Here is a 105,294-nt window from a genome sequence, read left to right as displayed (position 1 = left end):
CCGAACTCGGAAGTGAAACGTACATGCGCCGATGGTAGTGTGCATCTAGCATGCGAGAGTAGGTCATCGCCAGGGTCTTTACCCTAAACCCCCGCCGGGCTCCCGGCGGGGGTTTTTCTTTGTGCGCTTTTTCTCTTCGGACGGGGCGCCGTTCTGTTTAGCTTTGAAAGCAGCTGCCGTCTGCTTACTTCGGAAGGGCAGCCGCCCGCCGCCTGGTCGCTGCTCTTCCCTCGGCAAGGCATCCTGCCTTGACTCGGGCGCGCGCCATCCACGGCGCGCTCGACGCAGCCACCGAGCGCCAGTCCGCCGCTGCCGACGTTTGGCTGTGCGACTTCGGGTCGAGCAGCGTCGCTTCGAAACAGACTCGATCCTCGAATCTGCTCCAAGTTGAGCCGCCGGCTCACCGCTGCCTTCGGAAGGGCAGCGACCCGTCGCCCGGTCGCCAGGCTGTTGCCCATCCGGAGTAGCGCCATCTCTGCTAACACCTGCCGACAGTCGTTCAGGCCTCAGCAGGTGTAGCGGTATGAGCGCGAAAGCCGGCAGAGCCGGCGGTATCGTGGTGCCCAGGGAGCCCGGCTTGGTACGATGCGCGCTGCGCGGGCCTATAGCTCAATGGTTAGAGCAGAGGACTCATAATCCTTTGGTTCCAGGTTCGAGTCCTGGTGGGCCCACCAGCCAACGCGCCGTTTCGCGAAACCCTTACAACCGCATCGTTACATTGCGGCCCTACCTGAATGCGATGCGGCGGAACGATGATGCTCGACCCTGATCGATTGGCGGCAGCTGTGGCGCGCCCCGCCAGGCCCGAGCTCGCTTTGCGGTGCCGCGCATGAGTGCGCCTGCCCCGCCGGGGATCCGGCCGTCACCTGCGCCCCTACCGCCCGAACATCCGATTCCCATGCCTGTGCAGTCATTGCGCACGGGGCGTCTGGCGTCGCCGAAGCTGCCCAGTGCACCGCGCGGGATGGGCTGGCGCCGGGCCGCGATCGTGGGGGTGACCGGTGGCCTGACCGTACTGGCCACGTATCAGATCTGGTGGCTGCTGCGGATCGGCGGCATCGATGTGCTCGAGGGTCTGCTGCTGGCGGTGTTCGTGCCGTTGTTCGCCTGGATCGCGCAATCATTCGCAAGTTCGTTGGCCGGTTTTGCGATGGTGCTGCTGCGGCGGCCTGCGCGGCTGGGTATCGAGGCCCGGGATCCGTTGCCGGTCCTGGCCTCGCGCACCGCGTTGTTGATGCCGACCTATAACGAGCATCCCGAGCGGCTGTTCGCCGGTGTCCAGGCGATCTGCGAATCCCTGGCCGAGACGGGGCAGGGCGAGCGGTTCGATCTGTTCGTCCTCAGCGATACCCGCGACGCGGGTATCCACGCCCGCGAGGTGCAGGCTTTCGCGCGGCTGCGTGCGCTGGAGTTGGGCGTCACGCTCTATTACCGGCGCCGGGAGGACAACCGTGAGCGCAAGGCCGGCAACATCGCCGACTGGGTGCGGCGCTGGGGGGGAGGCTATCCGCAGTTTCTGATCCTCGATGCCGACAGCCTGATGACCGGCGACACCCTGGTGCGCCTGGTCGGTGCGATGGAACGCCACGACGATGTCGCCTTGATCCAGACCTTGCCGGTGATCGTCAACGGCACAACGATGTTCGCGCGGATGCAGCAGTTTTCCGGCCGCATGTACGGCCCGGTGATCGCGCAGGGCGTGGCCTGGTGGCATGGCGCGGAAAGCAATTACTGGGGCCACAACGCGATGATCCGCAGCGCCGCGTTCGCCGCCCATGGCGGCCTGCCCGAGCTCCAGGGCACGACGCCCTTCCGCGGCACCGTGCTCAGCCACGATTTCGTCGAGGCGGCGCTGTTGCGCCGCGGCGGCTGGGCGTTGCACATGGTGCCGACGCTCGAGGGCAGCTATGAAGAAGGGCCGCCGACGCTGACCGACATGCTGATCCGCGATCGCCGCTGGTGCCAGGGCAACCTGCAGCACGGCGGCGTGCTGCCGGCGCGTGGCCTGCACTGGGTCAACCGCTGGCACATGCTGATCGGTATTGGCCACTACCTGACCGCACCGCTGTGGGCGATGTTGATCCTGGTGGGGCTCGCGGTGCCGCTGCAGCACGGCATCCCTGGCGAGAATGGCTTTTCGGCGGCGGGCTACTGGATGGCGATCGACGACGGCCGCTTCATGGGCGTGTTCGTGCTGACGATGGTGCTGCTGTTCGCGCCGAAGATCTTCGGCTACATCGCCACCTTGAGCGATGCGCGGATGCGCCGTGGCTGCGGCGGGGCCGTCCGCGGGTTCGTCAGCCTGTTGATCGAGAACGTGCTGGCGGCGCTGATGGCGCCGGTCACCATGTACGTGCAGTCGCGCGGCGTGGCCGAGGTACTGGCAGGGCGCGATTCGGGATGGGATGCCCAACAGCGCGACGATGGGCGGCAGACCTATGGCGAGCTGTGGCGCAGCTATCGCGGGACCACGGTGCTCGGCATCGGCATGGGCATCGTCGCGTGGTGGATATCGCCGGGGTTGGCACTGTGGATGTCGCCGATGATCATCGGCCTGGCCGGCTCGATTCCGATCGTGCGGCTGACCTCGTCGCGGCGGTTGGGGCTGGCGATGCGCCGGGCGCGTCTGTTCGCCACGCCCGAGGAGGCCGCGCCGCCGCGCGTGCTGCTGCGTGCCAGCGAACTGCGGGCGCAGGCCGAGGCGCCGGTGGCACCGCGCGCCGATTGACGCTCGGCCGCCCAAGGGGGGCCAGCGCTTACACTGACGGGCGGTCCCACGACGACATCCGAATGAACGACGACACCGCACTGCCCGACTGCATCGAACGCGAGACCGGGCCTGCGCCCGCGTGGAGCGTGATCTGGCTGCACGGCCTGGGCGCCGACGGCAACGACTTCGCGCCCATCGTGCCCGAGCTCGTCCGCCCCGACTGGCCGGCCCTGCGCTTCGTGTTTCCGCACGCGCCGGTGCGCCCGGTGACGATCAACAACGGCGTGCGCATGCGGGCCTGGTACGACATCGTCGACATCGACCTGGGCAATCGCGCCGACGAGGCCGGCGTGCAGACGTCGGTGGCTCAGGTCGATGCGCTGATCGCGCGCGAGGCCGAGCGCGGGGTCCCGCCGGCGCGGGTGATCCTGGCTGGCTTTTCGCAAGGTGGCGCGATCACGCTCGCAGCCGGGCTGCGCCGCACGGCGCCGCTGGGTGGGTTGGTCGGGCTGTCGACCTATCTGCCCGCTGCTGCCACGGCGCACGATGCCCTGGTCAAGGGCGCGGTCGCGCAGCCGGTGTTCATGGCGCACGGTACGCAGGACCCCGTGGTGCCCGCGATCGCCGGGCAGCAGAGCGCCGCGCTGCTGCGCCAGTTCGGCTTCGATGTGCAGTGGCAGACCTATCCGATGCCGCACTCGGTATGCGCCGAGGAGATCGCCGACTTGGGCGACTGGCTGAGCGCGCGGTTCGCGGGCTGACGGCGACAGGGCCATGGGCTGCGGCGCGCGACGCAGCGCATCCCGGCCGCCCCGCTGCGGCCGGGCGCCCGCAGCGTCCAGCGGTCCGGGGTCGACCCGCTGGCGTGCGGATGCCGCTCGGGGCACCATCGCAGGACCGGGCCTTGAGGGGAGCGGAAGACCATGAAGGTCGTGATCGCTGACGACGAGCCGCTCGCCCGCGAGCGGCTGCGTACATTGCTGACGCAGGTGCCGGGCGTGGAGGTCGTTGCCGAGGTCGGCGACGGTCGCGCGGCGCTGGACGCCTGCGCGGCGCACGCGCCGGCGCTGGTGTTGCTCGACATCGCGATGCCGGGGATCGATGGCTTGGAGGCGGCCCGACATCTCAATACCTTCGAGCCCCGGCCGGCGATCGTGTTCTGCACCGCCTACGATGCCCATGCGCTCAAGGCCTTCGAGGCCGCCGCGGTGGACTACCTGGTCAAGCCGGTGCGTGCCGAACGGCTGCAGGCAGCGGTCGAGCGCGCACGTGCGTTCGTGGCGGGGCGCGAGGCCGCCTCGGTCGTGGCGGACCGTCAGCGGACCCATTTGTGCGCGCGGCTGCGCGGCAGCCTCCGGCTGATTCCGGTCGAGGACATCCGTTACCTGCAGGCCGAGGAGAAGTACGTCGTGGTGCACCACGCACGCGGCGAGGACCTGGTCGAGGAATCGCTCAAGTCGCTGGAGGAGGAGTTCGGCGACCGCTTCGTGCGCATCCACCGCAATTGTCTGGTCGCGCGCCACGAACTGCTGGAACTGCGCCGCGATGCCGAGGGCCATGTCCATGCCGTGCTGCGCCACGCCGAGCGCACGCTCGAGGTCAGTCGGCGCTGCGTGCCGCAGCTGCGCGACGCGGTGCGCCAGCTCTAGCGATCCAGCGGTTCGCGTCCCGGCGCCGGGATCGTCGATAATGGCCGGATGGAACGACTGCGTATCGCCACCCGCAAGAGCCCACTCGCGTTGTGGCAGAGCGAACATGTTGCCGCGGCCCTGCGCGCGCGCCATCCCGGCCTCGAGGTCGAACTGGTGCCGTTGAGCACGCGCGGCGACGAGGTGCTCGACCGCTCGCTGGCCGCGATCGGCGGCAAGGGCCTGTTCCTCAAGGAACTGGAGATCGCGATGCAGGCCGGCGACGCCGACTGCGCCGTGCACTCGCTCAAGGATGTGCCGATGGAGCTCGAGCCCGGGTTCGCGCTGCCGGCGATCCTGGCGCGCGCCGACCATGCCGATGCGTTCGTCAGCAACACGTGCGCATCGATCGACGCCCTGCCTGAAGGCGCGCGTGTGGGCACCTCGTCGTTGCGGCGCCAGGCGCAGCTGCGTGCGCGTCGCCCGGATCTGGAGATCCTCGACCTGCGCGGCAACGTCAACACCCGGCTGGCCAAGCTCGACAGCGGGCAGTACGACGCGATCGTGCTGGCGTGCGCCGGGCTGCAGCGGCTCGGCCTGGACGCCCGCATCCGCGCGCGGCTGGATGCGCCCGACTGGCTGCCCGCCCCGGCCCAGGGCGCGATCGCGATCGAATGCCGCGACGATACCCCGCAGTTGCAGGCCCTGGTGGCCGCGCTCGACCATGGTCCCACGCGCCGCTGCGTCGAGGCCGAGCGTGCGATGAACCGGGCCCTGCATGGCAGCTGCCACGTCCCGGTCGCTGCGTTCGCGCGGCTGGACGGTGGACGGATCCTGCTCGACGGGCTGGTCGGTTCGGCGCTCGACGGCCGTGCGGTCCGCGCCGGGGGCGAGGCCCCGGAAGGCGAGGGCGAGGCGCTGGGGTCGGCGGTGGCTGCCCGCCTGCTCGAAGGCGGCGCGGGCGCGTTCCTGCCCGGTTGAGGACTGCACGAGCGGCGCACTCGGTCGCTCAGAACTGGTACTGCACCTTCAGCGAACTCTCGGTGTCGGTACTGCCGCGGCCGCCGTTGCCCAGCGTGTCGTGGCGCAACTCGAAGTCCGAGCGCAGCGTCCATTGCGGAAACAGCTCGTAGTCGAACGCCAGCGTCTGCCGCAGGAAGGTGTTCTCGCGGCCGGTCTCGACCTGCACCTGCTGGGTGAACGACGCGCGGCGGCCCAGTTCCTGCGACAGCTGGAGCTGGCCCCGGGCCACCGGTCCGGGCACCGCGGTGCCGAAGTCGGTATACGGCTCGATGCGCACGCCGGTGCCGAACTCCAGTCGCAACGAGGTCTCGGGGCTGCGGATCGCCTCGATCCCGTAGCTGGTGTCCCACTTCACGTGGTTGCCGCCGGAGCGGAAGCTGTCGCGCTGGGCGAACGGCGAGTACAGCGCGATCGCCGGGCGGTCGGGCAGGCGGATGACGGGCGGTGCGACCGACTTGGGGCGGACGCCTGGCGCACGCGGCGCCCAGATCCGGCGCCGGGCCGCACTCGCGGTCCATTCCGCATCCGTGCACTTGAGCCGGAAGCACGGCCGGCGCAACGGCACCTGGCGCGTCGCCACGGCGAGCACAGCCGGTTGCTCCGGTGCGGCCGGAAGCGGTTGTGTGTAGATCGGCAGGCCTGCGAAAGCCAGCCACCAGCCAGCGAGCATGACAGCCATTCATGAAATCGGTTACAGCCGATTATGCCGAGCGCATCCGACGCTTCCAACCCGAGGGCCCTCGATCGGCGTCCTGGGTTCAGCTGCCGGTTCGCAGTCCGGGGCAACCGGGCGGCGGAGCGGGACGCGCGATAATGCTCGGTCCGCGCCCAAGGATTCTGCCGTGTCCCAGCCTGCTCTTCCCGACGTCGATGTTGCCGTGATCGGGGGCGGCGCGGCCGGCGCCCTGGTGGCGCTGCACCTGCTCGCAACTCCTGACCTGCGCGTGGCGCTGGTCGAACCGCGGCCGACTCTGGCCCAGGGCGTGGCGTACTCGACACCGCGTGACGAGCACCTGCTCAATGTGAACGCCGCGCGGATGAGCGCGTTCGACGACCGGCCGGACGACTTCCTGGCGTTCCTGCGCGCGGCGCCAAGCACGGCGGCACGCCCGGCCGAGGCCTTGCCGGCGACGTTCGCGCCGCGCCGTGTCTATGGCGACTACCTGCAGGCCCGGCTGGCAGCGGCGCTGCAGGCCGGCACGCTGATACGCCTGACCGAGACAGTCGACGAGATCCGCCCGGCCGCACCCGGCTTCGCGTTGCGGACCGGCGCGGGCACCGGCTTGCGCGCGCGCGCGGTGGTGCTGGCGACCGGTGGGGTGCCCGCCGCGCTGCCGGTGTCCGGCGTCGGCGCGGCCGCACCCGGCATCATCGAGGCCTGGCATTACGCGGCGGTGGCTGCGATCGCGCCGGAGGCCGACGTCGCGATCGTGGGCGCGGGGCTGAGCATGGTCGACGTGCTGCTGACGCTGCATGCCAATGGACATCGCGGCCGGATCGTTGCGATCTCGCGCCACGGGCTGCTGCCGCTGGCCCACGCGCCGGGGACGGTGCCGCAGGCCGGGGGCGTCGAGCCCCTGCTGCCGTTGGGCGTGCGTGCGCGCATGCGCCTGCTGCGGCAATGGGCCGCCGAGGCGCAGGCCCAGGGCCGGCCCTGGCAGGACGCGCTCGAGCGGCTGCGCCCGCGGGTGCAGACGCTGTGGCAGGCCTGGCCGCCGGCCGAGCAGGCCCGCTTCCTGCGTCATGCGGTGCGCCATTGGGATATCCATCGGCATCGCATCGCGCCAGAGGCGGCTGCGGTGGTCGAGGCGATGCGCCGCGATGGCCGCTTCTCACTGCATGCCGGCCGGGTGATGGCGGTGTCGGCGCGCGACGACGGCCGGTGGCAGCTCGACTGGCGTCGTCGTCGGTGCAGCGACGACGAGCGCCTCGTGGTCGATCGCATCGTCAACGCGACCGGACTGGAGAAGCGGCCGACGCAGGTGCCAGGCACGCTGCCGGCGGCATTGCACGCGCTGGGGCTGGCGCGTCCCGGGCCGCACGGCATGGGCATCGACACCGACGCTGCCGGCGGTGTGCGCGATCGTTCGGGGGCGACGGTGCCGGGCCTGTGGACGTTGGGGATTCCGCGGATCGGCACATTGTGGGAAAGCATCGCGATGCCTGAGCTGCGCGGCCAGGCCGCGCGCGTCGCTGCCGCGGCGCTGGCCCATGTGCGCAAGGCCGGCGCGCGCGACTGAGCTGCGCGGATTCCGCTACAGGCAGTCGCGCTGCAGCCGGTGCAATTCTTCCTCGGCCAGTGCCCGCCCGGCGCCGAGGTCGGCATTGGCGAGGTTGCGTCGGATCTGCGGGCAGGGGTCGGTCGGCCCGCCGCCAAAGACCAGCGCGCCGATGCCCTCGACCACGTCCTGCGCCGAGATCGGTGCGCGCATCGCGAAGGTGCCATCGGGACGCGGCGGCGCGCGATGGCGCAGCGGGTCGGGGACGAAGTCGACCGGCGCCGCCTGGGCGCGCGCCCATGCCCGGGCCTGGGCATGCAGCGGCGCGGCGGAGGGTTCGACATCGGGGGTGGCGGCCGGCGCGATCTCGACCGCCGTCAGGCCGGGCCGCGGTGTCGGTGCGGTCGATGGCCCCGAACGCAGGGACGGCGCTTGCGCCACGCGGGGCGCAGGCGACGGGGCGACACCAGGCGCGGTCGCTGGCTCGGGGGCGATCCAGACCACCTGGAGCGGGCGATCGTCGGGGCGGGGGGCATGTGGTCCGGCGGGGCCAGACCGCAGCCAGGCCAGAGCCGCCAAGTGACAGGCGAGCGTGAGTGCTGCGGCGATCGCGCCGGTGCGATCGCGTCTGGGGTGCGTCATGCCGGGCCATCTCCTGATCCGCGCGCGAGTCTAGAGCCGACCCGTTAGCGAGCGGTTATCCGGCGCGCCATCGCGCCGCGGGCCGCGACGACGGGCCATAATCGGCGCATGGACCGATACGAACGCATCCTCTCGTTGCACCGCATCCTCAAGACCTCGCGCTACCCGGTCACGGTGGCGCGGCTGCAGGACGAACTGGAATGCTCGCGCGCCACTGTCTACCGCGACCTGGCGTTTCTGCGCGATGCACTGATGGCGCCGGTCGTGGGCGATGGCGATGCGGGCTTCCGCTACGACAGCGCCGAGGGCGACCGCTTCGAGTTGCCGGGCCTGTGGCTGAGCTCGGGCGAACTGCACGCCTTGCTCGCCGCCCAGCAACTGCTCTCGCGCAGTGGTGGCGGCGTGCTGTCGAGCGCGCTGGCACCGCTGCAGTCGCGGATCGAGAAGCTGCTCGACGAACACTCGGCCGGCAAGCAGTGGCCGGTGCAGCGTGTGCGCGTGGTACCGCATCGCGGCCGGCGCATGGACGAGCACGCGTTCCGCAACGTCTGCTCGGCGGTACTCGAGCGTCGCCAGCTCGCGTTCGAGTACCGCGCCCGCTCGACCGACGAGCGCACCCGCCGCACGGTCTCCCCGCAGCGCATCACCCACTACCGCGACAACTGGTATCTCGATGCCTGGGACCACGATCGCGACGCCCTGCGCAGCTTCTCGGTCGATCGCATCACCAACGCGCGCATGCTGCCCGGTCAGGCACGCGACATCGAGGATGCCGAACTCGACACCCATCTGGCTGGCAGCTACGGCATCTTCTCCGGCCCACCCAAGGGCGTGGCGACGATCCTGTTCGAGGCCCGCGCCGCGCGCTGGGTCGCCGACGAGCATTGGCATTCGCAACAGCAGGGCCGGTTCCTGCCCGACGGCCGCTACGAGCTCAAGGTGCCCTACAGCAACGCGCGCGAGTTGTTGATGGACGTGCTGCATTACGGCGCCGATGCGCAGATCGCCGAGCCTGTCGCGCTGCGCGAGCAGGCCCGCTCGCTGTTGGAACTGGCGCTGTCGAAGTACGAGCGCTGATCGGCGCTCCCGGTCGCGCGACCCGCCACGCTGTGTCGGACGCGCGGCCGGTATGCCGTCGCCGGGGCACGGCATGCGCCGTGTCCATGGGGCGCGACATCGGGCAGGGCGCGCGACCGCGCTCGTTTCCGGTCGCTCAGGCGATGTCGCAGTCCATGAGATGGGCGCGACCCAGACTCTCCGCACGGCCCAAACCGGGCGCGCTGGGAGTTTCTGTCGCCATGTCGAATGTCTTCGAATCGCCTGCCTCCGATCCCCGTTCCCTCGTCGGCGCCGGCTTGCTCGGCCTGCTGTTCCTGGGCAGTGTCGCGCTGCTGTCGTTTCCCGGGCTGCGCAGCGGCGTCGCCGCATTCGGCTGGCCGCCGCTGTGGCTGGTCGGCATGCCTGCGGCCGCCTGGCTCACCTGGTGCGTGCTTCGCCTGCCGCGCCGCCGCAAGCTGGCCTCGTCAGCGGTCTTGCGGCGGCGTCGGCCAGGCCTTCCGCAGGCGGCCCGCCGGCCCGCGCCGCGTCGCCGCACGGCCACACCCCTGCGCGCCGCGCTCGCCGCAGCAGGCTGGTTGCCGTTGGGCCGCTGAGGTCGCGGCGCCGGGAGGGGTGACTTTGGTCATGCGGCGGCCGCCGATGCCCGTGCTAGCGTTGGGGGTTACTTGAATCCCCGCCCGCCGGAGGCGCCATGTCCCCATTGTCCAAGCTCTGCCTCGCCGCCGGGATCTCCGCCGGTCTCTCGATGGGCACCGCATCCGCCCAGGAGGCCGCCGTGAACGATCCCTACCAGTGGCTCGAAGCCGTCACCGACGACAAGGCCCTCGACTGGGTCCGCACCCAGAACGCCAAGGCCGAGGCCGAGCTCGCCGCCACGCCCGAGTTCAAGCAACTCGAGTCCGACCTGCTGGCGATCTACGATTCCGACGACAAGATCCCGGTCGCCTACAAGCAGGGCGAGTGGTACTACAACTTCTGGCGCGACCGGAACCACGAGCGCGGCATCTGGCGCCGTACCACGCTCGAGGAGTACCGCAAGCCGCAGCCCAAATGGGAGACCGTGCTCGACCTCGACGCGCTCAACAAGGCCGAGGGCGAGAACTGGGTGTGGCACGGTGCCAGCTGCCTGCGTCCGGCCTACACCCGTTGCCTGATCGCGCTCTCGCGCGGCGGCGCCGACGCCGACGTGACGCGCGAGTTCGACGTGTCGACCAAGTCCTGGGTCGACGGCGGCTTCTTCCGCGACGAGGCCAAGGGCGGACTGGGCTGGATCGACCAGGACAACGTTTACGTCTACACCGATTTCGGCGACGGGTCGCTGACCTCGTCGGGCTACCCGCGCATCGTCAAGCAGCTGGCGCGCGGCCAGTCGATGGACCAGGCCACGCTGGTCTACGAGGGCAAGCCGGACGACATGTACATCGCCGCGATGCACGACGACACGCCGGGCTTCGAGCGCGATTTCGTCAGCCGCACGCTGGCCTTCTACAACGATGAGCTCTATCTGCGCGGCGCCGACGATGCACATGGATGTGCGAGTGGCGCGGGCGCAGGATGCGCAGGAGCGCCTGGTCAGCTGACCAAGGTCGACGCGCCGAACTCGGCCAACAAGTCGGTCCACCACGACTGGCTGATGCTGGAACTGCGCGAGGCCTGGAACGTCGGCGGTCGCGATTATCCGGCGGGCTCGTTGCTGGTGACGAAGTTCGACGACTTCATGGCCGGCAAGCGCGAGTTCGAGGTGCTGTTCGAGCCGACCGAGACGACCTCGCTCGCCGGTGCGACCTGGACCAAGCACCACCTCGTGCTCAACGTGCTCGAGGACGTCAAGAACACGCTCACCGTGCTGACCCCCGGCGCCGACGGCTGGGCGCGCAGCGCACTGGCCGGCGTGCCCGAACTGGGCACGGTCGCGGTCACCGCGGTCGACAGCGACGAGTCCGACGCGGTGTGGATGACCGTCACCGACTACCTCACGCCCAGCACGCTGATGCTGGCGGACGTCGGCAGCGACAAGGCGCCCGAAATCCTCAAGACCATGCCGGCGTTCTTCGACGCCAGCACCCACGAGGTCGAGCAGCACTTCGCCACGTCTAAGGACGGCACCCGCGTGCCGTATTTCCTGGTGCGCCCGAAGAACATGCAGCTCGACGGCAGCAATCCGACGCTGCTCTACGGCTACGGTGGTTTCGAGATCTCGCTGACTCCGGGTTACTCGGGCGGCGTGGGCAAGGGCTGGCTGGAGAAGGGCGGCGTGTACGCGGTCGCCAACATCCGCGGCGGTGGCGAGTACGGTCCGCGCTGGCACCAGGCGGCGCTCAAGCAGAACCGCCACAAGGCCTACGAGGACTTCGCCGCGGTCGCCCAGGACATGATCGACCGCAAGATCACATCCCCGGCCCACCTGGGCATCCGCGGTGGCAGCAACGGCGGCCTGCTCACCGGCAACATGCTCACCCAGTACCCGGAGCTGTTCGGCGCGGTGGTGATCCAGGTGCCGCTGCTCGACATGCGCCGCTATCACCAGTTGCTGGCCGGTGCGTCGTGGATGGCCGAGTACGGGAATCCGGACAAGCCGGAAGAGTGGGAGTTCATCCGCACGTTCTCGCCGTACCACCTGTTCGACCCGGCCAAGGACTATCCGCCGACGCTGATCCTGACCTCGACGCGCGACGACCGCGTGCACCCCGGCCACGCGCGCAAGATGATGGCCAGGATGTCGGAGGCCGGGAAGGACGTGCGCTACTACGAGAACATCGAAGGCGGCCATGGCGGCGCGGCGAACAACCGCCAACAGGCCCATATGGACGCGCTCTACCTGACGTTCCTGTGGCAGCAACTGGGCAAGTGATGCCCTCGTGCACCGGCCGCCTTCGCGGCCGGTGTTCTTTCTGACGTTGCATCGGCAGCGAGTGGACCCACCTATGAAGACACCTTTCCCCCGCGCGGCCGCGTTGCTGGCCGCGCCGATCCTGACGAGTCTGAGCCTGATGAGCGTTTCTCCCGTCACCCACGCTGCCGCGCCGGTTCCGCCCGATGTCGAGCAGCGCCCGCATACCGTCAAGGCGCCGCACGGTGCGACGCGCGAGGACGTCTACTACTGGCTGCGCGACGACAAGCGCGAGGATCCGGCGATGCTGGCGTATCTCAACGCCGAGAACGCCTATGCCGATGCGATGCTCGCGCCGCTCAAGCCGCTCGAGGACCGTCTCTATGACGAGATCGTCGGCCGGATCCAGCAGGACGACAGCTCGGTGCCGTACCGCGATCGCGGCTTCTGGTACTACGCGCGCTTCGAGACCGGCAAGGATTACCCGGTGCATGCGCGCCGCGCGGACGGTCCCGGCGTCGATGCGCTGTCGATCCAGGCTGCGAACGCCAAGGGCGACTTCGCCGGTGAGCAGGTGATGCTCGACGTCAACCAGCTCGCCGAGGGCAAGGACTACTACGCGGTCGGCGACTGGGACGTGACCCGCGACAACCGCATCCTGGCCTACGCCGATGACACCAATGGCCGGCGCCAGTACACGGTGCGCTTCAAGAACCTGGAGACCGGCGAGATCTATCCCGAGACCATCCCCGGCGTGTCGGCGAACCTGGTCTGGGCCGACGACGGCAAGACCCTGTTCTACGTCGAGAACGATCCGGAGACCCTGCTCACCGTGCGCGTGAAGAAGCACGTGCTCGGCACGCCGGTCGCCGACGACGTGCTGGTCTACGAGGAGAAGGACGACAGCTTCTACATGGGCATCGATCGCACCCGCGACGACCGCTTCATCGTCATCGGCCTGGGCAGCACCGTGTCGAGCGAGCTGCGCTATGCCCCGGCCGACAATCCCGAGACGTTCACCGTGCTCGCGCCGCGCGCGCGCGATGTCGAATACGACGCCGACCACTACGGCGACCGCTGGGTGATCCGCACCAATGCGGACAAGGCCACGAACTTCAAGCTCGTCACCGCGCCCAGCGATGCGACCTCGCGCCGGCAGTGGACCGACCTGGTGCCGCACCGCGACGATGTGTACATCGAAGGCTACGAACTGTTCGACGGCTTCACCGCCATCGAGGAACGTGCGCAGGCGCTGACCCGCGTGCGCGTGCTCAAGGCCGACGGCAGCGACACCTTCGTGCAGGCCGACGAACCCGCTTACGCGATGGGCCTGTCGATCAATTCCGAGCCAGACACCGACTGGCTGCGCTACAGCTACACCTCGCTGACCACGCCGGCGACGACGTTCGAGGTCAACACGCGTACCGGCGAGCGTCGCCAGCTCAAGCAGCAGGCGGTGATCGGCTACGACCCGGCCAACTACGTCACCGAGCGCGTGTGGACGACTGCGCGCGACGGCCAGCGCGTGCCGGTCTCGCTGGTCTACCGCAAAGGCTTCGAGAAGGACGGCACGGCGGCGATGCTGCAGTACGGCTACGGCAGCTACGGGGCCTCGATGGATCCGGGCTTCAGCGTGACCAATGTCAGCCTGCTCGACCGCGGCATGGTCTATGCGATCGCGCACATCCGCGGCGGCGAGGAAATGGGCCGCGCCTGGTATGACGACGGCAAGCTGCTCAACAAGGTCAACACCTTCACCGACTTCATCGACGTCACCGACGACCTGGTCAAGCGCGGCTATGCGGCGCCCGACCGCGTCGCCGCCTATGGCGGCAGTGCCGGCGGCCTGCTGATGGGCGCGATCTCGAACATGGCGCCAGAGAAGTACCGGGTGATCCTGTCGCAGGTGCCGTTCGTCGACGTGGTCACGACGATGCTCGACCCGAGCATCCCGCTGACCACCAACGAGTATGACGAGTGGGGCAACCCGGAGGACAAGCGCTATTACGACTACATCCTCGGCTACTCGCCCTACGACAACCTCGAAGCCAAGGCCTACCCGGCGATGTTCGTCGGCACCGGGCTGTGGGATTCGCAGGTCCAGTACTGGGAACCGGCGAAGTACGTGGCGCGGTTGCGTGACGTCAACACCGGCACCCATCCGGTGGTGTTCCGCACCAATATGGAGGCCGGACACGGCGGCAAGTCGGGCCGTTTCCGCCGCTACCGCGAGTCGGCCGAGATGTACGCGTTCATGCTCGACCAGTTGGGCCTGCGCGAGACCCCGGCGGCACCCGCGACCCGCTGAGGCGAAGGCGGTGGCCCGTTGACGCGGGCCGCCGCGCGTTGCAGAATGCGCGGCTCGTCGCCAACGCGACGGCGCCCGATGGCTATGTAGCTCAGCCGGTTAGAGCACAGCACTCATAATGCTGGGGTCGGTGGTTCGAGTCCACCCATAGCCACCATCGGAACCGCTTCAAAAACCCGCCGCCCGGCGGGTTTTTGCTGTCTGCGATCCTCGCACCTGTCGATGCCCGGTATCGGCACGCCAGTGCGTGCCTGCGCCATGCGTCCGAGGCGGCCAGGTGCGGTGCCGGCGCGATCATGTATCCGGTCGTCGCGTCTGAGGCAGCGCGTCGGTCAAGCCGGTCGTCGCCGTGGCGGCTCGATACATGTCCGATCCCCGCCCGAGCCCTGGTGCACAGCCGGTGCCCCGACCTGAACGCCGCCATGCGAGGTGGCTGCGGGCGTGGCGCGGACCGGGGCTGCGACCGCTTGTCGCCCCGCCGGCGCCGTGGCAGAGTCGAGCACAGTGACGCTCAGTCAATCGTATTAGGAGTCCGCATCGTGATCGATCCGGACGGGTTCAGACCCAATGTCGGCATCGTGCTGATGCACCCGGACGGGCGCGTGTTCTGGGCGCGCCGGGTGCGCCGCGACGGCTGGCAGTTCCCGCAAGGCGGGATGAATACCGACGAGACGCCGCTCGAGGCCATGTACCGCGAGTTGCGTGAGGAGACCGGGCTGTTGCCCGAGCACGTTTCCGTGCTCGGGGCGACGCCCGGCTGGCTGCGCTATCGCCTGCCGCAGCGGGCGATCCGCCGCAACGACCGTATCGTCTGCATCGGCCAGAAGCAGGTCTGGTTCCTGCTGCAGTTCGTCGGTGAGGAGACCCATCTGCGGCTCGACCTGTCGGACAAGCCAGAGTTCGATCATTGGCGGTGGGTGGACTTCTGGTACCCGCTCGATCATGTGGTGGTGTTCAAGCGCGGCGTCTACGTCAGCGCACTGCGGCATCTGGCGCCGTACGCGCGCAAGGTCGCCGGGACCCAGGCGATTCCGCAAGCCGCGGTCGAGCGCCCCCGGGGGCGGCGGCCGCAGCGGCGTGCGCGTCGCCCCGAAGCGCTGCGTAACCGCGATTCCGACGGACACAGCTGAACGTTTCTCATTTGACAGTGATTCTCGTTTGTGGCCGAATAGGGCTCCCAGCCCCGGCCAGGACCGCAGCCTTGTTCGTCTGCATCTGCAACGGCGTCACCGACACCCAGATCCGCCAGGCCGCTGCGCACGGCTGCCGCGAAGTGTCGGAGCTGACGATGCGCACCGGCTGTGGCGCCACCTGCGGCAGCTGCACCGACATGGCCGCCAGTCTGCTCGATGAGTACCACGCGGCGCGCGCGCCGACGCTCGAGTTGCCGCTGATCGCCTCGGCCGCCTGACGCTCGCCTAAGCCCCTCCATTCGCACGAAGGAATGCGCACGATTCGCGTTCCTTCATCGACGTGCGCGTCCGGCTAGAGTGGCGCCTTTCCCCCGACAGGACGCACCGCGATGAAGGGCGACGCGCAGGTCATCCGCTACCTCAATCAGGCGCTGTACAACGAGCTCACGGCGATCAACCAGTACTTCCTGCACGCCAAGATGCTCAAGCACTGGGGCCTGGAGGCGCTGGGCAAGCATGAGTACAAGGAATCGATCGAGGAGATGAAGCACGCCGACGCGTTGTCGGAGCGCATTCTGTTTCTCGAGGGGCTGCCGAACTTCCAGGCGCTGGGCAAGCTGCGCATCGGCGAGACGCCGCGCGAGATGCTCGAATGCGACCTCGCGCTGGAGATGGACGGTTTGCCGGTGCTGCGCGAGGCGATCGCGCATTGCGAGCAGGTCGGCGATTTCGTCAGCCGCAAGCTGCTGGCCGACATCCTCGAAGACGAAGAGGAACACGTCGACTGGCTGGAAACGCAGCTCGACCTGATCAATCGCATCGGCGAAGAGAATTATCTGCAGAGCCAGATGGGCGACGACTGATCGCCTCTGGGTGCGGGCGCGCGTCCGGCGCGCCGATCAGCCGGCGGCCGGTGCCCGCGCCAGCAGTGCCTGACGCGCGTGTGCGAACGCCGCGTCCAGTCGCCGGGCCGCGTCTTCGGCCTCACGCAGCGTTTCCGCCCGCGCCGCCGCCTCGATCCGTTTCGCCTCCGCCGACAGGGCCAGCGCGCCGAGATTGGCGCTCGAGGACTTGAGCGAATGCGCGGCTTCGCGCATCGCGTCCTGGTCGCCCGCCGCGGCCGCGGCATTGAAGCTGGCGAGCAGGCGCGGGGTGTCGTCGAGGAATACCGCCACCAGCCGGTCGACATCGTCGCCGAGCAGATCGCGCAGGTCGTCGAGCACCTCGCCGTCGAGGACATCGGGCCCCGGCGCGTCCGGCAATGCCGGCGAGGGCGGTGCGGTGGGTGAGGCGGTCACTGGCGTGGCGGGCTGCGTCTCAGCTTCCGTAGCGGCCGGCATCATCCCGCTGCCAGCGCCCGTCCCTGCCTGCGCCTCGGCCGGCCACCAGCGCTCCAGGCAACGCGCCAGTTCGCTGCGCGTGACCGGCTTGGCCAGGTAATCGTCCATGCCGGCATCCAGGCACTTCTGCCGATCGCCAGCCATCGCATTGGCAGTCATCGCAACGATCGGCAGGCGGCGCCCGATGCCGGAGGCGGCCTCGCGCTCGCGCCAACGCCGGGTCGCTGCATAGCCATCCAATACCGGCATCTGGCAATCCATCAGCACGATGTCGTAGCCGCCGTCGGCGAGCTTCTCCAGCGCGATCTCGCCGTTGCCGGCGGTGTCGCATGGCAGGCCCAGCACGCCCAGCAAGCGTTGCCCGACCATCTGATTGACCGGGTTGTCCTCGACCAGCAGCACGCGCGGCTTCAGTGCAGCGCCGCCTTGCGGCGCGAGGCCCGCGGACGGTGGTGTTCTGGGCGCGGCAGTGCGTGGAGACGGCATCGGTGCGGGCTGCACGGGGTCCGATGCGTCGCCGATCACCGACTCGCCCAACACCGCCTCGCGCAGGCGCACATCCGGGGCCTGTCGGTGGAGCACGACGGCCTCGTCGTCCGGGCCGTCGACCGGCTCGTCCCCCTGCAGGCAGACCAGCCGCGGTTGCCCGTAGTCGGCATGCCGGGCGAGATTGCGGCGCAGCGCGACGCCGCCATCGCGCAGTCCGGCCAGGTCGGCGACGACGATCGTCCAGGCCGCGGACGGGCTGGCGCCTGCGCCCTGGCGCAGCTGTTCGAGCGCTTCGTGCGTGGTCTCGACCGCCTGCACACGCAGGCCCCAGTCCGACAGCAGCATCGACAAGCGGGCGCGCAGGCGTGCATCGGCGGTCAGCAGCAGGGCGGCCCCCGGCCCCGATGCACCGGCGCCCGATTGCAGATCGCCCTGAGCCTTGCGCAGCGGGATCTCGAACCAGAACGTCGAACCCGCGCCTGCCGCGGACGTGACGCCGATGCTGCCCTCCATGAGTTCGACGATCCGCCGCGAAATCGCCAGGCCCAAGCCGGTGCCGCCGTAGAGCCGCGTCGTCGATGCGTCGGCCTGGCTGAAGGCCTGGAACAGCCGCGATTGGCTTTGCACCGGAATGCCGATGCCGGTATCGCGGACCTCGAAGCGCAGCCGGTGATGCGTGGCGGTCTCACCCAGCCGCCGCACGTCCACGGTGATGCCGCCGCGTTCGGTGAACTTCACTGCATTGCTGAGCAGGTTGCTCAGGATCTGGCGCAGCCGCACCGGATCCCCGCACACCGCCAGCCGCACCGCCGGATCGATCTGCAACTGCATGCGCAGCCCTTTGGCCTGGGCCTGGCGGTCCATCGGCTGGATCACGCTCTGCAGCAGTTCGCGCAGGTTGAAGCCGGTGACCTCCAGGTCGAGCCGATCGGACTCGAGCTTGGAGTAGTCGAGGATGTCGTCGACGATGCGTTGCATCTGCTGCGCCGACAGATAGGCGGTGCGGACCAGTTCGAGGTGGTCGGCCGGCAGCGGCGCGTGCAGCAGCAGATCGAGCATCGGGGTGATGCCGTTGAGCGGCGTGCGGATCTCGTGGCTCATCGTGGCCAGGAACTCGCCCTTGGCCATCACTGCCGATTCGGCCGCCGTCTTGGCCTGGCGCAGTTGCTGCTCCAGATGGGTGTGCGCATCGAGCTCGCGCTGCAACTGTGCGCAGGCCTGGGCATCGCGCTGCGCCTGGGCCTGCGCGTCTTCGACGGCCTGCTGCTGCGTGCGCAGCGGCGCGCCGAGCGCCCACACTGCCGCCGCGGCCACGGCCGCCAGCACGGCGGCCACCAGCGGCCAGGGGCCGGGGATTGCCAGCATCTGCAGCGACGCGGCCACCGCTGCTGCGATCGCAGCCAGAAGTGCGCCGCGGCGCAAGGCAGAGAGCGCCATCGCGGCTACAGCACCGAGTGGTGGAAGTCGAAGTCGAGGGCGTCGGCCACGCGCTGCACCAGGTTGCCCTGGATGTAGTCGATGCCGCTCATCCACAGCGTCGCGGCGGCCTGCGGGTTCTCGACCTGCTGGCCGATCACCTGCAGTCCGAGTCGGTGCGCGCGTTCGACCGCGCCGCGCATCTCGTCGCGCACGCGCGGCTCGTCGAGCTGACGCGAGTACCGGCCCGACAGGCGCACGAAGCCCAAGGGCAGTTGCGCGAGCAATGCGTTGGCCTCATCGCCGTCGCTGTACTGGCCCAGGCACAGCTGGACGCCGGCCGGGACCATGCGCGCGCAGAATTCCTGCAGCGACAGCGCATGGATCAGCGCATCGTCCTGGCGCACGTCGATGACCAGCGCAGCCCCCGGAATCCCGGCGTCGCGCAGGCGCTGCAGCAGCCAGTCGGCATAGCCTGCCTGCACCAGGCTGCGCGAGGACTGGGAGACGAACAGGCGCATTGCGCCGCCGCGCTGGGTGCGCTCGGCCAGGGTGGCGATCGCCAGTTCCAGCACGCGCCGGTCGATGTCGAACAGCACCCCGGCAAGTTCCGCCGCCGGCAGGATGCGCGCGGCCGAATGCAGTTCACCATCGCGACCGCGCAGCCGCAGCAGGGTCTGGTACTGCGGTTCGTCGCCGCCGGCGACCGAGACGATCGGCTGGAATGCCAGTTCGATGCGGCCCTCGTCGAGCGCGCCGCGCAGGTCTTCCGACAACGATGGGGTCGCGTCGTCGCCGCCCGCGGGCGGCGCGGGCATGTGCACCGCGATGCCGGCCGGCGTGCCGCGTGCATCGCGCAGGGCTTGCTCGGCGGCGGCCAGCGCGGTGCCGGGGTCCTCGTAGGCGTGCGCGAGATCGGCATAGCCGATCAGCGCACGCAGGCGCAGGCTCTGGCCCGCGAGCGGGAATGGGTGGCTGCCGATCCCGTCGCGCAGCCCGCGCGCCCAGGCGTCGAGCGCGGTCCGGTCGATCTGCGGCGCGAACACCAGGAAGGTGTTGTCGTTCAGGCGCGTGGCCGCCGCGCCTTCGACCAGGTGATGCAGGTGGCGGCCGGCGTCGGTGAGGACAGTCTCGAGCCCCGCGTAGCCGTAGCGGTCGCGCAGCGCGGTGATGCCCTCGATCTCGACGAACGCCAGCACGCCGCGCGGGTGCGCCGGGATGGACTCGGCGAGTTGCTGCAGCAACTGCAGCCGGCTGTTGAGGCCGGTAACCGGACTACGGCCCGGATCGGGCATCTGCTGCAGGGTGCGGGCGCGGCGGATGCGGTTGTGCACCGCCGACACCAGGTGGCGCGGCCGGACCGGCTTGGTCAGGAAATCGTCGGCGCCCACCTCCAGCGCCTCGAACTGGCGCTCGGGATCGACATCGCCGGTCAGGAACACCACCGGGATATGCCGGTGCGCCGGCTGCTGGCGCAGCCGCGCGGTCAGTTCGGCGCCATCCATGCCCGGCATGTGCAGGTCCATCAGCACCAGGTCCGGGCCGAACTCGGCCACGGTCGACAGGAACTCGTTGGCGATCGCGACCACACGGGCCTGCAGTCCGGCGCCGTTGAGCACGCTCTCGGCAAACAGCGCCTGGCTCGGATCGTCCTCGACCACCAGCACCCGGTACGGCCTGCCGTCGTCGTTCAACACCGCGGCCGTGTCCCCGCGCTCGGCAGCAGTCGCGTCGGCGGCCTCGGGCAGCGACGGGCGGCCGGCATCGGCGGCCCACCGCCTCCAATATGCAGTGGGGGGGAACTCCGCGCGTTGCGGTTTGTCGGGATCGGGCATGGCGTGGCGAGAACGAGAAGCTGGGAAGTGACCACTTTACCCGGCCGCGATCAGGAGCGCGGCAAGACGGCCGCGCGTTTGCGGCCACGGCCGAACACCCGGCGCCACAGCCAGACCACTGCGAGCAGGCCGATCAGGCCGATCGCCACCACCAGCGCCAGGGCCAGCCAGGGCGAGGCGAGGGCCAGCCCGAGTGCGCCAACGGTCACCACGTCCTCGGTCGAGGAGGCGGCGACATTGCTGACCGGTTCGGGCGACAGATTGAGCAGCAGCCGCGTGCCCGATTTGAGCGCATGACTGCTCAGCGCCACGCCCGCGCCGGTGGCGAGCATGCCGGCGCCCAGCTCGCCGTCGGGCGACAGCGCGGCCGCGGCGAGGAAGGCACCGGCCGGCACGCGCGCGAGCGTCTGCAGCAGGTCCCAGCCCGAATCGACGCCGGGGATCTTGTCGGCGAAGAATTCGGCCACCGCCAACGCGCCCGACACGCCCAGCACCCAGGGCGAGGCCGTGGCCTCGAGCGCGGGCGGCAGGTCGAGCCAGCCAAGCGCGCCGGCGACCCCGACCCCGAAGACAGTCAGATAGGCGCGCACGCCGGCCAGCCACGCCAGCACCACACCGATCGCGAACAGATGGGCTTCCGACATCGCGACCTCCGATTCGCCGCAACGCGGGGCGCGGCGCGCGATGGCAACGAGTATAGGGAGCGCGGCGGCTTGACTGCGCTTCGCCGCGCTCGCTATACCTTGTCCGATGATCCCACCCGAGCCCACCGGGCAGCCCCCGACGCCGGCCTCGCCCGGCGCGTCCGCCCGCCCTCCGCATGGCCCGCGCTGGATGCGCGTGCTGCTCGGCGTGACGGCAGTGTCACTGCTGTTCGGCCTGTGGGGCGCGTGGCAGGTGTTCGCACCCGGCGCGGCCCATCCCCAGCGCCAGCTCGCCGCCCAGGCCGCCCAGATCGAGGACCTGCAGCAGCAGGTCGCCACGCTCACGCGTTCGGACCAGATCAGCCGCGACGCGAACCGTGAATTGCAGGGGACGCTGGCCGAACGCGACGAGGAGATCGCCGCACTGCGCGCCGACGTGGCGTTCTATGAGCGCTTCGTCGGGTCGACCTCGCAGGGCCGTGAACTGAGCGTCCACGAGCTGCGTATGCAGCCCCGGACCGATCAGGGCTGGCACTACACCGCCACGCTCACCCAGAGCCTGGCCCGCGATGCGGCCAGCGAGGGTGAGATGCGGCTGGCGATCGAGGGCACCCGCAACGGCCGGCTGCAGACGCTGGCCTGGTCGGACCTGCGCCAGCGCGCCGACGCGCCCGGCGTGCCGTATGCGTTCAAGTACTTCCAGCAGGTCGAGGGCGATATCGTGTTGCCGCCCGGTTTCCAGCCGTTGCGGGTCACCGTGCGGCTCGCGCCCAAGGGCCGCGGCGCGGTCGTGGAACGCGCGTTCAGCTGGGCAGACGTGACGCCGCGTTCCGCGCCCGAGCCTTGAACGCGGCCGCCGGCCCCCCCATCCTGTCGGCCATGAGCGAAGTGCTGACCATCGAGGGCCCCGGCTACCAGTCCCTGGAGCGGCCGCTGGAATTCACGCCCGCCGCGGCGGCCAAGGTGCGCGAGTTGATCGAAGGCGAGGGCAATCCCGCGCTGAACCTGCGCGTCTATATCCAGGGTGGGGGCTGTTCGGGCTTCCAGTACGGCTTCGAGTTCGACGAAGAGCGCGCCGAGGACGATCTGGCGATCGTCACCGACGACGTCACCCTGGTGGTCGATCCGCTGAGCCTGCAGTACCTGATGGGCGCAGCGGTGGACTACGTCGAGAGCCTGCACGGCGCGCAGTTCACGATCCGCAACCCCAACGCGAAGTCGACCTGCGGCTGCGGCAGCAGCTTCACGGTCTGACCGGCGGGCGGCTGGCCGGCGCGAGTGCCGCCGGTCGGTGCGTGACGCAGCGGTCCATGTCGCCATCGCGACACCGCGGCCGGCCATAATCCCCGCATGGACTTCCGTTTCGTCGAGGCGCCGCTCGACCGCGCCGAACATCTGCGTACCGACAGCGCCGTGCTGTCGCGGCTGTGGCCCGAGGCGCGTGTGCTGGTGCTCGATGCGCATGGCGATGCGGCCGTCGACGCCGACGGCGCGCCGCCGGCGTTGACCGGGACGGCGCTGGGCGATCGCCCGGATTCTGCGGTGTTCCTGGGCCTGCACGACGAGCAGGGGTGGTTCGCGCTGCCTGCAGGCGACGCCCCCCAGGGCCTGTCCGTGCACGGTTTCGTGGATCTGCGCAGCGCCGCGGCGTCGTGGCCGTTACGCGACTCCACCGCCTTCGCTCAGGCGCGCGCGGTGCTGCATTGGCGTGCGCGCCACCGGCACTGCGGTGCGTGCGGTGCCGCGCTGCAGTGGGCGCGGGCCGGTTGGCTCGGCCGCTGTCCGCAATGCGGCACCGAGCACTATCCGCGCACCGATCCGGCGATCATCGTCGCGGTGACCGACGGCACGCGGCTGCTGCTGGGCCGCCAGGCGGCCTGGGCGCCACGCCGCTATTCCACGCTCGCCGGCTTCGTCGAGCCGGGCGAGACGCTCGAACAGACGGTCGCACGCGAAGTGTTCGAGGAAAGCGCGGTGCGGGTGCGCAGTTGCCGGTATCTCGCCTCGCAGCCCTGGCCGTTCCCGTCCTCGCTGATGCTCGGTTTTCTCGCCGAGGCCGAGCCCGACGTCCCGCGCGTCAACGACGAGCTGGAGGACGCGCGCTGGTTCGATGCCGATGCGATCGGCGCGGCGTTGCGCGATGCCAATCCGGAGCTGTCGCTGTCGCCCGCGCTGTCGATCTCGCGCTGGCTGATCGCACGCTGGTACGCATTGCAGACCGGCGCCGAGGCCGGTTGAAGGGCTGTCAGCCGAGTCCGCCGGGCGCAAGCCAGGTGAACGGCGGCCACGGCAGGTTGCGCGCGACCCAGTAGACCGACAGCAGCACCAGCCAGAACGTCGCCGTCGACAAGCGCGCAGCGACCGGCTGCAGCCAGGCGGGCCGCCAGCCCAGGCGCCAGGCGAGCGCGAGTGGCGAGAGCGCGAGCAGCACCAGCAGCAGCGGGTTCATCGAGAACGCCTGCGGCAGGTCGCCATGGACCAGCGCGTGCAGGCACCGGGTCAGGCCGCAGCCGGGACAGACCCATCCGGTTGCGGCGTAGAACATGCACGGCGGGAATGGGCTGCCCGGGGCATTGGGGTCGAACGTGCGCAGCAGCCAGACGCCGGTCGCGGCCACCGCCAGACCGCCGCCCGCGAGGGCGACGGTGGCGGCGCGCACGCGCGCCAGCGGGCGCTGGCCGTGCACGTGGGACATCAGATGTCGCTCTGGATCTGGTCGAAGATCATCTGGTACTGCTCCATGCCGCCGCCCAGCGTCAGCGAGTAGATCGTCCACAGCAGGCCGATGATGCACAGGCCGGTGGTGACCCAGCACCAGGTCTTGGCGGTGTTGGACGCGCGCTGTGCGCCTGCCAGATCGCCCTGGCCCAGCAGCGTGTTGACCTTGGCGGCGAACACGATCGCGACGATGCCCGGGATCGTGCCGACGATGCAGCACAGGCACAGCGAGAGCACGGTGGCGATGATCGACCACGCCAGGTGGTTGGGCACCGTGCCCGGCGCGATCGGCGTGCCGGGCAGCGGCGTGCCGGGGGCGTCATACGGATTGGGCGGCGGCGGGGGCGGTGGGATGGTGCTCATGGTGGTGCGCTCCTGGAGGATGGCGGGAGGGTGACGGAATGCTCGGATTGCGGGCAGCGCGTGCAGACTAGGTGGAGATGGCGTCGTGGAGATGTGGACACCACGCCCCCGTCCTGTCACCGGCTGCAGGCGGGCGGCATGGAACCGGCCGTCTGGCACGCCACCCGCTGAACAGGGCAGCGGAGACGGAGATCGACGCTGCGCTGCCCGCTCGCACGCGCTGCGCAGCCATCGATGAGGTGGGCGGGACTGGCATCTGACTCCCCGAGAAACGATCGGCCCGTTGCCTGGGCAGACCTGAATGGACGCAAGCGTACCCGAGCCGGGCATCGGCGGGCAGAGGGCTCAGGCGGCATCGCCGCGGAGCGCCCGGACCTCGGCCTCGAGTATCGGAGCGGTGAGATCGGTCGACGCTTCGATCCGCGGCGCGGCGACGACCTCGATGCGAGCGCGCAGGCGCCGCGGCACACGCATGCGGGCGAACCGGCTGCCGGCCTGGGCGTGGTGCCGGCTCCACATGCTGGTCCACATGCCACGCAGCGCCAACGCGACCACCGGTACCTGCTGGCCGCGCGCCTGAGCGCGCGCCAGGATGCGCTCCACCCCCGTGCGGAAGGTGGCGATCTCACCATCGCTCGTCAGCCGGCCCTCGGGGAAGATGCCGACCAGCTCGCCTTCCGCCAGGGCAGCATCGATGGTGTCGAACGCGCGCTGCATCAGCGCCGGGTCGTCCTTGGCACCGGCGATCGGAATCGCCTTGGCATGCCGGAAGATCCAGCGCAGCCCCGGGATCGCGAAGATCCGGTGGTCCATCACAAAGCGCACCGGCCGCGGGATCGCCGCCGACAGGATCAGCGCATCCATGTAGCTGACATGGTTGCAGACGATCAGCGCCGCGCCGTCTGCCGGGATCGCTGGATCAACGTCGCGCTCGCGCAGCCGGTAGAGCGTGCGGACCAGCAGCATGCTGGCCAGACGCATCAGGAACTCGGGCACGATCGTGAAGATCCAGATCGCGACCAGCAGGTTGGCGATCGCCAGGGCCAGGAACATCTGCGGGACGCTCAGGCCGGGCAGCGGCAGCGTCAGGCCGCCCAGCGACAGCGACTCGCGCTGCACCAGCACGCCGATCACCGCTGCGGCGACGATGAACAGCGAGTTCTGGATGTTGAGTCCGGCGATCACCCGCGACAGCTCCGAACGGGGCGTGCGGCTCTGGATCAGCGCGAACAGCGGCACGACGAAGATGCCGGTGAACAGGCCCACGCCGACCAGGTCGGCCACGATGCGCCAGCCGCCGGGTGCGTCGAGGAAGGCGGCGATCGTCAGGCCGGTCTGCGGCGGCAGGCCGGGCCGGGCGAAGTACAGGTCGAGCAGCATCGCGCTGATGCCGAAGGCGCCGACCGGCACCAGGCCGATCTCGACGATGCGTCCGGACAGCTTTTCGCACAGCAGCGAGCCGGCGCCCACGCCGACCGAGAACAGCGCCAGCGCGAAGATGTACAGCGCGGTGTCGTTGACCACGCCGCCCAGATAGACCTCGGCGTAGGTCGGCAACTGCGCGGTCAGCACCGTGCCGACGAACCAGAACCAGGACACGCCCAGGATCGCATTGCGCACCGCGAGCTGGCGCCTGGCCAGGCGCATCACCGCCCGCGATTCCGGGATCGGGTTCCAGTTGACCTTCAGCGTCGGCGCGCCGGCGTCCACCTTCGGGATCAGCCGTGCGACCAGGTTGCCGGCGACCGCCAGCGCGACCACCGAGGCCGCGGCGGCTTCGGGGCCGTGGCTGCCGGCGAGCTTGAACACCAGGCCGCCGTAGATCATGCCGGCCAGGATCGAGATCGACGTGCCCATCTCGACCAGGCCGTTGCCGCCGGTCAGCTCTTCGGGCCGCAGCACCGAAGGCAGGATCGAATACTTCACCGGGCCGAACAGGGTCGACTGGGTGCCGGTCAGAAACAGCGCGACCAGCAGCACCGGCATGCTCTGCAGCAGGAAGCCCGCGGCTGCAAGCGTCATGATCGCGATCTCCATCGCGGTCGTGATCACGATCAGCTTCTGCTTCTCGAGCTTCTCGGCGATCTGGCCGGCGATCGCCGAGAACAGGAAGTAGGGCAGGATGAACAGCGCCGGCGCGAGATTGGTGTAGAGCGTGCGCTCCGCGGTGCCGACGCCGAGGAAGAACAGCAGCGCGATCACCGATTGCCGGTAGACGTTGTCGTTGAACGCGCCGAGCGCCTGGACCGTGAAGTAGGGCAGGAAGCGCCGCTGCCGCAGCAGGGCGAACTGGGACTGGCCTGACATGGCGGCTCCTGGACGGACTGCGCGGAGCCTAGCAGGTCGGCATGGCGGTCCGGCCAGGGCGCGTCATGGCGTGTGACGCGACGCGAATCACGCCGTCGTGTCCGGCGCATCGCCTGTGCCGCGCACCGCCCGGTAGCGTTGCTCCAGTTCCTGGCGGATCTGACGCCGCTGCCGGCCCTGCTCGAAGCGCCGGCGCTCCTCGGCGCTGGCCGGCTCGCGTGGCGGGACCGGCACCGGGCGCCCGTCGGGGTCGACGGCGACCATCGTGAAGAAGCAACTGTTGGTGTGGCGGACCGAGCGGGCCTGGATGTTCTCGGCGATGATCTTGATGCCCACTTCCATCGACGTGCGGCCGGTGTAGTTGACCGAGGCCAGGAACGTCACCAGTTCGCCGACATGGACCGGTTCGCGGAAGGTCACCTGGTCGACCGACAGCGTGACCACGTAGCGCCCGGCGTAGCGACTGGCGCAGGCGTAGGCCACCTCGTCGAGATACTTGAGCAGCGTGCCGCCGTGCACGTTGCCGGAGAAGTTGGCCATGTCCGGCGTCATCAACACGGACATGGTCAGCGTGGCGTTGCCTGGGATCATGCGGTGGACCTGGTGGGAACGGCCTGGAGGATGGCACGCGCGGTGGCGGCCGTCATCGGGTCGGCGTGTATGTCACGTCCGCTCAGCCGGCCGCCGCGAGGCGGGACGTCGCCGCCGCTGCGCCAGCGGCCTCAGCGGCGTTGCGCAGATCCGGCAGCAGGCGCAGCAGCAAGGCCAGTTGGGTGCCCAGCAGCCGGCGCCGCGGATCGTCCGTGGCATCGCCGGCGCGTTCGAGCGCCTCGGCCATCGCGGTCTCCGCGGCTGCGTCGACGACCGGGGGTGCCCGGCGCGCGGACAGCGCGGCCGCGATCTGCGCCAGTGCGTGCTGCAGATGCGCCCCAGCCGCGAACACCGCCTCGTCGGCATCGCCGTCGAGCGTGCCACGATGCGCACCCAGTCCCGACAGGTAGCCGAGCGCGGTGTTGGACACGGCGAGGAACCGGAAGGCGGCGTCGAGGTCGCGCCGGTAGCGTCCGGGTTCGCGCAGCCGGTTGGACAGGGCCACCGACAGTGCCGCTTCGGCGTTGTGCATGTCGCGCCGGGCGATCCGGTAGGGCAGGTCGTCGCGCATGCCGCTGCGGTATTGCTCCAGCACCTGCCCCAGGTAACGCGCATGGGCATCGACGACCCCGGCCATGACCAGGTGCAGTTGCCGTCCGCGCCAGTCGGGCAGGATCAGGAACGAAGCGGCCGCAGCGATCGCGCAGCCGATCAGCGTGTCGAGCAGGCGCGGCCAGATCAGCACGAAGCCATCGCCGATCAGGTTGAAGCACAGCAAGGCCATCACCGTGATCGCCGCGGTCGCGAGCGCGTAGCGATCGGTGCGGCTGACGAAGAACACCACCGCGGCCAGCAGCGCCAGCAGCAACTGGACCTCCACGCCGACGAACAACTGCATCAACGCCCAGGTGGCGGCCAGGCCGATCAAGGTCCCGGCGATGCGCTGTGCCAGGCGCCGCCGTGTCGCGCCGAAGCTCGGCCTGCAGACGAAGGCGATGGTGAGCAGAATCCAGAAACCGTTGCGCGCGCCGATCGCATGCATGACCGCGTAGCCGGCGCACAGCGCGATCGCCATGCGCAGGCCGTGGCGGAACAGCACCGAGGTCGGGCTCAGCTGCCGCCCCAGGCGCGTGGCCATTTCGCGCAGGGTGTGCGGCGAGGCATCACGCAGGCGCGTGTCCATGCCGTCCAGCGGTGCGTCCGACAGCGTGTCCTCGGCCAGCCGACGGTCGATCGCCTGCAGATTGCGCACCAAGGATTCGAGCGAGGCGAGCAACCGCGTCTGCCGGCCGTCGCCGCGCGCGTGCAGGTGGTCGAGCGACTGGCGCAGATCGACCATGGCCTGGCGCGTGCCGGCGCCGTACTGGAACGGCCGGCGCAGGCGGATCGCCTCGCCGAGGGCGCGGCAGGCGCGGCCCTGCAGTTCGATCAGCCGTTGGCCGCGATAGAGCACGTCGCTGTGGAAGAAGGCCTCGGCCAGCGCCTCGTACGGATAGTGGGACGAACTGGCGCGCTCGTGGAATTCCTGCGCCATGTAGTACAGGCGGAAGTACAGCCCCGATTGCACGCCCGGGCGGCCGGAGCGGCCGAAGCGGCTGATGATCGCGTTCTTGGTCGCCTCCAGTGCAGCGACCACCCGCGCGTTCTGCTCCGACAGCGCAAGCCGGCGTGCGTGCAGGTCGCGGTCGCGGATCGGTTCGAACAGCGCCGCTTTCAGCTGCAGGTAGCGGCCCAGTTCGGCGAACAGCCGGGCCAGCCGCTCGCGGACGGGGCGGTTGGCGAACAGGATCGTCCACAGGATCGACAGCGCGCCGTACCAGGCGGCGCCGGCGAGCAATTGGCCCGCGCCGCGCCAGGCCGCCTCGGCGTCGCCAGCGCCGTGCTGGTCGATGCCGATCGCGGCATACAGCATCAGCGCCACCGTGCCCTGGGCGATCGATGCGTAGCGTTCGCCCAGCGCGCCGAGCAGGGTCAGCGCGAACGTGGTGGTCGCCAGACAGGCGATGAAGGCCAGCGGATAGGGGAACAGCAGCGTGACCGCGCCGGCCGCGGCGCCGAAGCACAGCAGCGACAGCAGCACCGCCTTGGTCCGGCCAAAGCCGTTGTCATCGGTCTCGGCGATCGCGCTGGCGATGATGCCCAGAAACACCGCCGGCAATGCGGCCAACTGCTGGAACTGCCAGCACAGCGCCATCGCGCCGCCGAACGCGATCGATACGCGCAGCGCGGTGCTGGCCTTCTCATGGGCCCACAGCCGGGTCAGGCGCTCGTTGATCGGGGAGGGCATGCAGGCGCGGGACGGTCGTGCGGGTTCGGCGGTTGGGCCCTAGTTGCGCTCGCGTTCGATCGCGCGCCAGCCGATGTCCTTGCGATGGAACTCGCCCGGCCAGGAGATGCCGGCGATCTCGCCGTAGGCGCGGTGCTGGGCATCGGCCACAGACTCACCGAGCGCGACGACGCACAGCACGCGCCCGCCCGCGGTCACCGCCTGGCCGTGCGCGTCGAGCCGGGTGCCGGCATGGAAGACCTTGGTGTCGGGTAACGGCGGCGTGTCCCAGGTGTTGATCGCATCGCCCGTGCGCGGCGTGTCGGGATAGTGCTCGGCGGCCATGACCACGCCCAGCGCCGGGCGCGGGTCCCACTGCGCCTGCACCCCATCGAGCGCGCCGTCGATCGCGGCTTCGATCAGCGCGGCGAAATCCGAGGTCAGCCGCATCATCACCGGTTGTGTTTCCGGGTCGCCGAATCGGACATTGAACTCGATGACCTTCGGCGCGCCGGCGGCATCGATCATCAGCCCGGCGTAGAGGAAGCCGGTGAACGGCACGCCGTCGGCGGCCATGCCGCGCACGGTCGGCTCGACGACCTCGCGCGTGATCCGCGCGTGCACGTCCGGGGTCACGACCGGGGCCGGTGAGTAGGCGCCCATGCCGCCAGTGTTGGGGCCGGTGTCGCCATCGCCGACGCGTTTGTGGTCCTGGCTGGTCGCCATCGGCAGCGCGGTCGTACCGTCGACCATCGAAATGAAGCTCGCTTCCTCGCCGTCGAGGAACTCCTCGATCACCACGCGTGCACCGGCACTGCCGAAGGCATTGCTCGAGAGCATGTCGTGGATCGCCGCTTCCGCCTCGTCCAGCGTGGTGGCGACGATGACGCCCTTGCCGGCGGCCAGACCGTCGGCCTTGACCACGATCGGCGCGCCGTGCTGCCGCACGTATTCGATTGCGGCGTCGGCGTCGGTGAACACCGCATAGGCGGCGGTCGGGATGCCGTGGCGGGCCAGGAAATCCTTCGCGAACGCCTTGCTGCCCTCGAGCTGCGCGGCGCCGGCGGTCGGCCCGAAGATGCGCAGGCCCGCGTCGCGGAAACGGTCGACGACGCCGGCGACCAGCGGCGCCTCGGGTCCGACGACGGTGAAGGCCACGCCCTCGTCGCGTGCGAGCGCGAGCAATGCGTCCAGATCGGTGGCGGCGACATCGACGTTGCGGCAACCGGCCTCGCGCGCGGTGCCCGCGTTGCCCGGTGCGACCAGCACCTCGCCGACCTGCGGCGACTGTGCGAGCTTCCAGGCCAGCGCGTGCTCGCGGCCGCCCGAACCGATGACCAGAACCTTCTTCATGCGTAGCCGAGGGAAGCGGAGGGGCGACTAGTCTATCGGCCCTGCGCGGCGGGCGCGGTGGATTTGCCCTGTACTCAATCGCAACTGTCGCGCTGCAGTGCCGCGGGGACAGGCCAGGTAAAGGTGGCCGGGTCGAACGCCAGGCGGTACTCGCGGTCCACGTATCGGCCACAAGCCTCGCCGTGTTCGCGGACCACCAGTGGCCACGCGGGAGCCTTCCGGTCGCGGTCGTCCACCGCCAGGTCGAAGGCGAGATCGAGTGCGTCGTCCGGCGCCTGGGCATGCTCGACGCTGCTGCGCACCGTCGCCGCTTCGCGGAAGCCGCCCGCGTGCGGCAACAGGAGGCTGCGGGCGCCGACCGTGATGCCCTGGCCGGTGAAGCCGTCCTCGATCATCACGCCGTACAGCGCCGCGCCGAAGCGTTGCACGCGCACGTCGGCGACGTCGCCACTGCTGCCGTAGTCGGTGAGGTGCTGCCGGGCCGCGGCCACGGCACAGCCGTCGCCGGCCTCGAGCAGGAAGAGGTCGACCAGCGCACCGGTGACATGACCGGCGCCGTCGGGGACGCCGCAGACCGCGACCAGCTCGGCGGGGGTGTCGGCAGTGCCGATCGCGGCACGTGCGCAGACCTCGCGCTCGGCCGCGTCCTCCCCCAGGCCGGCAGCGACGGGGTGGCCCGGCCAGGTGCCGACGAGTTGCGCGAGTTCGCCGTACTGGGTCACCAGATAGTCGCGGACCCAGCCGCCGGGCAGGCCGACCGGTTCGTCCTGGTCGGCCGCCATGTCGTCGACGTGGGTCGGCTCACGTGCAGGTGTGGCCACCGCCTCGGCCGTCGTCGCCGGCAGCGCGGCGGCGGCCGGGGGCTGCGCCTGGCCGCAGGCCGACAATGTCAGCGCCAGCAAGGCCGGCCCGCCGATCTTCGTCGCAACGCAACACCAGGACGCACGCACCATCGCAACCTCCATGAGCGGATGGGCGCCGACCATAGCGCGCGTGCCGCGAGGCCGGAGTGAGCGCTCGAAAGCCCCCTCCGCGCTATCGGCGCGGAGGGAAAGCGAAGCCGCTGGCCGGGGCCCGAGGTTTGCGCAGCGAACCTTGGGATGGATGCCAGCCCCGCTGGCATCGGCGTCGGCATGCAACGTCGGCCGAGCGCACATGCGCAAGGAGACGCCAGCCCCCTGAGTCAGGGGGCGATCCGCGCCAACGGCGCGGATGGGGGTGTGGACGCCGCTGGCCGGGGCCCGAGGTTTGCGCAGCGAACCTTGGGATTGATGCCAGCCCCGCTGGCATCAATGCCTGAAGTGACGCACGCCCGTGAACACCATCGCGATGCCGTGTTCGTCGGCTGCGGCGATCACCTCGTTGTCGCGCATCGAGCCGCCGGGCTGGATCACCGCCGTGATGCCGGCTTCGGCCGCGGCGTCGATGCCGTCGCGGAACGGGAAGAACGCATCGGAGGCCATCACCGAGCCGGGCACCACCAGGCCGGCGTCGCCCGCCTTGATGCCGGCGATGCGCGCCGAGTACACCCGGCTCATCTGCCCGGCGCCGACACCGATCGTGCGCTGGTCCTTGGCGTAGACGATCGCATTGGACTTCACGAACTTCGCCACCCGCCAGGCGAACAGCAGGTCGCCCAGCTGCGCCTTGGTGGGCGCGCGCTGGGTCACGACCTTCAGTTCGTCGGCGGTCACCTCGCGCACATCGGCGGTCTGCATCAGCAGACCCGAGCCCACGCGCTTGACGTCGGTGTTGTTGCGACCATCGCCGTGCGGAATGCGCAGCACGCGCACGTTGGCCTTCTTGGTCGCGTAGTCGAGCGCGGCGGGATCGAAGTCGGGTGCGATCAGCACCTCGACGAACTGGCGATCGAGAATGACCTTTACCGTGGCGGCATCGAGCTTGCGGTTGAACGCGATGATGCCGCCAAAGGCCGAGGTCGGATCGGTGGCGTAGGCCAGTTCGTAGGCATCGCCGCAGGCCGCGCCGACGGCGACGCCGCAGGGATTGGCGTGCTTGACGATCACGCAGGCCGGTGCATCGAACTGACGCACGCATTCCCACGCAGCATCGGCGTCGGCGATGTTGTTGTACGACAGCTCCTTGCCCTGCAACTGGGTGAAGGTCGCCAGCGTGCCGGGCACCGGATACAGATCGCGGTAGAACGCGGCCTGCTGGTGCGGGTTCTCGCCATAACGCAGGTCCATGACCTTGACGAAGTTGCCGTTGCTCTGGCCGCCGAACGGCGCGCGCTTGGCCGCGCCGGCATCCGACGGCTCGGCGATCGCCGACAGCACGTCGCTGATGCGCGCGTCGTACTGGGCGACGCGGTTGAACGCGGCGACCGACAGCGCGAACCGGGTCGCGGCCGACAGCGCGCCGTCGTGGGCGTCGAGTTCCTGGATCAGCGCGGGGTACTGCGCCGGGTCGGTCGCGACCGCGACGTGCGCGAAGTTCTTCGCGGCCGCGCGCAGCATCGCCGGCCCGCCGATGTCGATGTTCTCGACGATGTCGTCGAACTTCGCATCGGTGGCAAAGGCCACGCGCTCGAACGGATAGAGGTTGAGCACCAGCAGGTCGATCGCCTCGATGCCGTGCTCGGCCATCACCGCATCGTCGGTGCCGCGCCGCCCCAGCAAGCCGCCATGGACCTTGGGGTGCAGGGTCTTGACGCGTCCGTCCATGATCTCCGGAAAGCCGGTGACGTCGCTGACGTCGCGCACCGCCAGTCCGGCCTCGCGCAGCGCCTTCGCGGTGCCGCCGGTCGACAGCAGTTCGACATCGCGCGCAGCCAGCGCGCGGGCCAGGTCGAGCAGGCCGGTCTTGTCGGAAACGGACAGCAGGGCGCGGCGGATCTGCACGGGCGCGCCGGACGAAGCGGAGACGGTCATGGGGTGGCTGCGGAGCGGAAAGAGCCCGCGATTATAGCGGCGGCGGCCAGCGCGCCCTGCGCGGGCGGCGTTACTGCGTCAACCCGTACTCGCGCAGCTTCTTGCGCAGCGTCGCGCGATGGATGCCCAGCATCGCGGCTGCCCGGCTCTGGTTGCCATCGCAGAAATTGAGCACTTCGGCAAACAGCGGAATCTCCAACTCGCGCAGTGCGACCTCGTAGAGGTTGTCGGTGTCGTTGCCGTTGAGATCGCCCAGGTAGCGCTGGATCGACGTGGCGACATGCTCGCGCAGCGGGGTCCGTGGCGCCTCGCGCATGCTGCTGTCGGATCGGTCTGCGTTCAAGGCGGCTCTCGAGCGAATATAAAGCGCCGACGGCGGGTGGCGTCGGCAGCGCGGGCATGGCGGCTGGGTGAGTCTATCGCGCGGCGCGGCGACCGGACAAACGCGCCGACCAGCGGTAGAGGCCGGTCTACAGCAGTTCGAAGGCGAACGACACCGCGCCAGGCCCGGGCTCTTCGAGCGTCAGGCGGACGTGCGCAGTGGCGCCGGGTGCGAGCGTCGGCGCCGGCGGTGCGCCACCCAGATACTCGTCAACGGTGAATACGCGGCTGCCGATCACGTGGCCATCGATGTCTGACAGCACCAGCCGCAGCTGTGGCCAGGCTTGCGGCCAGCGTGCGTCGTTGCGAAAGGTTGCGCTGACCTGCAGACGGGTCGGATCCTCGGGCTTGGCGCGGACATCGCGCGCGAGCAGCACCAGCGCCGCGGGCTCGCGCCAGGGCGGCAGCACGCAGCGCAGCGCGCCGCACACCGCTTCCAGCGCGGGCCGCCAGGCCGGCTGGGCGGCCAGTCGCGCGCGCTCGGCGAGCAGGCCCTGCAGGACCAGCAGCAGGGCCAGCCCGACAGCGGCGACCCACAGCCATCGCCGTGCGCGGGGCGGGGCAGCGGCGGCACGCGAACGGGCGAAACTCGGGACGGTGCGCGGCGTGTCGTCCAGGGGCGGGGAGGACGCCTCGCGCGTCGGCTCGGCGGCGGACGCGGGTGGCGGCGCGGTGGCCGTGACTGCAGTCGGCGGCGCCGCGGGTTCGGGGCGCGGTCTGAGCAGGCTGGCTACCGAGACCGTCGGCTCGGACGGGGCGGCGGCATGCAAGGCGCCGGCGCAACGCGGGCAGCGCGCCGGTGGCAGGCCGGTCGCCCGGTCGGTGGCGACCAGGTCGCCGCAGTGCCGGCAATGGATGAACATCCGGCTATTGAAGCATGGGCTTGCGCGGATGCGGGCTCAGCGCCGCACGCCGTCGATGCGCACCCAGTCGCCTTCGCGCGCGACCGCCAACTGCTCGAACCAGGGGCGGTAGCGTCGCAGCAGCGCTTCTTCCTGGCCGTCGAGAATGCCCGACAGCGCGATCCGCCCACCCGGGGCGACGCGCTCGGCCAGCGTCTCGGCCAGCGCATCGAGCGCGGTGGCCAGGATGTTGGCGACCACCACCGGATAGCTCGCCTGCGGCGCGTCGCTGGGCAGGAAGACCGTCAGCGCCGCGTCCACGCCGTTGCGTGCGGCGTTGTCGCCCGAGGCCTGGAGGGCCTGCGGATCGTTGTCGACGCCGATCGCCTGCGCGGCGCCCAGCTTGAGCGCGGCGAGCGCGAGGATGCCGCTGCCGCAGCCGTAGTCGAGCACGGTGCAGCCGTCGAGCACGCCATCGGCGGCCAATCCATCGAGCCACTGCAGGCACAGCGAGGTCGTGGGATGGGTGCCCGAGCCGAAGGCCAGGCCGGGATCGAGGCGGACGATCGCCGCCTCGTCGCCCGCCTCCTCGGGCACCTCGCTGTTCCACGGCACGATCCAGGTGCGCGCGCCGAAGCGCAGCGGTACGTACTGGTCCATCCAGGCCCGCTCCCAGTCCTGGTCCTCGACCTTGGCAAAGCCGGCGCGGGTCCAGTCGAGCCCGCCGTCGAAGGACTCGAGCGCGGCCAGCAGCGCCAGCGCGTCGGTGTCGACCTCGAACAACGCGGTCAGCACCACGGAGTTCCACAACGGTGTCTCGCCGACGCCCGGCTCCAGGATCGCCTGCTCGTTGGAGGTATCGGCGTCGGCGTCGAGCATCGTCACCGCCAGGGCCCCCACGTCTTCGAGCGCGCGCGCATAGCGTGGCTGCTCGGCTTCGCTGCAGCGCAGGCTCAGTTCGAGGTGAGGCATGGTGAATTTCCGCGACGTGGGGCCGGCATCTTCGGTCCCATGTCCCGGCGCGTAAAGGCCGCGGTGTCGCTCAAGGGGCCGGCGGCGGGTCGGGCGGCGGCGGTGCGGGGTCGCCAACGGGTTCCGACAGGGGGCCCTGCTCGACGCTGTCGGCCGGGGGCGCGGCGGTGCGGTCGCCGTCCACGTCCTGGGCCGTGACGCCTGCGCCCGCGTCCGGATTGCGGGTGGCCGCGTGGTCGGGCGGCGGCACAGTCTGCGGGTCGGTCGACAGTGCTTCCTGCTGGTCGCGGCGGTCGCAGCCGGCGGCAGCGAACAGGAGCAACGAGGCGAGGGCGGCGGCAAGCGGACGCACGAACGGCGTGGGGCGCATGGCGGGCTCCGAGAATGGGCGGCACCTCACCTTGCGGCCGGCGGGTGCATGCGGCACGTCAACGCGCGTCTCAAAAGGAGCGCCGGACGCCACCACGGAGGTCGGCCCTGCGAGGCGGGTGAGCCCGCGCGCGATGACGTGATGGCAGTCACAGATTGCTTCCGGGAGCCCGCCCGGGCGGCCTGCCGCGATGGGCTACAATCGCGTCCCCGCCCGGTTCTGCGCGCGCCGGCGGCATTGCCGCCCAGGTCGAATGGCTCGGCGTGGGCGATCCCGCTCCTGCCCGGACCTGTCGGAAGCCCGCCTTGCATCTGAGAGTCGCCGCCGTCCTCGTGCTTGTCGCCGCCGTGGTCCTGGCGCTGGCGTTCTCGCGTGCCGATGCACCGGCTGCTGCGAACCGGAGCCGTGATGCGGCGCCGGTTGGCGATGCATTCGCCATGTCGCGGGCGCCTGGGGTTGCGACGAAGACGACCCAACGGTTGGGCCGGACGACGCGCCATGCCACCTCGCAGCGTGTGGCCTCGGCGGTCCCGGTCTCGCCCCGGCAGGCGTTCGAGCGATCGCAGGATCTGTTCGCACTCGCCCAGCGATTGCTGCCGCTGTCCGAGCGCGGCGACGCCGAGGCGCGCTGGCTGGTCAGCCGGATCCATGAGTACTGCGCCGGCTATGCCCGGGCGCCGGTCGACTACGCGCGCGACACCTTGCTGCTTGCCAGTCTGCCCCTGCCGGCCGCACGCCCGCTGCGCGAGGCGCGCGCCCGGATCGAGCGCCGCTGCGGCCGCTTCGTCGCCGACGACGCGCCGAGTTTCGTGCAATTGGTGGAACAACGGCGCGAGGCGGCGCTGGCCGGCAGCCTGCCGGCCGAGGCAGCGTTGCTGTCGATGGGCGCGCCGCTGGCCGACGACGAGGACTATCGCCGCGGGCTGGTCGACCGCGTGCTCGAATCGGCCGACCCGGACGCCTACACCGCGCTGGCCCCGGCGATGGGCGAGGCGGCGGCCGGGGATCCGGCGCTGGCCGGTCGTGTGGCCGGCTCCCAGAACGCGGAGACCGCCTGGCACAACGCGGCCTGCGGCCTGGGCCTGGATTGCAGCGGCGACGGGGCGCTGATGACCCGGTACTGCGCCGAGGGTGGCATCTGCGCCCAGGATGAGAGCCAGGATTTCTCGGCGTTCGTCCGGGAGGCGTCGCCGCCGCAGGACGCCGAACAGATCGAAGAGATGACAGCTGAACTACGACGCGACCAGCAGGTCGGGATGGTGACGAAATGAAGCAGCGGGCGTTTTCGCGCAGGGTACGGTTCTGGTTCTGGGCTGCGGTCTTCTTCGGCTACTCGGTCGCGGTCGCAGGCGTGGTCGTCGATGCGATCGGCGACCATTACGGTGGTCTGGCCGAGGTCGCCGAGACCACCATCGAGGCGCCGCCCGAGCAGCGCCGCCTCGGCGCCGCGCAGGTGGCCGCGTTGTATCGCGCGCAGAGCCCGACCCCGTTCCGGACATTGCCGCCCGGGGCCACATTCCGTGTGGTCTGGCCGGACGGGTCGAGCGAGCTGGTGCGCATCGTCAGTCAATCGAGCGAACACGGCACGCAACTGGTGGAAGGTTCGCAGGTCGGCGCGAGCGGTGTGCCGTCCACGCAGGCCGAGGTGCAGGTGGTGCCGGTATCGACGGCGACGCCGGCACGTCGCGCGCCCGGTGCGAACACGCACGTCGACTGAGATGCTCGACCGGCCTTGCGCCCGCGCCCTCGGTCATGCAGCGCCTCGCAGTGTCGAGGCAACCGGCCTGTAGATCGACAGGCGGAAACGCGATCGATCCGCGTGCGCGATTCTGGCGCAGCGTTGACGGATCGCGCCCCCACAGCGCATTCATCGCATCGTCGTGCGCGTTGCCTGCGCTCGCGATGGCGAAAGTTCGTCCCTGGCGTCACATCGCGGCCATGCCCGCTTCACGACGCTTTTATTGGCGCATTCCCATAGTGGATGCCAGGCCGGGACGATCGTCCCGTCGCCGGTGACTCCCCCACACGCCATCCCGCCATGGATCGCCGCCCTGCCCGGGCAGCGCGCCGTATGACGGCCGTTCGTCGCCACGCTTATCGGACTTCGTCATGCCTCAGCCCATCGACCACCCAGGACCCGTGGTCCGCGCCAAGACCGTTCGCGGCTTGCAGCGCCAACGCGATGCACGCGGCCGGTTCGCCCGTTCCGCCCCGACCGCCCGGATTGCGGTCACCGCGCCAGTGCGACAACCCTCGCTGTTCGTGACGTCGGAGATGAGCGACTTCGTCAAGGCCGGTGGCCTGGGCGAGGTGGCCGCAGCACTGCCTCGCGCATTGCGGGCGCGCTACGACGTGCGGGTGCTGATTCCGGGCTACCCGGCGGTGCTGGAGAAGGCCGGCGCGCTGGAGATCGTCGGCGAGATCGCCGGCCGCGCCGCATTGCCGGCCTGCCGCATCGGCCTGGTGCGCCAGGCCGACGGGCTGCCGGTCTACGTGCTGCTCAACGCCGCGCTGTTCGAGCGCGAGGGCTCGCCCTATGTCTCGGATGCCGGCACCGACTGGGACGACAACGCAGTGCGCTTCGCGACCCTGTCGCATGCCGCCGCGCAGATCGCCGCCGGCCGCGCTGGCCTGGATTGGACGCCGCGGTTGCTGCATCTCAACGACTGGCCGTGTGCACTCGCCGCCGGTTACCTGCGCTGGGAGGGGATCGCGGTTCCCAGCCTGCTGACGATCCACAACCTCGCTTACCAGGGCCTGTTTCCGGCGACGATGGCGCCACAGTTGGGCATTCCCGAGGCCGCCGCGCCGGCGCTGGATTTCTATGGCCGGCTGTCGTTCCTGCAGGCCGGCATCGTGCATGCCGACCAGGTCAACACCGTGAGCGTGAGCTACGCGCGCCAGATCACCGGCCCGGAGCTGGGCTGCGGGCTCGATGCGTTGCTCGCACGCCGGGCCGCGGCCGGGCGCCTGAGCGGGATCATCAACGGCGTGGACGCCAGCTACGATCCGCGCACCGATGCGCATCTGCCGGTGCACTTCAGCGTCAACCAGTGGCAGGGCAAGAACGTCAACGCCGAGCAGGTGCGGCGCGAGTTCCATCTGCCGCAGAGCCGCGGACCGCTGTTTGCGGTGGTGTCGCGGCTGGTGCACCAGAAAGGCATGGACCTGGTGGTCGAGGTGGCGCCGCAGATCGCCGCCGCCGGCGGCCAGATCGTGTTCGTCGGCCAGGGCGAGCGGCAGATCGAGCGCTCGGTGCGCACGCTGTGTGGCCGCTATCCGGCGCACATGGCGGCGATGATCGGCTTCGAGGAGCGCCTGGCGCGGCGCGTCTATGCCGCATCCGATTTTCTGCTGATGCCCTCGCGCTTTGAGCCTTGCGGGCTGAGCCAGATGTACGCCCAGCGGTTCGGCAGCCTGCCGATCGCGCATGCCACCGGCGGGTTGATCGACACCGTCGACGACGGCGTGACCGGCTTCCTGTTCGCCGAGCCGTCGGCCGATGCGCTGCGGCGTTGTGTCGGACGCGCGTTCCGGACCTGGCGACTGCCAGGCCTGATGTCGGCGATGCGTCGCGCCGCGATGCTGGTGCCCTCGGGCTGGGAGCACGCCGGCCAGCGCTACGCCGACCTCTACGCGCGTACCGCGGCACGCGCCGCATGAGCGAATCTGCCAGCGCCGGCCACCCTCCGGCGCATGCCTCGGACGAGCTGGGGCCAGAAGTCGACGCATTGCTCGAGGCCTGCGCCGCCGATGCGTTCGCGCTGCTCGGCCCGCACGTCGAGGCCGATGGCGACATGACGGTGCGCGCGCTGTTGCCCGGTGCACATGGCGCGGCGCTGGTCGACGCGACTGGCGCGGTGCTGGTGCCGATGCACGCGCGCGATCCGCGCGGCCTGTTCGAGGCGCGGCTGGCGCCGGGTACCGGCTACTGCTTGCGCATCGAATGGCCCAACGCGGTGCAGATCACCGAGGACCCGTACCGGTTCGGCCCGGTGTTGGAGGAGGCGACGCTGTACGCGCTGCGCGACGGCGATCCCGATGCGACGCGCCGCGCGCTCGGCGCCCATGCCAGGACGCTCGATGGCGTGTCCGGCACCGGCTTCGCGGTCTGGGCCCCCAATGCGCAGCGGGTCGCCCTGGTCGGCGACTTCAATGCCTGGGACGAGCGCCGGCATCCGATGCGCCTGCGGCATACCGCAGGTGTGTGGGAGTTGTTCCTGCCGCAGGATCTGGCCGGGCAGCGCTACAAGTTCGCGATCGTCACCGGCGACGGCCGGCGCCTGGCGCACAAGGCCGATCCGCTCGCGCGGCAGGCCGAACTGCCGCCGGCGACCGCGTCGATCGTGCCGCAGCACGGGCCGTTTGCGTGGACTGACCAGGCCTGGATGGCCGAGCGCGGTGCACGGGCCGACCTGCCGATGAGCATCTACGAAGTCCATGCGGCGTCGTGGCAGCGGACGTCCGACGGCGCATCGCTGGACTGGGACGCGCTTGCCGCGCAACTGGTGCCCTATGTCGCCGGGCTGGGCTTCACCCATGTCGAGCTGCTGCCGGTCGGCGAGTACCCGTTCGGCGGCTCCTGGGGTTACCAGCCGACCGGACTCTATGCGCCGACCGCGCGCCACGGCGGGCCCGACGGCTTCGCCCGCTTCGTCGATGCCTGCCATCGTGCTGGCCTGGGCGTGATCGTCGACTGGGTCGGCGCGCACTTCCCCGACGATGCGCATGGGCTGCAGGGCTTCGACGGCACCGCGCTCTATGAGCACGCGGATCCACGCGAAGGCCTGCATCGCGACTGGAACACGCTGATCTACAACTATGGCCGCAACGAGGTCTCCGGTTACCTGATCGGCTGCGCGCTGGAGTGGATCGAACGCTTCCATCTCGACGGGCTGCGCATCGATGCGGTCGCCTCGATGCTCTACCGCGACTACAGCCGCGGCGACGGCGAATGGGTGCCCAACGAACACGGCGGGCGCGAGAACCTGCAGGCGGTCGCGTTCCTGCGCCGGCTCAACACCGAGGTGGCCGCCCGCCATCCCGGCGTCTGGGTCATGGCCGAGGAATCGACCGCCTGGCACGGGGTGACCGCGCCGGTGGACGAGGGCGGCCTGGGCTTTTCGCACAAGTGGAACATGGGCTGGATGCACGACACGCTGCAATACATGCAGCGCGACCCGGTGCATCGTCGGCACCACCACAGCGAGATGACCTTCGGCATGGTGTACGCGTTCTCCGAGCGCTTCGTGCTGCCGCTTTCGCACGACGAGGTCGTGCACGGCAAGGGCGCGCTGCTGTCGAAGATGCCCGGCGACGACTGGCGCCAGCGCGCCAACCTGCGGGCCTACTTCGGCTTCATGTGGGCGCATCCGGGTCGCAAGTTGCTGTTCATGGGGGGCGAGTTCGGCCAGCGCCGCGAGTGGGCCCACGACGGTGCGCTGGACTGGCACTTGCTCGACGACCCGGGGCATGCCGGGATCCAGCGCCTGGTCGGTGATCTCAATGCCCTGCTGCGGGCGCACGCCGCACTGCATGTCGCCGACGACCGGCCCGAGGGCTTCGACTGGAGCGTCGGCGACGACCACGCCAACAGCGTGTTCGCATTCCTCCGCCACCGCCCCGGCGGCGGACGTCCGGTGCTGGTGGTCAGCAACATGACCCCTGAAGTTCACCACGGCTATCGGGTCGGCGTGCCGCATGCCGGGCGCTGGCGCGAGATCCTCAATACCGACAGCGCCCACTACGGCGGCAGCAATGTCGGCAACGGCGGCAACGTCGTCACCGCCCCCGAGAGCATGCACGGTCATGCACAGTCACTGCGGCTGACGCTGCCGCCGCTGGCGACGATCTGGCTGGAATGCCTCGGGTGAGCACGCTGGCCGGCGCCTGGGGCGCGCAACTGCAGGCCGACGGCACGGTGCGGTTCTCGATCTGGGCGCCCGCCTGTACGCAGGCCTGGCTCGTCCCCGAGGACGGTGCGCCGGTGCCGATGCATGCCGACGGCGACGGGGGCTTCGTGCTCGACCAGCCCGCCGCGCCCGGCCTGCGCTATCGCTACCGGCTCGATGACGCGCTGGTGCCCGATCCCGCCTCGCGCTGGCAGCCCGACGGCATCGACGGTCCCAGCGCGGTCGTCGATCCGGCGGGCTACCGCTGGCGCCACGACGACTGGTGCGGGCGTCCCTGGAACGAGACCGTGCTCTACGAACTGCACGTCGGCGCCTGCGGCGGCCACGCCGGCGTGCGTGCGCAGCTGCCGCGGCTGGCGAGGCTTGGCATCACCGCGATCGAATTGATGCCGCTGGGCGAGTTCCCGGGTGCGCGCAACTGGGGCTACGACGGCGTGCTGCCGTACGCGCCGGCCTCGGCCTACGGCACGCCGGACGACCTGCGTGCGCTGATCGACGAGGCCCACGGACATGGCCTGATGGTGTTCGTCGACGTGGTCTACAACCACTTCGGTCCGCACGGCAATCATCTGCCGGCCTACGCGCCGGCGTTCTTCCGCAGCGACACGCCGACGCCGTGGGGCGCGGCGATCGATTTCCGCCAGCCCCGCGTGCAGCGTTTCTTCATCGACAACGCGCGCATGTGGCTGCACGAGTACCGCATCGATGGGCTGCGGTTCGACGCCGTGCACGCGATCGCGCCGCCCGCGTTCCTCGAGACCCTGCGCACTGCGTTGCGCGCCGAGACGCCGGCGCAGCGGCACGTGCACTTGGTGCTGGAGAACGAACACAACACCGCCTCGTGGCTCGGCGACGATGGCTACGACGCGCAGTGGAACGACGACTTCCACAATGCCTTGCATGTGCTGCTGACCGGCGAGACCGAGGGCTACTACGCCGCGTTCGCCGATGCGCCGGCCGCGCACCTGACGCGCGTGCTCGGCGAGGGGTTCGCCTTCCAGGGCCAGGCCGATGCACGCGGCCTCGTGCGCGGCGAGCCCAGTGCGCAGGTGCCGCCGCAGCATTTCGTGGCGTTCGCACAGAACCACGACCAGATCGGCAACCGGGCGTTCGGCGATCGGCTCGCGTCGCAGCTGCCGGCCGCGCGGCTGCGCGCGGCGTTGGCGCTGACCGCACTGACGCCGATGGTGCCGCTGTTCTTCATGGGCGAGCCCTGGGGGGCAACCGCCCCGTTTCCGTTCTTTACCGATTTCCCGCCGCCGCTCGATGCCGCGGTGCGCGAAGGCCGGCGCCGCGAGTTCGCGTCGTTCGCCGCCTTCGCCGACCCGCAGGCGCGCGCGCGGATCCCGGACCCGAATGCGCTCGCGACCTTCGAACTGGCGCGCCTGGACCCGGGCGAGGCCGAGGCCGGGCCGGGCGCCGAATGGGCCGCCTGGTTCGTCGACCTGCTGGCGGTGCGCCGCACGCAGCTGGTGCCGCGGCTGGGCGCATTGCGCGCGCAGGGTGCGCGTGTCATCGCGCCGGCTGCGGTGCGCGCGGCATGGTCGGATGGCACATGGCACATGGAGCTGGTCTGCAATCTGGGCACGACGCCGGTGGCGTTCGAACCGGGACTTGCGACCCCGCTCGGCCACTATCGCAGCGACGGCGGCCCCGATGCGTCACAGGTGCCGCCCGACACCACGGCGCTGCGCTGGGGACGGGCATGAGCGCCGCCTTGCATGCGTTGGCCGATGCCGCCGGACTGTGTCGGACGTGGGAGGACGCCGCCGGCCGCGCGCGCACCGTCGACGACGGCGCGCTGCGCGCGATCCTCGCGGCGCAGGGCCTGCGGACCCACACGCCGGCGGCGATCGACGCGGCGCGCCGCGCATGCGCCGCCGCCGACGCAATGCCGCCGCTGGCGACCGCCGAGGCCGGCATGGTCTGTCGCTTGCCGGCCGGGGCCACGCTTGCCCTGACCCACGAGGACGGCGACGACTGCGTGGTCACTATCGCGGCGGATGGCCGCGCACGCGCACCGGCGCGGCCCGGCGACTGGCGGTATGTCTGGCAAGGGCGCACACACACGTTGGCGGTCGCGCCGACGCGCTGCTTCGGCGTCGCTGACGCGCTCGGTATCGCCGCACCGCGTGCCTGGGGCGTCGGGCTGCAGGTCTACGGCACGCGCGCGGTGGACGACGGCGGCGTCGGCGACGCTGCCGGCGTGCTCGACTGGGCGCAGCGGGTCGCGGCCGCTGGCGGCGATGCGCTGGCGCTCAGCCCGGTGCATGCCGCGCGACCGCCGGGCGGCCTCTACAGCCCGTATTCGCCCAGCGATCGGCGCTTTTTCGATCCGGTCCACGCCGCACCGGCCCTGGTGCTCGGCGATGACACCGTCCGCGCGCTGTGTGCAGCGCTGGCGCTGCCCGCGACCGACGGTGCGGACGCGGATCTCGTCGACTGGCCGACCGCGGCCGGGCTGCGCTGGCGCCGGCTGCGAGCGCTGCATGAGGCGCGCGATCGACTGCCCGAGACCGCCCGTGCGGCATTGACGCAGTTCGAAGCCGCAGGCGGTCCAGCGCTCGATGCCTTCGCCGCGCACGCTGCCGCCGACTTCGGCGATGACGATCCGTCGCTGCATCGCTTCGCGCAATGGCTGGCGGCCGGGAGCTGGGACGTCGTGCAGAACGCCGCTCGCCAGCGCGGCATGGGCCTGGGGCTGATCGCCGATCTCGCGGTCGGCTTCGATCCGGCCGGCGCCGAGGCCGCCGCCTGGCCGGACGCGGTGCTGCAGGGGCTCGAACTCGGCGCGCCACCCGACGCCTTCAACGCCGAGGGCCAGGTCTGGGGCGTCACCAGCTACGCCCCCAACGCTTTGCGACGCCACGGCTTCGCGCCGTTTCGCGCGTTGCTCGATGCGACGATGCGCGGCCGCGGCGGCATCCGCATCGACCACATCCTCGGCCTGATGCGCCTGTGGGTGGTGCCGCGCGGCGCGCCCTCGTCCGCCGGTGCCTACCTGCGCTGTCCGCTGGACGACCTGCTCAATCTGGTCGTGCTGGCGTCCTGGCGCCATCGCTGCATCGTCATCGGCGAGGACCTGGGCGTGGTGCCGCCCGGCATCCGCGACACGCTCGCCCGTCGCGGCGTGCTCGGCATCGACGTACTGCCGTTCACCCGCGACGCCGATGGCGCCTTCCTGCCGCCGTCGCGCTGGCGCCGCGAAGCGATTGCGACCACCACAACCCACGACCTGCCGACCCTGGCCGGCTGGGCATGCGGCCGCGATCTCGATTGGCGCCTGCGATTGGGGAGTCTGACGCCGGCGCACCAGCGCGTGCAGCGGCAGGCCCGCGCGGCCGATGTCGCCGCGCTCGATGCGGCCTGTGCGCAGGCACTGGGGACGACCGGGCCGACAGCCTGGCGCGCCTTCGTCGCCGCCTCGCCATCGCCGCTGGCGCTGCTGCCGGCCGAGGACGCGCTGGGCCTGGACGAGCAGCCGAACCTGCCGGGTACGGTCGACACCCATCCCAACTGGCGCCGACGCCTGCCCGCGCCCGACGCGTCGTTGGATGCAGCGCTGGCCGCGTTCGATCGCGCAAGGAAATGCCCATGACCGCGCTGCGTGCGACCGCCCGTCTGCAACTGCATGCCGACTTCGGCTTCGATGCGGCCGCAGCGCAAGTCGATTACTACGCCGCGCTCGGCGTCAGTCACCTCTACTTGTCGCCGGTCGGCATGGCGGTGCCCGGCTCGACGCACGGCTACGACCAGATCGATCCCACCCGTCTCAACCCCGAGCTCGGCGGCGAGGCCGGCTTCGCGCGGCTGGTGCGCACTGCGCGTGACGCCGGCCTGGGCCTGTTGCTCGACATCGTGCCCAACCACATGGCCACGCACGCGGACAATCCGTGGTGGTGGGACGTGCTCGCCCAGGGGCGTGCGTCGCGCCACGCGGACTGGTTCGACATCGATTGGCGCGCGCCCGGTCGCGAAGGCCGCCTGTGGCTGCCGGTGCTCGACCGCCCGCTGCGCGCCGCCATCGCCGATGGCGTGTTGCAGGTCGAGGATGGTGCGCGCGGCCCGGTGTTGGTGCATCACGCGGTGCCATTCCCGGTGACGGGCGCGCCGGAAGGCGACCGCGCCGCCTGGTGCGCCGCCTGCAATGCCGACCCGGCGCGGCTCGAGGCGCTCGCACTGGCGCAGCCCTACCGGCTGGCGTGGTGGCGCACGGGTTTCGATCGCGTCAACTACCGGCGTTTCTTCGACATCACTTCGCTGGTGGCGCTGCGGATCGAACACGTGCCGGTCTTCGACGCGGTGCATGCGTTGCCGCTGCGGCTGCTGGCCGAGGGTGCGATCGATGGCGTGCGTATCGACCACGTCGACGGCCTGGCCGACCCGCGCGGCTACCTGCGGCGCCTGCGCCGCGCCCTGGATGCGGCGAGCACGGGGCCCGAGCGACCAGTGTTGCTGGTCGAGAAGATCCTCGCGCCGGGCGAGGGGCTGCCTGCCGACTGGGCCTGCGACGGCACCACCGGCTACGACTTCATGGACCAGGTCGCCGGCGTCCTGCATGCCGGCGAGGGCGAGGCCGCGCTGCAGGCGCAATGGCGTGCGGCCAGCGGACGCAGCGGCGATTTCGCTGCCGAGGAACGACTGGCGCGCCACCAGCAACTGGACCGGGCGCTGGCGGCGGAAACCGACCGGGCCGGTCGCGCGCTCGACGCCGTGGTCGCCGGCGACGCCGCGTTGCGCGAACTGGGAACGCCGGCGCTGCGCCGGGCGCTGGCCGCCGTGCTGTGCGAATTCCCGGTCTACCGGACCTATGCACATGCGGGCGGCTTCGACGCCGACGACCTGGCGCGCTGGCAGGCCGCCGCGCAGCGCGCGCTCGCGCGCGACGACGATCCGGTGCTGGCGGCCGCGGTCGATGCGCTGCTCGAGGCCTTGCAACGTCCGGGCGCGGCCTCGCGCGCACTGCGCCTGCGCTGCGAACACCTCTCTGCGCCGCTCAATGCGAAATCGGTCGAGGACACCGCGTTCTATCGCCACGGCGTATTGCTCTCGCGCAACGAGGTCGGCAGCCACCCGCAGCATCTGGCACTGCCGGTCGAGGACTTCCATGCCGCCGCCGCCCGCCGTGGGTCGCGGGCGCTGCTGGCGACCTCGACCCACGATCACAAGCGCGGCGCCGATGTCCGGGCGCGGCTGGCGCTGCTGAGCGCCGAACCCACCTGGTGGGCGGATGTCGTGGCCGATGTCGAGTCCTCGCTGGTCGAAGTCTGCGCGGCGGTCGATGGTGGCGACCGCGCGATGCTGTGGCAGACGCTGGTCGGCGCCTGGCCGCTCACGTTGCGCGCCGACGACAGTGCCGGCATCGCGCACTTGCGCGAGCGCGTCGCCGCCTGGCAGGTCAAGGCCTTGCGTGAAGCCAAGCTGCGCTCGTCGTGGACGCGGCCCGATGCCGACTACGAGGCCGCGGCGGCGGCGCTGCTCGGTTGCGCGCTCGCCGACGACAGCGCGCGCGCGGTGCTCGCGCAGGCGGCCGAGCGTTTGGCTGCACCGGGCGCGGTCGTCGGTCTCGCGCAGGCCGCGTTGCAGTTGTGCGCGCCAGGCGTGCCGGACCTGTACCAGGGCTGCGAGGGCTGGGATCTGTCGCTGGTCGATCCCGACAATCGACGTGCGGTGGACTTCGACCAGCGCCGCGCGTGGCTGGCCGACGACCGCGCACCCGTTGCGGACTGGCGCGAGGGGCGGCCCAAGGCCTGGCTGTGGCGATGTCTGCTGGCCTTGCGTCATGCGCACCCGGCGCTGTTCGCACACGGCGACTATGCCCCGCTGTACGCCGACGGCGATGCAGCCGATCGGGTGCTTGGATGTACACGACGGCATGACGGCGATGCGCTGATAGTGCTGGTGCCGCGCGCGTTCGGATTGTCCTGGGTCGAGGGGGGCACGCCGGCATGGATTCCCCGGTTCTGGAATGCGACGTCGATCGTGCTTCCCGATGGCCGCTGGCGCGATGCGATCGCCGGCACTGTCGTGGCAGGCGGGCGGCATCGGCTCACGGCGCTGTGGTCGCAGTTTCCTCTGGCGGTGCTCACCGCCGAACGATGAGTCGAACGAGAATGGACGAACAGCAGCGCACCGCCCGGATCCGGGAGCTCGCGCGTGAGATCTGGCAGGCCGAAGGCCGCCCCGATGGTGCATCGCTGCGTCATTGGGCGATGGCCGAGCGGCTGGTGGATGCCGAACTGCAGGCCGAGCGCGAGAACATCGAACACGCCGCCGGGATGCCGCGCTGATGGCCGCGCCACGCACTGCGCGCGCCACGCCGCCCCGCCTGCTGCAGCGCTCACGCGTACGCGAAGGCCGCCCGTTCCCACTGGGCGCGACCTGGGACGGCCTGGGGGTGAACTTCGCGCTGTACTCGGCCCATGCCACGCGCGTGGAGCTGTGCCTGTTCGACGCGCGTGGCCGCGAGCAGGAACGCATCACGCTGCCCGAACACACCGACGAGATCTGGCACGGTTATCTGCCCGACGCCCGTCCGGGCCAGCTCTACGGCTACCGCGTGCACGGGCCCTACGCGCCGGACGCCGGCCACCGCTTCAACCCCAACAAGCTGCTGCTCGATCCTTACGCCAAGCAGATCGTCGGCGAGCTCAAGTGGGCGCCGCACCTGTTCGGCTACACCGTCGGCCACCGCGACGCCGACCTGAGCTTCGATCGACGCGACAGCGCGCCGTACATGCCCAAGGCCGCGGTCATCGACCCGGCCTACACCTGGGGCGAGGATCGCCGGCTGCACACGCCATGGGATCGCACGGTGATCTACGAGGCGCACGTGCGCGGCCTGAGCATGCGCCATCCCGCGGTGCCCGAGTCTGCGCGCGGCACGTTCTCGGCGCTCAAGCACGACGCCCTGATCGACCACCTACGCGCGCTGGGCGTGACCGCGGTCGAGCTGTTGCCCATCCATGCCTTCGTCGACGACCAGCACCTGCTCGAACGCGGGCTGCGCAACTACTGGGGCTACAACTCGATCGGCTTCTTCGCGCCGCATCCGCGCTACCTAGCGTCCCACAACATCGCCGAGTTCAAGCAGATGGTCGCCCACCTGCACCGCGCCGGCATCGAGGTGTTGCTCGACGTGGTCTACAACCACACCGCCGAGGGCAACGAACTGGGGCCGACGCTGTCGTTCAAGGGCATCGACAATGCCAGCTACTACCGGCTTGCCGACGACCGCCGCTACTACATCAACGACACCGGCACCGGAAATACCTTCGACCTGACCAATGCCGGTGCACTGCGCATGGTCAACGACTCGCTGCGCTACTGGGCCTCGCAGATGCACGTCGACGGCTTCCGCTTCGACCTGGCCACGATCCTGGGGCGCGAACCGCATGGCTTCGACCGCAGCAGCGGCTTCCTCGATGCGGTCGGCCAAGACCCGCAGCTGGCCCAGGTCAAGCTGATCGCCGAGCCCTGGGACATCGGGCCGGGCGGCTACCAGGTCGGCAACTTTCCGCCCGGCTGGTCGGAGTGGAACGACAAGTTCCGCGACACGATGCGCGCATTCTGGCGCAGCGATGCGGGCCAATTGCCCGAGTTCGCGCGGCGGCTGACCGGTTCGGCCGACCTGTTCGACCACCGTGGTCGGCGTCCGCGCGCGTCGGTGAACTTCGTCACCGCGCACGATGGCTTCACGTTGCACGACCTGGTGACCTACGCCGACAAGCACAACGACGCGAACGGCGAGGACAACCGCGATGGCCACGACCATAGCCTGTCGGCCAACTACGGGGTCGAGGGCGAGACCGACGACGTCGCGATCAACACGCTACGTGCGCGGCAGAAGCGCAACCTGCTGGCGACCCTGCTGCTGTCCCAAGGCACGCCGATGCTGCTGGCCGGCGACGAGTTCGGCCACAGCCAGCAGGGCAACAACAACGCCTACTGCCAGGACAACCCGCTGACCTGGCTCGACTGGGAGGCGGCCTGGCGCGGCGAGGGCGCGGCACTGTCGGCCTTCGTCGGCCGGCTCGCGCGGCTGCGCCGCGATCAGCCGCTGCTGCGCAGCACGCGGTTTCTCGACGGCCGATTCGACGAGCGTCGCGGCGTGCGCGACATCGCCTGGCTCGCGCCCGATGGCAACGAGCTCTCGCCTGGGCAATGGGACGACCCGAATGCGCGCGCGATCATGGTCCGGCTCGACGGTCGCCTCGACGATGCCGAGGCGCACGCAGGCGCCCGTCATGTCAGCCTGTTGCTGCTGGTCAATGCCAGCGCCGACGCCGTCGACTTCGCACCGCCCGCGATCGATGGCGTGCCGTGGCGCGTGTTGGTCGACACCGCCAATCCGGACGCGCGCGGTCAACTGGCGCCGGGCGCGACACGGACATTGGTCGACCGCAGCTTGATGCTGCTGGTGGCCGAGCACGACGGTAGGCCTGCGGTACAGCCGCCCGCATCCGAGCCGGACGCCGGCTGAGCGGCACAGCGCCGGCTGCGGAGCCGCCAAGGATCGGGACCGATGGTCAACCGTGCTTCGGGCGGCCGCGGCGCGCCGCGCGCCGTCGCTGCGCACGCGCCGACCAGAAGCCGATTGACGCGAACTACGCTGCGCACAGCATCAGCAGCGTCCAGCCCAGATCGAGCCCGAGGTAGACGCCCGACAGCCGGTTGAGCCAACCCCATTCCGACCGCCGCAGCGCCAGGTTGCCTTCGCCCAGCACCGCGTGCAGCGCCTGCGCGGTCGTCAGCGCCTCCCAGTCGCCGTGGCGCACGAGCCCGACCAGCCCGGCCCCGAACGCCGCCGCAGTCGCCAGCGCCAGCAGCCCGGTGACCCAGGCCAGCGCGTCGCTGGTGCGCCGCGTATCGCGCCACAGCAATACCGCACCCAGGCTCCAGACGACCAGCAGCGCGGCGAACAGCAACACGAACACCATCGAACGGACCCTCAAGCGCGCCTGCGGCGCGATCGCCGCGCAGCATCGCAACGCGCCTGCATCCGCAGCGTCGCGGCGCCCGCGCGTAGAGACACCGCCCCGGTCGTTCAGAGGGCGGCGTTTGAGGCGTCAGGCGTGGGGGCGCACAATGGCCGGCCCTGCACGGCCCGCGCGACACGACGGGCCTCGCGCGACGCCCGCGCCGGTGGCATAGCCGGCCCGTCGCAGCCCCCCACGGAAAATCCGTATGCACGCTTTCGAATCCGACGCCCTGCGGCTCTCGGTTGCCCCGATGATGGACTGGACCGACGTTCATTGCCGGCAGTTCCACCGTATTCTCGCGCCCGGCGCACGCCTGTACACCGAGATGGTGCATGCCAACGCAGTGATCCACGGCGACCGCGCGCGATTGCTGGCGGCCACGCCCGAGCAGGCGCCGCTGGCGCTGCAACTGGGCGGCAGCGACCCCGCCTTGCTGGCGCAGGCGTCGGCGATTGCTGCCGAGCATGGGTTCGACGAGATCAACCTCAACTGCGGTTGCCCCTCGGACCGCGTGCAGGCCGGGCGTTTCGGCGCCTGCCTGATGCGCGAGCCGACGCTGGTCGCCGACTGTGTTGCGGCGATGGTGGCCGCCAGCCCGGTGCCGGTCACGGTGAAGTGCCGGCTGGGGGTCGACGACGACGACGACTACGGTGCGTTTGCCGCGTTCGTCGATGGTGTGGTCGCCGCCGGTGCGTCGATGGTGGTGGTGCACGCGCGCAATGCCTGGCTGCAGGGGCTGTCGCCGAAGGAGAACCGGGACATCCCGCCGCTGCGCTACGACTGGGCGTGGCGGCTCAAGCGCGAGCGCCCGGCGCTGCCGGTCGTGGTCAACGGCGGCATTGCGACGCTGGAGGCGGCGCATGAGCAGTTGGGGCAGGTCGACGGCGTGATGCTGGGCCGCGCCGCCTACCACGATCCCTATCTGCTGCACCGGCTCGATGCCGCGCTGTGGGGGCGGGTGGAACAGCCGCGTGAGGCGTTGCTGCGGGCGTTGCGTCCCTGGATCGAGGCGCGCCTGGCCGAGGGCGTGGCGCTCAAACATGTCGTGCGGCATGTGCTGGGGCTGTTCCACGGGCAGCCAGGCGGTCGGCGCTTCCGGCAGATCCTCAGCGAGGGTGCGCACCGGCCGGGCGCCGACTGGGCGGTGGTCGAGCAGGCGCTGGAGGCGACTGCGGTGCCGGCCTGATTCCTCGGCAACGGATCGAGAGGTCGGCGTTGCACCCTCGGGCGAATCCGGACATGATCGGACCCCCTTCGAAGCTGAACACAGACAGCCTTGTCAACGAAAAGTTAAGGACGGATTCACCGCCTTCGCCCGACCATGCCATGCATTAGTCCGCCGACCCACGCTCAAGGAGCGGCCGTGCCTGCCCCGTCGTCCAGACCCACTTCCCTGATCCTGCTCGCTGTGGCGTTCTGCGCCTCGGGCGCGGCCGTGACGGTGCGGGCGCAAGAGGGCCCGCCACTGGGAGACGCCCGCAGCGGGCCCGACATGCGGGCATCGTGGGGGCGGCAGAACGTGGGCCCGCGGGGCGCCCAGGATTCCATGTCCGCTTCGGTCCGCCGGATCGAACGCACGACGCGGGGCCGGGTGCTCAGCGTGGAGCGGATGCATGCCGATGGCCGCGACGTCAATCGCATCAAGGTGATGGACGATAGCGGCCGGGTCCGGGTGTACGTCGACGATCCGCAGCAGCAGCGTGGGCGTGACGCCCGTGCACGCGGCGACGACGATTGATCCAGCATTCTCGCCCCCAATTCACGGCCGGTCCGGCCGTTCGACCGGAGTTGACCCCATGCGAATCCTGCTCGTCGAAGACGAAGCTCCCCTGCGTGAGACCCTTGCCGCCCGGCTGAAGCGCGAAGGCTTTGCCGTCGACGCCGCCCAGGACGGCGAAGAGGGCCTGTACATGGGCCGCGAAGTGCCGTTCGACGTGGGCATCATCGACCTGGGGCTGCCGAAGATGTCGGGCATGGAGCTGATCAAGGCGCTGCGCGAGGAGGGCAAGCAGTTTCCGGTGCTGATCCTGACCGCGCGCTCGAGCTGGCAGGACAAGGTCGATGGTCTCAAGCAGGGCGCGGACGACTACCTGGTCAAGCCCTTCCACGTCGAGGAACTGCTCGCACGCATCAATGCGCTGGTCCGCCGCGCGGCGGGCTGGAGCAAGCCGACGCTCGAATGCGGCACGGTGATGCTGGATCTTGCCGCGCAGACGGTCAGTGTGGACGGCAAGAACGTCGACCTGACGAGCTACGAGTACAAGGTGCTGGAGTATCTGATGATGCATGCCGGCGAACTGGTCTCGAAGGCCGATCTGACCGAGCACATCTACCAGCAGGACTTCGATCGCGATTCCAACGTGCTCGAGGTGTTCATCGGCCGCCTGCGCAAGAAGCTCGATCCCGACGGCGCGCTCAAGCCGATCGAGACCGTGCGCGGCCGTGGCTACCGGTTCGCGATTCCGCGCAACGGCGAGGGGTGAGCGGCGCGATCGGCAGTCGCGCCTTCCGGCCCGTTGCCGTCACGCATCCGGGCCGCAGTCCACGCCCGTGAGCCGTCATGCCTGCTGAGTCCCGACGTCCCAAGACCAAGGTGCGGCGCCCCTCGCGGTGGCGCCCCCGCTCGTTGCAGGCGCGCCAGTTGCTGGCGGCCAGTATTGGCCTGCTTGCGTTCCTGGCGCTGGCCGGCTATGCGCTCGACCGGGCGTTCATCGACGTTGCCAGCGAAGGCCAGCGTGAGCGTCTGCGCAACTATGTCTATGCCTACGCCGGCGATATCGAGTTCCTGCGCGGCGGTGAGATCTACCTGCCGTCCGAGTCGCCGCCCGACGACCGCTTCCTGCGCCCAGGCAGCGGCCTGTACGCCGAGGTGGTGCTGCCCAGCGGCACCTGGGCCTCGCGTTCGGCGTCGGGCCCGCAGTTGCCCGAGGCGACCATGCTCGGCGCGCGCGAGGAGAAGTTCGAAGGCCCGCTGCCGATCGTGCGCAGCGACGGCTCGCCGGGCGAGGTCTATCGCTACGGGCTGGGCCTGCTGTGGTCGCCGGAGGAGACGCGCACCGACGACGAGTTCGCCTACACCATCTATGTGATGGAGGACGCCGGCATCGTGCCGCGCCAGGTGCGGGTCTTCCGCGCCGCGCTGTGGGTCAACCTCGGCATCGCCGGCATGATCCTGCTGCTGCTGCAGGCGCTGATCGTGCGCTGGAGCCTGTGGCCGTTGCGGCGGGTCGAACACGAACTGGTGCGCGTGCAGCGCGGCCAGGCCGACCGCATGGGCATGCAGCATCCGCGCGAGCTGCTGCCGCTGACCGAAAGCATCAATGCGCTGATCGAAAGCGAGCGCGAACACCTCGCGCGTCAGCGCAACACGATGTCCGACCTGGCGCACAGCCTCAAGACGCCGCTGGCGGTGTTGCGCTCGCGGCTCGACGCCGGTACCGGCGAGGCCGAACTGCGCGAGGAGGTCGAGACCCAGTTGCAGCGCATGACCGACCTGGTGACCTACCAGCTCGCGCGCGCGGCCTCCAGCGGCCACCAACTGTTCTCGGCCGCGATCGAGATCGAGCCGCATGCCGAGCAGATCGTGCGCGGGCTGGAGAAGATCTACGCCGCCAAGGGCGCAGTCTGCGAGTTCGAGATTGACGCGGCGGCGCGCTTCCACGGCGAACCCGGCGACCTGCAGGAACTGCTCGGCAATCTGCTCGAGAACGCCTTCAAGTGGGCACGTTCACGCGTGCTGCTGACGGTGCGTTCGGGCGACACCGCGCCCAACCGGCGGCCGGGCCTGGTACTGGTGGTCGAGGACGACGGTCCCGGCATTCCGCCCGATCGCGTCGCGACGGTACTCCAACGGGGCGTACGCGGCGACGAGCGCGTCCAGGGCCACGGCATCGGCCTGTCGATCGTGCAGGACATCGTGCACAGCTACCGCGGCGAACTGCACGTCGGGCGCTCGGAGGAACTGGGCGGGGCCTGCTTCTCGGTGCGGTTGCCGCCGGGTTTCTGAGTGGTATCGGCGGCGACGTTTGGCCGCGGCGCCGACGTCGGCTACGCCAGCGGCGACGGACCGTAGAAGCGTTCGAGGTGTGCGGCGACCTCGGGCAGCGTGTCGCGCAGCAACGCCGGCGCGCTGAAGTGGTACTCGCTGCAGACGGCGAAGAATTCCTCGGGCGCCTCGGCGGCGTAGGGGTCGAGCGCGGTGTCGTGCCCGGCGTCGACGCGCGCGACGAAGCCATCGAACGCGCGCTGGAAATCCTGCGCCCAGGCGCGTTGCCACGGGCGCGGCAGCGGCGGGGTGCCGTCGAGCACGCCATCGAGTGCATCGAGCTTGTGCGCCATCTCATGCACGGCCACGCAGAAGCCGCCGTCCGGCTCGGCGATGTCGCTCTGGATGTCGGCCCACGACAACACCAGCGGCCCGCTTTCCCAGGCTTCGCCGATCAATTCGTCGTCCCACTCGTGCATCACGCCGGCGGCGTCGACGTGGCTGCGGTTCACCCGGAACGCATCGGGGTAGACGATCAGCTGCGACCAGCCGTGCAGGCCCTCGTCGCCGAACTCGAGCAGCGGCAGGCAGCACAGCGTCGCGAGCAGCAACCGCTCGCGCGCGTCCAGCGCCAGGCCGGCGACCGGGGTGATGGTCTTGCGGTGCAGGAAGTGCGCTGCGAGCGTGCGCAGCCGCGCCGCGCGTGCGTCGTCGAGCGCGTGGACCCAGGGCAATTGATTGCGGATGGCCGCCCAGTCCGCATCGGGGACGGGGGGCGGGGCGCCCTTGAACAGGCGCCGGATCAGCGAACGCACGATCGGCGCCGTCGCCTCAGCGGAACATGCCGGGCAGGAAGCTGTGCCAGCGCGGGCCACGCAGCGGGCCGTCGCTCTCGATGCCGCCGGAGGTCGCCGGCCGAGCCTTCGACGCGCTGGCAGGGGGGCGCCGGACGGCATCGCTGCCAGCCGTCTCGGGGGCCGAAGCAGGCGCTGCGGCGGCGCAGGGCGGGGTGTCGGAGGGACCGGGGACGCGCGCTTCGCGGGCCGCTGCCGGCAGGCAGGCAGCGAACAGCAGCGCGCAGAACATCGCTCGTATCGACATCGAAGACCCCGGGCAGTCAGGCGGACGCGAAGATCCGCCGACTATAGCGCAGGTCGCGCGCCCGCGACGTTGCGTCGCAGCAGCGCACGACAGCGGCGGCGCCCTCGCCGATAATCGACCGCATGTCCGCCTTCGCCCACCATCCGCCCGCGACCGCCGCATGACCACGCCCAACGCCGAGCGCGCCTTGCTGGCGCGGTTGATTGCAGGCCCGGTGTCGGGCGATGCGCTGGCGCGCGAGTCGGGACAGACGCGCGCGGCGGTCTGGAAGCGGATCGGCCTGCTGCGCGAAGCCGGCGTGCCGATCGAGGCCCGGCGCGGGCAGGGCTATGCGCTGTCGCACCCGGTCTCGCTGCTCGACCGGGACGCCATCCTCGCGGCATTGCCGGCGAACGCGCGCGCGGGCCTGGATCGGCTCGACGTGGCCTGGACCCTGGATTCGACCAATGCCGAACTGCTGCGCCGGCCCATGCCGGGCGCGGCCGCCGAGGCGCTGCTGGCCGAACGCCAGACCGGCGGGCGCGGGCGCCGGGGCCGGACCTGGTGCTCACCACTGGCCGCGCACATCTACCTGTCGCTGCAGCGTGGCTTCGAAGGCGGGCTTGCGCGGTTGGGCGGGCTGAGTCTGGTGGCCGGCATCGCCGCGGTGGAGGCCCTGCACGGGCTCGGCGTCGGCGATGTGCGGCTCAAGTGGCCCAATGACCTGGTGGTGTCGGACAGCCGCGGACTGCGCAAGCTTGGCGGCGTGCTGGTCGAAGGCGGCGGCGAGCATGCCGGGCCGGTGCGCGCGGTGCTGGGCATCGGCATCAACGTGCGGATGCCCGCCGCCGACGCTGCCCGCATCGACCAGCCCTGGATCGACCTGGCGACGCTGGCGCCCGCGCTGCCGTCGCGCAATGCGGTCGCCGCTGCCGTGATCGGTGCCTGGATCCCGGCGCTGGCGCGCTTCGATCGCGACGGCCTGGCGCCGTTCCTGCCCGCATTTGCGGCAGTCGACGCACTGGCCGGGCGCGCGGTCCGGGTGCAGACCGGCACCGGCGTGCTCGAAGGCATGGCCGACGGCATTGCCGATGACGGCGCGCTGCGGGTCCGGTTCGACGACGGCGTCCGGACCTTCCACGCAGGCGAAGTCAGCGTGCGCAACGGGGACGCGACATGACGGTCTGGTTGTTCGACCTGGGCAATACCCGGCTCAAGTACGCGCCGCTCGACAGCGCGAACATCGGGCCGGTGGCAGGGACCGCGCATGCGGCTGGTGGACTGGATCCGACATGGATCGAGCGCCTGCCGCCGCGCATCGAGACTGCGGTGGTGGCCAGTGTCGCGTCGCCGGCCCTGCGGACGGTGCTGCTCGATGCGCTGGCCGCGCGTGGTGCACGGGTCGAACTGGCACGCACACTGCCGGCGCTCGATGGCCTGAGCATCGCCTATGCCGATCCCATGAGACTGGGCGTGGACCGGTTTCTGGCATTGCTGGCGGCGCGCGCGCAGGCCGCAGCGCCCGTGGTGGTGGTCGGCGTGGGCACGGCGCTGACGATCGACCTGCTCGACGCCGACGGTCGGCATCTGGGGGGGCGCATCGCGCCGTCGCCGACGCTGATGCGCGAGGCCCTGCAGCGCCGGGTCGCGCAATTGCCGGCAACAGGCGGGCGATACGTCGAATTCGCGAGCGATACCGACGATGCCTTGGCCTCGGGCTGCGAAGGCGCCGCCGTGGCGTTGGTCGAACGCAGCCTCGCCCAGGCCGCGGCGCGGATCGGCGGCACGCCCGACCTGTTGTTGCATGGCGGCGGCGCGGCGGACCTGCAGCCGCATCTGCCCCAGGCGCAGGTCCGGCCCGATCTGGTGCTGGCCGGCCTGGCGCGCTGGTACCGTGCGAGGCCGACCACGGCCGGTGCCTAGGAGGGCCCCATGCTGCTGCGCGCGCTCGTTCTGTTGCTGGTGATCCTCAATCTCGGTGTCGCCGCGTGGTGGGCACTGCGCGATACCCCGGTCGAATCGGCGCCTCTCCCCGCGGAGACCGCGCCCACGCTGACCTTGCTCCCGCCGCAGGCCGCACCGCAGGCACCGATGCCGCTGGCCGAGGCCTTCGAGAGCGAGGAGGCCGCGGCGCTCGACGGCGACAGCGATGGCGACGCGGTGGCAGCGCCGCGCTGCGTCGCACTCGGCCCATTCGCCGACGTTGCCGCACGCGATGCCGCGCGCCGGCGTCTGGCCAGCGACGGTGCCCGCGTGTTCGCGCGCGAAGTCGCTGTCGCGCCGCGCGGTTGGCGGGTCTGGCTGCCGCCGCAGCGCGACCGCGCCGCAGCTGATGCGATGGCCGCACGGCTGCGCGCGGCCGGAATCGAGGACCAGTACGTGATCGCCGATGGCGACGACGCGCATGGCATCGCGCTGGGCCGCTTCGACAGCGAAGCGCCCGCGCAGGCGCGCGTCGAGGCGCTGCGCACTGCCGGCTTCGCCGCACAGGCCGAGCCGATCGGCGGCCAGGTGCAGCCCTGGCTCGACGCGCTGGTCGACGCGGCAACGGCCGATGCCGCGCTGCGCACGCGCACCGGGGCGGCCCGGGTCGAACCCGGCCACTGCGCCACCGCCCAGGATGCAGGTTAGAATCCCCGCGCGGCCTCGCCGCCCCATGCCGGCATAGCTCAGTTGGTAGAGCAACCGCCTTGTAAGCGGTAGGTCCCCAGTTCGAACCCGGGTGCCGGCACCATCTTCCGATTCCAGGTCATCCCAAAGGGCGGGGGACCACGAACGTCCGGGTCTGGATAGAATCGGACCGACTCCGTCCATGGGATGACGATGAAGCAGGGAGGCATCGCGGCCGGCGTGGCCGCGGTTGTGATCATCCTACTGGCGCCTGCGGTGTCGGCCTCCGGCGTCGATCAGCCGCCGCGCACCGTCGGCGAACTCGCGACCTGGTGCCGGGATGCACTGCAGCCGTGGATACCAGGCGACGAGCCGCCCGCCGCCGAGGCAGCGCGCGGCGCCTACTGCTTCGCCTACGTGCAGGCGGTGATCGACAACAAGTCCGTCGCGCCAGGCAACCCGTACTGCTTCCCCGTTGGTGCATCGCACCGCGAGGTGGTCGAGGGCTTCGTTAAGTACGCAGCGCGCGCGCCGCGCGAGATGCAGGAGGCCGAAGTCGGTACCGGTGTCGACGTGGCGCTTCGGGCGGCGTATCGCTGCGCCGCGCGCTGATTGGGAAAAGTCACACCGAACGCGCAAAGTCCAGGAAAGACCGAATGCGGAGGGAAGCGCAATGGCTAGACGGAAGAAAAGCATCGTCTCGTGGAACAAGGTCTTGGGTGTGACGAAGGCCAAGCGCGACTTCGCGCGAATGACCGGGATCCCCACCACCAGGTCAGGCCGGCAAGCGAAGCTCGGTCGTGCCATGGGCTGCAGCGTGGTTCTGGCAGCTGGCGCGGGCGTCGTGTTGGCGCTGGTCGCGGGCGCTTGGATGGTATTGCCGACCGCGCTTGCCTAGCGCCTCCGCGTCAATCCGGCAGCTTTGCGATCGCCCAGCCGGCGGCCAACTCGAACGCGGCTTGCGGGTCCGAGACGCGGGCGAATCCCTCGCCGCTGGTGACTTCAAACATGCCGTCTTCCACCAGTCGCACGCTCGATAGCACGCGCGACGACTCCGGCCCGATCCTGTACGCCTCCCACCGAGACCGATCGACATGCTCGCCGCGCAGCGGATTCCGCCAGCCGCGGTCGTCCAGGGTCGAATCGCCGAGCGACGGCATGTCGGCCAGGCCGGCAGGCGGGACCACATGCGGCTCGCGAGAGCGTAGGAGGGCGGCTTTGGCTGTTGATCTGGAAGGCATGCCGGGCATCATCCCGGCCGTGGTCGCATGGGCTGCGACCCGCGCGACGCTGGCGCGGCGCTCCCCGTCAGTTCTCAACTGCTCTTCGCGCACTCGGCGTGCTGAAAAAAGCGCACCCAGCGTAGATCGGTAGCCCGGCAGAACGGGCGTGTGGACGGCAATACTGGCTATTCGCAGCCAATCCCGTCCCCATCCCTGTCCAGGTGCGGCCCGTAGCCTGGCTCTCCGCGCCGGACGGGTGCTGCGCCTGCCTCCCGGGCCTGGGTGCAGTTGCGATATGACCACCCCGCGGCTGGCAGGACGCTGGATGGAGCAAGTCGCTGCCGTGGCGGCGCCGGTGCCGACGGCGCCCTGTGGCAGTGATAATCGCCGGTCTTCCGGTTGTTGTGGCAGCCCTCTGCGTTGAGGCCACCCGGATGCGCTTGCGTTGCTGCTGCGGCGGCAAAGAGGAGGGCCAGTCCCGCGCTTGCGTACATGATCCTTCCTTGGCGATCGAGTGGGCCAGGTTCGGAGCATGGCGCCCCGGCTGATAGACTGCGCCTCTTACCAGTGGCGCGCCCACGGAAGTGTCGTAGCACGCCTGACGGTTTTGCTAGAAGCTCCAAACCAGTTCAGTCGGTTGCCCGGGTTTCGGGCCTGGCGACCGGCACCATCCAGACGCCGTTTCCGCGACCCGCGCCGCCCAGGCGCTTCCCCATGGCCGCACAGCGTCAGTCCGTCGTCCGCGTGTGGCCCCGCCCGCCCGCGGCCTGCGCCCCAGTTCCCAGGAGAAGCCATGCAGCACGCGTACTCGCCGGTCTCGATCTTCGGTGTGCCCACGGACGTGGGCGCTGGACGCCGCGGTGCCTCGATGGGCCCCGAAGGCTTGCGTGTGGCCGGTCTGGCCGAAGCCTTGCTGGCGCGGGGGATCGATGTGGTCGACCTGGGCGACCTCAAGGGCCCCCGGAATCCCTGGCAGGGCCCGCAGGGCGGCTACCGGCATCTCGATGAGGTCGTGGCCTGGAACCGGGCGGTGCTTGAGGCCTCGTCGGCGGAACTCGCGCGCGGGCGCATGCCGATCATGCTCGGCGGTGACCACTGCCTGGCGATCGGCTCGATCGCGGCGGTCGCGCGCCACTGCCGGGCGGTCGGCAAGACCTTGCGCGTGCTGTGGCTCGATGCGCATACCGATTTCAACACCTCGCAGATCACCCCGTCGGGCAACGTGCACGGGATGCCGGTTGCCTGCCTGTGCGGGATCGGGCCCGAGGTGTTGACCGGGCTCGGCGGCGAGGCGCCGGCCACGCGGGTCGACCAGTTCCGCCAGATCGGCATCCGCTCGGTCGATCCGGACGAGAAGCGCCTGGTCAAGGCGCACGGCCTGGATATCTACGACATGCGCTACATCGACGAGGTCGGCATGCGGCGCGTGGTCGAGCAGGCGCTCGAGGGCGTCGATGCCGACACCCATCTGCATGTGAGCTTCGACGTCGACGTGCTCGACCCGACGATCGCCCCGGGCACCGGCACCCCGGTCCCGGGCGGCATCAACTATCGCGAGGCGCAGTTGGTGATGGAGATGATCGCCGACACCGGTCGGCTGGGCTCGCTGGACGTGGTGGAGGTCAACACCGCGCTCGACCATGGCAACGCCACTGCGGAGCTGGCGGTGGACCTGGTCGAAAGCCTGTTCGGAAAATCGACGCTGATGCGCGACTGACGGCCCCGATGCAGGGCGCCGCAGCCGGGACGATGCCAGCGCGTTGCACGCGGCATTCACACTGCGGGCTCCTATAGTCCGCCCAACGGTTGCCTGCTTGCGCAATCGCCCGCGAAACCTCCCTGGAGAATCCCATGAAGCGTCTGACTGCACTTCTGCTGCTCGCCCTGTTCACCGCCGGCTCGCTGAGCGCCTGCAACACCGTCCGCGGCGCTGGCCAGGACGTCCAGAAGGTCGGTGAGAAGATGGAAGACAGTGCGAACGACACGGGCGCCACCACGCGTCGCCCCTGATCCAAGCTTCGCGCCATGCAATCCGAAAAAGCCGGCGAATGCCGGCTTTTTCGTGCGCGCGGGAGGGTACCGTCTGCGTATCGGTCTCATGAACGGTGAGGGCAACGCTCAGCGATGTGACGGCCGACATCATGTTCCCTTGACCGCCGCTTGATGCGCGCTGCGCGAGGATCTCCCTAAGCCCGCTGCGATCGAATCCGCATCGCGTTCGCGGGCCTTCCGATCTCACGACAGGACGAAACGACGATGAACAAAGACATCATTTCCGGCAAGTGGACCCAGCTCAAGGGCAAGGCGCAGGCCAAGTGGGGCGACCTGACGGACGACGTGTTCGACGTCGCGGCCGGCGACAGCAAGTATCTGGCCGGCAAGCTGCAGGAGAAGTACGGCTGGGAGCGCGACCGCGCCGAGAAGGAAGTGCGCGAGTTCGAGAAGACCCTCGACTGATCCGCTTCATCGAGATTCAATGTGCCACGACGGGCCGGTTCGCCGGCCCGTTCTCGTATCCGGCCGCAGGGGCCGGCGATCAGATCAGTGCGTCGACGTGCCGGTCTGGTGGCGCGAGCGGGGATCGGCTGCAGTCGAACAGGTAGACTGGGACATCCCTGGTCTGTCGCTGCTGCCATGTCACAACGTCCCCTGCGCGTCCTCACTGGCATCAAGCCCTCCGGCACGCCGCATGTCGGTAACTACGTCGGCGCCGTGCGCCCGGCGGTCGCCGCCAGCAAGGCGCCGGACACCGAGAGTTTCTACTTCCTTGCCGACCTCCACAGCCTGGTCAATACGCAGGACCCGGCCCGGGTGCAGCGCTCGACCCTGGAAGTCTCGGCCACGTGGCTGGCCGCGGGCCTGGACCCGGCGAAGGTCTGGTTCTACCGCCAGAGCGATGTCCCCGAGACCACCGAGCTGATGTGGCTGCTGACCTGCGTGGCCGGCAAGGGGTTGCTCAACCGGGCGCATGCCTACAAGGCCGCCGTGGACAGGAATCGGGCCCAGGGGCTGGACGAAGACGCGTCGGTGACCGCCGGGCTCTATCTCTATCCGGTGCTGATGGCGGCCGACATCCTGATCTTCAACGCCGACCGCGTGCCGGTGGGGCGCGACCAGATCCAGCACATCGAGATGGCGCGCGACTTCGCGCAGCGCTTCAACCATCTGTACGGGCGCGAGTGGTTCACGCTGCCCGAGGCGGTGATCGACGACGACGTCGCCACGTTGCCCGGCCTGGACGGGCGCAAGATGAGCAAGAGCTACGACAACACGATTCCGCTGTTCGCACCACCTGCGCAGCTCAAGAAGCTGGTGTTCTCGATCCTGACCGACTCGCGTGCGCCTGGCGAGCCGAAGGACACCGAGGGCTCGGCACTGTTCCAGCTCTACCAGGCGTTCGCCACGCCCGAGCAGACGGCCGCCTTCGCGCAGGCCTTCGCCGACGGCATCGGTTGGGGCGAGGCCAAGCAACAGGCGCTCGATGTGATGGAGCGCGAGATCGCGCCGATGCGCGAGCGCTACGAAGCGCTGATCGCGCGGCCATCGGACATCGAGGACATCCTGCGCGATGGCGGGCGCCGGTTGCGCGAGCGCTACGCGACCCCGTTGCTGGCGCAGCTGCGCGACGCGGTCGGCCTGCGCGATCTGGGCCGCGTGGCGGTGCCGGCCGCCGCCGGTGCGGCCGCGATCCGCAGCGAGCCGCCGCAGTTCAAGCAGTACCGCGAGGCCGACGGCCGGTTCTATTTCAAGCTGGTGGACGGCGACCGGGTGTTGCTGCAGAGCCACGGCTTCGACGCGCCGCGCGAGGCGGGGCAGAGCATTGCGCGCCTGCGTCGCGGCGAGCTGGCTCCGGCCCAGGCGCCGGCCGAACTTGGCGAGGGCGTCACGCTGGCCGACGTGCAGGCCGCGCTGGATGCGATCGCCGCGGTGGAGGCGGAGAAGGCGGCATCATGAACCCGCTCGTCGAGTTCAATCTGACGTTGCTGCTGTTCCTGCCGTGGTTCGCGATCCTCGGCGTGCTGTTCTGGGTCTATCCGCGGCGTCCGCGTGGCATGCGGCGCGTGCTCTACGATCTGGTCAGCCTGGCGGTGTCGGTCGCCGCCTTCATGGTCTCGATCTATTGGGCGCAGACGAGTGCCGATCCGGTGCATGGCCACATGTGGCAGCAGATCCTGGCGACCGCGGTCGGCTACGGGGTGTTCCTGGCGGTGCTCGGTGCCGCGTTCGTGCTGCGCCTGTTGATTCTGCGTCCGCGCGACTGAGGTCAGGCTGCGCCGCGCCTACGACCAAAGGCCCATGCGCGTCTTCCGGCGCACGACCTAGACTGCCGGTAGTGGACCTGGGAACGACGCGATGCGCGAAGACAGCGGCGGAATCACCATCATCGATACGGGCTATGTGCGGCCCGCGTTGTGCGCGGCCTATCTGGTGCACAACAAGGGGCGCGCCGCGCTGATCGACTGCGGGACCGCGACCTGCGCTCCGCGCGTGCTTGCCGCGATCGAGGCGGCGGGTGTGGACCGCGCATCGGTCGACTGGGTCATGGTCACCCATGTACATCTCGACCACGCCGGCGGCGCCGGGCCGTTGATGCGCGCGCTGCCCAATGCGCGACTCGTGGTACATCCGCGCGGCGCGCCGCACATGATCGATCCGGCGCGGCTGATCGCCGGCGCGAAGGCGGTGTACGGCGAAGCGGACTTCGCGCGCGACCATGCCGGCATGTTGCCGGTGCCTGAGGCGCGCGTGGTGATCGCCGACGACGGCCATGTCGTCGATCTGGCGGGTCGGCCGCTGCTATGCATCGACACGCCCGGCCACGCGCGCCACCACTACAGCGTCTGGGACGCAGCCACCCGCAGTTGGTTCGCGGGCGACACCTTCGGTATTTCCTATCGCGAACTCGATACCGACGCGGGCGCTTTCATCGTCCCGACGACCTCGCCGGTGCAGTTCGATCCGCAGCAGATGCACGCCTCCGTCGATCGGCTGCTGGCGCGTGCGCCGGCCTCGATCCGGATCGCCCACTACGGTGAGGTGACCGAGTGCACGCGACTGGGCAGCGACCTGCATACCTTGATCGATACGATGGTCGCGATCGCGCAGGCGGCCAACGGGCGCGACGATCGGCAGGCAGCGATCGTCGATGGCCTGGTCGGGCTCTACACCGAACGGGCCGTGGCCCACGGCATCGTCAACGCGCCTGCACGCGTGCACGAGGTGCTCGGCGGCGACATCGCGCTCAACGCGCAGGGTTTGTGCGCTTGGCTGGATCGCGTCGCGCGGTCGCCTTCGGTGTGAGATGCTCGCCCAAGCGCGGAAGCAGCGAGGGACGCTGCCCAAACGGCGGCGGTTAGCCGGGCGCCAGTGGCCCGGGGCTTCAACGCATCCATTGCACGCAGGGAGGCGTCATGAATCGAAGGGAATGGCTCATTGCCACGGGTGCGACGGTGCTGGCGGCGCATCCGGCACTGCAGGCGCTGGCGGCAGCAGCGCCTGAGCGAGACAACACACCGCTGTCCTGGCCGCCTTACGACAAGATGCTGGTGATCGACGGATGCGGGGGGCTCGGGCGCTGGGGTGGGCCCGCGGATCGCAGTCTCGATGCGCAGACGCTTGAAGACGCCAGGGCATCGGGCGTCGATGCGGTGGTGCTCACGCTCGCGCCTTCTGGACGGTTCTGGTTCGGCGACGAGGGGTACCAGACGACCCTGCGCGAATTGGCGCATTGGGATCGGCAGTTGGCATTGCATCCTGATCATCTGATGCAGGTCCTGACCGCCGACGACCTGACGCGTAGCGCCGAGACCGGCAAGTTTGGGCTGATCTACGGCTTCCAGGACACCTCACCGCTGGGCGAGGATCTCGACCGGATCGCCATGTACCGCGAGCGCGGCGTCCGTGTGATCCAGCTGACGCACAACCGCCGCAATCTGGTGGGCGATGGATGTATGGAGCCAGGCAATGCAGGGCTCAGTAACTTCGGAAAGCTGGTGATCGAGGGGCTGGAGTCGCAGCGCATCCTGGTCGATCTTTCGCATGCTGGAAGGCGAACCGCGATGGAGAGCGTCCAGGCATCGAAGCGGCCCCTGGTGTTCAGCCACACCGGATGCGCCGCGCTCTCGGATGTCCCGCGTTGCATGCCCGACGACATCCTGCGGGCGATGGCCGATCGCGGCGGCGTGGCCGGCATGATCTTCTGGCCCTATCTCCGCAAGCAGGGCCAGCCGACCTCCGACGATCTGATCCGGCACATCGAACACGCGATCAATGTCTGCGGCGAGGATCACGTCGGGTTGGGCACCGATGCCTCGGTGTCGCCCGTCGAACGGACCCCCGAGTTCGAAGCGCAGAATCGGGAATGGGTGACGTACATGCTCGAGATAGGCTTCTTCGAGGCGGGCAATACGCCGGAGCTGTACACCTTCATTCCGGATCTCAACCACGCGCGACGACTGGAAACGCTGGGCGCGCTGCTGTCGCGTCGCGGTCACTCGCAAACGCGCATCGCCAAGCTGATGGGCGGCAACTTTGCACGCGTCATGCGCGAGGTCTGGGGATAGCCAGTGCGTCGAGCAGGCCATCGGCTCTGACGCCCTGGAGACACGGCACAGTCACGACGCAGGCTGCGAGCGTCGGGCCAAGCCGTGATGCCTGGCGTGTCGTCGATTCCAGGGCCGCCTCCGCCGGCGTCGCCGACGGGGCGGGCCGGCCAGATCGGGTCAGGCCAGCGGCGGCTGGCCCAGCTCGGCCAACAGCTGGTTCTGCGCCTTGAGGGCGTTGGCGCGCGGCAGCTTGGCCATCACGCCGGGATAGGACAGGGCGAGGTCGCCCTTGAGCAGCAGGCCGTCGACGTGGACGTAGCTGCGGGTGGTGTAGCGGTTGCCGTCGCGCTCGACGTCCAGGCGCACCGGTGCGGTCAGGATGTTGATGCCCTTCTGGTAGACGCGGCGGCGGCCGTCGTCGCTGCGGAGCTTGTAGCCGTTGGCTGCAGCCCAGGCGTCCACCCGGCCCAGCACGTCGCCGTCGGCGGTGAACTCGCGCACGTCCCACGGGTGGTTCGCGCTCTTGGCCTTGTGCGCCATGAAGTTGATCAGGCCGAAGCCCATGAGCCCGCCTGCGATCGTCGCGGTCAACATCGCCATTGTTGCGATTCCTGTTCATGATGAATGGGGAGCGCACTTTAGTGTGCGCCATGTGAAGGCGGTGCTGGGGTGCCCCCCAGGTGGCAGGGCCGGGCTCGGTATGCCACGCCGCACGCGGCGACCGCGTCGGTGCGGAAGGCCGCTACGGTGCGCGGGCGTGTGCCGGGCGGGGGCTTTGCCGTGTCGTGCACAGGCGCGCGCCGGGCGGCCCTTCTACATCGGCGCCTGCGGCCAGAGGTAGGCGCGGTCGTCGAAGCTCGTGCACCAATGCGGCCGGTAGACCACGATCAGGGCCATGGCCGTGCCGGAGAAGAACGCCTCGGCGAACATCAACAGCGGCGTCGCAGTCAGATAGGCATCGACCGTCCGGCCGCCGAGCCAGGCGGTCACGGTGGCCTTGGCGAGCATCGAGGCCGCCATCGCCAGTGCGGCGGCCGCGAAGGCGTTGAGCATCACGTAGACGACGATGTTGCGCGGCGCCCAGCGCAGCGCCGCGCGCGAGGCCACCGCTGTGACCGCGACCGGCAATGCGCCGGTGACCAGAAAGTCGGCGGCCCAGCCCTGCCACGCCGCGCCCAGCAGCACGCCGCTCAGGCTGACGGCGGCCATTACCCAGCAGGCGACGCCGGCGCCGAACAGCAAGGTCGCGATGGTTGCGCCCAGGAAATGCAGCATCACGCCCTGCAGCGCCGCGGTGTTGAACCAGCGCATCGCCGCCAGCGCGAGGGCCGCGACCAGCAGCACGCGCAATGTGTCGGGCGTGGCCGCGCGGATATGTGTGCGCAGCGCGCCGGTCTGGCGCAGCAGCACTGCGATCGCGGCGGTCCAGGCCACGGCCTGGAGCCAGAGCGGCAGCGCGTTCCCGGACATGGGCATCGGACCGGCCGGCGCCTCAGTCGGGCAGGGTCGGGGTCGGCTGGCCGAGGTGGGTGCGGACCTCGAACAGTTCCGGGAAAAAGCTCAGTTCCAGCGCCTGGCGCAGAAAGCCCACACCGCTCGAGCCGCCGGTGCCGCGCTTGAAGCCGATGATCCGCATCACCGTGCGCATGTGGCGGAAACGCCACGACTGGAACTGGCTCTCCAGGTCGACCAGGTCCTCGCACAGCGCGTACTCGCGCCACCAGCGGTCGGTGTCCTCGTAGATCGTGCGCAGCACCGGCACCAGGTCCGCATCGAAGACGTGCGGCTGCGCCCAGTCGCGCGCCACGTGGGCCGGCGCGACCGGGTGCCCCCAGCGCGCGAGATAGCGCAGGAATTCGTCATACAGGCCGGGCTGCTCCAGCACTGCGCGCAATCCGGCCTGGCCGTCGGGAACGTGCGCGAACACCTCGAGCATCGCGGCGTTCTTGTTCCCCAGCAGGAACTCGACCGTGCGGTACTGCAGCGACTGAAACCCGGACGAGGGGCCCAGCACATCGCGGAACTCCATGTACTCGGCCGGCGTCATCGTCTCGAGCACCGACCACTGCTCGGTCAGCTGGCGCAGCACCTGTTTGCAGCGTGCCAGCACCTTGCGGCAGCGCCAGACCTCGTCGCGGCGCAGGTGCGCGATGGCCGCCGACAGTTCGTGGATCATCAGTTTCAGCCACAGCTCCGAGACCTGGTGCTGCACCACGAACAGCATCTCGTCATGGTGCGGCGGCTCGGACAGCGGCTGCTGGGCGGCGAGCAGCAGGTCCAGGCGCAGGTAGCCGCCATAGGTCAGGCGCCCGGACAGGTCGCGGTGGATGCCGTCCTCGAGCGGACGCTGGTTGCGGTCGATGGTCATCGGCACAGCGTAGCGCAGGACGTGCCGTGGGCCCCGAGGGTGGCCATGCCGCACAGCGTCATGCAACCGACACCCGGGCGGTTCACCATCGGGGTGGGGCGCCTTCGCCCGGGGATGTCAGGGAACCGACGCATGAACGAGACCGTCCGCCGGCTGTTGCCGGCGCTGTTGCTGGCCTTCGCCGCCACCGGCGCGCAGGCCCAGGTCGTGGTCAGTCAGGTCTATGGCGGAGGCGGCAACGCCGGCGCCCCCTACCAGGCCGACTACGTCGAGCTGTTCAACGCCGGCGCCCAGCCCGCCTCGCTCGCCGGCAAGTCGTTGCAGTACGCGAGTGCGACCGGCAACGGCCACTTCGGCGCCGGTGCCAACCAGATCGTGGTGCTGCCAAGCGTCGACATTCCTGCCGGCGGCTACTTCCTGGTCGCACTGGCCGGCGGCGCGAACGGCGACCCGCTGCCGGCGCCCGATGCGAGCGGCACGATCAACATGTCAGGCAGCGCGGGCAAGGTGGTGCTGGCCGACACCGCGACCGGGCTGGGCTGCAACGGCGGCAGCACGCCCTGCACCCCGGCACAGCAGGCGCTGATCCTCGACCTCGTGGGTTTTGGCGGCGCGAACTTCTTCGAAGGCTCGGGGCCCGCCCCGGCGCTGGGCAATGCGCTGGCCGCCGTGCGTGCCGGCGGTGGCTGCACCGACAGCGACGACAACGCCGCCGACTTCTCGGCCGCCGCGCCGGCGCCGCGCAACACGGCCTCGGTGCCCAACGTCTGCGGCGGGGGCGGTGCGCTGTACATGAGCATCGGCGATACCCGCGGCGCCGAGGGCGACAGCGGCACGACGCCGTTCTTCTTCACCGTCAGCCTCAACCAGCCGGCGGGACCGGACGGGGTGGACTTCGCGTACGCGACCGCCGATGGCAGTGCGACGGTGGCCGACCAGGATTACATCGCCAAGTCCGGGACCGGCCGTTTCGCGCCGGGCCAGCGCGAGCTGACGATCCACGTCGACGTGGTCGGCGATCAGGCCGTCGAGCCCGATGAGGATTTCCACGTGGACCTGGCCGACGTCGAGGGTGCGCTCGTCGCCAAGGCGCGCGGCACCGGGCTGATCGTCAACGACGACGTGCTGACGCTGCCGATCCACCAGATCCAAGGGCCGGGCGCCCGCTCGCCGGTCGAGAACCAGCCCGTCGCCACGACCGGCATCGTGACCGGCCGCAAGAGCAACGGCTTCTTCATCCAGACGCCCGATGGCGAGGACGACGGCGATCCGATGACCTCCGAAGGCGTGTTCGTGTTCACCGGCAGCGTGCCGCCCGCCGATGCCGCCGTCGGCAACAAAGTGCTGGTGCAGGGCACGGTCATCGAGTACGTGCCGGCCGCCGACCCGCACCAGCTGCCGTTGACCGAGATCACCGACGCCTCGGTCGTCGCGTTGTCCAGCGGCCACGCGCTGCCGGCGCCGGTCGTGCTGACCGTCGACCTGCCGCGCGCCGACGGCGGTCTCGACCAGCTCGAGCCGCTGGAGGGGATGCGCGTGACCGCGCCGAGCTTCACCGTCGTGGCGCCGACCGGCGGCAACGTCGACGAGCGCGCCGCGACTGCGACCGGCAACGGCCGGTTCGCGGTCGTGGTGACCGGCACCCCGCGCCCGTTCCGCGAGCCGGGCATCCAGGTACCTGATCCCGATCCCTTGGGCAGCAGTGCGCCGGCGATCCCGCGCTGGGATTTCAATCCCGAGACGATCGTGGTCAACAGCACCACGATCGGTGCGCCGACAGCCGATCTCGCAGCGGGCTGCCGCATCGTCGGCGGCTCGCTGACCGGGCCGCTCGACTACACCTTCCGCCGCTACACGATCTACCCAGAGAGTGCGCTCGACACCGACTGCAGCGGTGCCGGCGAGGTGCGTCCGGCGGCGCCGCCGGGTCCCGACCACGTGAGTCTGGCGACCTACAACCTGCAGCGCTTCTTCGACACCGTCAACGACGGCAACAGCGGCCCGACGCTGACCGCCGCGGCGCTGGAGCGACGGCTGGTCAAGGCGTCGATCGGCATCCGCGCCTTCCTGCACATGCCCGATGTCGTCGGCGTGACCGAGGTCGAGAATCTCGGCGTGCTGCAGCAGCTGGCCGCGCGGATCAATGCCGATGCGGTGGCCGCGGGCCAGCCTGACCCAGGCTACGTCGCCTACCTGCAGGAGGGCTTCGACGTCGGCGGTATCGATGTCGGCTTCCTGGTGCGGACCGGCGCGGTCGCGCCGGGCATCGCAAGGATCGAGGTGCGTTCGGTCGTGCAGCAAGGCGCGGACGCGGTGCTGGTCAACCCGAACGGCTCGACCAGCGTGCTCAACGACCGGCCGCCGCTGGTGCTCGATGCGGTCGCGCATTTCGCCGACGGCCGCCGGTTCCCGTTCACCGCGATCGTCGTCCACCAGCGCTCGCTCAGCGGCATCGAGGCCGACGACGGCGGCAGCAACGGCTGGATCAGCGGCGGTGCGCGCGTGCGCGCCAAGCGCCAGCGGCAGGCCGAGTTCCTGGCCTCGCTGATCGACGACATGCAGCGGGCCGATGCCAGCCGGCACATCGTCGTGCTCGGCGACTTCAACGCCTTCGAGTTCAACGACGGCTACGTCGACGCGATGGGCACGACGACCGGTCTGCCGTCGCCGGATGCGCAGACCGCGATCGACAGCGACGGCGCAGTGCTGGTGGCGCCGTCGCTGTTGAACATGACCCTGGAGGCGGCCGAGGACGAGCGTTATTCCTTCGTCTTCGACTACCAGGCGCAGTCGCTCGACCACGTGCTGCTGAATCAGGCGGTCATCGATTCGCCGATGGTCGTCGGGCTCGACGTCAGCCATGCGCGCATCAACGCCGACTTCCCCGAGACCGCGCGCAACGACGCGACCACGCCGACCCGGCTGTCCGATCACGATCCCACGGTGCTGCTGCTGCGGCTGCAGCCGGCGACGGTGGCCGACCTGGGCATCGAGGCCGAGGCGGCGAATGCCGAGGTTGTCGAGGGCGCGCCATTGGCGTTCTCGGCCGTGCTGCGCAACGCCGGGCCCGATGCCGCGCAGTTCCCCGGTGTCGGTGCGGTCTTCGACGGCGAACTCGCGGACCTTGCCGTGACGGCCCCGGCGGGCTGGGACTGCGAGGCGCCGGTCGTCGGCGACGGCACGACGACGTTGTCGTGCAACCACGAGGCGCTCGCGGCGGCTGGCGAGGCGGCGTTCGCGCTGTCGGCGACCGCGCCGGCCTCGGCGGTCGGCCGGACGCTGGTGCTGACGGTCGCTGCGACCGCGCAGACCCACGATCCGGACGAGGGCGACAACAGCGCCACGGCAGCGACCGCGGTGATCGCCGATCCGGCGCTGCCGTTGACTGATGGCGTGCCGGTCCAGGGCGTATCGGGCGCGGCGGGGACGTCGCAGCTCTTCCGCATCGATGTGCCTGAAGGCGCACGCACGCTGCGGGTGCTGACCTCGGGTGGCAGCGGCGACGTGTCGCTGTACGCGTCGCATGCCGCGATGCCGACGCCGGACGACTTCGACCTGCGCTCGCGCCGTCCAGGCAACAACGAACTGATCCAGGTGGCCGCGCCTGCCGCGGGGCGCTGGTACCTGCGCGTGGTCGGCGAACGCGCGTTCGAACGGGTCAGCGTGCGCGCCAGCATCGCGCGCTGACCCCGCCGCATCATGCGGGCGTCCGGCCGCTGCGACGGCCGGGCGCCGGGGAAATGGGCGCCTGCGGACGCAGGCCGCCTGCCGACGTGGGGCCGTGACGTGCTGCTAGGATGCGCGATCGCACGCTTTGCAGGGGACTCCATCGCATGAGCCAGCCTTCGTCCGACACCGTCGCACCGCGCGGCATCGTCGCCCGTCTTCTCGACACGATCGAACGCACCGGCAACCGGCTGCCGGATCCGGCGATGCTGTTCCTGCTGTTGATGCTCGCGGTGTGGGCGCTGTCGTGGGCACTGTCGGGGGTGGACTTCGCTGCGATCGATCCCCGCAGCGGCACGCCGATCCAGATCGTCAACCAGCTTTCGGGTGAGTCGCTGACCGCGTTCATGGCCAACATGGTGCGCGTATTCCTGGGCTTCGCGCCGCTGGGCGTGGTGCTGGTCGCGATGCTGGGGCTGGGCGTGGCCGAACATACCGGCTTCATCAACGCGGCTTTGCGCAGCGTGCTGTCGGTGACGCCGAAGATGCTGCTGACGCCGGCGCTGGTCGCGGTCGCGGTGCTCAGCCACGTCGCGGTCGATGCTGGCTACGTGCTGGTGATCCCGCTGGGCGGGGTGATCTTCTATGCCGCCGGGCGTCATCCGCTGGCCGGAATCGCCGCCGCCTTCTGCGGCGTGTCGGGCGGATTTTCGGCCACGCTGCTGGTGCCCTCGTCGCTGGATCCGCTGCTGGCCGGTTTCACCCAGGAAGCCGGACGCATCCTCGACCCGGCGCTGACGATCAACCCGCTCAACAATTGGATCTTCACCACCGCCTCGAGCCTGCTGATCATCGCGATCGGCTGGTTCGTCACCGACCGCATCGTCGAGCCGCGGCTGGCGCGCACGGTCGTCGACGGCGACCCGGCCAATCTGCCGAAGATGGACCCGCTGAGCGCGGCCGAGAAGCGTGGCCTGACCTGGGCCGTGGTCGCGATGCTCGTCGCGTCCCTGCTGTTCGCGCTGACGCTGATGCCCGAGACCTCGCCGTGGCGCGCGCCGGCAGATGCGGTGCCCGAGGGCAGCCATCCACTGCTGGTCGCGGCCGCGCCGGTGATGCAGTCGATCGTCGCGCTGATCTTCGTGCTGTTCCTGCTGCCAGGCGTGGTCTACGGCGCCGTCGCCGGCACGGTCCGCTCGCACCGCGATGTCATCGCGGCGATGACCAAGTCGATGAGCGGCATGGGTTACTACATCGTCATCGCGTTCTTCATCGCGCAGTTCCTGGCCGCGTTCAACGGCTCGGGCCTGGGCACGCTGATGGCGGTGGAGGGCGCGGACTTTCTCAAGGCGCTGGGGCTGCCGATGTGGCTGACGATCATCGGCCTGATCCTGATGACCGGCGTGGTCAACCTGTTCATCGGCTCGGCTTCGGCCAAGTGGGCGCTGCTGGCACCGATCATGGTGCCGTTGATGATGCAGCTGGGCGTGTCGCCGGACCTGACCCAGGCGGCGTACCGGGTCGGCGATTCGATGACGACGATCCTGACCCCGCTGATGCCGTACTTCCCGCTGATCGTGGTGTTCTGCCAGCGCTACGTGACCGCGGCCGGCATCGGCACGCTGGTGTCGATCATGATTCCGTACTCGATCGCCCTGTCGGTGCTGTGGACCGCGTTCCTGCTGGCGTTCTGGGCGCTGGGCATCCCGCTGGGGCTGGGCGCGAGCTACGAGTATCCCTCTGGCTGAACAGGGGCGAGGTGCAAAAGTCCTCCCGGTCGGGCGTTGACGCCACGTTGACGCCCGGGCTCCGGGCTGGGATTCTCGCCGCTCCCCGGCGGCCCGTCCGACCGGGTCGTCCCAGCTTCCCTATGCAAGGATCTTCATGAGCGCCGACGTCGTCGAGCCCAAAGTCGCGGCCGTACCGCCGCCGCCCGTCAATCCGCCCGAGTTCCCCCAGGTACTCGGCCATCCACGCCCGCTGTGGATGCTCTTCATGTCGGAATTCTGGGAACGCTTCGCGTTCTACGGCATCCGATGGGCGATGGTGCTGTACATCGTCGCGCAGTTCCACGGCGGCGATGCCGCCGGCGAGCGACCGGCGAGCGAGATGTACGGCGCCTACCTCGCGCTGGTCTATGCGGGCGCGATCTTCGGTGGCTACGTCGCCGACAAGCTGATCGGCTTCCAGCGTTCGATCCTGCTCGGTGCGATGTTCATGGCGCTGGGCCTGTTCATGCTGGCCTCGCCAAGCGAACCGCTGTTCAAGCTGGGTCTGGCGACGATCATCGTCGGCAACGGCCTGTTCAAGCCGATCATCTCGACCATGGTCGGCAAGCTGTACATGCAGGGCGATGCACGCCGCGATGCCGGTTTCACGATCTTCTACATGGGCATCAACATCGGCGCGATGATCGCCCCGGTGGTCACCGGCTGGCTGGCCCGCAAGGTGTTCGGCACCGACACCGACCCGCACTACCAGTGGGTGTTCATCGCCGCCGGCATCGGCATGGTGATCAGCCTGGTGTGGTTCTGGGCCGGCCGCAGCCAGCTCAAGGGCATCGGCCTGCCGGATCCGGGCCAGGAAGGCCTCGCACGCGTGGGTCTGGTGGCCGTACTCGGCGCCGCGATCGGCATCCCGCTGTTCTACTTCCTGCTCACCATCGACGCGAGCGCGCTGCAGGCGATCCTGATGGCGCTGTTCGTGGTGCCGGCGGTGATGCTGCTGGTCGAGGGCATCCGCGAGGGCAAGATGGCGCGCGACAAGGTGATCGCGATGCTGATCATCTTCGTGTTCAACGTGCTGTTCTGGATGTTCTTCGAGCAGGCCGGCAGCTCGTTCACCTTCCTCGCCGACCGCATCGTCAATCGCGAGTTCGGCAGCTGGACCTTCCCGCTGGAGTGGTTCCAGTCGGTCAACTCGATCGCCATCATCACCTTCGCGCCGATCATGGCCTGGATGTGGGTCAAGATGGGCCGGGCCAATCCGTCGATCCCGCGCAAGTTCGGTCTGGGCCTGATCTTCAACGGCCTGGCATTTCTGCTGCTGATGATCGCGCTCAACAGCATGGTCGACGGCAACGGCAAGATTCCGTTCTGGACGCTGTTCGCGGTGTATGTGATCCAGTCGATCGGCGAGCTGTGCCTGTCGCCGATCGGTCTGTCGATGACGACCAAGCTCGCGCCCTCGCGTGTGGCCGGCATGGCGATGGGCTGCTGGTTCCTGTCGATCGCGATCGGCAACAACCTGGCGGGCATCTTCGCCGGTCAGGTCAGCGGCGAAAGCGGCATGACCGCCGCCTCGGCGCAGGCCGGCTATACGTTCGGCTTCTGGGCGCTGGCCGGTGCCGGCGTGCTGCTGTTCGTGATCGCCCCGCTGGTCAACCGGTTGATGCACGGCGTGAAGTAACCGGCCGGGCCGGACAGCAAAACGGCGGCCTTCGGGCCGCCGTTTTCGTTCCTACGCCGACGATCAGCCGGCCAGCGACGCCTCGAGCTTGTCCATGAGCCGGAGCAGGGTCGCGCGCTCGTCGGCATCGAGCGGCGCCATCACCCGCTGCTGGTACTCCAGCGCGAGCGGGGCCACGACGTCGTAGACCGCTTCGCCGGCGGGGCTGAGCGCGAGCACCGAGCGTCGGCGGTCGCTGTCGTGCATGCCGCGCAACAGCAATTCGCGCTCGAGCAACCGGGCGACCGCGCGGCTGACGGCGACCTTGTCCATTGCGGTGCGTTCGGCCACTTCGTTCGCCGACAGCCCGCGGTCGCGGCCGAGCACCGCGATGACCCGCCACTCGGTGACACTGATGCCGAACCGCTCGGAATAGATGTCCGCCAGCCCGCGGCTGATGTGGTTGGTCAGTACGCTGAGCCGGTAGGGCAGGAACGTTTCCAGGTCGAGCGTGGCGTGTTCAGGGGTCTGCCCGTCTCCAGCGACAGGGGATACCGGCTGCGTCATGGTGCGGTGCGCCTTGCAAGTGGTTGCAGCTGAAACTATAAACGGGCATCCAAGCCATCGTCACGCCACGGAGTATCCCATGAGCGCCCCCGCACACACCGGCCCCAATCTGGGCATGAACGTCACCACGTTCGAGAACCCGATGGGCATCGACGGCTTCGAATTCGTCGAGTTCGCCGCGCCGGCAGGCCAGGCCGATGCCATGCACGCGTACTTCCGCAACATGGGCTTTACCGCGGTGCTCGAGCACAAGTCGCGGCCGATCACCGTGTACCGCCAGGGCGGGGTGAACTTCCTGCTCAACGCCGACCCCGACTCCTTTGCGGCCGACTTCGCCAAGGCCCACGGCCCCTCGGCCTGCGGCTTTGCGATCCGGTTCAAGCGGCCGGCCGACGAGGTCTACGGACGCGTGCTGGAGAACGGCGGCGAGGCGATCGGCGCGCGTGAATCCACCAAGGCGGTCGATGCGCCGGTGGTCAAGGGCATCGGCGACTGCATGCTCTATCTGGTCGATCGCTACGGCGATGCGGGTTCGGTCTACGGCGACGACTACGTGCCGGTCGAGGGCGCCGACCAGAACCCGGTCGGGTTCGGTCTGACCTTCATCGACCATCTCACGCACAACCTCTACTTCGGCAACATGCAGAAGTGGTCGGATTACTACGAGAAGCTGTTCAACTTCCGCGAGATCCGCTACTTCGACATCAAGGGCAGCAAGACCGGCCTGGTGTCCAAGGCGATGACCGCGCCCGACGGCATCGTGCGCATCCCGCTCAACGAGTCCAGCGATCCCAAGTCGCAGATCAACGAGTACCTGGACGCCTACAAGGGCGAGGGCATCCAGCACATCGCCTGTTTCACCGACGACATCTACAGCTCGATCGAGAAGATGCGCGAGCACGGCATCACCTTCCTCGACACGCCCGACACCTACTTCGACGTGATCGACCAGCGCATTCCCAATCATGGCGAGGATGTGCCGCGACTGCGCCGGAACAAGATCCTGATCGATGCCGATCCCGAGACCAAGCAGCGCAAGCTGCTGCAGATCTTCACCGAGAACGCGTTCGGTCCGATCTTCTTCGAGATCATCCAGCGCAAGGGCAACGAGGGCTTCGGCGAGGGCAATTTCCAGGCGCTGTTCGAGAGCATCGAACGCGACCAGATGAAGCGCGGCGTGCTGTGACGCCGCGCGCTGGCGCCCAGCGGGCGCCGGGGCGCGGCACCGCGTGACGACCGATCGGCGGCGAGGGGTGCGTGCGGCTTGACGCCGTGCCCGCGCCGCGCGGCGATGGCAACGATCCTCCAGGTGAAGCGATGAACGCAACGATCGACGACACGATCATCCCGATGCCGCAAACCGCGGTGCAGCCGCGCCCGGTGCTCGACTACATGTCCGGATTCGGCAACGAGTTCGCGACCCAGGCCGAGCCGGACACGCTGCCGGTCGGCCAGAACTCGCCGCAGCGCGTCGCGCACGGGCTCTACGCCGAACAGCTGTCGGGCACCGCGTTCACCGCGCCGCGCGGCGAGAACCGGCGCAGCTGGCTGTATCGCATCCGCCCGGCGGTGCTGCACGGGCGCTTCGCGCCGTTCGTGCAGCCGCGCTTCCACGACGGCTTCGATCGCGGCCCGGTGACGCCCGAGCAATTGCGCTGGAGCCCGATCCCGTTGCCCGAGACCCCGGTCGATTTCGTCGATGGCCTGTTCTCGATGGGTGGCAGCGGCGGCGCTGGCGCTTACGACGGTGTCGGCATCCACGTCTACGCCGCCAACACCTCGATGACCGACCGCTTCTTCTACAGCGCCGATGGCGAGTTGTTGCTGGTGCCGCAGCTGGGCCGCCTGGTGGTGGCGACCGAGCTCGGCACACTCGAGGTCGAACCGCAGGAGATCGCGGTGATTCCGCGCGGCATCCGCTTCCGCGTCGAGCTGCCCGACGGGGCGAGCCGCGGCTACGTGTGCGAGAACCAGGGGCGTGCGCTGCGCCTGCCTGACCTCGGGCCGATCGGCGCCAACGGCTTGGCCAATCCGCGCGACTTCCTGGCTCCGGTCGCGCGCTACGAGGATATCGAGGGCGATTTTTCGCTGATCGCCAAGTTCCAGGGGCATCTGTGGCAGGCGTCGATCGGGCACTCGCCACTCGACGTCGTCGGCTGGCATGGCAACTACGCGCCGTACAAGTACGACCTGCGCCGGTTCAACACGATCGGCTCGATCAGCTTCGACCACCCGGACCCGAGCATCTTCACCGTGCTCACTTCGCCCAGCGACACCCCCGGCACCGCCAATCTCGATTTCGCGATCTTCCCGCCGCGCTGGCTGGTGGCGCAGCACACGTTCCGGCCGCCGTGGTTCCATCGCAACGTCGCCAGCGAGTTCATGGGCCTGGTGCACGGCCAGTACGACGCCAAGGCCGACGGCTTCTCGCCCGGCGCCTGTTCGCTGCACAACTGTATGAGCGGTCATGGGCCGGACGCGGCCACGTTCGACAAGGCCAGCGTCGCCGACCTCTCCAAGCCCGACGTGATCGCCGACACGATGGCCTTCATGTTCGAGACCCGCGGGGTGCTGCGACCGACGATGCAGGCGCTCGAAGCCGCGCATCGGCAAGCGGACTACCAGACCGTCTGGGCGGGCCTGGAGCGCCGGTTCGTGCCGCCGCGTTAGCGCAGGGCACCCGCCTGCAACGGCGGTCGATGCAGGACGGCAAGTGCGGCGGTAGCGCCTGGCCGTGCCGATTGCGTATCGGCTGCGGTCGGCGCGCAGTTCGCAGCCCATTCACACGGGCTCGCGGACGCTGGCGCGGTCTTTTTCTCGTGGAGTTGCCCATGAAGCAGACCCTGCCTGCTGTCGCCCTGCTTGCGCTCGCGCTATCGGCCTGCGGTGACCGCTCGCCCGCGCCGGCTGCCGGCCCCGAGACCGATGCCCGCACGCCACAGGCCGCCGACCCCGCGCCCGCAGGCTCGCCGCCGGTGCAGGCCGCAGGCACCGACGCGGCGCCCGCTTCCGCGCACGCGCCGGGCACCAACATTCCGCAGGTGGTCGATGGTGTGATCACATTCGACGGCTTCGGACCGGCCGCCTTCGGCGGTACCGAAGAAGACGTGCGCATGTCCTGGGGCAACGACCTCGGCGATGCGGCGCCCTCGGAGCCGGGCGGCTGCTACATCCTCAAGCCGCAGCCGATCGGCACGACCGACTACCGGCTCGGCTTCATGATCGAAGGCGATCGCTTCGTCCGGATCGATGTCCGCAACGAGGGCTACACCGCCCCGGGCGGCGGCAAGGTCGGCATGGATCGGGCCGAGATCGAGCGCCTCTACGGCGGGCGCGTCGAAGCCTCGCCGCACAAGTACGTGGAAGGCGCGCAGACGCTGCGTGTCGCAGAGGGCGACAAGGCCCTGGTGTTCGAGACCGATGCAGCCGGCAAGGTCACCGAGTGGCGCATCGGCGTGCCGCCGCAGATCGACTACGTCGAAGGCTGCGGCTGAAAGCACGGGTATCGCCCGAACGCGCGGCTGAAGGAAGCTCAGTCGCGCTCGGGCGGTGCCGGATCCTCGTCGTCGACGACGCGCTGGCTCGCATCGGGCGTGCGCCCGGGATGCGGCGGTCGGTCGTCCATCAACGACAACGCGGCGCGCGACATCAGGTGCGCGCTGATCGGCGCGGTCAGGAACAGGAACACCGTGATCAGCAGTTCGCGCGGGTGGACGCCGCTCTCGTTGACCGAGTGGTAGAGGATCGAGGCGAACAGGATGCAGCCCACGCCCAGCGTGCTGGCCTTGGCCGGGCCATGGACGCGCTGGAAGAAGTCGCGCAGCTTGAGCAGCGCGATCGCGCCGAGCAGGGTGAAGAAGCACCCCACCAGCAGCAACAGCGCGATGACGAGGTCGAGGACGATGTTCATTCGACGACGTCCCGGCGGATCACGTACTTGCTGAGCACCACGGTGCCGACAAAGCCGAGCATCGCGATGATCAGCGCCGCCTCGAAGTAGATTTCGGTATCCATCAGCATGCCGAACAGGATGAGCTGGGCGATCGAACTGACGTAGAGCGTGTCGAGGGCGAGGATGCGATCGGGCGCGGTGGGCCCGCGCAGCAACCGCCACGTCGACAGCAGCATGGCGATGCCGACCAGGTGCATGCCGGCAATGATGGCCAGTTCGATCAGGGGATTGCCGTTCATGGGAAGATCTCCCGCAGCGGGGCCTCGTAGCGGTCCTTGATCTCGGCGACCAGCGCGTCGGGATCGTCGGTGCTCAGGCAGTGGATCAACAGAAACCGGCGGTCTTCCGACAGTTCCGCGGATACGGTGCCGGGCGTCAGCGTGATCAGGCTGGTCAGCGCGGAAATACCGTGGATGTTGGTCAGGTCCAGCGGCAGCCAGACGAACTGGGAGTTGAGCTTGTCGCGGGGGCCGAGGACCTGACGGGCGACGGTGATGTTGGCGACCACGATGTCCCACAGCACGCGCGCGCCCAGCGCCCAGACGCCGCGCAGGCGGCCCAGTTGGGCGAACTCGCGTTCCATCCGCGAGGCCAGCAGCGGCATCAACCAGGCCAGCAGCAGCGCCATGACGATGTTGGCGGGGCTGAAGTCCTCGGCCATCAACAGCCAGAAGAGAAAGACCGTCAGGCTTTGCGGGATCGACGGCAGCAGACGGCGCTTCATCGCGAGGGCTCCCGGATCAACGGTGTGGTCCCGCCGACGCGCTCGACCGTCGCGCCGGTATCGAGCAATTGTGCAGCCGTCGCATCGGTGTAGCGCAGCAGCGGCCCGGCGAAGAGCGTCATCGCCACACCGTAGCCGAGCAGCAGCATGGTCGCAGCGATTTCCGAGCGGCGCAGCGGCATCGGCGCTGTGCCCTCGGGGACCGGATCGACGCGCCAGAACAGCCGCGTGCCGCTACGCGACAGGCCGATGATCGCCATCAGGCTGCTGACCAGGATCGCGGCCCAGACCCAGCCGATGACCGACTCGGGGACCGAGTTGAGCAGTTGCAGCTTGCCGATGAAGCCCGACAGCGGCGGCAGGCCGGTGACCGAGATCGCCGCGACCAGAAACAACAGCGCCGGCACGGTCTTGCCGGGCATCGAGGCGATCGGCATCAGATAGTCGCCGGTGCTGCCGCGGTGGCGCTGGATGATGTCGGCCAATAGGAACAGCGCCGCGGTCACGAACACGCTGTGGGGCAGGTAGTACAGGCCGGCGGAGATCGCGCCGCGGTTGGCGAGCGCGAACGCGACGAACAGCATGCCGGCCGACAACAGCACCAGGTAGGCCACGCCGATGCGCAGTCGCGGCGCACCGACCACGCCGAGTGCGGCCAGCACCATCGTCGCCGCACCCGCCGGCAGCAGCCACGGCCAGGCGAGGTCGGCGAGCAGGCCGGCATCGGCGCCGAACACCAGGGTGAAGACACGCAGGATCGCGTACAGGCCGACCTTGGTCATGATGGTGAACAGTGCCGCCACCGCCGCCGGTGCCCGTGCATAGGCTTCCGGCAGCCACAGGTACAGCGGCAGCAGCGCGGCTTTGGCGCAGAACACCAGCAGCAGCAAGCCGGCGCCGGCGCGCACCAATGGCGCGGTTTCGGGCGGCACCTGGGCCACGCGCACCGCCAGCTCGGCCATGTTCAACGTGCCCAGCAAGCCGTAGAGCAGGCCAAGCGCGAGCAGGAACACCGTGGATGCCGCGATGTTGAACACCACGTAGTGCATGCCGGCCTTGATCCGCGCACCGCGCGCGCCGCTCAGCAGCAGGCCGTAGGAGGCGATCAGCATCACCTCGAAGAACACGAACAGGTTGAACAGATCGCCGGTCAGGAACGAGCCGTTGAGGCCCGCGAGCTGGACCTGGAACAAGGCATGAAAGTGCAGCGCGCGCTTGTCCCAGCCGGCGCAGGCGTAGAGCAGGCACGGGATGGCGAGCAGCGTGGTGGTCATCACCATCATCGCCGAGAGGCGATCGACCATCAGTGCGATGCCCAGCCGGGCAGGCCAGTCGCCGAGCAGGTAGACCAGCATCTCCTCACGCTGGACCTGCAGCAGCAGCGCGACGCTGACCGCCAGCAGGACCGCCATGCCCAGCCACGCCCACAGTCGCAGCGTCGAAGCGCGATGCCGGCGCTCGAGCAGCAACAGCAGGGCGCCGGTGATCAGCGGCACCAGGATCGGCGCGATCGCGATGTGGTTCATCGCCCGCCCCCGCGCCGCTCGTCGTCGGGCTCTTCGCCGTCGACGTGGTCGGTATGCAGATCCGAATGCTCGCGCATCGCCACGACCACGGTCACCGCGGTCATCGCGAAGGCGATCACGATCGCGGTCAGCACCAGTGCCTGCGGCAGCGGATCGGTGTAGCTGGCCAGCGTCTCGGGAAGGCCATCGCCGAGCACCGGCGGCTTGCCGACCACGATGCGGCCGGACGAGAAGATCAGCAGGTTGGTGGCATACGACAGCAACGTCAGCCCGAGGATGACGTCGAAGGTGCGTGCGCGCAGCAGCAGGTACACGCCCGAGGCGGCGAGCACGCCGATGGCGCTGGCGATCGCGAATTCCATCAGGGCGTCTCCTCACTGGCCTGGCGTTGCTTGACCGTGCCCATCGTCGAGAGCATCAGCAGCGTGCCGGCGAACACCACCACGTAGACGCCGGTGTCGAACACCAGCGCGCTGGCCAGCGGCAGCAGGCCGACCACGGGCAGGTTCAGATCGATGTGGCCGCTGGTCAGGAACGGCAGGCCGAACCACCACGAGCCCACGCCGCCGATCACCGCCAGCAGCAGGCCGATGCCGATGCCGCGCAGGTAGTCGAAGCCGAAGGTCGCCTCGACCGCGCGCGCGCCCTGCAGCACGTACTTCACCAGCACCGGCACTGCGAACACCAGGCCGGCGATGAAACCGCCGCCGGGCGCGTTGTGCCCGCGCAGGAACAGGTAGATCGACACCGTGAGCGCCAGCGGGAACAGCAACTGGGTCAGGTCGGCCGCGATCGGCAGGTGCACCGGCGGACCGGGCATCACTTCATCGGGCTGCAACCGCGCCCAGCGCAGCAACGCGTGCACGACCAGCGCGGCGGTGCCGAACACGGTGATCTCGCCAAAGGTATCGAAGCCTCGGAAGTCGACCAGGATCACGTTGACGACATTGCGTCCGTAGGCCTCGGGCAGCGAGCGCACCAGCAGTTCGCCGGAAATCGTGTCCACCGGCGCCATCATCATCGCGTAGGCCAGCGTCGCCAGTCCGCCGCCGGCGACAAGCGAGATCGCCACGTCGCGGACCTTGCGCAGCGGCGTACGCGCGACCTTCGACTGCTTGGGCAGGTAATTGAGCGCCATCATCATCAGCGCGATGGTGACCATCTCCACCAGCAGCTGGGTCAGTGCCAGATCCGGCGCCGACAGGTAGACGAACATCAGGCTCACGGTCAGGCCGACGCCGCCGATCACGATCAGCGCGGTCAGCCGCTTGCCGTGCACCAGCACCGTGCCGATCGACGCGGCCACCAGCAGCGTCCACAGGATCCAGCCGATCGCCGGCATGGTCTGCGAGCGTGGCGCCGCCGACAGGATCTCGCCGATCTCGCCGACCAGCGGCCAGCCGGCAAGCAGCAACGCGACCAGCAGCAGGCCCAGCAGGCTGCGCTGCAGGCGGCCATTGGCCACGCGGGCGGTGAAGGCGCGCGCCAGCGAGAACAGCCGTTCGATGTTGACGTGGAACACGTGCCGGCCGATCGAGCGCGTCACCACCGCATGGAAGTCGAGCAGCCGGCGCAGGCCGAAGTACAGCGCCACGCCCAGCACCAGGCTGGCCACGCTCATCAGCAGCGGCAGGTTCACTCCGTGCCAGACCGCAAGACTGAATGTGGGCGCGGCATCGCCGAGCGTGCCGGCGACCATCGTGCGCAGCAGCGGCTGCACCGTCAGCGCGGGCACGATGCCGACCACCACGCACAGCACCGCGAGCACGCCGACCGGGATGCGCATCCAGCGCGGCGGCTCGTGCGGTACCACATCCAGCGCGCGTGGCCCGTTGCCGAAGAACGTGTCGTGCACGAAGCGCAGGCTGTAGGCGATGCCGAACACGCCGGCCAGCAGCGCGGCGCCGCTGATGATCAGCCGCATCGTGCCGTGCCCGCCGATCTCCAGCGCCTCGGCGAAGAACATTTCCTTGGACAAAAAGCCGTTGAGCAGCGGAATCCCCGCCATCGCCAGCGAGGCGATGATCGCCAGGGCACTGGTCATCGGCATCAGGCGCCGGAGGTTGCCGAGCCGGCGCATGTCGCGGGTCCCGGCCTCGTGGTCGATGATGCCCGCCGCCATGAACAGCGAGGCCTTGAACATGGCGTGGTTGAGGATGTGGAACAGGCCGGCCACCACGGCCATGTCGGTCGACAGGCCGAACAGCAGCGTGATCAGGCCCAGGTGCGAGATCGTCGAGTAGGCCAGCAGCCCCTTGAGGTCGTGCTGGAAGATCGCGAACCAGGCGCCGACCAGCAGCGTCGTCGCGCCGACGCCGGTGACGACATAGAAGAACAGGTCAGTGCCCGCCAGTGCGGGGTGCAGCCGCGCGAGCAGGAACACGCCCGCCTTGACCATCGTCGCCGAGTGCAGATAGGCCGATACCGGTGTGGGCGCAGCCATTGCCTGCGGCAGCCAGAAATGGAACGGGAACTGCGCGCTCTTGGTGAACACGCCCAGCAGCACCAGGGCCAGCGCCGCGGGGTAGAGGTGGCTGGCGCGGATCGTGTCACCAGCCGCGAGCACCGCATCGAGGTCGTAGCTGCCGACGATGCGCCCGATCAGCAGCACGCCGCCCAGCAGCGCCAGGCCGCCCAGGCCGGTGATCGTCAGCGCCATGCGCGCGCCCTGGCGGGCGTCCTGGCGATGCGACCAGAACCCGATGAGCAGGAACGAGCTGATCGAGGTCAGCTCCCAGAACACCGCCAGCAGCAGCAGGTTGCCGGCCAGGACCATGCCCAGCATCGCACCCATGAACAGCAGCAGGTAGGTGAAGAACCGCCGTGGGCTGTCCTTGGGCGACAGGTAGTAGGCGCCGTAGAGCACCACCAGCCCGCCGATGCCCAGCACCATCAATGCGAAGGTCCAGGCCAGCCCGTCCATGCGCAGGCTGAAGTCGAGCCCGGCCTCGGGGATCCATTCGTAGCCGGTGCGCAGGATCGTGCCGTCGAACACGTCGCCAGCCACTGCCGCCAATACCGCCAGTCCCAGCAACGGCACGAAGCCGGCGAGCCAGGCGGTGGTGCGACGCGACGCGTGCGCCGAGAGGGCGACGACGAGCGCCAGCACGAAGGGCAGGGCCAACAACAGTTCGAGCATCGGACTCCTTGTGGAGGCGGTCGGCCAGAAAGCCGGCGGAGCGCGCAAGGGCCGAGCAGTCTAACCGATGCGCGCGAACAGTTCGTGGATTTTGCCGGCTATGCTGTGAGGATGTCAGCATGCTCCGCGCCGTTCGCGTCTTCCCGGGGCCGGCCGCCTCTCCACGGCGGACGGACATGAACAGGCATGCACTGGTGCTGGGCGGCAGTGGCGCGATCGGGCGTGCGCTGGTGGCGCGGCTGCTCGCCGCTGGCTGGACGGTCGATGCGGTCTCGCGCGAGGCCCGTCCGTCGCAACCGGGCCTGCGCTGGCATCTGGGCGGCTTCCAGGCGATGCCAGAGCTGACCGGCCGCTTCGATGCCGTTTTCAGTTGTGGGCCGCTGGACCATTTCTCGATCTGGTATGCGGCCACTGGCCCCGAGAGCCCGCGCGTGGTGGCGTTCGGATCCACCAGCGACGCGACCAAGCAGGCTGCGGCCGACCCCGACGAACGCGCGCTGGCGGCACGGCTGCGCGAGGCCGGGACGCGCTTGTTCGCGGCCGCCGGCGATCGCGGCGCGGCGGCGACGTTGTTGCGGCCGACGCTGATCTACGGGCCCGGCAGCGCGCACAACCTGGCGCGCGTGGTCGCGCTTGCGCGCCGCCGCGGCCTCTTCGTGCTGCCCATCGATGCGCGTGGCCTGCGTCAGCCGGTGCATGCCGACGACCTGGCGGCCGCGGCGCTGGCTGCGGTCGATGCGCCGGCCGCAGCCGGCCAGGCCTACGCCTTGCCCGGCGGCGAGACGCTGCGCTATCGCGACATGGTCGCGCGCACGCTGGCGGCGCTGACCCCGCGGCCACGGCTATTGCTGCTGCCGGCGCCGTTGTTCGAAGTGGCGTTGCAGCTGGCGCATCGCGCCGGTCAGTTGCAGGGATTGCCGGCTGGGGCGGTGGCGCGGATGCGCGAGGATCTGGTGTTCGACCCCGCCCCGGCGCAGGCCGCGTTCGGCTACGCGCCGCGGCCGTTTGTGCCCGACGCGTCGATGTTCCCGGACTGAGCGACCCCCCTCAGTACCGCCAGCCGAGCCGCCGATACAGCTTGGCCAAGACCCAGGCCGGCCCGATCAGCAGATAGCGCAGGTCGGTCAGGAAGCTCGGCTTGCGGGCCTCGAACCACCGGCTGTGGCCGACGAACTGGGCGATCCATGCCACCACGAAGACGGCCGCGCCCAGCGCCAGCAGCCCGGGCGTGCCGAGCGTGCGATGCAGCCAGGCCGTGGCCGCGGCCATCGCGATGAAGACGGCGAGCATGCCCAGGCCCAGCGGGCGCGACGCGCGCTGGTAGAACAGCCAGGCGCCGAACATCGCGAGCGCGGCCCAGGCCCCTGAGCGGAAGAACGGCCCCGGCGGCAGACACCACAGCAGGGCCACCACGCTCCACAGGATCGCCGGCACGGCGACGACATGGATCCGCTGGTTGGCGGCGTTGCGATGGTCGGCCGAGTAATGCGCGAACCAGCGCTCGATCGGGCGCACGCCTTCGCCGTCGTGTGTCGTGTCCATCAGGACTCCCGGGTGCCGTGGGTGCGCGGGCATCTTCGCAGAATGCAGCGCGATCGATGCCGGCCGCCAGCGCCGGTCCGCCTGGGGGCAGCGCTCGGCCTCTTTTTTTCCTCGGTCGGTCATCTGCGCCAGAAGCGAGAATATTTTCCGATCAGGCTTGACTTGTCCGATTCGGGGCGAGACAGTCGGCAGATTGGTCCTACGTCCGTCCCGTCGAGGTGCTCCCGATGTCAGGTTCGTTGCGTGTGCGATCGTTGCTGGCCTGCTTGCTGCTGTGCACCTCCGCGTTCGCCCAGACGGGACCCGCGCCCGCGGCCCCGGCGGCCCCCGAGCTGACGGCGACTGCCCAAACGCCCCCGGCCGCCGACGGCGCCCATGTCCTGACCGGGACTGATGTCACGGCCTGGCTCGACGGGTTCATGCCCTATGCGCTGGCCCGCGGGAACATCGCCGGCGGTGTGGTCACCGTGGTCAAGGACGGGGAGATCATCGCCAAGCGTGGTTACGGCTACGCCGATGTCGCCAAGCGCCAGCCGGTGGATCCGGATGCCACGCTGTTCCGCCCAGGCTCGGTCTCCAAGCTGCTGACCTGGACGGCGGTGATGCAGCAGGTCGAGGCCGGGCGCCTGGATCTGGATGCCGACATCAACGACTACCTCGACTTCCGGGTGCCGACGCGCGGGACGCCGATCACGCTGCGCCACCTGATGACCCACACCTCGGGACTGGAGGAGCGGGTCAAGAATCTGATGACCACCGAGGCGCAGGCGCGCGCCGGCAAGACCGAGCTCGGCGCCTACCTCAAGGCCTGGGTGCCCGGCCAGATCTTCGAGCCCGGCACGGTCCCGGCGTACTCGAACTACGCGACCAGCCTGGCGGGCTACATCGTCGCGCGGGTCAGTGGCGAGTCGTTCGACGACTACATCGAGCGGCATGTCCTGCAGCCGTTGCGGATGACCCGCTCGAGCTTCCGCCAGCCCCTGCCGGACGAACTGGCCGGGCTGATGGCGCGCGGCTATCAGCTCGCCTCGGACGAACCCGGTGGTTACGAAGTCGTGCCGTCGGCGCCGGCCGGCGCCCTGGCGGCCACCGGCAGCGACATGGCGCGCTTCATGATCGCGCACCTGGAGACCGCGGCCGGCCGCGACTCTCCGCTGCTCAAGGCCGCGACCGCGGCGCAGATGTACACGCCGCAGACCCGCTTCGTCCCGCCGCTGCGGACCATGGCGCTGGGCTTCTACGAGATCGACCTCAACGGACAGCGCGTGCTCGGCCACGGCGGCGACACGATCTTCTTCCACTCGTATCTGTATCTGTTCCGCGATCAGGGCGTCGGTGTCTTCGTGTCGGTCAACAGCACCGGCGCGGATGGCGCGACCGGCGTGATCCGCAGCGAACTGCTCGAAGGCTTCGCCGACCGTTACTTCCCCGCGCAGACGCCGCCGGCCCAGGTCGACATCGAGACGGCGAAGGCGCAGGCCCGGCTGCTCGCCGCGGGCCATTACTTGAACTCGCGCCGCAGCGAGTCGGGCTTCATGCGCCTGATGCAGCTCCAGCAGGTGCAGCTCGTGGACCACGGCGACGGTTCGGTCGGGTTCCCGATGTTCTCGGGCACCGACGGCCAGCCGGGTCGCTTCTATCCGGTGGCGCCGTTCGTCTGGCGCACGCTGGATGGCAAGCAGCGATTGGCCGCGGTGGTCGAAGACGGCAAGGTGACTGCGTTCTCGGTCGATGCGGTCTCGCCGTTCATGCTCTTCCAGCGCGTCGAAGGCTATCGCTCGGCCGCGTGGCTGATGCCGGTGCTGGGTGTGTCGTTCGCGGTATTGGTGCTCAGCGCATTGGCCTGGCCGGTCAGTGCACTGGTGCGGCGCCGCTATCGCCTCGCGCTGCCGTGGCCGCCGCGCACGGTACGCGCCTACCGGGCGAGCCGCGCCGCAAGCTGGCTGGTGTTGCTGAGCTGGGCCGGCTGGATCGGCCTGATCGCCTGGTTCATGGCCGACTACTTCCGGATCAACGACGGCCTCAATGGTTGGGTCCTGGCGCTGAGCGCGCTGTCTGTCGTCGCGATCGCGGCCGGGCTCGCGACGTCGGCCTGGAACCTGCGCGAAACCTGGCGGGGCGGACGCGGCTGGCCCGCGCGGCTGTGGGCAGCCTTGCTGCTGGTGGCGATGCTCGCGACCAGCTATGCCGCCGTGATCAGCGGCCTGGTGGCCTTCGTCACCGACTTCTGATCCCGGGATGGGGCAGACGCGCGTCTGCCCCATCGGGTTGGTCGCGTCGCGGCGATCAAGCCGCGTCGACCGGATTGGCGGGGCTGTGGGCATTGGCCCACCGCTGTAGGCCGCGCGCGGCCCCCTGATCGCGTTCTCCATCGGGCACCGCGCCGGTCGCACTGCGCGCGCCGATGCGCCTTCAGTCGACGGCGATGCCCGCCAGCCGTTGCAGGGCCTCGGCGTAGCGCGCGCGGGTGCGCGCGATGACCTCGGCCGGCAGGCGCGGGCCCGGTGCGGTCTTGTCCCAGTCCAGCGTTTCCAGATAGTCGCGCACGATCTGCTTGTCGTAGCTCGGCGGGCTGGTGCCGACCTGGTATTCGTCCGCCGGCCAGTAACGCGACGAGTCCGGGGTGAGCATCTCGTCCATGACGTACAGGCGGCCATCGGCATCGGTGCCGAACTCGAACTTGGTGTCGGCCAGGATGATGCCGCGCTCGGCGGCATGCGCGGCGGCATGCGCATACAGCCGCAGCGTGGCGTCGCGCACCTGTTCGGCAAGATCGGCGCCGATGTGGCGCACCATCGTGTCGAAGTCGATGTTCTCGTCATGGTCGCCGACGGCGGCCTTCGTCGACGGCGTGAAGATCGGCTGCGGCAACTGTTCGGCCTGGCGCAGGTCGCCCGGCAGCGCGATCCCGCTGACGCGGCCGGTGCGCTGGTAGTCCTTCCAGCCGCTGCCGATCAGGTAGCCGCGGGCAATCGCTTCGACCGGGACCGGCTTGAGCTTCTTCGTCACGACCGCGCGCTGCGCATAGAGCCCCGGATCGACCCCTGCGGGCAGCACGCTGGCCACTTCCACGCCGGTCAGGTGATTGGGCATCAGCGCCGCGGTCTGCTCGAACCAGAAGTTGCTGATCTGGCAGAGCATCTCGCCCTTGCCGGGAATCGGGTCGGGCAGCACGACGTCGAACGCGCTCAGGCGGTCGGTGGCGACGATCAGCAGCCGCTCCTCGCCAAGCTCGAACACGTCGCGGACCTTGCCGCGGTGGCGCAGGTGGAGGCCGGGCAGGTTCGCTTCGAGCAGGGTCGTCGACACAGGGGTGGTCCGGGTTGCGTCGCAAAACGGTCGGCAAGTGTAGTGCGAACGCGGTCGCGGTGCAGGGGGGCTTCTCGACCGCCCGCGCGGCGGCGAACCGCTACACTGCCGGCCATGCAACGCTGGTACGGAAAACTGTTGGGCTTCATCGCCGGATGGCTGCTGCTGCGCCACCCGGCGGGCGGCGTGATCGGGCTGGTGATCGGACATGCGTTCGATGCCGGCTGGCTGGCGCCGCGCCAGCAGAAGGACTATGCGGTGTTCGGCCTGGCCCCGGACGCCACCCAGGTCCAGATTGACCAGGCCTATCGCCGGTTGATCTCGCAGTACCACCCCGACCGTGTGGCCGGCGCGGCGCCGGAACTGCGGGCCCAGGCCGAGGCACGGGCCGCCGAGCTCAATGCCGCCTACGACCGGCTGCGCCGCGGCCGCGACGGTCGCAAGCGCCCCCGGCGCTGAGGCGCGGCACGCGCATCGTCGGCGCATAAGTCCCACTGTCCCGGTGGCGCCCGCCGAGCCCGTTCGCTGCGCCCGGCGAGCACTGGGCCGCGTGCGCCGCCGCGTAGAATGACGGCCTGCGGCCCTCGCCGCGTCCTTCCGTCGCTCCCGGAGCCATCCATGCAGCCCGCCGTCATCGCGCCCTCGATCCTGTCCGCCAACTTCGCCCGGCTCGGCGAGGAGGTCGACACCGTGCTCGCTGCCGGTGCCGACTGGGTGCATTTCGACGTGATGGACAACCATTACGTGCCGAACCTGACGATCGGCCCGCTGGTGTGCGAGGCGCTGCGCAAGCACGGCGTGACTGCACCGATCGACGTGCACCTGATGGTCGAGCCGGTCGACCGCATCGTGCCGGACTTCGCCCGCGCCGGCGCGACGCTGATCAGCTTCCATCCCGAGGCCAGCCGCCACGTGCACCGCACGATCCAGTTGATCCGCGCCGAGGGCTGCCAGGCCGGCCTGGTGTTGAATCCGGCGACACCGGTCGAGGTGCTCGACTACGTGCTCGAAGACCTGGACATGGTGCTGCTGATGTCGGTCAATCCGGGCTTCGGCGGCCAGGCGTTCATTCCCTCGACGCTCGACAAGCTGCGCCGTGTGCGCGAGCGCATCGACGCCACCGGCAAACCGATCCGGCTGGAGATCGACGGTGGCGTCAAGCCCGACAACATCGGCCAGATTGCCGCCGCGGGCGCCGACACCTTCGTCGCCGGCTCGGCGATCTTCGGCCAGCCCGACTACCGCGCGGTCGTCGAGGCGATGCGCACACAGATCGCCCGCGCCAGCGACCTGTCGGCCTGAAGCCAGCACTTTAAACCGGGGTCAGAGTGCAATTCCGCGAGGCGAAATTGCACTCTGACCCCGGTTTTGCGCTGGGGCCTGCCGAGGGAAGAGCGGCTTGCGGCCGACAGGCGGCTGCCCCTTCCGGAGAGGAATGCGCGCAGAAGAGGCCCAGAAGAAAGGCCGCATCCTGCGATGCGGCCTTCCGGAAGATTGGAGGCTGATCCTGCCTCCGCCCGTCGTCCCTGCTATGGCCTCCCATGGTCCGGGCGCTCGATGACAGCGTCATGACGGTGCGTGGGCGAGCAGCGTGAGGGGCGTTTAACAGCGCATGCCGCGCACTCCGCTACGCTGCGCCACCTTTCCCTTGTCCCGTGCCCCATGCCTGCTCCGTCCTGGTGTCTGATCCTCAACGGCAAATCGGCGGGGGTGGAGGCGGTGCGCGAGGCGGTCGCGACGATGCGTGGCCGTGGCATCGCGCTGGCGGTCCGGGTGACCTGGGAGGCGGGCGATGCCGCGCGCTTCGTCGATGAAGCACTGGCCAGCGGCGTGGACACGCTGATCGTGGGCGGCGGCGATGGCACGGTCAATGCGGTGGTCTCCGCACTTGCCGCACGTCCGGAAGCGGCCGACGCGCTGCCGTCGCTGGGCGTGTTGCCACTGGGGACTGCCAACGACTTCGCGACCGCGGCGCAGATACCCGATGCGCCGCAGGACGCACTTGCCCTGGTGGCCGAACTGCCGCCTCGCCCCGTCGATGTGCTGCGCGTGGCGGCCGACGACGCCGTGCTGTGGTGCGCGAACCTGGCCTCGGGGGGCTTCGGCACCCAGGTGACGGTCGAGACGCGCGACGCCCTCAAGCGCGTGCTTGGCGGGCTGGCCTACTTCGTGACCGGGCTGTCGCGGGTGGGCCGGATCGAGCCGATCCAGGTGCGTGTGCGCGGTCCCGATTTCGCCTGGGACGGCGGCCTGGTCGCGCTGGGTATCGGCAATGGCCGTCAGGCCGGCGGCGGGCAGGCGCTGTGTCCCGATGCCTGGATCGATGACGGCATGATCGATCTGACGATCGTGCCCGAATTCGAGGGCGAGGTCGTCGCCGCGCTGCGCACCGCATTGGTCGAAGGCAAGGTCGCCGCGCTCGACCAGGTCGCGGTGCGTCGCCGGCTGCCGCGGCTGGTCGTCGAGTCGGATGCGCCGCTCACGCTCAACCTCGATGGCGAGCCGCACGCTTCGCGGCGCTTCGCGGTCGAATGCGTCGCCGGCCGGATCCGCATGCACCTGCCTGTGGACTGCCCGTTGCGCGGCGCCGGGACAGTCGCATCACCAGGGGCGACTCGCTAGAGTAGCGGGATGCGCGTTCCCGCTGCCCCGCACCTGTGGATCCTCGGCATCGACCGGCGATGGCGGCGTTCTGCCGCCGTGTCCGCCCGCCCGTTGCCCGAGGAAATGCCGCGTGATCTCGCAGTCCCAGTTCCAGCAGTACGCCGCTGACGGCCACACACGCATCCCGGTGGTGCGCGAGGTGCTGTCCGACCTCGACACGCCGCTGTCGGTCTATCTCAAGCTGGCCGATGGGCCGCACACCTACCTGTTCGAATCGGTCGAGGGCGGCGAGCGCTTCGGTCGGCATTCGATCATCGGGTTGCCGGCCGAGCGGGTGTACGCCTTCCACGGCCACACGCTGACCGTTCGCGAGCACGGCGAGACGATCGAAACGCGGGAGGTCGCCGATCCGTTCGCCGAGGTCGAGCGCCTGCGCGCCGAGCATTCGGTGCCGCGGGTCGAGGGCCTGCCGGGCTTCGCCGGCGGCCTGGTCGGCTGGTTCGGCTTCGAGTGCATCGAGTACATCGAGCCGCGGCTGCGCGATGCGGCCCGCGCCGACGTGCGCGACGAGCTGGGCACGCCGGACATCCTGCTGATGCTCAGCACCGAGGTCGCGGTGTTCGACAACCTCAAGGGCCGGCTGTACCTGATCGTGCATGCCGACCCGCGCGAACCCCAGGCTTGGGCGCGCGCCAACCGCCGGCTCGATGCGCTCAGCCACCGGCTGCGCCAGGGCGGGGCGGGCTACCCCGAAACCCTGCAGCCGGCCGCGCTGGACGAATCGGACTTCGTGTCCGGTTTCACCCGCGAGGGCTTCATCGACGCGGTGGCGCAGGTCAAGGACTACATCGCCGCCGGCGACGCCTTCCAGGTCGTGCTGTCGCAGCGCATGTCGGTGCCGTTCCAGGCCCGCCCGGTCGACGTCTACCGGGCACTGCGCGCACTCAACCCCTCGCCGTACATGTACTTCCTCGATGTCGGCGGGACCCAGGTCGTGGGTTCGTCGCCGGAGATCCTGGTGCGCCTGCAGGGCGATGCGGTCACCGTGCGTCCGATCGCCGGCACGCGCCCGCGTGGCGCGACCCCGGCGCAGGACCAGGCACTGGAGGCCGAGCTGCTGGCCGATCCCAAGGAGCGCGCCGAGCACCTGATGCTGATCGACCTGGGCCGCAACGACGTCGGCCATGTCTCGGCGCCGGGTACGGTCGAGGTCGGCGAGCGCTTCGTGATCGAGCGCTACAGCCATGTCATGCACATCGTCAGCGAGGTCACCGGTCGGTTGAAGGCCGGCCTGAGCTACGCCGATGTGCTGCGCGCGACGTTCCCGGCCGGTACGGTCAGTGGCGCACCGAAGGTGCGCGCGCTGGAGATCGTGCGCAGCCTCGAGCCGGTCAAGCGCAACGTGTACTCGGGTGCGGTCGGTTACATCGGCTGGCACGGCGACGCCGACACCGCGATCGCGATCCGTACCGCGGTGATCCAGGACGGCCGCCTGTACGTGCAGGCAGGCGCGGGCATCGTGTACGACTCCGATCCCGACATGGAATGGGCCGAGACGATGAACAAGGGCCGCGCGCTGTTCCGCGCGGTGGCGCAGGCGGCGAAGGGGCTGTGACCCGCCCCGCGGGTTTCCGACACGGATCAGGGAGACAATGATGACACGAGCTTTGGGACGCGGATGTGCGGCGCTGCTGCTGGCACTGTGCGCGCCGTGGGCGACGGCGCAGGTCAACGCACTGCCGTCGCTGCCGCACCTGCTGGTCAAGGGCGATGCGACACGCGACGTCGTGCCGGACCGCTTCACGGTCTCGATCACGCTCAGTGCGCTGGACATGCAGCCCGAAGTCGCGCGCGAGCGCGTGCAGGCGAACCTGGGCGCCCTGCTGACCGCGCTCAAATCGGGCGGGGCGATCGCCGAATCGATCGATGCCAGCACGTTCTCGGTGCAACCCGAACACCGCTACGAATCGCAGAAGCGCGTGTACCAGGGCATCCGTGCGACCCGCCAGTTGCAGGTCACCTTCCCCGATGCCGAGGCCACGCGTGCGTTTCTCGCGGGCCTGCCGGCCGGTGAGGACGTGCAGTTGGCGGGCATCGAGCCGACATTTTCGGGCGAGGCAGCGCTACGCGGCGAACTGAAGGCCGAGGCCATGCGCCAGACTCGCGAGACCGCGGCATTGCTGGCCAGGAGCTACGGCGCACGTCTTGGGTCGCTTTACAGCGTGTCCGATGTGGCGCCGAGTTTCACCTATGGCGTCCAGGCGGGCCATTGGCCGTCGTCCCGCGGGCGCGGTGTCCCGCCGCCGCCCGAGGGGCCTGCGGTGATATTCGATGCGCCGGACGCAATGGACAGCATCCAGGTCACCGGCAGCCGCATCACGCCCGAAAGTCTCGCGGTCGGCACCGTCACGATCGCCGAACACCTGTACGCCATCTTCCTGCTCGCGGACTAACCCATGCTGTTGATGCTCGACAACTACGACAGCTTTACCTGGAACCTCGTGCAGTACCTGCAGGCGCTCGGCGCTGAGGTCCGAGTGGAGCGCAACGACGCATTGACGGTCGAACAGATCGAGCGGCTCGCCCCCGAGCGGATCGTGATCTCGCCCGGCCCGTGTACGCCGAACGAGGCGGGCGTGTCGCTGGCCGTGATCGAGCGGCTCGGGGCGACGGTGCCGATCCTGGGCGTGTGCCTGGGCCATCAGGCGCTCGGCCAAGCCTACGGCGGTCGCGTGGTCCGCGCCGGCCGGATCATGCACGGCAAGACCTCGCCGATCCGGCACGAGGGCCGCGGCGTGTTCACTGGATTGCCCGATGGCTTTGACGCCACCCGCTACCACTCCTTGGTCGTCGAGCGCGCATCGTTGCCCGATTGCCTGGAGGTCACCGCCTGGACCGAGCATGATGACGGCACGGTGGAGGAGATCATGGGCCTGCGCCATCGCATGTATCCGGTCGAGGGCGTGCAGTTCCACCCCGAGTCTATCCTCACCGAACACGGCCATGCGTTGCTGAAGAACTTCCTGACGCGCTGAGTGGGGCGAGGACAAACGCGGATTCCAGAAGGAGAAGGACACGATGGACATGCAGGTGCCAGCGCACCCGGGCGCCGCCCGGCTCTACGTTTTCGATGAGGTCTACTCGTTCCGGGCCGCGCAGGAGCAGGCCGAGAAGAAGAAACTCGGCGCCTTCGGGACGCTGGCCAAGTGGAACCCGCTCAACCGCCCCAAGCCCGAGACCGTGCTGCTGTCGCGGCAGGAGATGCGCCTGGAGCCGTTCTGGCACGTGGTCGCGCAGCGGACCGTCGAGTACGCCTGCCGGGTCGACTACCCGGTTCCGGTGCACAACCCGCATGCCAAGTCGGTCCAGATCGGGGCGCAGTCCTACGAGGTCGCGCGCAACGGCGGCAAGGGCCGGATCGACGTGCCGGTCATCGAGCAGTGCTATCGCCGGGTCGACTACGCCGACTATGTCGACGGCCTGGGGCGTGAGATCAAGGCAGCGACGCTGGCGGCCTACGTGGAGCGCTACAAGCACGCCGAGCTCGAAGCGCTCGACCGGCCCGAGGCGGTGCAGCCGCGGGTGCCGATGGCCTCGGCGATCCAGATCGCCAAGGCCAAGCTGGCAGCCGAGGCCATCAACGCCCACGAGATCCACGAGGACCAGGACCGGTTCGAGAAGCTGCACCTGTTCTTCCGTCCGGTGTTCGCGTTCGAGTACGTCTGGTCCAATGCCGACCGGCGCGGCGTGATCGAGGTCGATGGGCTGACCGGCGAGGTCGTCGAGGCCGGGCAGTGGTTCAAGGACAAGGTGAACCGGCTGGTGACCCGCGAGACGATGTTCGAACTCGGTGCCGAGGTCGCGGGTGCGCTGGTGCCCGGTGGCGGTGTCGTGGTCAAGGTCTTCGACCGGATGACGGTGTCCAACGGCAAGCCCTGAGCGGCAGCGCGCCAGCGTTCGTGCCCTGCAATTGCGGGCACGGCGCCGGGATCGGCGACAATCTGCAGCGTCAGCCTGCGCCAGGAGTCCGCGTCGCGATGCCCATCACCCCCCACGAAGCCCTGCAACGGACGATCGAGCACCGCGAGATCTTCCGCGACGAGATGGTCGAGCTGATGCGCCAGATCATGCGCGGCGAGGTCTCGCCGCTGATGACGGCGGCGATCCTGTCGGGCCTGCGGGTCAAGAAGGAGACCGTCGACGAAATCGCGGGGGCGGCGCAGGTCATGCGCGAGTTCGCATTGCCGGTGCCACTCGCCGAGGACGACCGCGTGCAACTGGTCGACATCGTCGGCACCGGCGGCGACGGCGCGCACACCTTCAACATCTCCACGGCGAGCATGTTCGTGGTCGCCGCGGCGGGCGCCAAGGTCGCCAAGCACGGCAACCGCAGCGTGTCGTCGAAATCGGGCAGCGCCGACGTGCTCGAGGCGCTGGGCGCGCGCATCGACCTGCAGCCCGAGGCGGTCGCCGATTGCATCGCGCGCACCGGGATCGGCTTCATGTTTGCACCGGTGCACCACCCGGCGATGCAGGTCGTCGCCCCGGTGCGACGCGAGATGGGCGTGCGCACGATCTTCAACATCCTCGGCCCGCTGACCAATCCGGCCGGCGCACCGAACATCCTGATGGGGGTGTTCCATCCCGACTTGGTCGGCATCCAGGTCCGCGTGCTGCGGGAGTTGGGCGCCGAGCGCGCGCTGGTGGTCTGGGGGCGCGATGGCATGGACGAGATCTCGCTGGGCGCCGGCACCCTGGTCGGCGAACTGCGCGACGGGCAGGTGCACGAGTACGAGATCCATCCCGAGGACTTTGGCATCGCGATGGCGGCCAGCCGCAACCTGCGGGTCGCCGACGCGGCCGAATCGAAGGCGCTGCTGCTGGCCGCACTCGACGACACGCCGGGGCTGGCACGCGACATCGTCTGCCTCAACGCCGGCGCGGCGCTGTATGTCGCCGGCGTGGCCGACTCGATCGCCGATGGCGTTACGCGCGCGCACAAGGCGATCGCCGACGGCGGTGCGCGTGCGCGGCTCGACGCGTTCGTGGCGGCGACCAACGGTCGGGCCCATTGATCGGGCCCGGCGCCCGGCGGCGGCATCACCTGCGGTATCTTGGGCGGCCCTGCCCGTCCGCCGCGGTTCTACGATCTTGAACGACGTCCTGCAGCGCATCGTCGCGCGCAAACACGAAGAAGTCGCCGCTCGTCGCGCCGCCTGCCCGCTGGCCGAGATCGCGGCGCGCGCGGCCGATGCCGGCCCGGTCCGTGGGTTCGCCGCGGCGATCGAGGCCAGAATCGCCGCAGGCGATGCGGCGGTGATCGCCGAGATCAAGAAGGCCAGCCCGTCGAAGGGCGTGATTCGCCCGGACTTTCGCCCCGCCGACATCGCCCGCAGCTACGCGGCCGGCGGTGCGGCTTGCCTGTCGGTGCTGACCGACATCGACTTCTTCCAGGGCGCCGACGACTATCTGGTGCAGGCGCGCGCCGCCTGCTCGCTGCCGGTGCTGCGCAAGGATTTCATCGTCGATCCCTGGCAGGTCCACGAGTCGCGCGCGCTCGGCGCCGACTGCATCCTGCTGATCGTCGCCGCGCTCGACGACCGCGCGCTGGCCGAGTTGGCCGGGCTGGCGATGTCGCTGGACCTCGACGTGCTGGTCGAGGTGCATGACATCGACGAGCTCGAACGCGCGCTGCAGGTGCCGTCGCCGCTGCTGGGCATCAACAACCGCAGCCTGCGCAGCTTCGAGGTCTCGCTCGACACCACGCTGTCGCTGCAGGGCGCAGTGCCGCGCGATCGGCGCCTGGTCACCGAGAGCGGCATCCATACGGCCGACGACGTTGCGCGGATGCGCGAGGCGGGCATCGACGCTTTCCTGGTCGGCGAAGCCTTCATGCGCGCGCCCGATCCCGGCGCCGCGCTCGGTGCCTTGTTCTCGCCGGCCCTGCCGCCGCCCGAGGTCATCGCGCCGCCGCCGCAGGCACCGGATGAAGCGGATGCGCCGCGTGCGCCGCTGACCGCGGTGATCGTCGAGGCCAGCGATCCGGCCCAGGCCTCGTCCGGCGACGCGCCTGTCAACGATGCCGCGCCGACGCTGGCCGGGTTGCTGACGCCAGCTGCCGCCGCGGCCGGCGGGCCGGCCACCGATGCACAGGCCGCCGCTGCGCCGCGCACCGTGGTCTTCGACTTCGACCACACCCTCTACGACGGCGATTCGGGCACACACCTGTTCGGCTGGCTGATCCGCCGCAGCGCCTGGCGCACGGCGCTGGCACTGCTGGCCACGCCGCTGCTCGGGCCGATGATCGCCTGCCTGCCGACCCGCCGTTACGGCATCTCCGGCTACGCGTGGATCGGCACCGTGGGTCTGAACAGCCGCGGGTCGCTGGATCGCCTGATCGATCTCTACGTCGCCCGTCATGCCGACCAGATCCGCCCGCGGCTGCTGCCGGTGGCGCTCGAGGTGCTGCACGGCCACCGCGAAGCCGGCGACCGCGTGGTCGTGGCGACCGGTGCGCCGCCCGAACTGGCGCGCGCGATCCTGGCCTTCGTGGCGCACGAGACCGTGCCGGTGATCGGCACCGCGGTGGGCCCCAAGCTCGGCGCGGTCGTGGCCACGCGTCACTGCCACGCCGAGGAGAAGATGCGCATGCTGCGCGAGCGCGGCTACGGCGACATCGACATCGCCTATTCCGATTCGAGCGCGGACCTGCCGCTGCTCAAGGCGGCGGCAAACCCGGTGGTGGTCAACCCGAAGGCGGGCGCGGTGGCGATGTTCCGGCGCGTGCTGCCGTCAGGCACACCGATCCTCAACTGGGGCTGCCGCGATCGCGCCGGCACCCCGGCAGGCTCAGCCGGGCAGTAGCGACCGGCCGATCTGGTAGAGGCTGATCGCCATCACCAGCACGCCCACCGCCAGCAACACCCAGCGCTCGCGCACATGGCGCACGAACAGCGCCGCCAGCGGCGCGGCGATCATGCCGCCGACCAGCAGGCCGAGCACCACGTCCAGGTGCTGCAGGCCGATGGTCAGGAAGAACGTGACCGAGATCGACAACGTGACCAGGAACTCGGCGGCGTTGACGGTGCCGATCGTCGTGCGCGCCGTGCCGCCGCGCGCGAGCAGCGTCGAGGTCGCGACCGGGCCCCAGCCGCCACCGCCGCTGGCATCGAGCAGGCCGGCCACGAAGCCGAGCAGCGGCACCCGCTGCACCTCGCGCCGGGGCAGCATCCGACCCGCCGCGCGCAGCAGGATCAGCACCGAGAGCACCAGCAGATAGGCGTAGATGAACGGGCGGACCACGTCGCCAGGCAATCGGGTCAGGACATAAGCGCCGAGCACACCGCCGACCATGCCCGGGATCGCCAGGCGGAAGAACAGCCGCCGGTCGACATTGCGCATCGCCAGGTGCGACACGCCCGAAGCGCCGGTGGTGAACACTTCGGCGGTGTGCACGCTGGCGCTCACCGCCGCCGGCGGCACGCCCATGCTCAGCAGCACCGAGGAGGACACCAGCCCGAACGCCATGCCCAGCGCACCATCGATCAGCTGCGCGGCCAGGCCGACCAGCACGAAGAACAGGAATTGGTCGCCGAGCGTCATGTGCGGTCCGTTGCGATGGTCGGCCACAGCATACGGCGCCCAAGGGGCGCGCTGTCGAAGGATCAGGCGTCGCCGAGCCGCTTGATGAAGCGCAGGGTGCCATCGGAGAAGCCGCAGGCCCGGTAGAACGCGTGCGCATCGGTGCGCTGCGAGCCGCTGGTCAGTTCCAGCCGCGCCGCGCCGGCGAAGCGCGCGCGACGCTCGGCCTCCTTCAGCAGCTGGCGGCCCAGCCCTTGGCCCTTCGCGGTATCGGTGACCACCAGCGCGGTGATCCTGCAGGTGGTGGTGCCCAGCGGCAGGTAGTACATGAAGTCCAGCGCGACCAGCCCGCAGACCCGGCCACCGCTGCGTGCGACCACAAGCGCCTGGCGGTCGTTGGCGGTGACCGCCAGGATGCGCTCGCGCGCGTCGTCCACGCCGCAGGGATAGCCCAGCTCCGAGAGCAGGGCGGCGACGTCGTCGGCGTCGATGGCCGACGCGCTGCGCAGATCGGCGTCGGGCAGATCGCCGCGCGGTGCGAAATGTCCGGTGCTCATGGCGTCTACCGCGTCCCGAACAGCACGATGGTCTTGCCGCGGGCGGTCAGCTTGCCGTCGGCCTGCAGCTTCTTGAGCACCCGGCCGGCCATCTCGCGCGAGCAGCCGACCAGCCGGGCCAGCTCCTGTCTCGAGATCCGCAACTGGGTGCCCTGTGGGTGGCTCATCGCATCCGGCTCCCGGGTCAGGTCGTGCAGCGTGCGCACGATGCGGTCGGTGACATCCAGGAACGCCAGCCGGCCGGCCTTGCGGCTGGTGTCGAGCAGCCGGCGCGAGAGCTGGGCGCCGATCGCATACATGATCGAGGTGGCATCGCCCGCCAGCGTGGTCTCGAACAGCTGATAGAGCCGCTCGTAGCTGATCTCGGCCAGCTCGCACTGGGTCCGGGTGCGCAGGATGACCTCGCGCACGTCAGATTCGATGAACAGGCCCATCTCGCCGACCATCTCGCCCGGCCCGAAGTACCCCAGCACCAGTTCGCGGCCGTCCTCCTCCTCGGTGATGATGCTGACCGAGCCGCTCACCACGTAGTACAGCGTGCCCGCCGGATCGCCGGGGCGGAACACCTCGCTGCGCGGCGGATAGCGGCGGCGGTGGCAGTGGGCGAGGAAGCGTTCGATGGCCGCTGCCGACGGCGACATCGGATGCGGCGTGCGAACATGGGAATTGATCAGGGCCACGGGATCGGAGGGCATGAGGCATCGCAGCGGGGAATGCCGAAGAGTAGGCGGTCGGCCGGTCGGGGGCAAACCGCGATGCGCCGAGGTCGCGAGCGGGCCCCGGTTTGCCGCATAATCGCCGTTTCGCCCAACCCCCGAGGGTCGACCGCTGTGGTCAAACCGCTCCCGCGCCTGAAGCTCCAGGGTTTCAACAACCTGACCAAGGCCCTGTCGTTCAACATCTACGACGTGTGCTACGCCTCGTCCGAGGACGAGCGCCAGCGCTATATCGCCTACATCGATGAGGTCTACAACGCCGACCGGCTGACGCAGATCCTGACCGATGTCGCGGAGATCATCGGCGCGAACATCCTGCACGTCGCCCGTCAGGACTACGAGCCCCAGGGCGCGTCGGTGACGATCCTGATCTCCGAAGAACCGGTGATCGACCGCAAGGACGCCAAGGGCGTGATCTCCGACGCGGTGGTCGCGCACCTCGACAAGTCGCACATCACCGTCCACACCTATCCCGAGACCCACCCCGACAACGGCATCGCGACCTTCCGCGCCGACATCGATGTGGCGACGTGCGGCGTGATCTCGCCGCTCAAGGCGCTCAACTACCTGATCGAGAGCCTCGAGTCGGACATCGTGGTCATGGACTACCGTGTGCGCGGCTTCACCCGCGACGTGAAGGGCAAGAAGCACTACATCGACCACAAGATCAATTCGATCCAGGACTACCTGGCCAAGAACATCAAGTCGCGCTACGACGCGCTCGATGTGAATGTCTACCAGGAGAACATCTTCCACACGAAGATGCACCTCAAGGATTTCGACCTCGACCAGTACCTGTTCGAGGAGAAGGCGCGCAACCTGTCATTCAAGGACCGGATGAAGATCGAGGCGCGCCTCAAGCGCGAGATCGAGGAGCTCTACCACGGGCGCAACCTCGTCGACTGACGCAGGCGCCGTGATCGGCGATGCATGATTCGAAAACGGCCTCGCGTGATGCGGGGCCGTTTTCGTTTGGAGCGTGCGGCGATCCGAATGCGGGCTTGGCCGACGCCGGGCGCCTGCCGCGTCGCATCGCCCGCGACCGATCGCCCGTCAGGGCCCTGGCGCTACAGCCGGTACGCCACCGTCTTCATCACCGACGAGGCGGCCGACATCAGCGAGGGAATCGGCCAGGGCAGCGCGCGGGCGCCGGCCAGTTCGGCGTGGTCGGCGTGCCGGGCCTCGTCCTCCTTCATCTGCCGCAGGATGTCGCGGCTGCGCGCGTCGGCCGGTGGCAACGTTTCCAAGTGCTCGTCCAGATGGGCTTCCACCTGGCGCTCGGTCTCGACCACGAAGCCGAGGTTCCAGCCGTCGCCGCGCAGCCCGGCGAGCACGCCGAGCGCGTAGCTGCCGCCGTACCACAGCGGGTTGAACATGCTGGGCCGGCTGTCGAGCTCGCGCAGACGCTGCGCGCACCAGGCCAGGTGGTCGGTTTCCTCCTGCGCGGCCTCGAGCAGATGGTCGCGGGTGTCGGGCTCGCGGGCGACCGCGGCCTGCCCGAAGTACAACCCCTGGGCGCAGACTTCGCCGACGTGGTTGATGCGCATCAGTCCGGCCGCATGGCGGCGCTCAGACGGGTCGAGCACGACGTCGGGGGTGTCGGCTGCCGGGTTGGGCCGGGCGGCGGGCGGATTGCCGAAGACTGTCTCCAGCGCGCGCTGGGTTTCGACCAGGACCTGGTCGAGCGGGCCGAACCTCGATCGGGACGATGACATCGCGGTGGCTCCAGGTGTCCGGGGCGGTCCATTGTCTGCGGTGCGGGCAGCCGATGCCAGCGCGGTCCAGGGCCTTGGTTGCGCGCGATGACCGGTCGCGCTATCATCCCGCCTCTTTGCTGCACCGTACACAACGCGAGGCGAAGTTCCGCCGGCCACCGGCGCAATCAGCCCGACCAGTCACCGACCGAGTACCAACCCGTCATGAAGACTTTCACCGCCAAGTCCGAGACCGTCCAGCGCGACTGGTATCTCGTCGACGCCACCGGCAAGACGCTGGGCCGCCTGAGCGCGGAAATCGCCCACCGCCTGCGCGGCAAGCACAAGCCCGTCTACACCCCGCACGTCGATACCGGCGACTACATCGTCGTGATCAACGCCGAGAAGATCGCGGTGACCGGCAAGAAGATGACCGACAAGCTCTACCACCGTTTCACGGGCTACATCGGCAACCTCAAGACCGAATCGCTGGGCCAGGCGCTCGAGCGCCACCCCGAACGCGTGATCGAGATCGCCGTCAAGGGCATGCTGCCGAAGAACACGCTCGGCCGTGCCATGTACCGCAAGCTCAAGGTGTACAAGGGTGCCGAGCATCCGCACGCCGCCCAGCAGCCGCAGCCCCTGGAACTCTAAGTCATGGCTATCACCCAGAATTACGGCACCGGCCGTCGCAAGTCCTCCGTCGCCCGCGTGTTCCTGCGCAAGGGCAGCGGCAAGATCACCGTCAACGACCGTCCGCTCGACGAGTTCTTCGGCCGTGAGACCGCGCGCATGATCGTGCGCCAGCCGCTCGAGCTGACCCAGAACACCGAGACCTTCGACGTCGTCGTCACCGCCACCGGCGGCGGCACCACCGGCCAGGCCGGTGCGATCCGCCTGGGCATCGCGCGCGCGCTTGTCGAATACGACGAAACGCTGAAGACCGAACTGCGCAAGGCCGGGTTCATGACCCGCGACGCGCGCGAAGTCGAGCGCAAGAAGGTCGGTCTGCACAAGGCTCGCCGCGCCACGCAGTTCTCCAAGCGCTGATCGCGCGGGTTCGGATCCACGCGCGATGCGTGGATCCGGCATCGCCGGGACTTGCGATTTTTTGCGGTTTCAGCGGTACAATAGCGTCATAGCCCCGTCGCCAAGCGGTAAGGCACCTGACTCTGACTCAGGCATTCGGTGGTTCGAATCCATCCGGGGCTGCCATCTACGAGAAGCCCGCCGAAAGGCGGGCTTTTTCTTGCGCGGACATTCGCGCTTGTCCCAGCAAACGCGCTCGTCCGCAGG

The 105,294-nt window shown here is 69.8% G+C and carries 95 protein-coding genes, 4 tRNA genes and 2 pseudogenes; 64 read left to right on the top strand and 37 right to left on the bottom strand.

Translation table 11 applies throughout. The features are described 5' to 3' along the window. The first annotated feature begins 598 nt into the window (after positions 1 to 598). From FHW73_RS16065 to hemC, 5 genes are all read left to right on the top strand, one after another. Positions 599 to 674, top strand: a tRNA-Ile gene (locus FHW73_RS16065). A gap of 155 nt (positions 675 to 829) precedes the next feature. Continuing rightward, complete coding sequence (gene mdoH, locus FHW73_RS16060) at positions 830 to 2,728, top strand: glucans biosynthesis glucosyltransferase MdoH (protein WP_183427765.1); 1,899 nt, start codon at positions 830 to 832, stop codon at positions 2,726 to 2,728. Between the two features lie 62 nt (positions 2,729 to 2,790). Then, complete coding sequence (locus tag FHW73_RS16055) at positions 2,791 to 3,471, top strand: alpha/beta hydrolase (protein ID WP_183427764.1); 681 nt, start codon at positions 2,791 to 2,793, stop codon at positions 3,469 to 3,471. Between the two features lie 162 nt (positions 3,472 to 3,633). Then, positions 3,634 to 4,359: a LytTR family DNA-binding domain-containing protein gene (locus FHW73_RS16050; protein WP_183427763.1), complete on the top strand. Its 726-nt coding sequence runs from the start codon at positions 3,634 to 3,636 to the stop codon at positions 4,357 to 4,359. A 48-nt stretch (positions 4,360 to 4,407) separates the two neighbouring features. Next, complete coding sequence (gene hemC / locus FHW73_RS16045; RefSeq protein ID WP_183427762.1) at positions 4,408 to 5,319, top strand: hydroxymethylbilane synthase; 912 nt, start codon at positions 4,408 to 4,410, stop codon at positions 5,317 to 5,319. Positions 5,320 to 5,347: 28 nt separating this feature from the next. Here hemC and FHW73_RS16040 read toward each other — a convergent pair whose 3' ends face one another. Beyond that, the gene (locus FHW73_RS16040; RefSeq protein ID WP_183427761.1) at positions 5,348 to 6,040 is read right to left on the bottom strand and encodes a DUF481 domain-containing protein; all 693 of its coding nucleotides are present in this window, start codon (positions 6,038 to 6,040) and stop codon (positions 5,348 to 5,350) included. A gap of 163 nt (positions 6,041 to 6,203) precedes the next feature. Between FHW73_RS16040 and FHW73_RS16035 the strand changes: the two genes are divergently transcribed. After that, positions 6,204 to 7,601 carry an FAD/NAD(P)-binding protein gene (locus tag FHW73_RS16035; RefSeq protein WP_183427760.1) on the top strand — a complete coding sequence of 466 codons (1,398 nt, stop codon included), beginning with the start codon at positions 6,204 to 6,206 and terminating at the stop codon, positions 7,599 to 7,601. A 15-nt stretch (positions 7,602 to 7,616) separates the two neighbouring features. Here FHW73_RS16035 and FHW73_RS16030 read toward each other — a convergent pair whose 3' ends face one another. Next, a complete protein-coding gene (locus tag FHW73_RS16030; protein ID WP_183427759.1) occupies positions 7,617 to 8,222 on the bottom strand; it encodes a hypothetical protein in 606 nt (201 codons plus the stop codon). A 108-nt stretch (positions 8,223 to 8,330) separates the two neighbouring features. Between FHW73_RS16030 and FHW73_RS16025 the strand changes: the two genes are divergently transcribed. The 8 genes and pseudogenes from FHW73_RS16025 (at position 8,331) to bfr (ending at position 16,415) form a co-directional block, all read left to right on the top strand. Next, entirely contained in the window at positions 8,331 to 9,299 is a 969-nt protein-coding gene (locus tag FHW73_RS16025; RefSeq protein WP_183427758.1) for a YafY family protein, read from the top strand. Positions 9,300 to 9,520: 221 nt separating this feature from the next. After that, positions 9,521 to 9,874, top strand: coding sequence for a hypothetical protein (locus FHW73_RS16020; protein WP_183427757.1), 354 nt, complete (start codon positions 9,521 to 9,523; stop codon positions 9,872 to 9,874). A 98-nt stretch (positions 9,875 to 9,972) separates the two neighbouring features. Then, positions 9,973 to 12,132 carry a prolyl oligopeptidase family serine peptidase gene (locus FHW73_RS16015; RefSeq protein WP_183427756.1) on the top strand — a complete coding sequence of 720 codons (2,160 nt, stop codon included), beginning with the start codon at positions 9,973 to 9,975 and terminating at the stop codon, positions 12,130 to 12,132. Positions 12,133 to 12,205: 73 nt separating this feature from the next. Next, a complete protein-coding gene (locus FHW73_RS16010) occupies positions 12,206 to 14,419 on the top strand; it encodes a S9 family peptidase (RefSeq protein ID WP_183427755.1) in 2,214 nt (737 codons plus the stop codon). Positions 14,420 to 14,499: 80 nt separating this feature from the next. Beyond that, a tRNA-Met gene (locus FHW73_RS16005) sits at positions 14,500 to 14,576 on the top strand. A 382-nt stretch (positions 14,577 to 14,958) separates the two neighbouring features. Then, positions 14,959 to 15,468, top strand: a pseudogene (locus FHW73_RS16000) (RNA pyrophosphohydrolase); the annotation flags it as partial. Positions 15,469 to 15,620: 152 nt separating this feature from the next. Next, on the top strand, positions 15,621 to 15,830 hold the full coding sequence (locus tag FHW73_RS15995) for a (2Fe-2S)-binding protein (protein ID WP_183427753.1): 210 nt from the start codon (positions 15,621 to 15,623) through the stop codon (positions 15,828 to 15,830). Positions 15,831 to 15,941: 111 nt separating this feature from the next. Further along, a complete protein-coding gene (bfr, locus tag FHW73_RS15990) occupies positions 15,942 to 16,415 on the top strand; it encodes a bacterioferritin (protein WP_183427752.1) in 474 nt (157 codons plus the stop codon). Positions 16,416 to 16,451: 36 nt separating this feature from the next. Here the strand turns inward: bfr and FHW73_RS15985 are convergent, their stop codons facing one another. Genes FHW73_RS15985 through FHW73_RS15975 form a run of 3 tightly spaced genes read right to left on the bottom strand, consistent with a single transcriptional unit; the run spans position 16,452 to position 21,276 of the window. Continuing rightward, positions 16,452 to 18,818, bottom strand: a complete 2,367-nt coding sequence (locus tag FHW73_RS15985) for a hybrid sensor histidine kinase/response regulator (RefSeq protein ID WP_183427751.1) — start codon at positions 18,816 to 18,818, stop codon at positions 16,452 to 16,454. A 5-nt stretch (positions 18,819 to 18,823) separates the two neighbouring features. Further along, positions 18,824 to 20,632: an EAL domain-containing response regulator gene (locus FHW73_RS15980; RefSeq protein ID WP_183427750.1), complete on the bottom strand. Its 1,809-nt coding sequence runs from the start codon at positions 20,630 to 20,632 to the stop codon at positions 18,824 to 18,826. Positions 20,633 to 20,682: 50 nt separating this feature from the next. Continuing rightward, on the bottom strand, positions 20,683 to 21,276 hold the full coding sequence (locus FHW73_RS15975) for a DUF4126 domain-containing protein (RefSeq protein ID WP_183427749.1): 594 nt from the start codon (positions 21,274 to 21,276) through the stop codon (positions 20,683 to 20,685). Between the two features lie 106 nt (positions 21,277 to 21,382). Between FHW73_RS15975 and FHW73_RS15970 the strand changes: the two genes are divergently transcribed. From FHW73_RS15970 to nudC, 3 genes are all read left to right on the top strand, one after another. Next, on the top strand, positions 21,383 to 22,123 hold the full coding sequence (locus FHW73_RS15970; protein ID WP_255493051.1) for a DUF6776 family protein: 741 nt from the start codon (positions 21,383 to 21,385) through the stop codon (positions 22,121 to 22,123). Positions 22,124 to 22,155: 32 nt separating this feature from the next. After that, a complete protein-coding gene (gene erpA, locus FHW73_RS15965; protein WP_183427748.1) occupies positions 22,156 to 22,530 on the top strand; it encodes an iron-sulfur cluster insertion protein ErpA in 375 nt (124 codons plus the stop codon). A 96-nt stretch (positions 22,531 to 22,626) separates the two neighbouring features. Then, positions 22,627 to 23,514 (top strand): NAD(+) diphosphatase, encoded by an 888-nt coding sequence (nudC, locus tag FHW73_RS15960; RefSeq protein WP_183427747.1) that lies wholly within the window; start codon positions 22,627 to 22,629, stop codon positions 23,512 to 23,514. A gap of 7 nt (positions 23,515 to 23,521) precedes the next feature. Here nudC and FHW73_RS15955 read toward each other — a convergent pair whose 3' ends face one another. The 12 genes from FHW73_RS15955 to FHW73_RS15900 all read right to left on the bottom strand — a co-directional run bounded on the left by FHW73_RS15955 (position 23,522) and on the right by FHW73_RS15900 (position 36,330). Beyond that, positions 23,522 to 23,971 carry a DUF2752 domain-containing protein gene (locus tag FHW73_RS15955; RefSeq protein WP_183427746.1) on the bottom strand — a complete coding sequence of 150 codons (450 nt, stop codon included), beginning with the start codon at positions 23,969 to 23,971 and terminating at the stop codon, positions 23,522 to 23,524. Beyond that, a complete protein-coding gene (locus FHW73_RS15950) occupies positions 23,971 to 24,357 on the bottom strand; it encodes a CD225/dispanin family protein (protein WP_183427745.1) in 387 nt (128 codons plus the stop codon). The genes FHW73_RS15955 and FHW73_RS15950 overlap by 1 nt, the downstream gene beginning before the upstream one ends. 345 nt (positions 24,358 to 24,702) lie before the next feature. Further along, on the bottom strand, positions 24,703 to 26,664 hold the full coding sequence (locus FHW73_RS15945; RefSeq protein ID WP_183427744.1) for an MFS transporter: 1,962 nt from the start codon (positions 26,662 to 26,664) through the stop codon (positions 24,703 to 24,705). Between the two features lie 87 nt (positions 26,665 to 26,751). Continuing rightward, on the bottom strand, positions 26,752 to 27,255 hold the full coding sequence (locus FHW73_RS15940; protein ID WP_183427743.1) for an acyl-CoA thioesterase: 504 nt from the start codon (positions 27,253 to 27,255) through the stop codon (positions 26,752 to 26,754). 82 nt (positions 27,256 to 27,337) lie between these two features. Continuing rightward, positions 27,338 to 29,542: a YccS family putative transporter gene (gene yccS / locus FHW73_RS15935; RefSeq protein ID WP_183427742.1), complete on the bottom strand. Its 2,205-nt coding sequence runs from the start codon at positions 29,540 to 29,542 to the stop codon at positions 27,338 to 27,340. A 39-nt stretch (positions 29,543 to 29,581) separates the two neighbouring features. Further along, complete coding sequence (gene purD, locus FHW73_RS15930; protein WP_183427741.1) at positions 29,582 to 30,874, bottom strand: phosphoribosylamine--glycine ligase; 1,293 nt, start codon at positions 30,872 to 30,874, stop codon at positions 29,582 to 29,584. A gap of 74 nt (positions 30,875 to 30,948) precedes the next feature. Next, entirely contained in the window at positions 30,949 to 31,827 is an 879-nt protein-coding gene (locus tag FHW73_RS15925) for a hypothetical protein (protein WP_183427740.1), read from the bottom strand. A 336-nt stretch (positions 31,828 to 32,163) separates the two neighbouring features. Next, positions 32,164 to 33,765 (bottom strand): bifunctional phosphoribosylaminoimidazolecarboxamide formyltransferase/IMP cyclohydrolase, encoded by a 1,602-nt coding sequence (gene purH / locus FHW73_RS15920; protein ID WP_183427739.1) that lies wholly within the window; start codon positions 33,763 to 33,765, stop codon positions 32,164 to 32,166. A gap of 70 nt (positions 33,766 to 33,835) precedes the next feature. After that, entirely contained in the window at positions 33,836 to 34,108 is a 273-nt protein-coding gene (gene fis / locus FHW73_RS15915; RefSeq protein WP_183427738.1) for a DNA-binding transcriptional regulator Fis, read from the bottom strand. 127 nt (positions 34,109 to 34,235) lie between these two features. Next, on the bottom strand, positions 34,236 to 35,009 hold the full coding sequence (locus FHW73_RS15910; RefSeq protein ID WP_183427737.1) for a DUF3426 domain-containing protein: 774 nt from the start codon (positions 35,007 to 35,009) through the stop codon (positions 34,236 to 34,238). Positions 35,010 to 35,045: 36 nt separating this feature from the next. Then, positions 35,046 to 35,960, bottom strand: a complete 915-nt coding sequence (prmA, locus tag FHW73_RS15905; protein WP_183427736.1) for a 50S ribosomal protein L11 methyltransferase — start codon at positions 35,958 to 35,960, stop codon at positions 35,046 to 35,048. 70 nt (positions 35,961 to 36,030) lie between these two features. Next, the gene (locus tag FHW73_RS15900) at positions 36,031 to 36,330 is read right to left on the bottom strand and encodes a hypothetical protein (RefSeq protein WP_183427735.1); all 300 of its coding nucleotides are present in this window, start codon (positions 36,328 to 36,330) and stop codon (positions 36,031 to 36,033) included. A gap of 479 nt (positions 36,331 to 36,809) precedes the next feature. Between FHW73_RS15900 and FHW73_RS15895 the strand changes: the two genes are divergently transcribed. From FHW73_RS15895 to glgX, 9 genes are all read left to right on the top strand, one after another. After that, positions 36,810 to 37,601, top strand: a complete 792-nt coding sequence (locus FHW73_RS15895) for a hypothetical protein (protein ID WP_255493050.1) — start codon at positions 36,810 to 36,812, stop codon at positions 37,599 to 37,601. After that, a complete protein-coding gene (locus FHW73_RS15890; RefSeq protein ID WP_183427734.1) occupies positions 37,598 to 38,047 on the top strand; it encodes a hypothetical protein in 450 nt (149 codons plus the stop codon). Before FHW73_RS15895 ends, FHW73_RS15890 begins: the two co-directional genes overlap by 4 nt. Positions 38,048 to 38,439: 392 nt before the next feature. Then, complete coding sequence (glgA, locus tag FHW73_RS15885) at positions 38,440 to 39,993, top strand: glycogen synthase GlgA (RefSeq protein WP_183427733.1); 1,554 nt, start codon at positions 38,440 to 38,442, stop codon at positions 39,991 to 39,993. After that, positions 39,990 to 42,203: a 1,4-alpha-glucan branching protein GlgB gene (gene glgB, locus FHW73_RS15880; protein ID WP_183427732.1), complete on the top strand. Its 2,214-nt coding sequence runs from the start codon at positions 39,990 to 39,992 to the stop codon at positions 42,201 to 42,203. The genes glgA and glgB overlap by 4 nt, the downstream gene beginning before the upstream one ends. Further along, positions 42,200 to 43,951, top strand: a complete 1,752-nt coding sequence (treZ, locus tag FHW73_RS15875) for a malto-oligosyltrehalose trehalohydrolase (RefSeq protein WP_345776201.1) — start codon at positions 42,200 to 42,202, stop codon at positions 43,949 to 43,951. Before glgB ends, treZ begins: the two co-directional genes overlap by 4 nt. Further along, entirely contained in the window at positions 43,948 to 45,840 is a 1,893-nt protein-coding gene (locus tag FHW73_RS15870; protein ID WP_183427730.1) for a 4-alpha-glucanotransferase, read from the top strand. Before treZ ends, FHW73_RS15870 begins: the two co-directional genes overlap by 4 nt. Next, positions 45,837 to 48,344: a malto-oligosyltrehalose synthase gene (treY, locus tag FHW73_RS15865; protein WP_183427729.1), complete on the top strand. Its 2,508-nt coding sequence runs from the start codon at positions 45,837 to 45,839 to the stop codon at positions 48,342 to 48,344. The genes FHW73_RS15870 and treY overlap by 4 nt, the downstream gene beginning before the upstream one ends. 11 nt (positions 48,345 to 48,355) lie before the next feature. Then, positions 48,356 to 48,532, top strand: coding sequence for a DUF2934 domain-containing protein (locus FHW73_RS15860; RefSeq protein WP_183427771.1), 177 nt, complete (start codon positions 48,356 to 48,358; stop codon positions 48,530 to 48,532). Then, complete coding sequence (gene glgX, locus FHW73_RS15855) at positions 48,532 to 50,724, top strand: glycogen debranching protein GlgX (protein WP_183427728.1); 2,193 nt, start codon at positions 48,532 to 48,534, stop codon at positions 50,722 to 50,724. Before FHW73_RS15860 ends, glgX begins: the two co-directional genes overlap by 1 nt. Before the next feature lie 124 nt (positions 50,725 to 50,848). Here the strand turns inward: glgX and FHW73_RS15850 are convergent, their stop codons facing one another. After that, on the bottom strand, positions 50,849 to 51,196 hold the full coding sequence (locus tag FHW73_RS15850) for a hypothetical protein (RefSeq protein ID WP_183427727.1): 348 nt from the start codon (positions 51,194 to 51,196) through the stop codon (positions 50,849 to 50,851). Positions 51,197 to 51,428: 232 nt separating this feature from the next. Here FHW73_RS15850 and dusA point away from each other — a divergent pair, with 232 nt between their 5' ends. The 4 genes from dusA to FHW73_RS15830 all read left to right on the top strand — a co-directional run bounded on the left by dusA (position 51,429) and on the right by FHW73_RS15830 (position 55,229). Further along, on the top strand, positions 51,429 to 52,409 hold the full coding sequence (dusA, locus tag FHW73_RS15845; RefSeq protein ID WP_183427726.1) for a tRNA dihydrouridine(20/20a) synthase DusA: 981 nt from the start codon (positions 51,429 to 51,431) through the stop codon (positions 52,407 to 52,409). A 360-nt stretch (positions 52,410 to 52,769) separates the two neighbouring features. Further along, positions 52,770 to 52,961: a hypothetical protein gene (locus tag FHW73_RS15840; protein WP_183427725.1), complete on the top strand. Its 192-nt coding sequence runs from the start codon at positions 52,770 to 52,772 to the stop codon at positions 52,959 to 52,961. Between the two features lie 58 nt (positions 52,962 to 53,019). Continuing rightward, complete coding sequence (locus tag FHW73_RS15835) at positions 53,020 to 53,706, top strand: response regulator transcription factor (RefSeq protein WP_101925263.1); 687 nt, start codon at positions 53,020 to 53,022, stop codon at positions 53,704 to 53,706. Between the two features lie 77 nt (positions 53,707 to 53,783). Then, entirely contained in the window at positions 53,784 to 55,229 is a 1,446-nt protein-coding gene (locus FHW73_RS15830; protein ID WP_183427724.1) for a sensor histidine kinase, read from the top strand. Between the two features lie 41 nt (positions 55,230 to 55,270). On the opposite strand, the gene FHW73_RS15825 is transcribed toward FHW73_RS15830, so the two are convergent. Both FHW73_RS15825 and FHW73_RS15820 read right to left on the bottom strand, forming a co-directional pair. After that, positions 55,271 to 56,023, bottom strand: a complete 753-nt coding sequence (locus FHW73_RS15825) for a M90 family metallopeptidase (protein WP_345776200.1) — start codon at positions 56,021 to 56,023, stop codon at positions 55,271 to 55,273. A gap of 16 nt (positions 56,024 to 56,039) precedes the next feature. Continuing rightward, a complete protein-coding gene (locus FHW73_RS15820; protein WP_183427774.1) occupies positions 56,040 to 56,309 on the bottom strand; it encodes a hypothetical protein in 270 nt (89 codons plus the stop codon). A 160-nt stretch (positions 56,310 to 56,469) separates the two neighbouring features. Between FHW73_RS15820 and birA the strand changes: the two genes are divergently transcribed. The 5 genes from birA (at position 56,470) to FHW73_RS15795 (ending at position 59,510) form a co-directional block, all read left to right on the top strand. Further along, positions 56,470 to 57,468, top strand: a complete 999-nt coding sequence (birA, locus tag FHW73_RS15815; protein ID WP_183427723.1) for a bifunctional biotin--[acetyl-CoA-carboxylase] ligase/biotin operon repressor BirA — start codon at positions 56,470 to 56,472, stop codon at positions 57,466 to 57,468. Further along, positions 57,465 to 58,211, top strand: coding sequence for a type III pantothenate kinase (locus FHW73_RS15810; protein WP_183427722.1), 747 nt, complete (start codon positions 57,465 to 57,467; stop codon positions 58,209 to 58,211). Before birA ends, FHW73_RS15810 begins: the two co-directional genes overlap by 4 nt. 9 nt (positions 58,212 to 58,220) lie before the next feature. After that, positions 58,221 to 58,919: an SPOR domain-containing protein gene (locus tag FHW73_RS15805; protein WP_183427721.1), complete on the top strand. Its 699-nt coding sequence runs from the start codon at positions 58,221 to 58,223 to the stop codon at positions 58,917 to 58,919. A gap of 27 nt (positions 58,920 to 58,946) precedes the next feature. Continuing rightward, positions 58,947 to 59,022: transfer RNA gene (locus tag FHW73_RS15800), tRNA-Thr, on the top strand. An 89-nt stretch (positions 59,023 to 59,111) separates the two neighbouring features. Beyond that, positions 59,112 to 59,510 (top strand): Rap1a/Tai family immunity protein, encoded by a 399-nt coding sequence (locus FHW73_RS15795; RefSeq protein ID WP_183427720.1) that lies wholly within the window; start codon positions 59,112 to 59,114, stop codon positions 59,508 to 59,510. A gap of 296 nt (positions 59,511 to 59,806) precedes the next feature. Here the strand turns inward: FHW73_RS15795 and FHW73_RS15790 are convergent, their stop codons facing one another. Beyond that, positions 59,807 to 60,232 (bottom strand): hypothetical protein, encoded by a 426-nt coding sequence (locus FHW73_RS15790; RefSeq protein WP_183427719.1) that lies wholly within the window; start codon positions 60,230 to 60,232, stop codon positions 59,807 to 59,809. Positions 60,233 to 60,914: 682 nt separating this feature from the next. Here FHW73_RS15790 and rocF point away from each other — a divergent pair. From rocF to FHW73_RS15750, 7 genes are all read left to right on the top strand, one after another. Next, positions 60,915 to 61,838 carry an arginase gene (gene rocF / locus FHW73_RS15780; protein WP_183427717.1) on the top strand — a complete coding sequence of 308 codons (924 nt, stop codon included), beginning with the start codon at positions 60,915 to 60,917 and terminating at the stop codon, positions 61,836 to 61,838. Between the two features lie 134 nt (positions 61,839 to 61,972). Then, the gene (locus FHW73_RS15775; protein ID WP_183427716.1) at positions 61,973 to 62,131 is read left to right on the top strand and encodes an entericidin A/B family lipoprotein; all 159 of its coding nucleotides are present in this window, start codon (positions 61,973 to 61,975) and stop codon (positions 62,129 to 62,131) included. 246 nt (positions 62,132 to 62,377) lie between these two features. Beyond that, positions 62,378 to 62,578, top strand: coding sequence for a CsbD family protein (locus tag FHW73_RS15770; protein ID WP_183427715.1), 201 nt, complete (start codon positions 62,378 to 62,380; stop codon positions 62,576 to 62,578). A gap of 177 nt (positions 62,579 to 62,755) precedes the next feature. Then, a complete protein-coding gene (locus tag FHW73_RS15765) occupies positions 62,756 to 64,075 on the top strand; it encodes a tryptophan--tRNA ligase (RefSeq protein ID WP_183427714.1) in 1,320 nt (439 codons plus the stop codon). Further along, positions 64,072 to 64,383 (top strand): hypothetical protein, encoded by a 312-nt coding sequence (locus tag FHW73_RS15760; RefSeq protein WP_183427713.1) that lies wholly within the window; start codon positions 64,072 to 64,074, stop codon positions 64,381 to 64,383. Before FHW73_RS15765 ends, FHW73_RS15760 begins: the two co-directional genes overlap by 4 nt. 91 nt (positions 64,384 to 64,474) lie before the next feature. Continuing rightward, entirely contained in the window at positions 64,475 to 65,422 is a 948-nt protein-coding gene (locus FHW73_RS15755) for an MBL fold metallo-hydrolase (RefSeq protein ID WP_183427712.1), read from the top strand. Positions 65,423 to 65,532: 110 nt separating this feature from the next. Then, complete coding sequence (locus FHW73_RS15750) at positions 65,533 to 66,684, top strand: membrane dipeptidase (protein ID WP_183427711.1); 1,152 nt, start codon at positions 65,533 to 65,535, stop codon at positions 66,682 to 66,684. Positions 66,685 to 66,843: 159 nt separating this feature from the next. Here the strand turns inward: FHW73_RS15750 and FHW73_RS15745 are convergent, their stop codons facing one another. The 3 genes from FHW73_RS15745 to FHW73_RS15735 form a co-directional block, all read right to left on the bottom strand. Further along, complete coding sequence (locus FHW73_RS15745) at positions 66,844 to 67,266, bottom strand: hypothetical protein (protein WP_183427710.1); 423 nt, start codon at positions 67,264 to 67,266, stop codon at positions 66,844 to 66,846. Positions 67,267 to 67,479: 213 nt separating this feature from the next. Then, positions 67,480 to 68,136, bottom strand: coding sequence for an energy-coupling factor ABC transporter permease (locus FHW73_RS15740; protein ID WP_183427709.1), 657 nt, complete (start codon positions 68,134 to 68,136; stop codon positions 67,480 to 67,482). Between the two features lie 22 nt (positions 68,137 to 68,158). After that, positions 68,159 to 69,034, bottom strand: a complete 876-nt coding sequence (locus FHW73_RS15735; protein WP_183427708.1) for a tryptophan 2,3-dioxygenase family protein — start codon at positions 69,032 to 69,034, stop codon at positions 68,159 to 68,161. Between the two features lie 132 nt (positions 69,035 to 69,166). Here FHW73_RS15735 and FHW73_RS15730 point away from each other — a divergent pair, with 132 nt between their 5' ends. From FHW73_RS15730 to FHW73_RS15720, 3 genes are all read left to right on the top strand, one after another. After that, positions 69,167 to 72,721: a pre-peptidase C-terminal domain-containing protein gene (locus FHW73_RS15730; RefSeq protein ID WP_183427707.1), complete on the top strand. Its 3,555-nt coding sequence runs from the start codon at positions 69,167 to 69,169 to the stop codon at positions 72,719 to 72,721. Positions 72,722 to 72,867: 146 nt separating this feature from the next. Beyond that, positions 72,868 to 74,448, top strand: coding sequence for an AbgT family transporter (locus tag FHW73_RS15725; RefSeq protein ID WP_183427706.1), 1,581 nt, complete (start codon positions 72,868 to 72,870; stop codon positions 74,446 to 74,448). A 136-nt stretch (positions 74,449 to 74,584) separates the two neighbouring features. After that, entirely contained in the window at positions 74,585 to 76,108 is a 1,524-nt protein-coding gene (locus FHW73_RS15720; protein WP_183427705.1) for an oligopeptide:H+ symporter, read from the top strand. Between the two features lie 63 nt (positions 76,109 to 76,171). Here the strand turns inward: FHW73_RS15720 and FHW73_RS15715 are convergent, their stop codons facing one another. Next, the gene (locus tag FHW73_RS15715; protein WP_183427704.1) at positions 76,172 to 76,654 is read right to left on the bottom strand and encodes a MarR family winged helix-turn-helix transcriptional regulator; all 483 of its coding nucleotides are present in this window, start codon (positions 76,652 to 76,654) and stop codon (positions 76,172 to 76,174) included. 79 nt (positions 76,655 to 76,733) lie between these two features. On the opposite strand from FHW73_RS15715, the gene hppD reads away from it, so the two are divergent. The 3 genes from hppD to FHW73_RS15700 all read left to right on the top strand — a co-directional run bounded on the left by hppD (position 76,734) and on the right by FHW73_RS15700 (position 80,148). Continuing rightward, positions 76,734 to 77,840, top strand: a complete 1,107-nt coding sequence (gene hppD, locus FHW73_RS15710; RefSeq protein ID WP_183427703.1) for a 4-hydroxyphenylpyruvate dioxygenase — start codon at positions 76,734 to 76,736, stop codon at positions 77,838 to 77,840. Positions 77,841 to 78,046: 206 nt separating this feature from the next. Further along, positions 78,047 to 79,324 (top strand): homogentisate 1,2-dioxygenase, encoded by a 1,278-nt coding sequence (gene hmgA, locus FHW73_RS15705; RefSeq protein ID WP_345776203.1) that lies wholly within the window; start codon positions 78,047 to 78,049, stop codon positions 79,322 to 79,324. 161 nt (positions 79,325 to 79,485) lie between these two features. Continuing rightward, positions 79,486 to 80,148, top strand: coding sequence for a lectin (locus tag FHW73_RS15700; protein WP_183427701.1), 663 nt, complete (start codon positions 79,486 to 79,488; stop codon positions 80,146 to 80,148). 38 nt (positions 80,149 to 80,186) lie between these two features. Here FHW73_RS15700 and FHW73_RS15695 read toward each other — a convergent pair whose 3' ends face one another. From FHW73_RS15695 to FHW73_RS15670, 6 genes are read right to left on the bottom strand one after another with little or no spacing between them, the layout of a single operon-like run. Continuing rightward, complete coding sequence (locus tag FHW73_RS15695) at positions 80,187 to 80,564, bottom strand: Na+/H+ antiporter subunit G (protein WP_183427700.1); 378 nt, start codon at positions 80,562 to 80,564, stop codon at positions 80,187 to 80,189. Continuing rightward, positions 80,561 to 80,845, bottom strand: a complete 285-nt coding sequence (locus FHW73_RS15690; protein WP_183427699.1) for a K+/H+ antiporter subunit F — start codon at positions 80,843 to 80,845, stop codon at positions 80,561 to 80,563. The genes FHW73_RS15695 and FHW73_RS15690 overlap by 4 nt, the downstream gene beginning before the upstream one ends. Continuing rightward, a complete protein-coding gene (locus FHW73_RS15685; RefSeq protein WP_183427698.1) occupies positions 80,842 to 81,330 on the bottom strand; it encodes a Na+/H+ antiporter subunit E in 489 nt (162 codons plus the stop codon). Before FHW73_RS15685 ends, FHW73_RS15690 begins: the two co-directional genes overlap by 4 nt. Then, positions 81,327 to 82,856 carry a monovalent cation/H+ antiporter subunit D gene (locus FHW73_RS15680; RefSeq protein WP_183427697.1) on the bottom strand — a complete coding sequence of 510 codons (1,530 nt, stop codon included), beginning with the start codon at positions 82,854 to 82,856 and terminating at the stop codon, positions 81,327 to 81,329. The genes FHW73_RS15685 and FHW73_RS15680 overlap by 4 nt, the downstream gene beginning before the upstream one ends. Next, positions 82,853 to 83,218: a Na+/H+ antiporter subunit C gene (locus FHW73_RS15675; protein ID WP_183427696.1), complete on the bottom strand. Its 366-nt coding sequence runs from the start codon at positions 83,216 to 83,218 to the stop codon at positions 82,853 to 82,855. Before FHW73_RS15675 ends, FHW73_RS15680 begins: the two co-directional genes overlap by 4 nt. Beyond that, a complete protein-coding gene (locus tag FHW73_RS15670; protein WP_183427695.1) occupies positions 83,218 to 85,995 on the bottom strand; it encodes a monovalent cation/H+ antiporter subunit A in 2,778 nt (925 codons plus the stop codon). Before FHW73_RS15670 ends, FHW73_RS15675 begins: the two co-directional genes overlap by 1 nt. A gap of 176 nt (positions 85,996 to 86,171) precedes the next feature. Here FHW73_RS15670 and FHW73_RS15665 point away from each other — a divergent pair, with 176 nt between their 5' ends. After that, positions 86,172 to 87,032, top strand: coding sequence for an NAD-dependent epimerase/dehydratase family protein (locus tag FHW73_RS15665; RefSeq protein WP_183427694.1), 861 nt, complete (start codon positions 86,172 to 86,174; stop codon positions 87,030 to 87,032). Positions 87,033 to 87,042: 10 nt separating this feature from the next. Here the strand turns inward: FHW73_RS15665 and FHW73_RS15660 are convergent, their stop codons facing one another. Continuing rightward, positions 87,043 to 87,537 (bottom strand): Mpo1-like protein, encoded by a 495-nt coding sequence (locus FHW73_RS15660; RefSeq protein ID WP_183427693.1) that lies wholly within the window; start codon positions 87,535 to 87,537, stop codon positions 87,043 to 87,045. 227 nt (positions 87,538 to 87,764) lie between these two features. Here FHW73_RS15660 and FHW73_RS15655 point away from each other — a divergent pair, with 227 nt between their 5' ends. Next, the gene (locus FHW73_RS15655) at positions 87,765 to 89,768 is read left to right on the top strand and encodes a serine hydrolase domain-containing protein (RefSeq protein ID WP_183427692.1); all 2,004 of its coding nucleotides are present in this window, start codon (positions 87,765 to 87,767) and stop codon (positions 89,766 to 89,768) included. Positions 89,769 to 89,949: 181 nt separating this feature from the next. Here the strand turns inward: FHW73_RS15655 and FHW73_RS15650 are convergent, their stop codons facing one another. Continuing rightward, on the bottom strand, positions 89,950 to 90,846 hold the full coding sequence (locus tag FHW73_RS15650; RefSeq protein ID WP_183427691.1) for a phosphoribosylaminoimidazolesuccinocarboxamide synthase: 897 nt from the start codon (positions 90,844 to 90,846) through the stop codon (positions 89,950 to 89,952). Positions 90,847 to 90,960: 114 nt separating this feature from the next. On the opposite strand from FHW73_RS15650, the gene FHW73_RS15645 reads away from it, so the two are divergent. The 10 genes and pseudogenes from FHW73_RS15645 to FHW73_RS15605 all read left to right on the top strand — a co-directional run bounded on the left by FHW73_RS15645 (position 90,961) and on the right by FHW73_RS15605 (position 100,314). After that, entirely contained in the window at positions 90,961 to 91,305 is a 345-nt protein-coding gene (locus FHW73_RS15645) for a J domain-containing protein (protein ID WP_183427690.1), read from the top strand. Between the two features lie 159 nt (positions 91,306 to 91,464). Further along, positions 91,465 to 92,148, top strand: a complete 684-nt coding sequence (gene rpe, locus FHW73_RS15640; RefSeq protein ID WP_183427689.1) for a ribulose-phosphate 3-epimerase — start codon at positions 91,465 to 91,467, stop codon at positions 92,146 to 92,148. A gap of 360 nt (positions 92,149 to 92,508) precedes the next feature. After that, positions 92,509 to 93,468 (top strand): lipid kinase YegS, encoded by a 960-nt coding sequence (yegS, locus tag FHW73_RS15635; protein ID WP_183427688.1) that lies wholly within the window; start codon positions 92,509 to 92,511, stop codon positions 93,466 to 93,468. 112 nt (positions 93,469 to 93,580) lie between these two features. After that, positions 93,581 to 95,065 (top strand): anthranilate synthase component I, encoded by a 1,485-nt coding sequence (gene trpE / locus FHW73_RS15630; RefSeq protein ID WP_183427687.1) that lies wholly within the window; start codon positions 93,581 to 93,583, stop codon positions 95,063 to 95,065. A gap of 40 nt (positions 95,066 to 95,105) precedes the next feature. Next, positions 95,106 to 95,903 (top strand): SIMPL domain-containing protein, encoded by a 798-nt coding sequence (locus FHW73_RS15625; protein ID WP_183427686.1) that lies wholly within the window; start codon positions 95,106 to 95,108, stop codon positions 95,901 to 95,903. 3 nt (positions 95,904 to 95,906) lie between these two features. Beyond that, complete coding sequence (locus tag FHW73_RS15620; RefSeq protein WP_183427685.1) at positions 95,907 to 96,485, top strand: aminodeoxychorismate/anthranilate synthase component II; 579 nt, start codon at positions 95,907 to 95,909, stop codon at positions 96,483 to 96,485. Positions 96,486 to 96,528: 43 nt separating this feature from the next. After that, entirely contained in the window at positions 96,529 to 97,389 is an 861-nt protein-coding gene (locus tag FHW73_RS15615) for a hypothetical protein (protein WP_183427684.1), read from the top strand. Positions 97,390 to 97,487: 98 nt separating this feature from the next. Next, positions 97,488 to 98,525 carry an anthranilate phosphoribosyltransferase gene (gene trpD / locus FHW73_RS15610; protein WP_183427683.1) on the top strand — a complete coding sequence of 346 codons (1,038 nt, stop codon included), beginning with the start codon at positions 97,488 to 97,490 and terminating at the stop codon, positions 98,523 to 98,525. Between the two features lie 76 nt (positions 98,526 to 98,601). After that, a pseudogene (trpC, locus tag FHW73_RS17510) lies at positions 98,602 to 99,363 on the top strand (indole-3-glycerol phosphate synthase TrpC); the annotation flags it as partial. A 261-nt stretch (positions 99,364 to 99,624) separates the two neighbouring features. Further along, positions 99,625 to 100,314, top strand: a complete 690-nt coding sequence (locus tag FHW73_RS15605; protein ID WP_345776202.1) for a haloacid dehalogenase-like hydrolase — start codon at positions 99,625 to 99,627, stop codon at positions 100,312 to 100,314. On the opposite strand, the gene FHW73_RS15600 is transcribed toward FHW73_RS15605, so the two are convergent. The 3 genes from FHW73_RS15600 to crp all read right to left on the bottom strand — a co-directional run bounded on the left by FHW73_RS15600 (position 100,300) and on the right by crp (position 102,229). Further along, entirely contained in the window at positions 100,300 to 101,052 is a 753-nt protein-coding gene (locus FHW73_RS15600; RefSeq protein WP_183427682.1) for a sulfite exporter TauE/SafE family protein, read from the bottom strand. The genes FHW73_RS15605 and FHW73_RS15600 overlap by 15 nt on opposite strands. Positions 101,053 to 101,114: 62 nt before the next feature. Then, positions 101,115 to 101,588, bottom strand: coding sequence for a GNAT family N-acetyltransferase (locus tag FHW73_RS15595; RefSeq protein ID WP_183427681.1), 474 nt, complete (start codon positions 101,586 to 101,588; stop codon positions 101,115 to 101,117). Positions 101,589 to 101,593: 5 nt separating this feature from the next. After that, positions 101,594 to 102,229 carry a cAMP-activated global transcriptional regulator CRP gene (gene crp / locus FHW73_RS15590; protein ID WP_255493056.1) on the bottom strand — a complete coding sequence of 212 codons (636 nt, stop codon included), beginning with the start codon at positions 102,227 to 102,229 and terminating at the stop codon, positions 101,594 to 101,596. 189 nt (positions 102,230 to 102,418) lie between these two features. Here crp and speD point away from each other — a divergent pair, with 189 nt between their 5' ends. Beyond that, a complete protein-coding gene (gene speD, locus FHW73_RS15585) occupies positions 102,419 to 103,210 on the top strand; it encodes an adenosylmethionine decarboxylase (protein ID WP_183427679.1) in 792 nt (263 codons plus the stop codon). Positions 103,211 to 103,371: 161 nt separating this feature from the next. Here the strand turns inward: speD and coq7 are convergent, their stop codons facing one another. Continuing rightward, positions 103,372 to 104,019 carry a 2-polyprenyl-3-methyl-6-methoxy-1,4-benzoquinone monooxygenase gene (gene coq7 / locus FHW73_RS15580; protein ID WP_183427678.1) on the bottom strand — a complete coding sequence of 216 codons (648 nt, stop codon included), beginning with the start codon at positions 104,017 to 104,019 and terminating at the stop codon, positions 103,372 to 103,374. A gap of 204 nt (positions 104,020 to 104,223) precedes the next feature. On the opposite strand from coq7, the gene rplM reads away from it, so the two are divergent. The 3 genes from rplM (at position 104,224) to FHW73_RS15565 (ending at position 105,213) form a co-directional block, all read left to right on the top strand. Further along, complete coding sequence (gene rplM / locus FHW73_RS15575; RefSeq protein WP_183427677.1) at positions 104,224 to 104,652, top strand: 50S ribosomal protein L13; 429 nt, start codon at positions 104,224 to 104,226, stop codon at positions 104,650 to 104,652. A 3-nt stretch (positions 104,653 to 104,655) separates the two neighbouring features. After that, complete coding sequence (gene rpsI, locus FHW73_RS15570) at positions 104,656 to 105,048, top strand: 30S ribosomal protein S9 (RefSeq protein ID WP_183427676.1); 393 nt, start codon at positions 104,656 to 104,658, stop codon at positions 105,046 to 105,048. A 90-nt stretch (positions 105,049 to 105,138) separates the two neighbouring features. After that, positions 105,139 to 105,213 (top strand) — tRNA-Gln (locus FHW73_RS15565). Positions 105,214 to 105,294 lie beyond the last annotated feature (81 nt).

It is taken from the genome of Luteimonas sp. RC10 (assembly GCF_014192745.1).
Taxonomy (GTDB): domain Bacteria; phylum Pseudomonadota; class Gammaproteobacteria; order Xanthomonadales; family Xanthomonadaceae; genus Luteimonas.
Note: the sequence above shows the minus strand (reverse complement) of the source record. Positions and strands in the feature narration are given on the sequence as shown.

Excerpts from the sequence above, each read along its gene's own strand:
- mdoH (WP_183427765.1), top strand. The coding sequence starts at position 830 with ATGAGTGCGCCTGCCCCGCCGGGGATCCGGCCGTCACCTGCGCCCCTA.
- FHW73_RS16055 (WP_183427764.1), top strand. The coding sequence starts at position 2,791 with ATGAACGACGACACCGCACTGCCCGACTGCATCGAACGCGAGACCGGG.
- FHW73_RS16050 (WP_183427763.1), top strand. The coding sequence starts at position 3,634 with ATGAAGGTCGTGATCGCTGACGACGAGCCGCTCGCCCGCGAGCGGCTG.
- hemC (WP_183427762.1), top strand. The coding sequence starts at position 4,408 with ATGGAACGACTGCGTATCGCCACCCGCAAGAGCCCACTCGCGTTGTGG.
- FHW73_RS16040 (WP_183427761.1), bottom strand. The coding sequence starts at position 6,040 with ATGGCTGTCATGCTCGCTGGCTGGTGGCTGGCTTTCGCAGGCCTGCCG.
- FHW73_RS16030 (WP_183427759.1), bottom strand. The coding sequence starts at position 8,222 with ATGACGCACCCCAGACGCGATCGCACCGGCGCGATCGCCGCAGCACTC.
- FHW73_RS16025 (WP_183427758.1), top strand. The coding sequence starts at position 8,331 with ATGGACCGATACGAACGCATCCTCTCGTTGCACCGCATCCTCAAGACC.
- FHW73_RS16020 (WP_183427757.1), top strand. The coding sequence starts at position 9,521 with ATGTCGAATGTCTTCGAATCGCCTGCCTCCGATCCCCGTTCCCTCGTC.
- FHW73_RS16015 (WP_183427756.1), top strand. The coding sequence starts at position 9,973 with ATGTCCCCATTGTCCAAGCTCTGCCTCGCCGCCGGGATCTCCGCCGGT.
- FHW73_RS16010 (WP_183427755.1), top strand. The coding sequence starts at position 12,206 with ATGAAGACACCTTTCCCCCGCGCGGCCGCGTTGCTGGCCGCGCCGATC.
- bfr (WP_183427752.1), top strand. The coding sequence starts at position 15,942 with ATGAAGGGCGACGCGCAGGTCATCCGCTACCTCAATCAGGCGCTGTAC.
- FHW73_RS15985 (WP_183427751.1), bottom strand. The coding sequence starts at position 18,818 with ATGGCGCTCTCTGCCTTGCGCCGCGGCGCACTTCTGGCTGCGATCGCA.
- FHW73_RS15980 (WP_183427750.1), bottom strand. The coding sequence starts at position 20,632 with ATGCCCGATCCCGACAAACCGCAACGCGCGGAGTTCCCCCCCACTGCA.
- FHW73_RS15975 (WP_183427749.1), bottom strand. The coding sequence starts at position 21,276 with ATGTCGGAAGCCCATCTGTTCGCGATCGGTGTGGTGCTGGCGTGGCTG.
- FHW73_RS15970 (WP_255493051.1), top strand. The coding sequence starts at position 21,383 with ATGATCCCACCCGAGCCCACCGGGCAGCCCCCGACGCCGGCCTCGCCC.
- erpA (WP_183427748.1), top strand. The coding sequence starts at position 22,156 with ATGAGCGAAGTGCTGACCATCGAGGGCCCCGGCTACCAGTCCCTGGAG.
- nudC (WP_183427747.1), top strand. The coding sequence starts at position 22,627 with ATGGACTTCCGTTTCGTCGAGGCGCCGCTCGACCGCGCCGAACATCTG.
- FHW73_RS15955 (WP_183427746.1), bottom strand. The coding sequence starts at position 23,971 with ATGTCCCACGTGCACGGCCAGCGCCCGCTGGCGCGCGTGCGCGCCGCC.
- FHW73_RS15950 (WP_183427745.1), bottom strand. The coding sequence starts at position 24,357 with ATGAGCACCATCCCACCGCCCCCGCCGCCGCCCAATCCGTATGACGCC.
- FHW73_RS15945 (WP_183427744.1), bottom strand. The coding sequence starts at position 26,664 with ATGTCAGGCCAGTCCCAGTTCGCCCTGCTGCGGCAGCGGCGCTTCCTG.
- FHW73_RS15940 (WP_183427743.1), bottom strand. The coding sequence starts at position 27,255 with ATGATCCCAGGCAACGCCACGCTGACCATGTCCGTGTTGATGACGCCG.
- yccS (WP_183427742.1), bottom strand. The coding sequence starts at position 29,542 with ATGCCCTCCCCGATCAACGAGCGCCTGACCCGGCTGTGGGCCCATGAG.
- purD (WP_183427741.1), bottom strand. The coding sequence starts at position 30,874 with ATGAAGAAGGTTCTGGTCATCGGTTCGGGCGGCCGCGAGCACGCGCTG.
- FHW73_RS15925 (WP_183427740.1), bottom strand. The coding sequence starts at position 31,827 with ATGGTGCGTGCGTCCTGGTGTTGCGTTGCGACGAAGATCGGCGGGCCG.
- purH (WP_183427739.1), bottom strand. The coding sequence starts at position 33,765 with ATGACCGTCTCCGCTTCGTCCGGCGCGCCCGTGCAGATCCGCCGCGCC.
- FHW73_RS15910 (WP_183427737.1), bottom strand. The coding sequence starts at position 35,009 with ATGTTCATCCATTGCCGGCACTGCGGCGACCTGGTCGCCACCGACCGG.
- prmA (WP_183427736.1), bottom strand. The coding sequence starts at position 35,960 with ATGCCTCACCTCGAACTGAGCCTGCGCTGCAGCGAAGCCGAGCAGCCA.
- FHW73_RS15900 (WP_183427735.1), bottom strand. The coding sequence starts at position 36,330 with ATGCGCCCCACGCCGTTCGTGCGTCCGCTTGCCGCCGCCCTCGCCTCG.
- FHW73_RS15890 (WP_183427734.1), top strand. The coding sequence starts at position 37,598 with ATGAAGCAGCGGGCGTTTTCGCGCAGGGTACGGTTCTGGTTCTGGGCT.
- glgA (WP_183427733.1), top strand. The coding sequence starts at position 38,440 with ATGCCTCAGCCCATCGACCACCCAGGACCCGTGGTCCGCGCCAAGACC.
- glgB (WP_183427732.1), top strand. The coding sequence starts at position 39,990 with ATGAGCGAATCTGCCAGCGCCGGCCACCCTCCGGCGCATGCCTCGGAC.
- FHW73_RS15870 (WP_183427730.1), top strand. The coding sequence starts at position 43,948 with ATGAGCGCCGCCTTGCATGCGTTGGCCGATGCCGCCGGACTGTGTCGG.
- treY (WP_183427729.1), top strand. The coding sequence starts at position 45,837 with ATGACCGCGCTGCGTGCGACCGCCCGTCTGCAACTGCATGCCGACTTC.
- FHW73_RS15860 (WP_183427771.1), top strand. The coding sequence starts at position 48,356 with ATGGACGAACAGCAGCGCACCGCCCGGATCCGGGAGCTCGCGCGTGAG.
- glgX (WP_183427728.1), top strand. The coding sequence starts at position 48,532 with ATGGCCGCGCCACGCACTGCGCGCGCCACGCCGCCCCGCCTGCTGCAG.
- dusA (WP_183427726.1), top strand. The coding sequence starts at position 51,429 with ATGCACGCTTTCGAATCCGACGCCCTGCGGCTCTCGGTTGCCCCGATG.
- FHW73_RS15840 (WP_183427725.1), top strand. The coding sequence starts at position 52,770 with ATGTCCGCTTCGGTCCGCCGGATCGAACGCACGACGCGGGGCCGGGTG.
- FHW73_RS15835 (WP_101925263.1), top strand. The coding sequence starts at position 53,020 with ATGCGAATCCTGCTCGTCGAAGACGAAGCTCCCCTGCGTGAGACCCTT.
- FHW73_RS15830 (WP_183427724.1), top strand. The coding sequence starts at position 53,784 with ATGCCTGCTGAGTCCCGACGTCCCAAGACCAAGGTGCGGCGCCCCTCG.
- FHW73_RS15820 (WP_183427774.1), bottom strand. The coding sequence starts at position 56,309 with ATGTCGATACGAGCGATGTTCTGCGCGCTGCTGTTCGCTGCCTGCCTG.
- birA (WP_183427723.1), top strand. The coding sequence starts at position 56,470 with ATGACCACGCCCAACGCCGAGCGCGCCTTGCTGGCGCGGTTGATTGCA.
- FHW73_RS15810 (WP_183427722.1), top strand. The coding sequence starts at position 57,465 with ATGACGGTCTGGTTGTTCGACCTGGGCAATACCCGGCTCAAGTACGCG.
- FHW73_RS15805 (WP_183427721.1), top strand. The coding sequence starts at position 58,221 with ATGCTGCTGCGCGCGCTCGTTCTGTTGCTGGTGATCCTCAATCTCGGT.
- FHW73_RS15795 (WP_183427720.1), top strand. The coding sequence starts at position 59,112 with ATGAAGCAGGGAGGCATCGCGGCCGGCGTGGCCGCGGTTGTGATCATC.
- rocF (WP_183427717.1), top strand. The coding sequence starts at position 60,915 with ATGCAGCACGCGTACTCGCCGGTCTCGATCTTCGGTGTGCCCACGGAC.
- FHW73_RS15775 (WP_183427716.1), top strand. The coding sequence starts at position 61,973 with ATGAAGCGTCTGACTGCACTTCTGCTGCTCGCCCTGTTCACCGCCGGC.
- FHW73_RS15770 (WP_183427715.1), top strand. The coding sequence starts at position 62,378 with ATGAACAAAGACATCATTTCCGGCAAGTGGACCCAGCTCAAGGGCAAG.
- FHW73_RS15765 (WP_183427714.1), top strand. The coding sequence starts at position 62,756 with ATGTCACAACGTCCCCTGCGCGTCCTCACTGGCATCAAGCCCTCCGGC.
- FHW73_RS15760 (WP_183427713.1), top strand. The coding sequence starts at position 64,072 with ATGAACCCGCTCGTCGAGTTCAATCTGACGTTGCTGCTGTTCCTGCCG.
- FHW73_RS15755 (WP_183427712.1), top strand. The coding sequence starts at position 64,475 with ATGCGCGAAGACAGCGGCGGAATCACCATCATCGATACGGGCTATGTG.
- FHW73_RS15750 (WP_183427711.1), top strand. The coding sequence starts at position 65,533 with ATGAATCGAAGGGAATGGCTCATTGCCACGGGTGCGACGGTGCTGGCG.
- FHW73_RS15745 (WP_183427710.1), bottom strand. The coding sequence starts at position 67,266 with ATGGCGATGTTGACCGCGACGATCGCAGGCGGGCTCATGGGCTTCGGC.
- FHW73_RS15740 (WP_183427709.1), bottom strand. The coding sequence starts at position 68,136 with ATGTCCGGGAACGCGCTGCCGCTCTGGCTCCAGGCCGTGGCCTGGACC.
- FHW73_RS15735 (WP_183427708.1), bottom strand. The coding sequence starts at position 69,034 with ATGACCATCGACCGCAACCAGCGTCCGCTCGAGGACGGCATCCACCGC.
- FHW73_RS15730 (WP_183427707.1), top strand. The coding sequence starts at position 69,167 with ATGAACGAGACCGTCCGCCGGCTGTTGCCGGCGCTGTTGCTGGCCTTC.
- FHW73_RS15725 (WP_183427706.1), top strand. The coding sequence starts at position 72,868 with ATGAGCCAGCCTTCGTCCGACACCGTCGCACCGCGCGGCATCGTCGCC.
- FHW73_RS15720 (WP_183427705.1), top strand. The coding sequence starts at position 74,585 with ATGAGCGCCGACGTCGTCGAGCCCAAAGTCGCGGCCGTACCGCCGCCG.
- FHW73_RS15715 (WP_183427704.1), bottom strand. The coding sequence starts at position 76,654 with ATGACGCAGCCGGTATCCCCTGTCGCTGGAGACGGGCAGACCCCTGAA.
- hppD (WP_183427703.1), top strand. The coding sequence starts at position 76,734 with ATGAGCGCCCCCGCACACACCGGCCCCAATCTGGGCATGAACGTCACC.
- hmgA (WP_345776203.1), top strand. The coding sequence starts at position 78,047 with ATGTCCGGATTCGGCAACGAGTTCGCGACCCAGGCCGAGCCGGACACG.
- FHW73_RS15700 (WP_183427701.1), top strand. The coding sequence starts at position 79,486 with ATGAAGCAGACCCTGCCTGCTGTCGCCCTGCTTGCGCTCGCGCTATCG.
- FHW73_RS15695 (WP_183427700.1), bottom strand. The coding sequence starts at position 80,564 with ATGAACATCGTCCTCGACCTCGTCATCGCGCTGTTGCTGCTGGTGGGG.
- FHW73_RS15690 (WP_183427699.1), bottom strand. The coding sequence starts at position 80,845 with ATGAACGGCAATCCCCTGATCGAACTGGCCATCATTGCCGGCATGCAC.
- FHW73_RS15685 (WP_183427698.1), bottom strand. The coding sequence starts at position 81,330 with ATGAAGCGCCGTCTGCTGCCGTCGATCCCGCAAAGCCTGACGGTCTTT.
- FHW73_RS15680 (WP_183427697.1), bottom strand. The coding sequence starts at position 82,856 with ATGAACCACATCGCGATCGCGCCGATCCTGGTGCCGCTGATCACCGGC.
- FHW73_RS15675 (WP_183427696.1), bottom strand. The coding sequence starts at position 83,218 with ATGGAATTCGCGATCGCCAGCGCCATCGGCGTGCTCGCCGCCTCGGGC.
- FHW73_RS15670 (WP_183427695.1), bottom strand. The coding sequence starts at position 85,995 with ATGCTCGAACTGTTGTTGGCCCTGCCCTTCGTGCTGGCGCTCGTCGTC.
- FHW73_RS15665 (WP_183427694.1), top strand. The coding sequence starts at position 86,172 with ATGAACAGGCATGCACTGGTGCTGGGCGGCAGTGGCGCGATCGGGCGT.
- FHW73_RS15660 (WP_183427693.1), bottom strand. The coding sequence starts at position 87,537 with ATGGACACGACACACGACGGCGAAGGCGTGCGCCCGATCGAGCGCTGG.
- FHW73_RS15655 (WP_183427692.1), top strand. The coding sequence starts at position 87,765 with ATGTCAGGTTCGTTGCGTGTGCGATCGTTGCTGGCCTGCTTGCTGCTG.
- FHW73_RS15645 (WP_183427690.1), top strand. The coding sequence starts at position 90,961 with ATGCAACGCTGGTACGGAAAACTGTTGGGCTTCATCGCCGGATGGCTG.
- rpe (WP_183427689.1), top strand. The coding sequence starts at position 91,465 with ATGCAGCCCGCCGTCATCGCGCCCTCGATCCTGTCCGCCAACTTCGCC.
- yegS (WP_183427688.1), top strand. The coding sequence starts at position 92,509 with ATGCCTGCTCCGTCCTGGTGTCTGATCCTCAACGGCAAATCGGCGGGG.
- FHW73_RS15625 (WP_183427686.1), top strand. The coding sequence starts at position 95,106 with ATGACACGAGCTTTGGGACGCGGATGTGCGGCGCTGCTGCTGGCACTG.
- FHW73_RS15620 (WP_183427685.1), top strand. The coding sequence starts at position 95,907 with ATGCTGTTGATGCTCGACAACTACGACAGCTTTACCTGGAACCTCGTG.
- FHW73_RS15615 (WP_183427684.1), top strand. The coding sequence starts at position 96,529 with ATGGACATGCAGGTGCCAGCGCACCCGGGCGCCGCCCGGCTCTACGTT.
- trpD (WP_183427683.1), top strand. The coding sequence starts at position 97,488 with ATGCCCATCACCCCCCACGAAGCCCTGCAACGGACGATCGAGCACCGC.
- FHW73_RS15600 (WP_183427682.1), bottom strand. The coding sequence starts at position 101,052 with ATGACGCTCGGCGACCAATTCCTGTTCTTCGTGCTGGTCGGCCTGGCC.
- FHW73_RS15595 (WP_183427681.1), bottom strand. The coding sequence starts at position 101,588 with ATGAGCACCGGACATTTCGCACCGCGCGGCGATCTGCCCGACGCCGAT.
- crp (WP_255493056.1), bottom strand. The coding sequence starts at position 102,229 with ATGTCGCCGTCGGCAGCGGCCATCGAACGCTTCCTCGCCCACTGCCAC.
- coq7 (WP_183427678.1), bottom strand. The coding sequence starts at position 104,019 with ATGTCATCGTCCCGATCGAGGTTCGGCCCGCTCGACCAGGTCCTGGTC.
- rplM (WP_183427677.1), top strand. The coding sequence starts at position 104,224 with ATGAAGACTTTCACCGCCAAGTCCGAGACCGTCCAGCGCGACTGGTAT.
- rpsI (WP_183427676.1), top strand. The coding sequence starts at position 104,656 with ATGGCTATCACCCAGAATTACGGCACCGGCCGTCGCAAGTCCTCCGTC.